Origin of the sequence: Photobacterium halotolerans DSM 18316 (genome assembly GCF_000425165.1) — a bacterium.
Classification (GTDB): Bacteria; Pseudomonadota; Gammaproteobacteria; order Enterobacterales; family Vibrionaceae; genus Photobacterium; species Photobacterium halotolerans.
The window spans coordinates 57,672-152,800 of sequence record NZ_AULG01000016.1; the positions used below are offsets into that span (position 1 = coordinate 57,672).

Annotated in this window: 86 protein-coding genes, 2 tRNA genes and 2 pseudogenes (1 of these 90 only partly in view); 40 read left to right on the forward strand and 50 right to left on the reverse strand. The window is 51.3% G+C overall.

What is annotated here, in order from left to right:
• The 3 genes in view from H511_RS0104285 to H511_RS0104295 are tightly spaced (each overlapping or abutting the next) and all read left to right on the forward strand, a layout consistent with a single transcriptional unit that may run on beyond the window.
• Positions 1-1,079, forward strand: the end of a protein-coding gene (locus H511_RS0104285; protein ID WP_027251198.1) for a tellurite resistance TerB family protein. The gene continues 1,402 nt to the left of window position 1, outside the view; the window shows 1,079 of its 2,481 coding nt (coding positions 1,403-2,481); the start codon falls outside the window, past its left edge; it ends in the stop codon at positions 1,077-1,079.
• Positions 1,080-2,390 carry an ATP-binding protein gene (locus H511_RS0104290; RefSeq protein ID WP_248616571.1) on the forward strand — a complete coding sequence of 437 codons (1,311 nt, stop codon included), beginning with the start codon at positions 1,080-1,082 and terminating at the stop codon, positions 2,388-2,390.
• Complete coding sequence (locus H511_RS0104295) at positions 2,387-4,582, forward strand: DEAD/DEAH box helicase (protein WP_027251200.1); 2,196 nt, start codon at positions 2,387-2,389, stop codon at positions 4,580-4,582. Before H511_RS0104290 ends, H511_RS0104295 begins: the two co-directional genes overlap by 4 nt.
• Before the next feature lie 307 nt (positions 4,583-4,889).
• On the opposite strand, the gene H511_RS22525 is transcribed toward H511_RS0104295, so the two are convergent.
• A complete protein-coding gene (locus H511_RS22525) occupies positions 4,890-6,689 on the reverse strand; it encodes a family 20 glycosylhydrolase (protein ID WP_081669183.1) in 1,800 nt (599 codons plus the stop codon).
• A gap of 497 nt (positions 6,690-7,186) precedes the next feature.
• On the opposite strand from H511_RS22525, the gene H511_RS0104305 reads away from it, so the two are divergent.
• Positions 7,187-8,833, forward strand: coding sequence for a methyl-accepting chemotaxis protein (locus H511_RS0104305; RefSeq protein WP_027251201.1), 1,647 nt, complete (start codon positions 7,187-7,189; stop codon positions 8,831-8,833).
• Positions 8,834-9,127: 294 nt separating this feature from the next.
• On the opposite strand, the gene H511_RS0104310 is transcribed toward H511_RS0104305, so the two are convergent.
• Positions 9,128-9,204 (reverse strand) — tRNA-Asp (locus tag H511_RS0104310).
• Positions 9,205-9,246: 42 nt separating this feature from the next.
• A tRNA-Ser gene (locus tag H511_RS0104315) sits at positions 9,247-9,337 on the reverse strand.
• A gap of 314 nt (positions 9,338-9,651) precedes the next feature.
• Here H511_RS0104315 and H511_RS0104320 point away from each other — a divergent pair.
• The gene (locus H511_RS0104320) at positions 9,652-10,374 is read left to right on the forward strand and encodes a YebC/PmpR family DNA-binding transcriptional regulator (protein ID WP_027251202.1); all 723 of its coding nucleotides are present in this window, start codon (positions 9,652-9,654) and stop codon (positions 10,372-10,374) included.
• An 86-nt stretch (positions 10,375-10,460) separates the two neighbouring features.
• Here H511_RS0104320 and fhuB read toward each other — a convergent pair whose 3' ends face one another.
• From fhuB to H511_RS0104350, 6 genes are all read right to left on the reverse strand, one after another.
• On the reverse strand, positions 10,461-12,431 hold the full coding sequence (gene fhuB / locus H511_RS0104325) for a Fe(3+)-hydroxamate ABC transporter permease FhuB (RefSeq protein ID WP_051287834.1): 1,971 nt from the start codon (positions 12,429-12,431) through the stop codon (positions 10,461-10,463).
• 3 nt (positions 12,432-12,434) lie between these two features.
• Positions 12,435-13,373 (reverse strand): iron-siderophore ABC transporter substrate-binding protein, encoded by a 939-nt coding sequence (locus H511_RS22530; protein ID WP_051287864.1) that lies wholly within the window; start codon positions 13,371-13,373, stop codon positions 12,435-12,437.
• A gap of 75 nt (positions 13,374-13,448) precedes the next feature.
• The gene (locus H511_RS0104335; protein WP_027251204.1) at positions 13,449-14,234 is read right to left on the reverse strand and encodes an ABC transporter ATP-binding protein; all 786 of its coding nucleotides are present in this window, start codon (positions 14,232-14,234) and stop codon (positions 13,449-13,451) included.
• Between the two features lie 65 nt (positions 14,235-14,299).
• Positions 14,300-15,082, reverse strand: coding sequence for a siderophore ferric iron reductase (locus tag H511_RS0104340; RefSeq protein ID WP_051287837.1), 783 nt, complete (start codon positions 15,080-15,082; stop codon positions 14,300-14,302).
• A gap of 301 nt (positions 15,083-15,383) precedes the next feature.
• Positions 15,384-16,076: a hypothetical protein gene (locus H511_RS0104345; protein WP_155804804.1), complete on the reverse strand. Its 693-nt coding sequence runs from the start codon at positions 16,074-16,076 to the stop codon at positions 15,384-15,386.
• Positions 16,077-16,131: 55 nt separating this feature from the next.
• Entirely contained in the window at positions 16,132-17,049 is a 918-nt protein-coding gene (locus tag H511_RS0104350; RefSeq protein WP_027251207.1) for a DUF808 domain-containing protein, read from the reverse strand.
• Positions 17,050-17,386: 337 nt separating this feature from the next.
• Here H511_RS0104350 and H511_RS0104355 point away from each other — a divergent pair, with 337 nt between their 5' ends.
• Genes H511_RS0104355 through H511_RS0104375 form a run of 5 tightly spaced genes read left to right on the forward strand, consistent with a single transcriptional unit; the run spans position 17,387 to position 22,025 of the window.
• Positions 17,387-18,505 carry a cytochrome c oxidase subunit II gene (locus H511_RS0104355; RefSeq protein ID WP_027251208.1) on the forward strand — a complete coding sequence of 373 codons (1,119 nt, stop codon included), beginning with the start codon at positions 17,387-17,389 and terminating at the stop codon, positions 18,503-18,505.
• Between the two features lie 20 nt (positions 18,506-18,525).
• On the forward strand, positions 18,526-20,286 hold the full coding sequence (gene ctaD / locus H511_RS22535) for a cytochrome c oxidase subunit I (RefSeq protein WP_051287839.1): 1,761 nt from the start codon (positions 18,526-18,528) through the stop codon (positions 20,284-20,286).
• Positions 20,283-20,897: a cytochrome c oxidase subunit 3 gene (locus tag H511_RS22540; RefSeq protein WP_051287841.1), complete on the forward strand. Its 615-nt coding sequence runs from the start codon at positions 20,283-20,285 to the stop codon at positions 20,895-20,897. The genes ctaD and H511_RS22540 overlap by 4 nt, the downstream gene beginning before the upstream one ends.
• A 33-nt stretch (positions 20,898-20,930) precedes the next feature.
• Complete coding sequence (locus H511_RS0104370) at positions 20,931-21,653, forward strand: heme-copper oxidase subunit III family protein (protein WP_036758748.1); 723 nt, start codon at positions 20,931-20,933, stop codon at positions 21,651-21,653.
• A 27-nt stretch (positions 21,654-21,680) separates the two neighbouring features.
• Complete coding sequence (locus tag H511_RS0104375; RefSeq protein ID WP_027251210.1) at positions 21,681-22,025, forward strand: cytochrome C oxidase subunit IV family protein; 345 nt, start codon at positions 21,681-21,683, stop codon at positions 22,023-22,025.
• Between the two features lie 39 nt (positions 22,026-22,064).
• Here H511_RS0104375 and H511_RS0104380 read toward each other — a convergent pair whose 3' ends face one another.
• Complete coding sequence (locus H511_RS0104380; protein WP_027251211.1) at positions 22,065-22,622, reverse strand: hypothetical protein; 558 nt, start codon at positions 22,620-22,622, stop codon at positions 22,065-22,067.
• 235 nt (positions 22,623-22,857) lie between these two features.
• On the opposite strand from H511_RS0104380, the gene H511_RS0104385 reads away from it, so the two are divergent.
• Both H511_RS0104385 and H511_RS0104390 read left to right on the forward strand, forming a co-directional pair.
• The gene (locus H511_RS0104385) at positions 22,858-23,049 is read left to right on the forward strand and encodes a hypothetical protein (protein WP_027251212.1); all 192 of its coding nucleotides are present in this window, start codon (positions 22,858-22,860) and stop codon (positions 23,047-23,049) included.
• Between the two features lie 311 nt (positions 23,050-23,360).
• Positions 23,361-23,780: a DUF7282 domain-containing protein gene (locus H511_RS0104390; protein WP_036758778.1), complete on the forward strand. Its 420-nt coding sequence runs from the start codon at positions 23,361-23,363 to the stop codon at positions 23,778-23,780.
• Between the two features lie 79 nt (positions 23,781-23,859).
• Here H511_RS0104390 and H511_RS0104395 read toward each other — a convergent pair whose 3' ends face one another.
• The 3 genes from H511_RS0104395 to H511_RS0104405 all read right to left on the reverse strand — a co-directional run bounded on the left by H511_RS0104395 (position 23,860) and on the right by H511_RS0104405 (position 28,523).
• A complete protein-coding gene (locus H511_RS0104395; RefSeq protein ID WP_027251214.1) occupies positions 23,860-25,647 on the reverse strand; it encodes a M28 family metallopeptidase in 1,788 nt (595 codons plus the stop codon).
• Between the two features lie 540 nt (positions 25,648-26,187).
• Positions 26,188-26,904, reverse strand: a complete 717-nt coding sequence (locus H511_RS0104400) for a DUF2799 domain-containing protein (protein ID WP_027251215.1) — start codon at positions 26,902-26,904, stop codon at positions 26,188-26,190.
• 353 nt (positions 26,905-27,257) lie between these two features.
• Positions 27,258-28,523 (reverse strand): D-amino acid dehydrogenase, encoded by a 1,266-nt coding sequence (locus H511_RS0104405; protein ID WP_027251216.1) that lies wholly within the window; start codon positions 28,521-28,523, stop codon positions 27,258-27,260.
• Between the two features lie 208 nt (positions 28,524-28,731).
• Here H511_RS0104405 and H511_RS0104410 point away from each other — a divergent pair, with 208 nt between their 5' ends.
• Positions 28,732-29,640, forward strand: coding sequence for a LysR substrate-binding domain-containing protein (locus tag H511_RS0104410; RefSeq protein ID WP_027251217.1), 909 nt, complete (start codon positions 28,732-28,734; stop codon positions 29,638-29,640).
• Here the strand turns inward: H511_RS0104410 and H511_RS0104415 are convergent.
• Together H511_RS0104415 and H511_RS0104420 are read right to left on the reverse strand one after the other, a co-directional pair.
• Positions 29,629-30,210, reverse strand: a complete 582-nt coding sequence (locus H511_RS0104415) for an ABC transporter permease (RefSeq protein WP_027251218.1) — start codon at positions 30,208-30,210, stop codon at positions 29,629-29,631. The two genes, H511_RS0104410 and H511_RS0104415, sit on opposite strands and share 12 nt — an antisense overlap.
• Complete coding sequence (locus H511_RS0104420) at positions 30,203-30,769, reverse strand: ABC transporter ATP-binding protein (RefSeq protein ID WP_338091514.1); 567 nt, start codon at positions 30,767-30,769, stop codon at positions 30,203-30,205. The genes H511_RS0104415 and H511_RS0104420 overlap by 8 nt, the downstream gene beginning before the upstream one ends.
• Positions 30,770-31,032: 263 nt before the next feature.
• Here H511_RS0104420 and H511_RS0104425 point away from each other — a divergent pair, with 263 nt between their 5' ends.
• The gene (locus H511_RS0104425; RefSeq protein WP_027251220.1) at positions 31,033-32,901 is read left to right on the forward strand and encodes an ABC transporter ATP-binding protein; all 1,869 of its coding nucleotides are present in this window, start codon (positions 31,033-31,035) and stop codon (positions 32,899-32,901) included.
• A 72-nt stretch (positions 32,902-32,973) separates the two neighbouring features.
• Here the strand turns inward: H511_RS0104425 and H511_RS22545 are convergent, their stop codons facing one another.
• On the reverse strand, positions 32,974-34,314 hold the full coding sequence (locus H511_RS22545; RefSeq protein WP_081669185.1) for a cytochrome c peroxidase: 1,341 nt from the start codon (positions 34,312-34,314) through the stop codon (positions 32,974-32,976).
• Between the two features lie 491 nt (positions 34,315-34,805).
• Between H511_RS22545 and betI the strand changes: the two genes are divergently transcribed.
• The 6 genes from betI (at position 34,806) to choV (ending at position 41,921) form a co-directional block, all read left to right on the forward strand.
• A complete protein-coding gene (betI, locus tag H511_RS0104435) occupies positions 34,806-35,396 on the forward strand; it encodes a transcriptional regulator BetI (protein ID WP_027251221.1) in 591 nt (196 codons plus the stop codon).
• 85 nt (positions 35,397-35,481) lie between these two features.
• Positions 35,482-36,942: a betaine-aldehyde dehydrogenase gene (gene betB / locus H511_RS0104440; protein ID WP_027251222.1), complete on the forward strand. Its 1,461-nt coding sequence runs from the start codon at positions 35,482-35,484 to the stop codon at positions 36,940-36,942.
• A 57-nt stretch (positions 36,943-36,999) separates the two neighbouring features.
• The gene (betA, locus tag H511_RS0104445) at positions 37,000-38,694 is read left to right on the forward strand and encodes a choline dehydrogenase (RefSeq protein ID WP_027251223.1); all 1,695 of its coding nucleotides are present in this window, start codon (positions 37,000-37,002) and stop codon (positions 38,692-38,694) included.
• A gap of 154 nt (positions 38,695-38,848) precedes the next feature.
• Positions 38,849-39,793 carry a choline ABC transporter substrate-binding protein gene (locus H511_RS0104450; RefSeq protein WP_027251224.1) on the forward strand — a complete coding sequence of 315 codons (945 nt, stop codon included), beginning with the start codon at positions 38,849-38,851 and terminating at the stop codon, positions 39,791-39,793.
• Positions 39,794-39,861: 68 nt separating this feature from the next.
• Positions 39,862-40,710: a choline ABC transporter permease subunit gene (choW, locus tag H511_RS0104455; protein ID WP_027251225.1), complete on the forward strand. Its 849-nt coding sequence runs from the start codon at positions 39,862-39,864 to the stop codon at positions 40,708-40,710.
• Between the two features lie 2 nt (positions 40,711-40,712).
• Positions 40,713-41,921, forward strand: a complete 1,209-nt coding sequence (choV, locus tag H511_RS0104460) for a choline ABC transporter ATP-binding protein (protein WP_027251226.1) — start codon at positions 40,713-40,715, stop codon at positions 41,919-41,921.
• A gap of 117 nt (positions 41,922-42,038) precedes the next feature.
• Here choV and H511_RS0104465 read toward each other — a convergent pair whose 3' ends face one another.
• The 6 genes from H511_RS0104465 to H511_RS0104495 form a co-directional block, all read right to left on the reverse strand.
• Positions 42,039-42,311 carry a hypothetical protein gene (locus tag H511_RS0104465; protein ID WP_036758751.1) on the reverse strand — a complete coding sequence of 91 codons (273 nt, stop codon included), beginning with the start codon at positions 42,309-42,311 and terminating at the stop codon, positions 42,039-42,041.
• A 368-nt stretch (positions 42,312-42,679) separates the two neighbouring features.
• A complete protein-coding gene (locus H511_RS0104475) occupies positions 42,680-43,069 on the reverse strand; it encodes a VOC family protein (protein WP_211225182.1) in 390 nt (129 codons plus the stop codon).
• Between the two features lie 15 nt (positions 43,070-43,084).
• Positions 43,085-43,666 carry a sugar O-acetyltransferase gene (locus H511_RS0104480; protein ID WP_027251229.1) on the reverse strand — a complete coding sequence of 194 codons (582 nt, stop codon included), beginning with the start codon at positions 43,664-43,666 and terminating at the stop codon, positions 43,085-43,087.
• Between the two features lie 31 nt (positions 43,667-43,697).
• A complete protein-coding gene (locus H511_RS0104485) occupies positions 43,698-44,207 on the reverse strand; it encodes a GNAT family N-acetyltransferase (RefSeq protein ID WP_027251230.1) in 510 nt (169 codons plus the stop codon).
• Positions 44,208-44,434: 227 nt separating this feature from the next.
• On the reverse strand, positions 44,435-45,166 hold the full coding sequence (gene map, locus H511_RS0104490; RefSeq protein WP_248616573.1) for a type I methionyl aminopeptidase: 732 nt from the start codon (positions 45,164-45,166) through the stop codon (positions 44,435-44,437).
• A 28-nt stretch (positions 45,167-45,194) separates the two neighbouring features.
• On the reverse strand, positions 45,195-45,407 hold the full coding sequence (locus H511_RS0104495) for a ParD-like family protein (RefSeq protein ID WP_027251232.1): 213 nt from the start codon (positions 45,405-45,407) through the stop codon (positions 45,195-45,197).
• A gap of 170 nt (positions 45,408-45,577) precedes the next feature.
• Between H511_RS0104495 and H511_RS0104500 the strand changes: the two genes are divergently transcribed.
• Positions 45,578-46,744, forward strand: a complete 1,167-nt coding sequence (locus tag H511_RS0104500) for a glutathionylspermidine synthase family protein (protein WP_027251233.1) — start codon at positions 45,578-45,580, stop codon at positions 46,742-46,744.
• Positions 46,745-46,804: 60 nt separating this feature from the next.
• Here the strand turns inward: H511_RS0104500 and H511_RS22550 are convergent, their stop codons facing one another.
• The gene (locus tag H511_RS22550; protein WP_248616574.1) at positions 46,805-46,981 is read right to left on the reverse strand and encodes an antibiotic biosynthesis monooxygenase family protein; all 177 of its coding nucleotides are present in this window, start codon (positions 46,979-46,981) and stop codon (positions 46,805-46,807) included.
• A 30-nt stretch (positions 46,982-47,011) separates the two neighbouring features.
• Here H511_RS22550 and H511_RS24975 point away from each other — a divergent pair.
• From H511_RS24975 to H511_RS0104515, 3 genes and pseudogenes are all read left to right on the forward strand, one after another.
• Positions 47,012-47,215: pseudogene (locus tag H511_RS24975) on the forward strand (IS4 family transposase); the annotation flags it as partial.
• A 217-nt stretch (positions 47,216-47,432) separates the two neighbouring features.
• On the forward strand, positions 47,433-49,154 hold the full coding sequence (locus tag H511_RS0104510; RefSeq protein ID WP_036758754.1) for an adenosylcobalamin-dependent ribonucleoside-diphosphate reductase: 1,722 nt from the start codon (positions 47,433-47,435) through the stop codon (positions 49,152-49,154).
• 106 nt (positions 49,155-49,260) lie between these two features.
• Entirely contained in the window at positions 49,261-49,914 is a 654-nt protein-coding gene (locus tag H511_RS0104515) for a phosphoribosyltransferase (RefSeq protein WP_027251235.1), read from the forward strand.
• Positions 49,915-49,997: 83 nt separating this feature from the next.
• Here H511_RS0104515 and H511_RS0104520 read toward each other — a convergent pair whose 3' ends face one another.
• The gene (locus H511_RS0104520; protein ID WP_338091515.1) at positions 49,998-51,365 is read right to left on the reverse strand and encodes a nicotinate phosphoribosyltransferase; all 1,368 of its coding nucleotides are present in this window, start codon (positions 51,363-51,365) and stop codon (positions 49,998-50,000) included.
• A 546-nt stretch (positions 51,366-51,911) separates the two neighbouring features.
• On the opposite strand from H511_RS0104520, the gene H511_RS0104530 reads away from it, so the two are divergent.
• The 5 genes and pseudogenes from H511_RS0104530 to H511_RS25170 all read left to right on the forward strand — a co-directional run bounded on the left by H511_RS0104530 (position 51,912) and on the right by H511_RS25170 (position 55,495).
• Positions 51,912-52,853 carry a universal stress protein gene (locus H511_RS0104530; RefSeq protein WP_027251238.1) on the forward strand — a complete coding sequence of 314 codons (942 nt, stop codon included), beginning with the start codon at positions 51,912-51,914 and terminating at the stop codon, positions 52,851-52,853.
• Positions 52,854-53,073: 220 nt separating this feature from the next.
• Positions 53,074-53,583 (forward strand): annotated as a pseudogene (locus H511_RS0104535) (AAA family ATPase); the annotation flags it as partial.
• 331 nt (positions 53,584-53,914) lie between these two features.
• On the forward strand, positions 53,915-54,871 hold the full coding sequence (locus H511_RS0104545) for a DnaJ C-terminal domain-containing protein (protein WP_027251240.1): 957 nt from the start codon (positions 53,915-53,917) through the stop codon (positions 54,869-54,871).
• Positions 54,868-55,185, forward strand: coding sequence for a chaperone modulator CbpM (locus H511_RS0104550; RefSeq protein WP_081669187.1), 318 nt, complete (start codon positions 54,868-54,870; stop codon positions 55,183-55,185). The genes H511_RS0104545 and H511_RS0104550 overlap by 4 nt, the downstream gene beginning before the upstream one ends.
• A gap of 82 nt (positions 55,186-55,267) precedes the next feature.
• A complete protein-coding gene (locus tag H511_RS25170; RefSeq protein WP_027251242.1) occupies positions 55,268-55,495 on the forward strand; it encodes a glutathionylspermidine synthase family protein in 228 nt (75 codons plus the stop codon).
• Here H511_RS25170 and H511_RS0104560 read toward each other — a convergent pair.
• The 9 genes from H511_RS0104560 to rimK all read right to left on the reverse strand — a co-directional run bounded on the left by H511_RS0104560 (position 55,485) and on the right by rimK (position 62,444).
• On the reverse strand, positions 55,485-55,778 hold the full coding sequence (locus H511_RS0104560) for an antibiotic biosynthesis monooxygenase family protein (RefSeq protein ID WP_027251243.1): 294 nt from the start codon (positions 55,776-55,778) through the stop codon (positions 55,485-55,487). The two genes, H511_RS25170 and H511_RS0104560, sit on opposite strands and share 11 nt — an antisense overlap.
• 100 nt (positions 55,779-55,878) lie before the next feature.
• A complete protein-coding gene (locus tag H511_RS0104565; protein ID WP_027251244.1) occupies positions 55,879-56,319 on the reverse strand; it encodes an NUDIX hydrolase in 441 nt (146 codons plus the stop codon).
• Positions 56,320-56,434: 115 nt separating this feature from the next.
• A complete protein-coding gene (locus tag H511_RS22555; protein WP_051287843.1) occupies positions 56,435-56,704 on the reverse strand; it encodes a DUF3332 family protein in 270 nt (89 codons plus the stop codon).
• A 248-nt stretch (positions 56,705-56,952) separates the two neighbouring features.
• Positions 56,953-57,348, reverse strand: a complete 396-nt coding sequence (locus H511_RS0104575) for a DUF2391 family protein (RefSeq protein ID WP_027251245.1) — start codon at positions 57,346-57,348, stop codon at positions 56,953-56,955.
• Between the two features lie 169 nt (positions 57,349-57,517).
• Entirely contained in the window at positions 57,518-58,900 is a 1,383-nt protein-coding gene (locus tag H511_RS0104580; RefSeq protein WP_051287845.1) for a magnesium transporter, read from the reverse strand.
• Between the two features lie 17 nt (positions 58,901-58,917).
• The gene (locus H511_RS0104585) at positions 58,918-59,502 is read right to left on the reverse strand and encodes a mechanosensitive ion channel family protein (protein WP_051287847.1); all 585 of its coding nucleotides are present in this window, start codon (positions 59,500-59,502) and stop codon (positions 58,918-58,920) included.
• A complete protein-coding gene (locus tag H511_RS0104590) occupies positions 59,502-60,458 on the reverse strand; it encodes a CorA family divalent cation transporter (RefSeq protein ID WP_027251248.1) in 957 nt (318 codons plus the stop codon). The genes H511_RS0104585 and H511_RS0104590 overlap by 1 nt, the downstream gene beginning before the upstream one ends.
• A 50-nt stretch (positions 60,459-60,508) precedes the next feature.
• A complete protein-coding gene (locus tag H511_RS0104595; protein WP_027251249.1) occupies positions 60,509-61,552 on the reverse strand; it encodes a succinylglutamate desuccinylase/aspartoacylase family protein in 1,044 nt (347 codons plus the stop codon).
• A complete protein-coding gene (gene rimK, locus H511_RS0104600; protein WP_027251250.1) occupies positions 61,539-62,444 on the reverse strand; it encodes a 30S ribosomal protein S6--L-glutamate ligase in 906 nt (301 codons plus the stop codon). The genes H511_RS0104595 and rimK overlap by 14 nt, the downstream gene beginning before the upstream one ends.
• A gap of 392 nt (positions 62,445-62,836) precedes the next feature.
• Between rimK and H511_RS0104605 the strand changes: the two genes are divergently transcribed.
• Positions 62,837-63,790: a DUF3187 family protein gene (locus H511_RS0104605; protein ID WP_036758797.1), complete on the forward strand. Its 954-nt coding sequence runs from the start codon at positions 62,837-62,839 to the stop codon at positions 63,788-63,790.
• On the opposite strand, the gene H511_RS0104610 is transcribed toward H511_RS0104605, so the two are convergent.
• Complete coding sequence (locus H511_RS0104610) at positions 63,762-64,673, reverse strand: LysR family transcriptional regulator (protein WP_027251252.1); 912 nt, start codon at positions 64,671-64,673, stop codon at positions 63,762-63,764. The genes H511_RS0104605 and H511_RS0104610 overlap by 29 nt on opposite strands.
• Before the next feature lie 164 nt (positions 64,674-64,837).
• Between H511_RS0104610 and H511_RS22560 the strand changes: the two genes are divergently transcribed.
• Positions 64,838-65,932, forward strand: coding sequence for an HlyD family secretion protein (locus H511_RS22560; protein ID WP_051287851.1), 1,095 nt, complete (start codon positions 64,838-64,840; stop codon positions 65,930-65,932).
• Positions 65,925-67,508, forward strand: a complete 1,584-nt coding sequence (locus tag H511_RS0104620; protein ID WP_027251253.1) for a DHA2 family efflux MFS transporter permease subunit — start codon at positions 65,925-65,927, stop codon at positions 67,506-67,508. The genes H511_RS22560 and H511_RS0104620 overlap by 8 nt, the downstream gene beginning before the upstream one ends.
• 86 nt (positions 67,509-67,594) lie before the next feature.
• On the opposite strand, the gene H511_RS0104625 is transcribed toward H511_RS0104620, so the two are convergent.
• The 6 genes from H511_RS0104625 to H511_RS0104650 all read right to left on the reverse strand — a co-directional run bounded on the left by H511_RS0104625 (position 67,595) and on the right by H511_RS0104650 (position 75,467).
• Positions 67,595-68,482 (reverse strand): succinate dehydrogenase/fumarate reductase transmembrane subunit, encoded by an 888-nt coding sequence (locus tag H511_RS0104625; protein WP_027251254.1) that lies wholly within the window; start codon positions 68,480-68,482, stop codon positions 67,595-67,597.
• Between the two features lie 6 nt (positions 68,483-68,488).
• Positions 68,489-72,094: a toxin VasX gene (locus H511_RS0104630; protein WP_155804805.1), complete on the reverse strand. Its 3,606-nt coding sequence runs from the start codon at positions 72,092-72,094 to the stop codon at positions 68,489-68,491.
• Between the two features lie 224 nt (positions 72,095-72,318).
• Positions 72,319-72,810 carry a methylated-DNA--[protein]-cysteine S-methyltransferase gene (locus H511_RS0104635; protein WP_036758757.1) on the reverse strand — a complete coding sequence of 164 codons (492 nt, stop codon included), beginning with the start codon at positions 72,808-72,810 and terminating at the stop codon, positions 72,319-72,321.
• Positions 72,807-74,213 carry a DNA-3-methyladenine glycosylase 2 family protein gene (locus H511_RS0104640; protein ID WP_027251257.1) on the reverse strand — a complete coding sequence of 469 codons (1,407 nt, stop codon included), beginning with the start codon at positions 74,211-74,213 and terminating at the stop codon, positions 72,807-72,809. Before H511_RS0104640 ends, H511_RS0104635 begins: the two co-directional genes overlap by 4 nt.
• Positions 74,214-74,339: 126 nt before the next feature.
• A complete protein-coding gene (locus tag H511_RS0104645; protein ID WP_027251258.1) occupies positions 74,340-74,654 on the reverse strand; it encodes a YbjQ family protein in 315 nt (104 codons plus the stop codon).
• 111 nt (positions 74,655-74,765) lie between these two features.
• Positions 74,766-75,467 (reverse strand): dienelactone hydrolase family protein, encoded by a 702-nt coding sequence (locus H511_RS0104650; RefSeq protein ID WP_036758801.1) that lies wholly within the window; start codon positions 75,465-75,467, stop codon positions 74,766-74,768.
• A 490-nt stretch (positions 75,468-75,957) separates the two neighbouring features.
• On the opposite strand from H511_RS0104650, the gene H511_RS0104655 reads away from it, so the two are divergent.
• Together H511_RS0104655 and H511_RS0104660 are read left to right on the forward strand one after the other, a co-directional pair.
• Entirely contained in the window at positions 75,958-76,290 is a 333-nt protein-coding gene (locus tag H511_RS0104655; RefSeq protein ID WP_211225183.1) for a YegP family protein, read from the forward strand.
• Positions 76,291-77,131: 841 nt separating this feature from the next.
• Positions 77,132-78,097, forward strand: a complete 966-nt coding sequence (locus H511_RS0104660; protein WP_027251261.1) for a TDT family transporter — start codon at positions 77,132-77,134, stop codon at positions 78,095-78,097.
• 40 nt (positions 78,098-78,137) lie between these two features.
• Here the strand turns inward: H511_RS0104660 and H511_RS0104665 are convergent, their stop codons facing one another.
• Positions 78,138-79,322, reverse strand: a complete 1,185-nt coding sequence (locus tag H511_RS0104665; RefSeq protein ID WP_027251262.1) for an MFS transporter — start codon at positions 79,320-79,322, stop codon at positions 78,138-78,140.
• A 97-nt stretch (positions 79,323-79,419) separates the two neighbouring features.
• Here H511_RS0104665 and H511_RS0104670 point away from each other — a divergent pair, with 97 nt between their 5' ends.
• Both H511_RS0104670 and dkgB read left to right on the forward strand, forming a co-directional pair.
• Positions 79,420-80,304: a LysR family transcriptional regulator gene (locus H511_RS0104670; protein WP_211225188.1), complete on the forward strand. Its 885-nt coding sequence runs from the start codon at positions 79,420-79,422 to the stop codon at positions 80,302-80,304.
• Positions 80,305-80,418: 114 nt separating this feature from the next.
• Positions 80,419-81,225, forward strand: coding sequence for a 2,5-didehydrogluconate reductase DkgB (dkgB, locus tag H511_RS0104675; protein ID WP_051287854.1), 807 nt, complete (start codon positions 80,419-80,421; stop codon positions 81,223-81,225).
• Here dkgB and H511_RS22565 read toward each other — a convergent pair.
• On the reverse strand, positions 81,194-82,651 hold the full coding sequence (locus tag H511_RS22565; protein WP_051287856.1) for a sensor histidine kinase: 1,458 nt from the start codon (positions 82,649-82,651) through the stop codon (positions 81,194-81,196). The genes dkgB and H511_RS22565 overlap by 32 nt on opposite strands.
• On the reverse strand, positions 82,629-83,306 hold the full coding sequence (locus H511_RS0104685) for a response regulator (RefSeq protein WP_027251265.1): 678 nt from the start codon (positions 83,304-83,306) through the stop codon (positions 82,629-82,631). The genes H511_RS22565 and H511_RS0104685 overlap by 23 nt, the downstream gene beginning before the upstream one ends.
• 155 nt (positions 83,307-83,461) lie before the next feature.
• Here H511_RS0104685 and H511_RS0104695 point away from each other — a divergent pair, with 155 nt between their 5' ends.
• The 4 genes from H511_RS0104695 to H511_RS24025 all read left to right on the forward strand — a co-directional run bounded on the left by H511_RS0104695 (position 83,462) and on the right by H511_RS24025 (position 87,550).
• The gene (locus H511_RS0104695) at positions 83,462-83,947 is read left to right on the forward strand and encodes a GlcG/HbpS family heme-binding protein (RefSeq protein WP_051287858.1); all 486 of its coding nucleotides are present in this window, start codon (positions 83,462-83,464) and stop codon (positions 83,945-83,947) included.
• A gap of 245 nt (positions 83,948-84,192) precedes the next feature.
• Positions 84,193-85,620 (forward strand): Na+/H+ antiporter NhaC family protein, encoded by a 1,428-nt coding sequence (locus H511_RS0104700; protein WP_027251267.1) that lies wholly within the window; start codon positions 84,193-84,195, stop codon positions 85,618-85,620.
• 11 nt (positions 85,621-85,631) lie between these two features.
• Positions 85,632-86,735 (forward strand): class II histone deacetylase, encoded by a 1,104-nt coding sequence (locus H511_RS0104705; protein ID WP_027251268.1) that lies wholly within the window; start codon positions 85,632-85,634, stop codon positions 86,733-86,735.
• Between the two features lie 17 nt (positions 86,736-86,752).
• Entirely contained in the window at positions 86,753-87,550 is a 798-nt protein-coding gene (locus H511_RS24025) for a response regulator transcription factor (protein WP_027251269.1), read from the forward strand.
• Positions 87,551-87,613: 63 nt separating this feature from the next.
• On the opposite strand, the gene H511_RS0104715 is transcribed toward H511_RS24025, so the two are convergent.
• The 7 genes from H511_RS0104715 to H511_RS0104745 form a co-directional block, all read right to left on the reverse strand.
• Positions 87,614-88,363, reverse strand: coding sequence for a carbonic anhydrase (locus H511_RS0104715; RefSeq protein WP_051287860.1), 750 nt, complete (start codon positions 88,361-88,363; stop codon positions 87,614-87,616).
• A 267-nt stretch (positions 88,364-88,630) separates the two neighbouring features.
• Entirely contained in the window at positions 88,631-89,230 is a 600-nt protein-coding gene (locus H511_RS0104720) for a pentapeptide repeat-containing protein (protein ID WP_027251271.1), read from the reverse strand.
• A gap of 20 nt (positions 89,231-89,250) precedes the next feature.
• Positions 89,251-89,679 (reverse strand): VOC family protein, encoded by a 429-nt coding sequence (locus tag H511_RS0104725; protein ID WP_027251272.1) that lies wholly within the window; start codon positions 89,677-89,679, stop codon positions 89,251-89,253.
• Positions 89,680-89,924: 245 nt separating this feature from the next.
• Positions 89,925-91,028 carry an ABC transporter ATP-binding protein gene (locus H511_RS0104730; protein ID WP_027251273.1) on the reverse strand — a complete coding sequence of 368 codons (1,104 nt, stop codon included), beginning with the start codon at positions 91,026-91,028 and terminating at the stop codon, positions 89,925-89,927.
• A gap of 5 nt (positions 91,029-91,033) precedes the next feature.
• Entirely contained in the window at positions 91,034-91,891 is an 858-nt protein-coding gene (locus H511_RS0104735; RefSeq protein WP_027251274.1) for a carbohydrate ABC transporter permease, read from the reverse strand.
• Positions 91,888-92,808, reverse strand: a complete 921-nt coding sequence (locus tag H511_RS0104740; RefSeq protein WP_027251275.1) for a carbohydrate ABC transporter permease — start codon at positions 92,806-92,808, stop codon at positions 91,888-91,890. Before H511_RS0104740 ends, H511_RS0104735 begins: the two co-directional genes overlap by 4 nt.
• Positions 92,809-92,951: 143 nt before the next feature.
• Positions 92,952-94,172, reverse strand: coding sequence for an ABC transporter substrate-binding protein (locus H511_RS0104745; RefSeq protein WP_420835029.1), 1,221 nt, complete (start codon positions 94,170-94,172; stop codon positions 92,952-92,954).
• Between the last annotated feature and the right edge of the window lie 957 nt (positions 94,173-95,129).

Below are 95,129 nucleotides of genomic sequence, written 5' to 3' on the forward strand. Positions count from 1 at the left end.
AAGAACTGGCAAATGAATCAAACTCACCAGTTATTGAATCATTTAAGTCATGGGCTGTTCAGGTAATTCAGAATGATGACGGGTTGACAACTGTTAAAGAGTTCTGGTCTCACACAGGAATACCGCTTCCCAAGGCAATGAACAAGAAAGAAAATGATCTCCTTATTAAACTTGCCGCTAAAGCTGATATAGGTATCGCTCCAGATATGCGTTTTCATCAAGTCAAGTTCAAAGCTGATAGCAACATTGTGTTGTTCACACCTGGCCATAGCGATTTTTTTGAACCTGGTACTGCTTTCAACCAAGTAAGTCTGGCTATCAGGCTTGGTGCAATAGTGGCTAATATTGACGGTATTGTAGATCATGATGAAAAATTAACGCTGCAAAGCTTGATTGAACACGATAAGCGCTTGTCTCCATCCGAGAAAAGTTCATTGAAAGCTTATTTGACGTGGCGATTGAATAGTCCAGCAAACATTGCTGGGTTAAAATCCAGAATTGAGATGCTCAATTCAACACAAATTGAATCCTTAAAGAAATCTATAATTTCCATTGCTCTTGCTGACGGTAAGGTCGATTCATCTGAAATAAAACAAATTGAGAAACTCTATACATGCCTGGGATTGGATAAATCACTTGTTACGAGCGACATTCACAACCTAGCATCCACGAGAACACCTAACTCTTCCTCAGTAACAACTGCCAACGAAAGTGCAGAGACGTTCCAGTTGGATCAGGACATTCTGGCGATGCATGAGAGTGATACCAGCGATGCCAAGAGCATGTTAGAAAGCATATTTGCGGTTGATAGCGAGCCAGAAATAGAGACGATGAGTTCGCTCTCTATAGGTCATGACGGACTGGATAATGAGCATAAAGATCTGTTCGATATGCTGCTTAGCAAAGAAATATGGCCTCGAAATGAAGTTCATGAACTTTGTAGCAAACTTAACTTGATGGTTGATGGTGCAATAGAAACCATCAATGATTGGGCTTACGAAAAAGTAGATGCTCCTGTGTTGGATGATGATGGTGATATATACGTCGATCTCGAAATTGTCGAAGAATTAAAGGGTTAAATGATGGTTGCAAAAAAAATACGTGCAAAAGAAAGAGATGCAATTATCCAATCGCTGAAATCTGGCGTGACTCCCAAAGTTGGGATTCAACATATTCAAGTTGGCCGGGTTAGCGAACTAAAAGCACTTCTTCAAGACATTGAACGGATCTCCGATGGTGGTTCAGCCTTTAGGCTTATTATTGGAGAATATGGTTCAGGCAAAACATTTTTCTTGAGCGTTGTTCGAGCTATCGCTTTAGAAAGAAAATTGGTAACTGTTAATGCTGACCTATCTCCAGATAGACGAATGCATGCATCTGCTGGGCAAGCGAGAAACCTATATTCAGAGCTAATGCGTAATATGTCTACGCGCAATAAACCAGATGGAAATGCACTAACCAGCGTCGTTGAAAAGTTTATAACTGAAGCGAGAAAGGAAGCTGATACGACTGGAAAAAGCATCAATACAGTTATTCATGAAAAGCTATCTTCACTTTCTGATCTTGTCGGTGGATATGACTTCGCCAAAGTGATCGAGGCTTATTGGATTGGACATGAACAAGACGATGACACAAAAAAAGCTAATGCAATTAAATGGTTACGCGCTGAATATTCAACTAAAACGGATGCCCGCAAAGATTTAGGTGTCAGAACGATAATTTCGGATACGTCTTTTTATGATGCACTCAAATTAATGAGTCTATTCGTTCGCCAAGCGGGATATCAGGGGTTGCTCGTTAACCTCGATGAAATGGTAAATCTGTATAAGTTGAATAACACAACAGCTAGGACTTCTAACTATGAACAGATATTACGAATTCTCAATGATTGCCTACAAGGCACTGCTGAATATTTAGGTTTTTTACTTGGTGGAACACCTGAATTCCTACTGGACCCTAGGAAAGGTCTTTATAGCTATGAAGCCCTTCAATCCAGACTTACGGGTAATAACTTTGCTAAGCAAGCAGGTCTTATCGATTACTCATCTCCAGCACTGCATCTCGCAAGCTTGACCCCGGAAGAGCTTTATATACTACTAAAGAATTTACGTCACGTTTATGCCGAAGGTGATGAAAGCAAATATCTTGTTCCTGACGAATCCTTAATGGCGTTCCTAAAACATTGCAGTCAGACTATTGGAGATGCTTACTTTCGAACTCCACGCAATACGATAAAGGCTTTTTTGGATATGCTCGCGGTAATCGACCAAAATCCAACGATAAGCTGGAACAACCTGGTTTCATCGGTTGGAATTGAAGAAGATAAGCCCTCTGATGTTCAACTTGAATTAGATGAAAGTGAGGATGGCTTTACTGACTTCAAACTATGATAAATGAACATGAAAAGCTCGATATTCGAGTTCAGCGTTGGATATTTGAACAAGGCTGGGTAAACCTACGTGAAATCCAATGCAAAGCAATTGCGCCGATACTTTCTGCAAACACTGACGTTTTGATTAGTGCATCGACTGCTGCGGGAAAAACCGAAGCATTTTTTCTTCCGGCTCTGAGCGCTATTGCCAATCAAGAGGAAGGAATTGGTATCCTTTATATCAGCCCACTTAAAGCTTTAATTAATGATCAAGATAGACGTTTAGAAAGCCTTTCAGATTTACTGGGTATACCTGTCACCCCCTGGCACGGGGATAGCCCTAAAAGCCGAAAGAACAAGTTAAAATCCACACCAGCAGGTATTGTACTAATTACACCTGAATCACTCGAATCATTACTTATCCGAGATTCGGGATGGATGAAAACCGCATTTTTTTATTTGAAATATATCGTTATTGATGAGTTTCATGCATTTCTTGGCACAGAGCGCGGACATCACTTACTTTCTTTGCTTCATCGACTAGAGCATCTTCTTGGGAGATTGAAGACACCCATTCCTAGAGTTGCATTAAGTGCAACCCTAGGTAATATAAGAAAAGTTCCATTATCGCTTCGACCTAATCAATCTTTACCTTGTGAAATAGTTGAGGATTCAAGTTCGACATCGACACTTAAGGTGCAAGTCAAAGGCTATGTAAACCCCGCTCAGGTAGATGTTGAAACGCCAATCGATGCTGAATACAAAATCTGCCAAGACCTGTTTAAATTTTGTCGAGGCGGAAATCATCTAGTCTTTGCAAATAGCCGGAATAGAACCGAAAACATTGCTGCAACGCTCAGTGATTTTTGTGAGCAGCAGTCCGTGCCGAATGAGTTTTTCCCTCACCATGGCTCACTTTCCAAGGAACTGAGAGAAAACCTAGAGAAACGTCTTCAACAAGAGCAATACCCTACAACAGCTGTGTGTACAATGACTCTTGAGCTGGGTATAGACATTGGAAAAGTGAATTCCGTCATACAGGTCACTGCTCCTCACACTATTTCGAGCCTGCGGCAGAGAATGGGACGATCAGGAAGGCGTGGTGGTCCTTCAATACTGCGATTGTTGATTGCAGAAGATGAACTCACAAAGGATTCAAATGTTGTCGACATACTCCGCTTAGAGTTAATACAATCCCTTGCAATGATCAGGCTACTCATCAACAAAGAATATGAACCTGCTGATACATCCCTTTATCATTTTTCTACACTTCTGCATCAAATACTCGCAGTAATTGCTCAATGGGGTGGTGTTAGAGCCGAACAAGTATTTAATTTGCTATGTACAGAAGGGCCATTCCAACAGATCAGCGTAGATATTTTTAAAACACTCCTAATACATATGGGAAATAAAGAACTAATTACCCAATTAGGCAACGGAGAGTTAGTTTTAGGCCTATTAGGTGAGAGTATTACAAGTCATTATTCATTTTATGCTGTCTTTAATACACCTGAAGAGTACAGAGTTGTTAGCGGAACAAAAACACTGGGGAGTATACCAATTGATTCTCTATTGCTAGTTGGGCAGCATATTGTATTTGGAGGTAAACGATGGAAAGTAAATGATATTGATAGTGACAAAAAAAACATTTACGTTGAACACGCTAAAGGTGGTAAGCCTCCAAAATTTGGTGGTAATGGAATAAGTATACATGACGCCGTTCGCCAAGAAATGTTTCACATACTTAAAAAAGGTGATTACAGAATTACTGTCGCTGATAAAAAAGTTGATTTTATTGATTCGACAGCAAAAGAATTATTTAACGAAAGCTTTAACTTTTTTTATAAGGCTAATTTAGCAAGTAACTCACTGCTGGAAATTGGCAGTACGACTTATGTTTTCACATGGTTAGGAGATAAGGTGGTTAATACAATAGTCGCCCTCCTCATCATAAATGGATATAAAGCTGGTGCTTATGCTGGAGCTATTGAAGTGGAAAAAGCATCTGTTGAAGATGTTATGACAACTATTCGTAGTCTTGCATCAACACAACTACCAAGTGAAACAGAGTTAGCCAATTCTGTATTAGAGAAACAAATAGAGAAGTTTGATCACCTATTGCCTGAAGAGATCCTATCTATTGGGTATGGCGCAAAAGTATTTGATATTAATAGAGCTAAAGAGTGGCTTTTAAGTAATGTACATTTATAAATACAACAAAGAGTGTCTGGCGCGCGTCATACAAGGCTAAAGGAAACACGAAACTCAAGCGCGACATACCTTCATGCCTCACCCAAAGCACCAGCCACAGCACCAAAAAAATCACAAGTCACCCACTCCCCCAGGGGAAAATTCAGGACGAATTTTCAGGTTGTCGGTGCCGGGAGCGCCTACAACCGACCCGGACAACACCAGCGAACAAGTCGTCCTTTCTGGGCACTCTTTGGGCCGGCAAAGAGTGTCTGGCGCGCGTCACACAAGGCTAAAGGAAACACAAAACTCAAGCGCGACATACCCTCTATCTCTCGGTAACCTCAGGCTCCAATTCCACCTGACACAACTCCCGCAAATACCCCAACCGCGAAGCACTCTGCTTCAGGCCACCGGGACGATAGTGCTGGAGCCATAAGTCGGCGTAGGCCTCTTCGACCGGGGCGAGTTTGTCCAGAATGCGGGCTTTGTCTTGTCGTGGTAAAGCGGTGAGATCACAATGCCCGGCGTTGGCGTAGCTCAGGGCGATCTGGCTGGCCAGCAGCATGCAGTCTGCCGTCCATAACAGCTCGGCTTGCAGTGCGGAAGCGGGCAATCCGGCGATGTCGGCTTTCAGGCTGGATAAGTCGTCCATTGCCGCGGCAATCTGCTCGGCGCTGGCGATCTCGGCGCGGCGGATATGGCGGCCTGAGCGCTGGTCAAACACGAACGGGCCGTAGAAGGCGCAGTTCGGGGTGGTCACGCCGCTGGTGAGATAGGCATCCTGCAGGCGATCTATCAAAGGCAGTGCCTGCGCGTAGGCGCCCCCGAAGTGAGCGCAAACTAACCGCCCGGCGTCCACGCTGGCATGGCGCTGCGGATCCCAGGCCATGGCCGCACCGAACACATAACCAGGCAAGCTGGTGAAGTGTTGCTGCGCGTGGCCCATATCGCCCCATTCGGAAATCTGATAACCGCAGGCGCCGTATTTCAGGGCCGATTCAGCGGCCCGGCGCATGTGCACTCTGACGGCCTGCCCCCGGCCAGTCACAGAGGCAAAGGTGTTGGTCGAGACCACCACCTGAAACGGGTAGCCAAACTCAGCCAGCTGCCGGTGCTCGTCATCGTAAGGGTGATCTTCTTCATAGCCCCAGTTCAGCAACTCCAGATCGCCTGGCAGATGGGGCAAAATGTCCGGATACTGAAACAACATGTCACTGAAAATCTGGCAGGATTTGCCCCTTGCATGGGCAAGATTCAGCACTGTTTTGAGGTAATTGAGGTAAACCTGTCCTTTGCCCTGCTGCTCACAGGCCTGCTGGCTGGCCCCTGCGCCGAGATCCATGGTTTCGTCAAAATTCAGGTTCAGGGTATCGGACGAGAAGTTCGGCAAGAGCGCATCAAGCAAACCGGCAATAAACTCAGTGACACTGTCACTCAGGGGGTTCAGGCCGAAAGATTCTGGCCGGAAGTCGCCCCGCTGATCATAAAAGCCGGTTGTCTGCTCAGCGAGGTGCCGGTATTGCGGATGGCACAGCCACTTTTCCATGTGCCCGAAAGTGGCCTGATTGGGGATCAGCGCTATGCCCCGCTCCCGGCAATAGCGATCCAGCGTCCGGATCTCTTCGGCTGTCATCGGCGAATAATCCTGCCATACGGCCTGATGCTGCGGATAGGCGAAAGTGTGCTCGGTGTACAGCTGTAACTGGTTGATTCGCAGTGCCGACCAGAAGTCCACCAGCTGGAACAGGGTCGCCATGGTCGGTACTTTGTCGCGACTGATATCGACAATGATCCCGCGTTTGGCAAACGCCGGCTGATCGCCAACGATCAGTGATGGCACCTGGCCGTGACAAAGCTCGATCAGCTGTGCCAGACACTGGTGCGCATACAGACGGCCGGGCTCGTCTGCCATGGCGATTTCAATCCCGCTGGCGGCGACCCGGATCACAAAGCCCTGCCCGGACAGACTGTCGTCCTGCCGATAGCTCACGCTCGGCGAGGGGATCACCTGCGCCACCGTGGCGGGGATCACGGCAAGCAAGGCGCTGTAGTCGGTCCGCGCCGCGCTGCGGTCCAGTTTGAGGGTTGCCGGCTGCGGAAAGAGCAGGCTGAAATCCTGGATCATGTTGCGTCCTTAGAGTGAAATGCGCTGCAACATTTTACGTTAACCATCTCCGGCCCGATCAAATTCAGCATCTGACAGTTACAAAGCCAGGTACGCACCCGAATGTATCGCTGAGTGATCAAGAAGCACCAAGCCGGATGAGACCACACTGAACGATGCGTACCCAGCCAGAGGATTACTCTTACAGATGTTATCTTCAGCCCAAATCCATTTATTTTAGATAACAATTAACCAATCACATATTGAGGTAATAAATAATTAAAACAATGATGTGATATTAGATAGTCAGGTTATATCACAATATGCAACAGCTCGGCACTGTACAGAACATACACAGCCCGGCCGCAATGATAGTAACGGAAAGATATAAATAAAAAAATCAATACTTTAACTGAAATCGCAATATAGGCTGACGCAATTAATCAGAACGTTACACTTTTACTTACTCACCTTTCAATTTCATTTCCATTCTGCGGATATGTTAAGAAGAGATAACAATGCTAATAAATACACTGACCTTAAGAACAAAGCTGATACTGGCGGTATTGCTTCCGTGCATCATGTTATTACTTGTAGGCATAATCAGTTATTCGACCATGTCTCAAATAGGGCAAAAGTCTGAACGGCTTTACATGAATACCGCCACGCCAATGCGCGCTATGGCTGAAGTGGCTTCACGCATTCCGAGAATGCGCGTGGGTATCGACATGATGCTGTTTCAGGAAATTGATGGCTTAAAAGACGCCAAAGGCGTTCAGACTCGGATCAATGAAACACGCACCGAAGATATTCCGGAAATGCGTGCGGCAATTGAACAATCGGTGGCGGCGCAGATTAACCCGGAATTGCGCCGGGAAGCGCAGAAATTACAACAGCGTTTCGAAGCCACGATCGCCTCTGATCTCAACCCCATGCTGGCCGCGCTGGAAAAAGGCAATCTGTCCGATGCCTACCGCTATTACACCCAGTACGCCGTCGATTATGGCGTCATGCGTCAAGACACCAATACCCTGCTGGATACCCTGTTAACGCAGGCCGAAACCTTCAACAATGAAGCCCAGAGCAGCTTCAGTGACGGGCAACGCAATCTGGTGATAATTATCATCGCTGCGCTGATCGTCTCTTTCCTGGTGTCTTTCATCATTATCCAGAACCTGCGCTCAAGGGTCGCGATTCTTCAGCAAACCATTAAAACGGCTGAACAGGACATGGCGCTCAGCACCAGAATTGAACTGGACGGTAACGATGAGCTGAACGCGATCAGCCAGACGCTGAATAATTTCTTCGCCAAGATTCACCGCTCTGTGGAGGAAGTGGCGCAAAGCTCAAGAAACTTAGCCAGAACTGCCCAGGCCGTGGCGTCAACTGCGCAGACAACACAAAGCAATTGCCTGACTCAGCGAGACCGAACCATTCAGGTGGCGACAGCCATTAATGAGTTAGGGGCGACAGTTAATGAAATCGCCAATAACGCAGCCCAGGCGGCGCATATCGCAAAAGAAGCCACCACACAGGCTCAGGATGGCAGCCAGGTGGTTGAGCAATCCAGAGAGAAAATGAGCGAGCTGAGCAATGACCTGGGTGACATTACCGGTGTAATTGAAGCGCTCGCTCACCAGGTCACTGATATCAGTGCCATTCTGGATACTATCCGCAGCATTTCAGAGCAGACCAATTTGCTGGCGCTGAATGCCGCCATTGAAGCTGCCCGCGCCGGTGAACAGGGTCGCGGCTTTGCGGTGGTGGCCGATGAGGTCAGAACCCTGGCTTCACGCTCTGCCGGTTCGACCGAAGAAATACAGGAAGTAATCAACCGGCTGCAGAATGAATCGACCAGAGCCGTCAACGCTATCTCTCAGGGACGTCAGCAAGGTTCGGATGTCGCCGAGCAGGCCAATCAGGCAACCGGCTCACTCGCCCAGATCGCGACCTATATCGATCAAATCAGCGAGCAAAACATTCAGGTAGCCACCGCCACGGAAGAGCAATCCTCCGTGGTACAGGAAATCAACCGCAATATTGAAGACATCAACCATTTAACCTCAGAGACCGCCGACATCGCCAACGAACTCACTGCATCCAGCGGTGAGCTTCAGGCCTTGTCGAAGCAACTTGATCAACTGGTTGGTCGCTTCAAGCTGTAAAGCATTGCGCGAGAAAATCCGGCGCTTCCTGCCAGATGCAACAAGCCTCTTCAGCACTGAAGAGGCTTACTCACAGCACAGACCCCATCCCACTTTTCAACCGTCCGACCGCAGGGCGGATATCAATCTGAAACATAACAAAAAAGCCCCAGCATTTCTGCTGAGGCTTCGTTGTGTTGGCGGAGCGGACGGGACTCGATGGTCCGGCAATCCGGCCCGCGACCCAAAGTGCGCAGCACTTTAGGGGCGCTTAGATACAAAAAACCCCAGCCTTTCGGCTAGGGTTTCGTGTAGTGGCGGAGCGGACGGGACTCGAACCCGCGACCCCCGGCGTGACAGGCCGGTATTCTAACCAACTGAACTACCGCTCCAATTCTTTTAAAACCGCTGTCAGACAGCCATTTTATTGAATGTGGCGGAGAGATAGGGATTTGAACCCTAGATACGCTATTAACGTATGCCGGTTTTCAAGACCGGTGCTTTCAACCACTCAGCCATCTCTCCGTAAGTGCGGTGAATCATACCAGCTCAATTCACACTGTAAAGTACCAAGATATTCAAATGTCTATTTTTTGAGCCATAAACCCTGTTTTTTATGTATCTGGACTATTTTTAATCACCAAAACGGTTATTTTTGTAGTCTGTTCGCCTTAAAAGGGCGTAAACCAAGGTAATATGGCCGCTGTTCACTGGTCAGATTATGGCAAATTGTCGTTTCGGCTGGTAAATGCGAAACTAGGCACTAGCCTAAATACAGACCGTGCTGATAAAATCAGCCCCTACATATCGAAAGTATCAATTACAGAGAGTGATTCCCCATGGGACGCAGTTTCGAAGTTCGTAAAGCCTCGATGGCTAAAACACAAGGCGCTAAAATCAAGGTCTATTCCAAGTACGGTAAAGAGATCTACATGAGCGCCAAAAACGGCGGTACAGATCCGGACAGCAACCTGTCTCTGCGCCGTCTGATGGAAAAAGCAAAAAAAGATCAGGTGCCAAGTCACGTGATCGAAAAAGCCATTGATAAAGCAAGCGGTGGCGGCGGTGAAGATTTTGCAACGGCGCGTTACGAAGGTTTCGGACCTGGCGGCTGCTCTGTAATCGTTGACTGTCTGACCGACAACAACAACCGTACCTACATGGATGTTCGCCAGTGCTTTGTAAAGAACAACGCGAAAATCGGTGCACCCGGTGCTGTTGCTCACATGTTCGATCATCAGGCGGTGTTCCAGTTCAAAGGCGATGACGAAGAAGCCGTGATGGAAGCTCTGATCATGGGTGATGCGGATGTGACGGACATCGAAGCTGAAGACGGTATGATCACTGTTTTCGCGCCGCACACTGAATTCTTCAAAGTGAAGAACGCCCTGGCCGATGCCATGCCTGACGTGACGATGGAAGTGGAAGAAATCACCTTCGTTCCTCAGGCCATGCATCCTGTCACCGGCGATGATGTGGCCACGTTTGAAAAATTCCTTGATATGCTGAACGACTGCGACGACGTGCAGAACGTTTACCACAACGCGGAAATCGAAGGTTAATCCCTTAACCTGACCACAACAAAAAACCGGGTTGCATTGCTGCTGACCCGGTTTTTTTTATCTGCACAATCTGAGGCGCTGTGTTGCTATCGGCTTCTGCCGCGAATCAGCAGAAACAGAAAATAACTGCCGCCTATTACAGACACCAGAGTGCCGGCCGCGATTTGAGCCGGAAACAGCACCGTTTGTCCTACCCAGTCAGCAATTAACATCACAGATGCACCAACCAGCGACGCGACGATCAGCTGCTCTCTGGCCTGTTTAGCCCCCAGCATCACCGCCATATGTGGCGCCAGCAAACCGACAAAAGCGACCGGCCCCATAGTGGCAGTGACCAACGCACACAATAAAGCTACGGCCCCCAATAATAAGGCGCTGCTGACAGGGACATTCAAACCACGTGCCGCCGCAAACTGTCTGCCGGCAGAGATCAGGGTCAGCCAGCGCGAGGTGGAAAGTGTGAACACGAACAAGGCGGCGACCCCGACGAACAGAAACAGTGCTTTGCCTTCCGTCACCCGATAGGTTGAGCCTGCCAGCCACGTCAGTATGCTGTAGCTGTCCTGCGTGCCTTTCGCCAGAGCAAATTGCACTAAGGCGTCGATCAGGGCAGTCAGGGCAATACCGATCAGAATCAGGCTGGAGGGGGCAAACTGATGACGTCGGCCCAGCACCAGCAACACGGCCAGCACTAACATACTGCCAGCAAATGCCAGCACAGAGCCAACCGCAAAAATGTTCATGCCCAGAAAAACACTGGCCCCCACCAACGCAAAGGTTGCGCCGGCTGAGATCCCCAGAATATCCGGGCTGGCAAGCGGATTGTAGATCAACCGCTGCAGCACAGTGCCTGCAATGGCTAACCCGACTCCGGCACTGAGGGCAGTCAGCATCCTCGGCCAGCGAAGCTCCCACTGGTAAGCCGTTGGCATCGCGACATGCCAGCTGTGACCGTCAGTCACAAACACCGCGGTAAGACACAGCATACCAGCGACAATCAGCATCAAGGCAGGCAGAATCAATGCAGAAAGACGATCCCGGCTCGGCGGTAATTTGATCGATACCTGATCCTGCGCTTTCATCTTACGGCGACTGAACCATAACAGAGCCGGTGCACCGATGGCCGCTGCTGTGGTACCACTCGGAATAGCATCAACCGTCAGTTGACTGAGCAACTGGGCGGCGGCATCTGTCGCCACCAGGAGCAGCGCCCCGAGCAAGGCACTCATAATGAGCTCAAACCTGGGAGTTCTGGCACCCAGTGCCCGCGCAATGTTTGGCGTCAGCAGTCCGATAAAGCTGATCACACCAACCGCTGTTATAGATGCAGCCACCAGCCACAAGCCAACAGCCATCAGCACGATAAAAGCAGGAACGACATTCAGACCGCGTGCTGCCGCCCCCTGATGGCCCAGACGCATCAGGGTCAGAATACGCGGCGCAAACACCAGCAGCAAAAGCGACACAGACAAACGGGGCAGCAACCACTGCACAGACTCCCAGCCGTTCTGAGTCAGATCGCCGGCGCCCCAGATAAAGACGTTCTTAGCATATTCCGCGTTCAGCAAAATGATAGCGCTGGCCACTGAGCCAAGCAGAATATTCACCACCATGCCCGACAGCACCAGGGGCAGCCCCGTCATGTTTTTCGGCCCGGCAATGAAGATCACCAGAAACAGAGACAACATGGCGCCTGCCATGGCGGCCAGGGCACTGTGATCACCCACCAGCTCAGGAAACCAGACGTTGACGATGATCAGCGCCAGCCAGGCGCCGGAAGAGGTGCCCAGTGTCAGCGGTGAGGTCAGTGCGTTTTGGGTCAGTTGCTGCATCAGGCTGCCCACCAGTCCCAGCATAGCGCCCACCATCAGCGCCATCACCAGGCGTGGAAGCTGGGCATAGCTGAACATGATGTCGGCAAATTCTTCCGCCTGGGTGCCGGTGACAATGGCAAGCTGGCGGGAAAGAGAAAGATCAGAGCCAATCTGAAGACTGGCAACAACGGCTGACAACAAGGCCAGCAGCAGTATGGGAAAGAAGGACAAGGAGCGGGTCATGAATCAGTCCTGCCCGCCCTTCACAGCGGTCACCACATCCTGATTAGGCGCAATCTCAAACAGGCTGTCGGCCATGGCTTCGGCGATATAGCGAATCGACATCGCCCCGCCATAGTTCCAGACAGAAGCGACGCTGTTGACGTGCCTGGCGCGGACAAAAGGCATGGCATTCCAGATAACCGAGCGCTGCAACTGCTTCTCTTCATTGAAAGGCCGGAAATAAAGCACGTAGCTGTCGCCCGCTTTTTGCAGATCGGTCAGCCGTTTTTGCACAATCCCCCATTCGGTGGCAGGTAAAGGCATGGCCGGAGTCAGGCCGAGCTGTGCAAGCGCATAATTAGTGGTGGAATTCTGGCCATAAACATACACAGAGGTCTGATTGGCAAATCGCATCGCGACCACACTGGGTGACTCACCATTAAATGCCTGATTAAGCTGATTTTTCAGTTCAGTAAAACGTTCAGACATAGCCGTGAGTTTCTGCTCAGCCAGCGCTTTTTGATTGAACACAGAGGCCAGTTGACGGAAGTTAGCAATGGCGGCTTCTGCACTGTTGAGCGACTGGCTGTAGGTTTCGTAATACAGCACAGGTGCCAGGGCTTCAAGGCGGGGGATCAGATCTTTTTGCGGTGAGGCGGCCAGGATCAGATCCGGCTTCAGTTCCGCAATTTTCTCCAGATTCGGTTCGGTGCGGGTGCCTATATCTGCCACACCGGCGGGTACGGCAGGCTGAACAACCCATTCCTGATAGCCACTGATATTTGGCATTCCAACAGGAGTGACATCCAGTTCCAGCACTTGTTCAGCCAGATCCCAGTTGAGAACAACCACACGCTGAGGCGGCTCGGCCAGAGTGTGCTCACCCCGGCTGTCAGTGACAGTTATCTCTGCAAACACCTGACCGGAGAGCAGCAAGGCTGCCACGGCAGTCCATTTACTCATTCGTGCCACTGGACCCATTTTTTTCAACCATTTATTTAACATAAAACGACAACTTCTCTGTTTTTCGTGCCACTGCTATTCACACACTACAGCGACTTTCCGGCCAGTCAGGTGCTCTGAATTGGCAGGGTGGTCAATGAGTTTAATGTCCGTCTCATACAGTGCAGACAGTCTTGGTTCATCCAGTAATACGTCTTTCGGGCCGGTGAAAGCAATGCGGCCTTGCTTCAGGGCCACCACGTGCGTGGCAAAACGCAATGCCAGATTCAGATCATGCAAGATGACAATCACCCCGCAGCCTGTGTCGCGGTTCAGATCGGCCAGCAAAGACATCAACTGGTACTGATGATGAATATCCAGTGCCGAGGTCGGCTCATCCAGGATCAGGACAGGCGACTGCTGGGCCAGCAGCATAGACACCCAGGCACGCTGGCGTTCACCGCCTGAGAGCTGGTCGGCCAGATTGTCGGCAAAGCGCAACGTGCCGGTTTTATTCATGGCAGCTTCTATGATGGCGACATCGTCTTTTTGCCAGCGACCGAATGTCCCGCGCCAGGGAAACCGGCCTAATTTCACCAGTTCTCTGACCGTCAACCCGGCAACGTCCGGCAGCTTTTGCGGCAGAAAAGCCACTTCGCGTGCCAGCGCTTTGGCAGACAAAGATGTCAGTGGCCGTTGGTTGAGCAGAATATCGCCTTCATCGGGCGCCATCTGCCCGGCAAGCAAGTTCACCAGTGTCGATTTACCTGAACCATTGTGGCCCAGCACCATGGTAAAGGCTCCGCTGCCGATAGTGAGCTGATCGATACGCAAAATATCGCGCCCGCCACGGTGTACACGGATGTTGTTGAGTTCAAACATAATTTTGTCTTATTACTTACACTGCTTGTTTGTAACCGGCAAATCGTTGTGCGGCACAACCAGGCTTACAGTTTATTCTTCGGGCAGTTTGCACAATAGCTGCCATCATCACGCCGGTAATGCATACAGCAGCTCACCCGCAGTTGCTGCCACTGGCCGTCGGTTTCGGCGCGGTACAATGTCTCGATATGTTTGGCAGGCAGACCAAGACTTTCCAGCCACCATGCGGCATGCTGGGGTACCTCGTCCGCCGGCATCTTCTCTGGTAATGCATTGTGGTAGCGCAGCAAAACCGCTAACACAGAGTCCGCCAGTAACTGGCGGGTAAAGCCAGGACGAATTCGGGTATGGTGTTCCATCTGCTCACGCAGATCATCATACAGATCGACCAGTTCACGACCCGCGCACTGAATCAGCTGCCGGGTATTGCCTTCGCACCATCGGCTGTTCTGGCTGAAACTGTAGCCGGCCACCCACCCTTCGTTATTGTATTGCTGAACAATACGACTCAGTGGTGGTACGGCCTGCACACTGTACACACAGACAAAAGCCAGATAGAGCGGCTGCCAGGTCAGCATCGACCAGCTGCGTGTCGTCCAGTAAGGCTGCCCCGCTTCCGGATAGTTCTGCTGCCAGTACTGATACAGGCTGGCCAGTAACTGATCGTTATTGCCATCACGGGTAATACAAAACAAGGTGTCAGGCGCGGAAACACCTTTCATTATGGGTATCAAACGCTCCGCATCATTGAACAGCCGAATCAGGTTTTCCGGCTGGACGGCACGCACAACGGTGCCGGGGAAGCGGTTAGGTTCAGAGCTCTGTTTTGTATTCAACGCTGTTGTCATCCATTCACCAAACTATCATGGACCCGTTTGCTGCACTTTGAGCAAACGCAAATTCTTATTAAGCCAATAACACTAGAATAAATAATAACTATTATCATTCAAGTTGAATTATCTTTTTGGGGCAAATTCCTTTCTACCGTCTCGGTGTGATCACACCAGCGTTGTTGCGGCACCATGGAAAGTAATGGGAAGAATAATAACAATTATTATCAAAATGATCAGTCAAAAAATACCACATTGACAGTGCTGCGGTATCGGCAGGAGATAATGATAAAAAAACCAGCCCTGAGGCTGGTTTCTGTCAGACTTCCGGGAGATCGCCCTGAAAGCTGTAGCGCTGTTGCAGTGTGTCTATCGCTATTACCTCGCCAGCGTCTGTCACCCTGTCGCCTAACATCAGGGTGACGGTGGGAAGCTCAGTCTCTGCATCTTGGTTTTCATCAAAGAATGCCGGGAAATCGCTGGTCTTTAACTCGACAGTTTTACCGTCCGGGCTGCCAAGCGCTGACAGTAACTGTGCATCCACAGTCAGCACCTGTACCTGACGCAACGACTGATAGCTGTGGAATGACAGCGTATCTGGCAGCATGCCGTATTCCTCAAACCAGGCGGTTTGGGTCATCAGATACTCGCGGTAAACCGCCCCGACCAAAGGTTGCATGTCACGGACAACAACACTGTCCTGAACAATCTCTTGCTGTGAGACCGGAACCGGCTTGCCTGCTGCATCTAACCCGTAGGTAATGAGCATCTGGCCGATGTCATCACGGCTGGGCAACCGGGCATAAGCGATAGCATCTCGCCGCCACAGCTGGGCTGACTGCTCAAATGCCTCCGCCAGCACAGAGGCGGTGTTCCGGGATGATACTGCTCCCTGAGCCGCCGCGATTCCCGGTTCGCTGCTGGCTGCTGTGAAACAGGGGAAAAACAGAACCGCCAGCAGGGGCAGGCGGTTCAGCATCACAAAAGGTCTGCGTCTTGGCTTTTTCGTCATCTTCATTCTTATACTTACATCTCAAGCTGACATCAGCATACCTTATGTCAGTGATTTATGCTGCCTGATTCCCGCGCAAACGCTGCCAGGCCGAAACGACAGCCAGTACCAGCAAGCCCGCAACGATACCAACGACCAGGTTGGTCATCATGGGCACCAGCCATGACGCGCCGGGCAGAGCATGCAGCCGCTCAGTTAAAAACACCAGCCAGTGATGCGAATCAGGAATGCTGTGAACCACGATACCACCGCCGACCAAGAACATGGCGATGGTGCCGACAACGGCCAGTAACTTCATCAATTTAGGCGCTGCGGCGATCAACAGCTGACCAAAACGGTGCAACAGGCTTTTTTCCTGATGCTGTTTCACCAGATAAAAGCCGCCGTCATCGAGTTTGACTATCCCGGCCACCAGGCCATAAACGCCCACTGTCATGGTCAGAGCAATCAGGCTGACCACCAGTAATTGTGTCGTCAGTGACATACCCTGGACGGTGCCTAGTGCAATCACGATAATTTCGGCAGACAAGATAAAATCGGTTCTGATTGCGCCTTTGATCTTGTTCTGCTCGTATTCATCAAGATCCATGCCCTCTGGCAGTTGATCATGATCTTTCAGCTCTTCTTCTGCATCATCATGGGTGAGTTTGTGAATGACTTTTTCTGCCCCTTCAAAACACAAAAACAAACCGCCGATCAGCAGCAGTGGCACGATGAGCCAGGGGGCGACAGCGCTGATCAACAAAGCCGCCGGCACCAGGATCAGCTTATTTTTAAACGAACCTTTTGCCACCGACCACACCACCGGAATTTCGCGTTCTGCTCTCACCCCGGCCACCTGCTGGGCATTCAGGGCCAGATCGTCCCCCAGCACCCCGGCGGTTTTCCGGGCCGCGACCTTACTCATTACAGCAACATCATCAAGCACAGTTGCAATATCATCCAGCAAAGTTAACAAACTTGCACCAGCCACATCCCCTCCTCAGTTTTGGGAAAGCTTATCTTATTGACTATCAGGCGATTGTGCCTGAGTAACCTCTTTCATAGTAAAACATTTTTCAGTGAAACCCAGCTTTCTCATTTACGAATCGTCTGCAGAGAAAGCCCTCAGATCACTCGCACAGCATGGTGATGTCCACTAAGCTTTTAATCAATATGACTATCAAGCACAGCCACTTTGTCTTTTTCTGACCAGCAGCTGTGTATAAAGCCTTCACTGCGCGGGCAACAACACGGTTTGACTTTCAGGGTTCGGGTTACCGATTTTTGTTCCTCTCATGGATGCGACCAATTTCGGTAGAAGGTGAGATATGGCAATCGCCATTGCCCTGATCATTATTGTCGTTGCTTCCATTGCCTTTCATATCTACAGCCCCTGGTGGCTAACGCCGGCTGCGTCTAACTGGGGAGAGATAGATAATGCACTGCACCTGACTCTCATCATTACCGGGGCGTTTTTTATCGTTCTGAACCTGGTGCTTGCCTGGCTGGTTATTCGCTTCAGGCATAAGCCCGGTCGCCAGTCCCAGTTTCAGCCAGACAGCAAAAAACTGGAAGGCTGGCTGATCGGCATGACTTCTGTCGGCATCATAGCGTTACTGGCGCCGGGTTTGGTGGTGTACGGGCAATTTGTCAGCGTGCCTGATGAGGCACGGATTGTCGAAGTCGTTGGTGAACAGTGGCGCTGGCGATTCCGTTTTCCCGGTGATGACGCTCAGCTGGGTAAAAGTGACACCCGGTTTGTGTCCAATACCAACCCGTTAGGCATTGACCCGGATGATCCTGCCGGGGCAGATGATCGGATTATTCTGTTACCCGAGCTGCACTTGCCCCTTTACGCCCCCTATAAAGTGCTGCTGCGATCCAAAGACGTCCTCCATGATTTCAACGTGCCCCAGTTCCGGGCAAAAATGGATCTGGTTCCCGGCACTGTCACCCATTTCTGGGTCAGGCCCACTGAGCGGGGGCAGTTTGACATCCTTTGCGCCGAACTCTGTGGTGTCGGGCATTTCAATATGCGCGGACGTGTTGTGGTTGAGGACGAAGCAGAGTTCGGCCGCTGGCTGGCCGCGCAGCCGACGTTTGCCCAAACCCAGCGCCCCGCGGACACAACTGCCAGTGGCGAGGCACTTTCGCAAGCCGATCTGATTGCGATGGGCGAGACGTTATCGCAAGTCAATGGTTGTATTGCCTGTCACAGTCACGACGGCAAACCCGGCATCGGCCCGACCTGGCAAGGGCTGTACGGCAATGCAAGAACCATGTCGGATGATACACAGCTTCAGGCCGACGAAGTTTATCTGAAACGGGCCATTTTGGATGCCAAAGCCGAACTGGTAAAAGGCTACCCTGCGGTCATGCCTGCGTATACTTTGAATGATCAGGAAATTGATGCCCTGATCGCTTATATCCAGTCTCTGGCGCAGTAGTGCTCGCGACGGGAGGAGATATGACAGCACAGACTCACCAACACAGCTCCGGGTATTCACAATCGTTCTGGAGCAAGTATATCTGGAGCCAGGATCATAAGGTCATTGCTATTCAATATTCTCTGACCGCCATTTTTATGGGCCTGATTGCCTTAGTCATGTCCTGGATTATGCGCCTGCAACTGGGCTTTCCCGGCACCTTCGATTTCATTGATGCCAATAGCTATTATCAGGCGCTGACCATGCACGGCATGATCATGGTGGTCTACCTGCTGACGGCACTGTTTCTGGGCGGATTTGGTAACTACCTGATTCCGCTCATGGTGGGCGCCAGAGACATGGTGTTCCCTTTCCTGAACATGCTCAGTTTCTGGTTTTATCTGCTGGCATCACTGATATTGCTGGCCAGCTTCTTTGTCACCGGCGGTCCGACCGGCGCTGGCTGGACCCTCTATCCGCCGCAGGCCATTTTACCCGGCACACCCGGCACCGACTGGGGCATAGTGCTGATGCTGATATCGCTGGCGGTGTTTATCGTCGCCGCCACCATGGGCGGGCTGAATTATGTCACCACTGTGCTGCAGGCACGGACCCGGGGGATGACACTGCTGCGCATGCCACTGACCGTCTGGGGCATTTTTACCGCCTCAGCCATGGCCTTGCTGGCCTTCCCTGCCCTGTTTGTCAGTGCGGTGATGATGCTGTTCGATAAACTGCTCGGCACCAGTTTTTTCATGCCTGCGGTGATCTCCATGGGACAGCTTACCGAGCATGGTGGCGGCAGCCCTATCCTGTTCCAGCACCTGTTCTGGTTCTTTGGTCACCCTGAAGTCTACATAGTCGCCTTGCCTGCCTTTGGCATAGTATCGGACTTGATCAGCATTCATGCCCGCAAAAACATCTTCGGCTACAAGATGATGGTATGGGCAATTCTGGCCATCGGTGTGCTGAGCTTTGTCGTCTGGGCGCACCACATGTATATCAGCGGCATGAATCCGTACTTCGGTTTTTTCTTTGCCATCACCACCCTGGTGATCGCCGTTCCGACCGCGATTAAGGTCTATAACTGGCTGTTCACGCTCTGGAAAGGCGATATTCATCTCACGCTGCCTATGCTGTTCGCTCTGGCCTTCATCAGCACCTTTGTGATCGGCGGCTTAACCGGTTTGTTTTTAGGCAATGTGGTGGTCGATATACCCTTGTCGGACACCTATTTTGTCGTGGCCCATTTCCACATGGTGATGGGCGTGTCACCGATCCTGGCCATTTTCGGCGGGCTCTATCACTGGTATCCCAAAGTCACCGGCCGAATGCTGAACAACACCATGGGCCATATCCATTTCTGGTTTACGTTCCTGGGGACCTACGCCATTTATTTCCCTATGCACTATCTCGGTGTGATGGGGATGCCAAGGCGCTATTTCGCCTGGGAAGATTACAGTTTTATTCCCGAATCGGCGCAGCAGCTCAATGCCTTCATCACCATCGCCGCCCTGATTGTCGGGGCGGCGCAACTGCTGTTTATTTACAACATGTACTGGAGCTGGCGTCATGAACAGGCTGTGGGCGGCAATCCCTGGCGTGCCACCTCACTGGAATGGCAAACCCCTGATACGCCTCCTAAACATGGTAACTGGGGCGATGAGCTCCCTGTGGTGTATCGCTGGGCCTATGATTTCAGCGTACCCGGTGCCAAAGAAGATTACCTGCCGCAGAACCTGCCGCCCGACGATATCGCGACGGATGCGCCCGGCAGCGAGCCTGAGGAGTCCAAGACATGAGTCGTAAGCCTGCACTCTCGACACTGGCGTCGGGCAACCTGAGTCCGGCACCGAACGCGCACTACCAGCCGGCCAGCACCTATGCGATCGCCTCGACCGGTTTGTGGGTACTCATGGCCGTTATCGGCGCCTTGTTTTTCTTGTTTACCGTGGCTTATTACATCCGCCACACGCTGAGTGACTGGCAAGCGCTCAACGAGCCGTGGCAACTGATGCTGAGCACATCACTGCTGGTACTGGGCTGTGTGGCCATGCACCTTGCCGGCCGCAAAGCCCGTTTGCTGCCGGCCCTTGCCGCCTGCCAGACAGAGCTGATCATGGCGGTCTGTTTCACGCTCGGCTTTATTCTGGCGCAGTTATGGGCCTGGCTGGCGCTGGTTCAGATCAATCAGGGCGTGCTGGCGAACCCGGCTAACAGCTTTTTTTATCTCCTGACCGGCCTGCATGCACTGCATATTATCGGTGGGGTACTGGCACTGGGTGTGGTGGTGTATCAGGTCTGGCGGGGGCAAAGAGACAATCTGCATTTATGGCTGCAGCTCTGCGCACGGTACTGGCATTTCCTGTTATTCATCTGGCTGTTTCTGCTGGGCTTACTGCGATTGACCTGATCCGCACAGCCAGCAGAACGAGAGGTCTTGATTATGAGTGAAACCCAACCCCCCCGGACGCCAACCCTGGGCAGCCAGACGGGCTGGACAGGGGTCGTCAACGACTATGCCGGCGACCGTGCGGCATTTCGCGTCTCGGCCAACAAAACCATGATGTGGATTTTTCTGCTCAGCGACACCTTTGTGTTCGGCTGTTTTCTGGTGGGCTATATGTCGGTCCGTATGACCACAACGGATATCTGGCCACCGACCAGCGAGGTCTTTGCCTTAACGATTGGCGGTCACTCCATCCCGCTGATCCTGATAGCCATTATGACTTTCGTGCTGATCACCAGCAGCGGGACCATGGCAATGGCCGTCAACTGCGGCTATCAGGGAAAGCGCTGGTCCACCGCCTTACTGATGCTGATCACCGCGTTACTGGGGCTGACCTTTGTCGGTATGCAGGCGTTCGAATGGAGCAAGCTCATTGCTGAAGGCGTTCGCCCGTGGGGGAATGACGATGGCGCGTCACAGTTTGGCGCGGCCTTTTTCATGATCACCGGTTTTCACGGTTTGCATGTCAGTGTCGGCGTGCTGTATCTGACAATCGTCGCCATTCGGGTCGCCCTGGGGAAATATGACAAACAAGGTGTGGACCCCCATGCCGCCGGCATACAGGGCGGACGATACGAGATTGTTGAAATCACCGGACTGTACTGGCACTTCGTAGACTTGGTGTGGGTTTTTATTTTCGCCTTTTTCTATCTGTGGTAGCTCAGGCCAACCGTCAAGGAGGCTATGATGGCACATTCTGAACTCACTCATGATTCAGTGAAGCAGCAGCATCCAATCAGCCTGTATCTTAAAGTATGGGGGCTGCTGTTTGTACTCAGTACGCTTTCATACCTGGTCGACTATTTCCATTTACAGGGCATGTTGCGATGGAGCCTTATTCTGCTGTTTATGGCACTGAAGGCCGGGCTGATTGCCGCAGTGTTCATGCACATGCGCTGGGAAAGGCTCGCTCTGGTGTATACCATTTTCCTGCCGCCGTTAGTCCTGCTCGTCCTGGTGGGCCTGATGGCGAGCGAAGCAAGCTACATCTTTGCTCTCAGAGAATGGTTTTTCAGTCTGCCGGGTGGATAACAACCCGGCAGAAGCCTTGTCAGCGCCGGAAGAATGTCGTTAAGGCAGGGTTTTCATCATACGCTGCCATTTCTGCTGCATGGCAACCACCCAGTGCGGAGGGGATTTCCCGGTTCCGGCAGGTTTGAGTTTGTCATGCGCCAGCGTGATACTGGCCAGTTGCAGTTCCTGCTCCGGTTCAACATCCACCATCAATACATGCTTACCGGATTTCAGAACGTTTTTAAACCGGCGGAACTGATAATGCAGTTCCTGGAAGCCAAGCAACCCCCCTTCCCAGGTAATAAATCCCAGAATTGCAATGGCCAGTAAAATGAAAGGTGCCCAGCCAACCGCATCCGTCACCCCGGAGGCATAGGCCGCAATTAAGATACCGGCTGCGGCAATCGCCCCGATCACGGCACCAATTTCGGTTGAGTGTACAACGTCATTGCGCATCACAGACTGCACCGGATGCAAATGCTTGTGGCTCGACACATCAGCATCTTTGTTACTGAGAACATGGATTTGCGGAGAAGTAAAACCACTCAGTTCAAGCTCATGTTCCACCAGCTCAAGCTCATCCAGGTCATCACTGATATAAAAGACCCGTTTCATGTTTGCCTCCTGACAGGTCGCCAACGAAGAAGGTCGCAATTTCAAAGGTTACTATCAGTTTACAAGGCCTTTGCAGAACTTTTTACCAGAGTGAAAACTAATTTTTCGCAATATTGTCAGATTATCCTGCCAGAAGCGGATTTTGACAGGCTCAGCAATCATTGACATCAGGCTAACACAGGCCTTGCGAAAATCATTTAAAGTGCCCGCTTTTCTCCGTTTTATGGCGTAAACAATGAAATCATTAACTCTGTTCGGCTTGCTGGCCATCAGCTTGTCTCTTACCGGCTGTCAACTGACTCATGTAGAGGGCGAAGTAGACGGTGTGAATATCAAAGCTAGCACTAATGGCGACTACGATGATCACCATCACGGTAGCAAAGGCAGCTTCTGCCCGCCAGGACAAGCCAAAAAAGGCCGCTGTTAATTCAGCGGTTTTTCTTCTCACCCGTATCGACGAGAGTCATGGCACCAGTTCACACCTTCTGCCCCATTTCCTGAATAAATATATTCTGAACGATAGCCCGCCATTTCTGTCAAGTCGCCGAATAATGGCGTTAACAGTAACGACTTCCGCTTAAAGTCATACGCTGTAAGAAACAAGTTGTTACACTTCTGGCCGATGGATTCAGAAGCCTTTTTGTGAACCCTGCCAAACTCTGAACCATACTGGGATTGTTAACAGAAAAATGGCTGGCTGCTTTTCAAATCAATCACATGACAAAACAGGATGAAGAAATGAAAACAATAGTTAAAAAGTCACTGATGTTGAGTCTGGCAATCACTTTTTTAGGGGCAACGGCCGCAGCACATGCCGCGAACAGTGTAAAAGGTGCTAATCAGGATGTCTCTGAAGGCACAGTAACGGCGGCAATGATTGAATCCGATGCGAATGGCTGGCTGGTTGTCCACCGCACTGACAAAGACATGAAGCCCGGACCTGTGGTGGGTTACGCGCCGGTCAAGAAAGGGATGAACCAGGATGTAGCCGCCATTCTCATGGAACCTGTCAACAGCGGCGAAATGCTGATGCTGATGCTCCACGGTGAAGATGGCGGGATGAAAACCGGCGTGTTTGAATATACCCTGGGCGCGAAAGAAGACGGTCCGATCCGCGAAGACGGCAAGCTGGTGATGGCTATTATTACGGCCGAGTAATACAGCTGTGTATCACGGTATATAAAAGAACAGCCACGCAGATGCGTGGCTGTTTACATTTAGGGTTAATCGCTGGTCATTACTGACGATCCTGATCAAAGTCACCGTGGAAATGACCGTGGTCCGAATGGCTTTCTGCGGCTTTCAGCTTCTCACCGATACGCAGTTTTTGCGTCGGTTTCAGGTCGCTTGGCATACGTGTCATGGTTTTCGCGGCAGGCTCTTCCGCTTCAGGGAACAGTGGTTTGCTGAACGCATAGTAAGTCGTGACATAGGCCAGAGCCTGAGTATTGACGAACAAAGCTTTCTGGCTGACGTTGTTCAGATCATCACAGGCCTGGTGATAACATCTGTCGTAAGCCACATCAATTTCACCACCAAAGTGATCCACTTCCTGCGCAGTTTTCACTTTTTCAGCACCGGTGAACAGACCGCCGAACGCCACACCCCAATCGGCAAAACCGGCGTAATCTGAACGTTTCGACAGTGCCTGAGGCACAGTGAACTCGGATTTTGCCGTAAAGAATTCATTGAATGTCGCTTCAATGTCGGACGTGCCGTATGGCGGCTTGAAATCACCGGTATAGGCATTGTCCGGGCTGTCTTTGGTGTCCGACAGGTCGCCGTCCATGACACCGAAGATATAGTTCGGCGAACCGATCATGTCAAAGTTCAGATACAACTTCACTTTGTTCAGCTTAGTGTAGCGCGCTTCGACCAGCTCAATCTGTTCTTCTGTCAGCTGGCTGGGATCGTCCAGTCCCAGCTCTGCCAGAATCTCGCTCTGAGCCTGATCATAGATAGGGGCAAACAGCTCGTTGGTGTAATACTCAGAACCGACTAAGCCGGCTTCCTCTGCCGCCCACCACGCGAAGCGGACTTTGTTTTTCACCGGCGCTCTGGTGTCAGCCAGCGTAATCGCATATTCCAGCAAACCGGCTGTGCCTGAACCGTTGTCATTGATACCAGGCCCTTCCGGCACTGAATCCAGATGCGCCCCCAGCATCACCACCTGATTCGGATTACCGCGTCTGGTTTCCGCAATCACGTTCTGGGTTACGACCATTTCGTCTTTCACATCGACAGCCAATGCCACGGGTACAGCTTGAGTCTGGCTTAAATCAAACCACTGTCTGGCAATATCATAGCGGGCGCCAAACGCAGGTACTGTCGCCGCCGTATCACTGCCCAGCGTACCGTTAACCACAGCCTTACGACCTTCATCATTGCCTTGGTTGAAGACGATCACCGCTTTGGCACCCGCATTTTGCGCGTTCACCACTTTCGTCGTGAAGTCACAGCCACCACGCTGGATCACCGCCACTTTCCCGGTGATCGCTTTACCGTCAAAATCGGTGGCGTCACAGCCATCGGTATCATCGTAATCCGGGCTGTCGAAGTTGAAATCCGGCGTGACAAATACGATGTCACCCGCCAGCTCGCCATTAGAATCACCTGAATAGGACATCACGGCATAGTCTGCTTCAACACCTTCACCAGCCTCACGAGTGCTGATCAGATCAACGCCGTCAACATTGAGCTTGGTTCCGGCCAGCTCTTCCCAGGCGCGGAAATCAAACTCCTGAGTAGATACTTTATAGCCGTGTTCTTTCATCACTTCGATAATGTAATCAACGGAATACTGGTATCCGTCTGAGCCGGCAGCACGAGTCACAGAGCTGCCATCCGATGTCGGCGTGGCACGCGCTTCCAACGCCACCAAATGCTCTACCACATCTTGATGTTCAATTTCGCTACTGACGTAAGCCGCGGCTTCTTTCGGGTCATCCCAGTAACAACCGGTCAACATGGTTGAGCTGATGAGAGTGGCGAGAAGCGTCTTTTTTGTTGTTATGCATACTTGCATGTGTGTGACTCCTTGTGTGTTGTTAGCCAACACATTGTTGACGAAACACAAGGTTACAAGAATGTTAAATTGGAGTTATTTTGTTAAACCCAGGCAGACTTCAAGTTATGCGCATACATGCTATGCAACAACAACTAAAGTTTTAACTCAAGATCACAGCCCTGATCTCAACAAGATCCTTAATCTAATGACAAAACTATTAATTTAAACTGTGTTTTCGACAAAAATCAGGCATTAAATTCATTAAAGATACATTTAATGACAATAAACACTAAGGCAGTTTCAGGCTGTCGGGAAAGTTACATACTGCTCTCTGACACTCACAACGCTATGGTAACCGATTAAATGTCAGTCAGATGTCTCTTGCTGAGACGATCGCACGATTCACTTTACCCTCAGGCGATCTCATAAAAGTCATCAGATAATGCCATTCCCGCAAATAGCGGGAACCCATAAAACGCATGAGGGCAAAGCAGGAAAACGGACAAAAGCAGTTAACGGCCATCCACAGAAAGCACAGCGAAAAGCTGCTCAGTCACATTAAAATAAATCAGCAATATTTTTGATATTCTGAATCGTATTTTCAGTGGTTGATAGGGTCTCGTAGTATTTGCGCTGATTGTTCAGACTGGCAAGGCGTTGATTCAGCGCGGTCTTTTGTGCTTGAGGCAGGTTATCCGAGCTCAGCTGGCTATGAATCTGACCCATTTCTCTGTCAATCTTATGAACGGCAAGCTCATATTCAAAACGGTTAACGTCAAACTCCGCCCGTTCCATCCGCGACTTGGCCGATTTCAGCTCCGCTTTAAATGTTTTTCTGTCATCACCGGACAGCGTGTCCTCTTCCAGCCTCGCTTTATAGCTATTCACACTGCTTTCTGCCGCGCTTAGCCTGGATTGCGCCTGCGCCAGATTATGGTAAGGGGTATAGCCTGACAGAAAATCCCTGGCTAAATCGGCCGGACAGACATTGTCATAACTGGTATTGGACTGGCCAACCAGGGTGCCATTTTCGTAAGTACAGTACGAGGTTAATCCTTCGCTGCGGCCTTGCTGGTAAGATTTCAGATCCACCGATACGCCGTATTCAGCACATTCTTCACTGTAAATGGCCGAATAATTCTTTTTCCCTTTCTGACCATCGGCCAAACCTATCTGATGCCAGTCCCCCAGCCGGCATTCTTCTTCACTGATGGAAGAACAGCCCGACAAGGCCAACATCATTGCCACAGCTGGCATCACATATCGTTTATGCATTTATTCAGATATCCCTGATTCACACTAGACCACTCTCTTCCCTGGCACGCTCTTTCCCAGAGATAGTGCGGCGCACTGCCTTTATTTGTTAATTCAGATAACCAGATGACGCCAGGGCACCCAACGTCTCATGGTGATAAAGTCCGTAAAGATACAATACAACTGATGTCATATCAAAGCTTTAGCATAGGCTCAGTCCAATGATGACTGGGATGAATTGGCTACTGACGCTGCATCGCCCGGTGTCAAACGGGAAGGGAGAAAGTATGGGAGTGCGCAGAAACGAAGCTTAGAGAAGAAAGTGAAAAGGAAATACCCCGATCAGGCACTGACAGCCTGACCGGGTGAAAACCTTAACCTGCAGTGTGCAGATAACGGTGAATCGATAAGCCGTCTGTGTCGATATCCGTGTCTTTACCACTGACAATATCAGCCAGCAGGCGACCAGAACCACAGGCCATGGTCCACCCCAGCGTGCCGTGCCCGGTATTAGTGTATAGATTATCAAAAGGCGTCTTGCCTATAACCGGGGTGCCATCCGGTGTCATCGGACGCAGGCCAGTCCAATACTCGGCCTGGTTCAGATCGCCGCCTTCAGGGAACAGATCATTAACCACCATCGCGATGGTTTCTTTGCGCTGCTCGGTCAGGTGCAGATTAAAGCCCGCCAGCTCGGCCGTACCGGCCACGCGGATACGGTTATCGAACCGAGTCATGGCGACTTTATAGGTTTCATCAATCACGGTCGATACAGGGGCGCCGTCGCTGTCTTTAAGCGGCATGGTCAGTGAATACCCTTTGACCGGGTAAACCGGCAGTTGCATACCTAAGGTGCCCAGCATGGCTGTTGAGTAACTGCCCAGCGCCACCACATAAGCATCGGCTTTGAACTCGCCTTTATCAGTATCGACAGCCACAATGCGCCCCGCTTCATGGCGCAGTCCTTTAATTTGGGTATCAAACACGAAAGTGACACCGGCCTGCTCAGCCAGAGCGGTCAGTTGCTGGCAGAATTTATAACAGTCGCCGGTCTCATCATCCGGCAATCTCAGGCCGCCCGCGACTTTTTCACGCACTTTCGCCAGTGCAGGTTCTGCGGCGATACACCCTGCAGCATCCAGCAGTTCAAAGCGTATCCCGCTTTCTTCCAGCACCTGAATATCTTTGCCGACCGCATCGAGCTGGGCTTGGGTACGCAACAACTGCAATGTGCCTTTTTGACGGCCTTCATAGTGCAGATCGTGTTGCTGGCGCAATGCAATCAAACTTTCCCGGCTGTAATTTGCAACACGTAACATACGGGCTTTATTGCGCTGATAGCTGACATAGTTGCAATTGGCCAGCATCTTACCCATCCAGCTGTACAAATCCGGCGATAACGACGGTTTGATTTTCAGCGGCGCATGTTTTTGTACCAGCCATTTAATGGCTTTCGCCGGAATACCCGGCGCTGCCCAAGGTGAAGAGTAGCCGTAGGAAATCTGTCCGGCATTAGCAAAACTGGTTTCTTCTGCACTGCGGGACTGGCGGTCAATCACCGTCACCTGATGCCCGTTCTGCGCCAGATACCAGGCTGACGTCAGTCCGACAACACCGCTTCCTAATACAATGACTTCCATACGTTTCTCTCTTCGCTGTGGCTGGGTGGCGGTAAGAAAACGCCAATACGCTCTCCATACCTCAATAAAAGCGCAGATTGCGCGATTTACATCGCCTTAACAATCGATAATTATTAACATCAGCGTATAGTTTTTCTATAAGCTCATAGTCAAAGCCTAGCCGACTAACAATGTCAGCGCGACCCGAAGAGAGAAAGAGATGATGCCTGTGATAAAAGGCAACCTGCTGGCGGCGCTGGCCACGTTTGATGTCGCCGCCAGAACCACCAGCTTTACCGGTGCAGCCAGTCAGTTACATATCACGACAGGTGCGGTCAGCCAGCAGATACGCCAACTGGAGCAGCAGCTTGGCTTCCCGGTGTTTCAACGTCATGCCAGAGGCATCACCCTGACCGAGCAGGGCCAGAGGCTGCATCAGGTTGTCAGCCGGAGCCTGACTGACATTGCCGGGGTTATTCGAGAGCTTCAGACTGATCCCCAACCCGAGGGGGAAATTCGCCTCCGGCTTACCCCTTCATTTGCCTTCAAATGGCTGGTGCCCAGATTGCATGATTTCTATCAGCACTACCCTGACATCAATATCCAGACATACGCCGATGGCGCCCTGGTCGACAGCCGGGACACAGATTGCGATTTAGTGATTGATTACCGCCGTGATGACGAAATTAAGGATGACGGCAAAACCAGCCTGTTGATGGCGGAATCCCTGCTGCCGGTCATGAGCCCCGACTATCAGGCAAAGTTCGACTGGTTGCACCCGCAGGCCTGGCATCAGGTGACCTTACTGCATGATGCGATGCCGTGGCGCAATGCGGAGCGGGATACCGAGTGGCGCTTCTGGTTTAGCAGTATGCACATACAGGCCGACAGCCGGCGCGGCCACTTTTTTAACCGGACAGACATGGCTATGGCGGCAGCCGAAGCCGGACTGGGGGTCGCCATGGCGCGGCAGGCATTGATAGGTGATGACGTCAACAAAGGCCGGCTGGTGTCACCGTTTGCTCCTCTGCAGGCCAATGCAGGTTATTACCTGATCAGCCATCGCCATTCGGCGGCCATCGACTGTTTTGTGCAATGGCTGAGAGCACAGATAGATTCTATGTCCCTAGAGCACTAACTGACCATACCGGTTGAAGGCAAACCGGCTCATCATGCCTAAGGTGGCCGCGACACTCACAGAGACGGCGACAAGAATAGCGATCATAATCGCCAGCTGATACTTCACCGCCAGCACAGGCTCGGTGCCGCCGAGGATCTGACCTGTCATCATACCCGGCAAAGCCACGATTCCCAGTGTGCTCATACTGGCTAACTGCGGCATTAACGCCGCTTTGACCGCCTCTCGCTGAAACGGCTGGATCGGGTGCGGCGCGCCCATGGCCAGATAAAACTGGTACTCGTTATTTTTCTCTTTCAGACTGCTATACCAGCGCTCCAGCGCCAGTACGTTGGCGGTCAGGGCATTGCCCAGAATCATTCCGGCGACCGGGATCAGATATTGCGCCTGCCACCAGGGCTCGGCATGAATCAAACCCACCACAGCAAGCTGTAAGGTCATGCGAAGCACGGCTGTGACGGTCGACTTGCTCAGCCCCAATTGCCAGCGATAAAACAGCGCCAATGGCACCAGCAGCAACAGATAAAAACCGGCCAGCGACAGGTTTGAAATCACAACAGCATTATTCATCACTGGCTCCCAGTTCAATCTGATACTCAGCCGATGCCAGCCAGTCGGGGTCATGGGACACAGACACACACGTCAGCGGCTGTAACGCCAGCTGAGCCATCACCTTATCACGGCTAGTACTGTCCAGCGCCGAGGTTGGCTCGTCCAGCAGCCAGATCGGCCTGTCCATCAACAGTGCCCGGGCAATAGCAACCCGTTGCTTTTCGCCCCCGGACAACGCACTGACCGCTTGTTCCAGCCCATGGCTAATTTCCAGTGACAACAGCAGATCCACACAGCGTTTATCGTCGGGGATATCGCCTTTCACCGCCTTCAGTGTCCATGGCAGCCGTAAGACATCCCCCACCGTTTCGCCCCCCATTACTGGTGTTTGCGGTAAATAGCAGAATTGCTGCCGCCACCAGCGCAAATTACCGGGACTGATTTCCTGCCCCTGCCACAGAAAAGAACCTGAACTGGCAGGTTGTAAACCAGCCAGTACTTGTAACAGACTCGACTTTCCGCTGCCCGAGCGACCGGAAAGAGCAAGGTGTTTGCCAGCCGGCAAACTTACCGTCAACGCTTGGTCCTGGGATTGTTCAAATCCGGACCTCAGCGTGTTTATCTTTAACTGAAGCTGACTGTCAGACATTCTGTTCGCCTATTCACTCCGGACATCTAAAATTGATGCATCATTATGGTCAGATTCTGATAAAATATTGCCGTTATTTCTGACACATTAAAGAGCACTCAAAACGTAAACAGTGTTCAGCCGTAATACTTACGGCCATCCTTTAAGGCTATCGCCTATTGCGTCACATGCACAATTGGAATCAATAATTTATGTTTAAATTCTTTGAGAAACTGACGGCGCCTTTCCCGGACGAAACGCCTCAGCAGCCCCCAGGCAGCCTGCTGGCATTTTGCCGCTACTATACACGTGGTTTCGGTTGGCCATTATTGGCAATGTCTGTTCTCAGCGCCTGTATTGCCATTGTTGAAGTTACTTTATTAGGCTTCATGGGTCAGCTGGTTGACCTGCTGGCTCAACACTCACCTGACACTTTTCTGGCTGAAGAAAGCGGAAAACTCTGGATGATGGGTCTGCTGATTGTGGTGGTGATCCCCTTCCTCGCTTTCACTCACTCAATGATCATGCACCAGACCCTGCTGGGGAATTATCCGATGTCGATCCGCTGGCTGGCACACCGTTATCTGCTGCGCCAGAGCGTCTCGTTTTATCAGGATGATTTTGCCGGACGCCTTGCGACCAAAGTAATGCAGACGTCGCTGGCCGTCAGGGAAACCGTGATGAAAATGGTGGACGTGCTGGTTTACATCAGCGTTTACTTCACCGCTATGATTGTGATGATGGGCAGCGCAGATTTCATTCTGATGTTGCCTATTCTGGTATGGCTGATGGCCTATGTCGGCATTCAGTTCTACTTCGTACCGAAAATGAAGAAAATCGCCACCGAACAGGCCGACGCCCGTTCGATGATGACCGGCCGTATTGTCGACAGCTATACCAATATCACCACGGTGAAACTGTTCTCGCACACCAACCGTGAAACCGAATATGCCGAAGAAAGCATGCAGGGTTTTCTGGATACGGTATACCGCCAGATGCGCCTGGCAACCAAATTCATTTTGAGTGTCGATGCCATTAACTACCTGCTGCTGTTCGTAATTGCCTCTGTCTCCATTGGGCTGTGGATGAACAATGCCGTTACTGTGGGTGTGATTGCCGTGGCTATCAGTATTGCGCTGCGGGTGCAGGGCATGTCTAAATGGATCATGTGGGAAATCGGTGCACTGTTTGAAAACATTGGTACAGTCGTTGATGGCATGAAAACCCTGTCTAAACCGGTATCGATTGAAGACAAGGCCGATGCGCAGCCACTTGATGTAACTGAGGGCGGCATTGAATTTGATAACATCAGCTTCCATTATGGCGAGAAAGACAAAGGCGTTATCGAACAGCTGAATCTGCATATCAAACCCGGTGAAAAAGTGGGTGTGGTCGGCCGCTCTGGTGCAGGCAAATCAACACTGGTCAACCTGCTGATGCGTTTCCACGACCTGGAATCCGGTGCCATCCGCATTGACGGCCAGAACATCGCAGATGTCACGCAGGATTCATTGCGCGGCAATATCGGGATGATCACCCAGGATACTTCTCTGCTGCATCGCTCTATCCGTGAAAACATTCTTTACGGCAGACCCGATGCAACAGAAGAAGAGCTGCTGGCGGCTACCCGTCAGGCGCACGCCCATGAATTCGTCGAAACACTGACCGATCCGCACGGCAATGTCGGCTACGATGCACAGGTCGGCGAGCGCGGTGTGAAACTGTCCGGCGGCCAGCGCCAGCGTATTGCCATTTCTCGCGTGCTGCTGAAAGATGCGCCGATTCTGGTGATGGACGAAGCGACCTCAGCCCTGGACTCAGAAGTCGAAGCGGCGATTCAGGAAAGCCTGTACCAGTTAATGCAAGGCAAAACGGTTATCGCCATTGCGCACCGTTTATCAACCATTGCAGCCATGGATCGCCTGATTGTCATCGACCAGGGCCAGATTGTTGAGCAAGGCAGCCATCAGGAACTGCTGAGCAAAAACGGCATTTATGCCCATCTGTGGGCACACCAGACCGGCGGCTTTATCGCCTGTGATCTGGAAGAAAGCCAGCCCGAAGCGGAAATGGCAAAGTAACCAGCTCCTGATCTCAAACAGACAAAACCAGCCCCAGGGCTGGTTTTTTTATACATCCTCAACCGATACGTATCAGGGGGCGTCACTCTCTGCACCCGTCCCTGCTTCCACCGGCGGGAAAGGATCACTGAATATAGGATTGCTCAGGAAGCTGTCATCGGTCAGGGTTTCGAGGAAGGCCACCAGCGCTTCCTTATCAGCCTGGCTTAATCCCATTCTGACTGCCCGTCCGGTGCGGTCTCTCAGGTCGGGGCTGAGATTAGCGTGGTTGTTGATACCGCTGTTGTAGAACTCAATCACTGACATCAAATCAGGCAAGTGCCCATCGTGAAAATAGGGAGCGCCAACGGCAATATTGCGCAGCGATCCTGTCTTGAAGAATCCGGCCAGCTCCGGCCGACCCACAACATCACCCACTCCCTGATCCGGGTCATTATTGCTGACCGAGCCATTGTTGTGGTTTCGGTCCAGCACAAAGGCGGTAGTGGTGTGGCAATCAATGCAGTTCAGAGAATCAAACAAATCCAGCCCTCTGAGTTCCTGCTCGGTTAACACAGGCGTCGGATCATTGTTCAGCTCGGCCTGAACTGCCTGATCGAACCTGGACTCATAACTCACCATGGCCCGCATAAACTGGGACATTGCAAAGGCTATCCGCTGGCTGGTGATGGCTTCATCACCGAAAGCCTCGGTAAACAACTGGCCATAAAAACTGGTCTGTCCCAGCTTGGTTTCGAGATCAAACAAGTTCATGCCCATCTCAACCGGATCCTGAATCGGCATCAGCGCCTGCTCCTCAAGCGTTGCGGCCCGTTCATCCCAGAAGAAACGGCCGGGATCGTAATAGCGGGAATTGGTCAGCCCCATAGAATGACGGCCGGTGTGTCCTCCTTCAAACCCTGTGCTCAGTTGCACCGGATCGGTAAAACCATGCTCCTGCTGATGGCAGGAGGCACAGGAGACAGTGTTATTGGCCGATAAGCGGACATCGTAAAACAAAATCCTGCCCAGTTTCGCCACCGGGTTGCTCAACTCGTTATCATTGGGTGTATTGTCTTGCGTCGCCACGCTGGTAAAGCGAATGTTGTTAAATTCAGTGCTGGACAAACTGGTGTAGTAACCAGGCTGGCCTGCCACATAGGTTTCAAAATCCGGACTGGCTTCGGTGTCCGGTAACGGCAGTCCATCGATATCCACCCTGGGTTCAGGATCAGGCTCACCATCGCCGGGAGGCTGGCCATCGCCTGAGCCGTCACCGCCACCATCACCAGGATTGTTTACAGGCGAACCATCACCGCCTGGGTCACCAGGTATTACTGTTGAAGGCTGGTCGATTACCGGTTCATCGTCATCATTACATCCCGCAAGTGCTGTTATTGCCACAGCCAGCAAAAAGACATGTGAGTACTTCATGGTTACACCTCTGCCTAACCACTGCATTTGTTGTTATTCGTCGAGGGTCTGGCGGTGTAGGTCCCGCCTAATGAAAACAGTAGCAGTTGAGCGAAAGGAAAGGTTTCTGAATAGTAAGACACAATTCCAGCTGATTTCTCAGAAGCCCCTGGATGGTGATGACCAAGTGTAAATTGAACAGCCACAAGACAGGCTGAACCATTTATGTTCAACAAGGTGCCAGTAGCAGTCCGAAAGTCCGGATTCTTAACGGCTATCAAGCACAGGATTAACACCAAAGATTCGACAGCAAACCAAATTGGCCTGAAAATTTTTTAAAGCATTAGCTGCAACACAATTAAAAACTTTAAAAACAACAGTATAAAACCAAAAATACCCCAAAATAATCACACAACTAAACATTACAACACTAAACATTTTTTGACTTAGATCATTCAATGTGTCATTTTATTTTTAATTAATCGTTCAATTAAAAAAATTGGTGACTGATCATGCCCAAAGTAGGAATGCCGGAAATCCGCAAACCACAGCTGGTGGAAGCCACCATGGCTGCCATAGATGAAGTGGGTCTGGCAGGAGCCAGTGTGGCACTGATCAGCAGAAAAGCCGGTGTGTCACCGGGTATCATCAACCACTACTTTGGCGGTAAGCACGGTCTGCTGGAAGAAACCATGCGTTCGGTACTGCGCCAGCTATCGCATACCGTGATGGAACACCTGGCGAGCCTTGATAAGAAAGATGTCCCGGGCCGGATCAAAGCCATTGTCGCCGGTAATTTCGACAGCTATCAGGTCGACAACAAAGTCGTCAAAACCTGGCTGTCCTTCTGGGCGCAGGCCATGCATGACCCGCAACTTCACCGCCTGCAGCGGGTTAACGAAAAACGCCTGTTATCCCACCTTCGCCATGAGTTAAAGCAGGTGCTGCCTGCCGACAAGGCCTTGTTTGTTGCCCAGGGCACAGCAGCACTGATCGACGGCATCTGGTTACGAGGGGCACTGACACCGGGCGGTATCTGCCCGACTCAGGCGCAGTCCATTATTACCGATTACCTCGAAAAGCAACTGGCACCCTATCTTTAATCACAGTGTGCCAACAAGCAGACATTCATTATTCTTCGGGACTGATGCTACCCCATCAGCCACGACACAGGAGCAGAGAAGCAGTATGACCATGACATCCCTGTACATTCACGGCCAGGCCATTCAAGCCACTTCCGGCGAACATTTTGCAACCCGTAATCCGGCTACCGGTGAAGTGATCGCTGAGATCGGCCAGGCTTCTGAAGCCGATATGGCACGCGCGATTGAATCTGCCAAAGCCGGTTTTGCCGAGTGGTCTGCCATGAGCGGCGCCGAACGGGGCCGTATTCTGATGAAAGCCGTCGCTCTGCTGCGTGAACATAACGATGAACTGGCAGCACTGGAAGTGCAGGACACAGGCAAACCGCTGCAGGAAGCGCTGGAAGTTGATATTGCGACAGGTGCCGATGTGATCGAATACTACGCCGGTCTGGCAGCCAGTCTGTCCGGTCAGCAGCAGGATCTCGGTCACGGCCAGTTTTTCTATACCCGACGCGAGCCACTGGGTATCTGTGCCGGTATCGGTGCCTGGAACTACCCGATCCAAATCGCGATGTGGAAATCGGCCCCTGCGCTGGCGGCAGGTAATGCCATGATTTTCAAACCGTCAGAAGAAACCCCGCTGACCGCACTCAAGCTGGCAGAAATCTATACCGAAGCCGGTGTCCCTGACGGTGTGTTCAACGTAGTTCAGGGTGATTATCGTGTCGGCCAGATGCTGTCACGCCACCCGGAAATCGCCAAAGTGTCCTTCACCGGTGAATGCGGTACAGGCAAGAAAGTGATGGCCGATGCTGCCGGTACCCTGAAAGACGTCACGATGGAGCTGGGTGGTAAGTCACCGCTGATCGTGTTTGACGATGCCCAGCTGGATAACGCCGTGTCAGCCGCCATGATGGCGAACTTCTACACTCAGGGCGAAGTGTGCACGCACGGCACCCGGGTATTTGTTCACGATGCCGTTTACGACGAGTTCCTGACTCGTCTGGCAGCGCGCACCGCCAGACTGAAAGTCGGCGACCCGAGCGATATCAATACCCAGATTGGTGCCCTGATTTCTGCTGACCATCTGGAAAAAGTGCTGGGCTTTATTGAAGCCGGCAAACAGTCCGGCGCCCGTCTGCTGGCCGGTGGTCATCGCGTGACCGAAAACGGTCTGGACAAAGGCAACTTCGTTGCGCCAACCATCTTCGCCGACTGCACCGATGACATGCCGCAGGTCAAAGAAGAGATTTTTGGCCCTGTGATGTCAGTGCTGCGTTTCAGCGATGAAGACGAGGTGATTCGTCGTGCCAACGATACAGATTACGGTCTGGCGGCCGGTATTTTTACTCAGAACCTGTCACGCGCTCATCGTCTGATCGCCCGTATCGAAGCCGGTATCTGCTGGATCAACACCTGGGGCGGTTCTCCGGCAGAAATGCCGGTCGGTGGTTACAAGCACTCTGGTGTCGGGCGCGAAAACGGCCCGGATACCCTGAATCATTACACTCAGACCAAGAGTGTGCTGATTGAACTGGGTGATCTTGAATGCCCTTACCAGTAACCACGTATGTAAAAAAAAACACGCCAGGCCAAAGAGAACAGACGAAAAGGGGACGCCATGAAGCAAGAATTTGATTACATCATTGTCGGTGCCGGTTCAGCAGGTTGTGTGCTGGCCGACCGCCTGACCGAGAGCGGCGAGCACCAGGTGCTGCTGCTGGAAGCCGGTGGCAGCGACAAGAGTATTTTTATTCAGATGCCAACGGCACTGTCGTACCCGATGAACAGCGATAAATACGCCTGGCAGTTCGAGACTCAGCCGGAATTTGGCCTGGATGGCCGCCAGCTGCACTGCCCGCGCGGTAAAGTGCTGGGGGGCAGCTCATCGATCAACGGTATGGTGTATGTCCGTGGTCACGCCTGCGACTTCGACGAATGGGAAGCGCACGGCGCGGCTGGCTGGAGCTACCGTGAGTGCCTGCCCTACTTCCGCCGGGCTGAAAAATGGAAAGACGGTGAAGATGCCTACCGCGGCGGAGACGGCCCGGTCGCCACCTGTAACGGTAATGATATGGCGCTCAATCCGCTGTATCAGGCCTTTATTGATGCCGGTCAGCAGGCCGGTTATCCGGCAACAGACGATTACAACGGTTATCAGCAGGAAGGTTTCGGCCCGATGCACATGACGGTGGATCAGGGTGTACGGGCCTCGACCTCGAACGCTTACCTGCGCCGGGCGATGAAGCGCAGCAACCTGACCGTCCTGACTGGCGTATTGAGCCGCAAAGTGGTACTGGAAGGCAAAACAGCCACCGGTATTGAATTTGAACGCGGCGGTAAGGTGCAAACGGCGACGGCGAGAAAAGAAGTGATTCTGTCTGCCGGTTCGGTCGGCTCACCGCAATTGCTGCAACTGTCGGGCATCGGTCCAAAAGCCGTGCTGGAAGAAGCAGGTATTGAAGTAAAACATGACCTGCCGGGCGTGGGTGAAAACCTGCAGGATCACCTGGAAGTCTATTTCCAGTACGAATGTAAAGAGCCGGTGACCCTGAACAGCAAGCTTGGCCTGATCAGCAAAGGCATGATAGGCACCCGCTGGATCCTGTTCAAAGACGGACTGGGTGCGACCAACCACTTTGAATCCTGCGCCTTCATCCGTTCGCGTGCCGGTCTGAAATGGCCCAATGTGCAGTACCACTTCCTGCCAGCCGCGATGCGTTACGACGGTCAGGCCGCCTTTGAGGGGCACGGTTTTCAGGTCCATGTCGGCCCGAATAAACCGGAGAGCCGCGGTCGGATCTGGGTCACATCGGCTGATCCGAAAGCCAAGCCGGGGATTGAGTTCAACTACATCAGCACCGAGCAGGACAAGCAGGACTGGCGGGACACCATACGCCTGACCCGCGACATTCTGACCCAGCCGGCAATGTCGGCGTATCGCGGCCAGGAAATCCAGCCGGGTGAACATATCCAGAGTGATGAAGCCATTGATGCCTGGGTTCGTGAAAACGTCGAGAGTGCGTATCACCCGTCCTGCACCTGTAAAATGGGCAGCGAAGAGGATGCCATGGCGGTACTGAACAGCGACTGCCAGGTACGCGGCATCGACAGTTTGCGGGTGGTCGACTCCTCTGTCTTCCCGACGATTCCCAACGGCAACCTCAACGCGCCAACTATCATGGTGGCAGAAAAAGCCGCCGACAAGATTCTGGGCAAACCGGCTTTGCCCGCAGCGCATGTCCCGGTCTGGATTGCCGACAACTGGCAGGAGCAGCAACGCAGCAAAGAGCCTGAAGCTGCTGACACAAACTAACGCGCAACAATGAACAACAGCCCCTTTTAGTGGTGGTGAGACTCACCACCACAAGGCCACTGCATGCCTGTTTTCAGTCAGCAGGCGGGCCTGTACTCACGCCTCAGCGAACACGAGGCTAAATAACAGCAACGAAATGGATAAAGGACACGTCATGACGACAATTAAGAAAACCATCAAGTACACTGCATTTGCGACACTTTTTGCTGCCGGCACCCAGCCCGTAATGGCTGCGCAGTGCGACACGGTTCGCTTCTCTGATGTGGGCTGGACCGACATCACCGCCACCACGGCCGTAACCAGCGAAGTGCTGAAAGGTCTGGGCTATAAAACCAAAACACAGCTGCTGTCTGTACCTGTTACATACTCTTCCATGGCCAATGGTGACATAGATATCTTCCTCGGTAACTGGATGCCGACCATGGAAGGTGATATCGCCAAATACCGCGACAACGGCACCGTTGAAACCGTTCGCGCCAATCTCGAAGGCGCTAAATACACCCTGGCCGTACCGAAATACGTTTACGATGCCGGCGTGCACAGCTTTGCCGATCTGGCGAAGTTCGAAGACAAATTCCGCGGCCGGATCTACGGCATTGAACCGGGTAACGACGGCAACCGTCTGATTCAGGACATGATCGACCAAAACGCCTTTGGTCTGGAAGACTTCCGCCTGGTGGAATCCAGCGAAGCGGGCATGGTTTCTCAGGTGAAACGTGCCGTGAACCGTGACCAGTGGGTAGTTTTCCTGGGTTGGGCGCCGCACCCGATGAACAATAATTTCGAGCTGAAATACCTGGACGGCGGTGATGACTTCTTCGGCCCTAACTACGGCGGGGCCAGCGTGTTTACCAATGTTCGCAAAGACTACCTGCAAACTTGTCCGAACGTTGGCCAGTTACTGCAAAACCTGACATTCAGCCTGGAAATGGAAAACGCCCTGATGGGTGACATTCTCAACGATCAGCAAAAACCCGCCGCTGCCGCCAAAGCCTGGCTACAGGAAAACCCGGCCGTACTGGATAAATGGCTGAAAGACGTGACTGCCCTCGACGGCAGCAAAGGCACAGACGCCGTGAAGAATTACCTGAACATTTAATCATTTGCCGCAGGTGCTGAACCTGGCGCCTGCGGCCGCTTTTGTTGTACCCCTTTTAAGGAGTTAATGTGAATTTTATTACCGATCATAAGATCCCACTGGGCGAATGGATGGCAAACCTGGTCGACTGGCTGACTTTCAATGCGGCCGGCTTTTTCGACGCCATCTCCTACAGCCTGGAATCTCTGATCATGATGCTGGTGGATGTGTTTAAGTGGATGCCACCTGCGGTGCCGATTCTGATCACCGCGCTGCTGGCCTGGGCGCTGCACCGCAGTATTTCGCTGGTCGTCTTTATCGTCGTCGCGCTCTTGCTGATCCTCAACCTGGGTTACTGGCAGGAAATGCTGGAAACCTTTGTACTGGTGCTGACCGCTACTTCTATTTCAGTGCTGGTTGGTGTACCCATCGGCATTATGGCAGCGCACCGGCCGTGGCTCTATACCCTGATGCGGCCGATTCTTGATCTGATGCAGACTATCCCGACTTTCGTGTACCTGATCCCAACGCTGGTGCTGTTCGGTCTGGGCGTGGTTCCGGGATTAATTTCCACCATTATTTTTGCCATTGCTGCTCCGATTCGACTGACCTATCTGGGGATCAGCCGCGTACCGGAAGAACTGCTCGAAGCAGGTCAGGCCTTCGGTGCGACACGTTCCAAGCTGCTGTTCAAAGTAGAACTGCCGGCGGCAATGCCAAACATCATGGCGGGTATTACCCAATGTATCATGCTGTCTCTGTCTATGGTGGTGATTGCCGCGCTGGTAGGTGCCGATGGTCTGGGTAAACCTGTGATCCGCGCACTGAACACCGTGAACATTTCGCAGGGCTTTGAAGCAGGTCTGGCGATTGTACTGGTCGCTATTATTCTCGACCGCCTGTGTAAAACCCCGGCCAGCAAAAATCAGGAGAGCTGAACATGACTGCCATTCGAATTGAAAACTTAGACGTCATCTTCGGTAAAAATACCGAGCAGTCACTGGCACTGCTGGATCAGGGCAAAAGCCGTCAGGAGATCATCGACCAGACCGGCGATGTGGTCGGCGTGAATAACGTCAGTCTTAACGTGCAGCAAGGTGAGATTTGTGTCCTGATGGGCCTGTCAGGTTCAGGCAAATCCAGCCTGCTGCGGACCATCAACGGCCTGAACCCGGTTTCGCGCGGTAAGCTGGAAGTGCAGGATGGTGATGGCATGGTCGATCTGGCCAGCTGCGATGCTACTAGCCTGCGCCACATGCGCACCGAACGTATTTCCATGGTGTTCCAGAAATTTGCCCTGATGCCCTGGTTATCTGTGCTGGATAACGCAGCATTTGGTCTGGAAATGCAGGGCATCAGTAAATCTGAACGCCGCCGCCGGGCGATGGAAAAACTGGAAATGGTGGGACTGGCAGAGTGGAAAGACAAGCTGCCGCACGAACTGTCAGGCGGTATGCAGCAACGTGTCGGCCTGGCCCGCGCCTTTACCATGGACAGTGATATCCTGCTGATGGATGAACCGTTTTCGGCGCTGGATCCACTGATTCGCAGTCAGTTGCAGGACGAATTGCTCGATCTGCAACGCAAGCTGAATAAGACCATAGTCTTTGTCAGTCACGATCTGGATGAAGCGCTGAAAATCGGTAATAACATTGCCATCATGGAATCGGGTGAGCTGATCCAGCACGGTAAACCGGAAGAGATTGTTCTGAAACCTAACACTCAGTATGTCAAAGATTTCGTCGCCCATACCAATCCGCTTAACGTGCTGCGGGGCCGTTCGCTGATGACGCCGACCAGCGCGCTGGAAAGCCTGGAAGACATGCTGATCCTCAACCGTCACGAAGGTACCCGGTTAAACACCAATGATGCCGGTGAAGTACTGGCGGCTCGTCGTCAGGAGCAGGATCTGGCGCTGCAAAGCTGGCATCAGGGTGACGACCTTGACAGCCTGACTCAGACGCACATAGTAACCACCAGCCCGGATATCTCAATGCGCGATGCGCTGGAAATCCGCTACCGTACCGGCCAGCCAGTGCTGCTGACCGAGCGTAAAGAGGGTGACAAAAATACCCTGGTGGGTGTGCTGTCCGATCAGGATTTCTACCACGCCCTGCTGGGGAAACACTTTGAGGCCAAGCTGGCGTAACTCTTCGGCCTCAAACCTTTCTCTCACAGTCAAAAGCACGCTGCCTTAGCGTGCTTTTTTTATACTGTCATTATTTTCGCTTTTCCTGCCTGCCATGCCTTTGCTGGCTTGCATACACTAATACCTGTCCAGCTCCGGACTTGCCACCAGCTTGTTCCAAAATGCCGACAAGCCTTCACCAGAACGGATTCTCTCCGCCCATACCGCGCCGCAAATCATACCAATAACAGTGAAGCTCACCACGACCCCTCCATTGACTTCACCCAACACCAAGCAGACAGGCCCGGCAAGTAGCAAACCCAACATCGCTGGGGTAGCAGCGAGCATTATCCACATCGAAAGAGCAACAAAACCAGAGACAGCTTTCAACACAGTGACATCCTTATCCACAGGGTAATCCGCTTACCAGATAGCAAAATCCTAATCCTTAATGCACTGTGTTGCACTTATGATGACGGATAAATATTAAGAAATGTGATCCTGTGCCAAAGGCAAGCAATTACATACAAACCAATGATTTTTAAGTAATAAATTGTCATAAAGCTGACATAGTTTATCAAAATGTCCAGATGGTCATCATTGGGTATCTTCAGCGGCCATGTTCAGACCTTTGACCGGCTGACGGGCATGATGGATGCATTCCCGTTCTGGTTTAAGATTGCCACGCCGTAATCGCAGGTACTCTGTGTTTCATTCTGCAAAGCCGCTGACATTCAGCGGCTTTTTTCATTTTTCGGCTCAGTCTGACTCAAGCAGGCTCAAGACAGGTTAAGCTGCCAGGACACCCCAAAACGATCCGTCACCCAACCGAAACGCTGGCTGAAACCATAATTCTCCGCGGGCATCAGGGCATTGCCACCTTCGGTGAGCGCGGCATAGACCCGCTCAAACTCGGTTGCCGAGTCACAGTCAACAAAGACAGACATCGCCGGGGTGAAGGTAAAATTGTGCGAAATGAATGAATCGATAGCGATGAATTCCCGGCCGGCAAGCACAAAACGGGCCTGCCTGACCATGCCTTTCGACTCGCCATCCGGGTAACGCTCAATATGAAGAATGTCGGATCCGGCAAACAGGCTGATATAGAAATTCATCGCCTCTTCGGCATCCCCTTCAAACATCAGATGGGTCAGAATCGCTTGCGGCACAATATTTCTCCCTGATTAGCCACCGGCCATCTCAGCTGACGGCTCAGACGGTGTGATCTCTCTGACAACACGGCATGGGTTGCCCACTGCGACGCTGTTATCCGGAATATCTCTGGTGACGACACTGCCTGCGCCAATCACACAGTTGTGACCAATACGCACGCCAGGTAAAACAGCCACATTGCCTCCCAGCCAGACATTGTCACCGATCCACACCGGCGCACCGTCTTCCCCATGCAGCCGCTCAACGGGATCAATAGGGTGAGAGGCGGCGGAAATCATGACATTAGGGCCAATAAACGCATTCTCACCGATAGTCACTTTGCAGACATCCAGTATGGTCAGGTTATGGTTCGAATAAAAATTAGCCCCCAGCACAATGTTATAACCATAGTCGCAGTAAAAAGACGGTTCCATATGGGCATCGCCGCAAAACTGTACCCTTTCTGCCAGAATCGCCATTCGGGCTTGTGTATCACGCGGGTCAGCCAGATTAAAACGATGACACATGACTTTGGCTTCTTGACGGTCATTGACCAGTTCGGCATCTCTGCCACTGTATGCCAGGCCCGCGAGCATTTTTTCTTTCTCTGTCATTGATTCAGACACTGTGTACTCCTTTATTTATTCACAGTTCAATGCCATACCGCACAAGCAATCCGCCGTCGGGCAAGGTTTCATGGTTCAATTCATAGTGAAAACCCAGCCTGGTCAGCAAATGAATGCATCTGTGGTTCTCGGCATCGGTAATGGCGACCAGGCGGCTCAGCGACAGCGCTTCACGGGCAAAAGACAAGATTGCCTGAGCCGCTTCACAAGCATAACCCTGCCCTTCAACGCCCGGCAAATAGCCGTACCCTAAATCAATATCTTCCAGGGAATCACGCTTGATCAGGCCGCAGATACCAATAGGTGTATCATTGCTTTTCAATGCAACACGCTGGAGTCCCAGCCCTTTCGTCTGGTACATACTGATGAGCGAGGCTTCGAGATAATTCAACGCATCCTGACGAGTATGGAGCTGTTTATCACCGACAAAACGTTTAAAACCCGGGGTGTTATACAGTTCAAAAATAAAATCGACATCTGCTGCCGTTAACGGCCTGAGCGTCAGACGTTCTGTGGTGATTGCTACCATGCTGGTTATTCCGATATTGATCCATGAAGTGCTTGACCGGCTTGAGACATCGTCCTGTGCCCAGGTATTTCCCGATGGAAATGAAACCCCAGCACAATGCTGACTTTTAACTCAAAATGCAATACGAGCAGGGTGTTGATAACGCAGATGCCCAGTGTGAAAACCGGGCCAGCCTATCGAAGAGAAAACACAGATCTGGGTTGACGTCTGACTGAAGACAGTCGCAATCAGTGCCTTTCTTCCTCTCTCAGCGTCAGTACTTCATAACCGGTTTCCGTCACCAGTATCGTATGTTCCCATTGCGCCGACAGTTTTTTGTCTTTGGTCACCACAGTCCAGCCGTCTTTCTTGGTTTTGGTTTTGTATGTGCCTTCATTGATCATGGGTTCAATGGTGAATGTCATGCCTGGTTGCAGCCGCAACCCGCGTCCTTTCAGCCCATGATGAAGCACTTGCGGTTCTTCGTGCATTTCCCGGCCTATACCATGACCGCAATATTCCCGGACCACAGAATAGCCATGGCTTTCTGCATGCTTTTGAATCGCATACCCGATATCACCCAGTGTCGCCCCAGGCTTCACCTGTCTGATGCCCTGCCACATCGCTTCGTAGGTCGCTTTTACCAATCGGGAAGCACGCGGCTGAACCTTACCTATGCAATACATTTTACTGGAATCGGCAATAAAGCCATTTTTCTCCAGTGTGATATCAATATTAATGATGTCGCCATCTTTCAGCAGACGGTTTTCATCCGGCATACCGTGACAGATAACTTCATTGATCGACGCATTCAGGACATACGGATAATCATACTGGCCTTTGCTGGCTGGCCGGGCAGACAAGGTGTCGGTAATAAAAGTGTCGACCTTATCGTTAATCGCCATGGTCGACACACCGGCAGCCACGAAGCTATCCAGCATGGAAAATACTGAGGCCAACAACCGGCCGGACTCCCGCATCAATTCAATTTCTTGCGCGGTTTTGATATTAATTTTGTTCACTCATTAATTCCTGTACTGATCCCGCGTCACTGAGTAACAGTTTACGAATCAGTTCGTTATACGTCAGTGTCGGATTCATTTCGGCCAGCAGACCCATCTTTATCCAAAACTCTGCCTGGGCGTTGATTGAACGCGACATCGTGCTGCTGGCTTTGCGGATTTCCTCATGAAGTTCATCCGATATTTTTACTATCCCCATAGGGCGCCCTGAATAATATACATAGAATAGACAAAGTGTATATGAAACGTATATCCACAGCAATGTTATGCGATCACGATCCAAGTCGGCCTTTTCAGGCACAGGGAATCTTTACTTTCTCATCCGTCCCCCCTGATAATGTCGGCCTGATTGACCATTCGAGCAGTTCTATGATTCAGGTTCCTATTACCCCCCGCCCCAACTGGAAAATGCTGGCAGATGAATTTGGATTTCGTTTCCATACCCTGGAAGGCGAACCGTATTGGGTTGAAGACCGCTACTTTCAGTTCAGTTTGCAGCAGATTGAAAATGAGCTTGAAGCGCCCACCGCCGAGCTCCATCAAATGAGCCTGGAAGCCGTGGATAAAGTCATCCGCGATGAAGCCTTACTGAAAAAATTTCAGATCCCGGAAAACATGTGGGATCTGATTGCCAGCTCGTGGAAACAAAAAGCACCCAGTTTGTATGGGCGGCTGGATTTTGCCTACGATGGCCGTCATCCGGCAAAACTGCTTGAATTTAACAGCGACACACCAACGTCACTTTACGAAGCCAGCTTCTGGCAATGGTTGTGGCTTGAAGATCAGGTCAATGCAGGTAAACTGCCAAGGCGCGCCGATCAGTACAATTTGATTCAGGAACTGATGATTCAGCGCATGGCGGCATTAGGCAGCTATCAGCCGGGACAGACACTGCATTTCGCCTGCTGCCGTGACAGCGTGGAAGACAGAGATACAGTGCAGTATCTTGAAGACTGCGCCAGAGAGGCCGGGCTGAAAATCGCCTTTGTGTATATTGAAGACATCGGCATCAATCAGGACGGCGAGTTTACCGATCTGGACGACAACCCTATTCGCTGGATGTTCAAGCTCTATCCGTGGGAGTTCATGTTCCGGGAAGAGTATGCCGCGTATCTGCACACCGCCAATGTCAACTGGCTGGAACCTATGTGGAAAAGCATCAGTTCAAACAAAGCCATTCTGCCGCTGATGTGGGATATGTTTCCGCATCACCCGAACCTGTTGCCCGCCTACTTTGCCGATGATCCCAAAGCCGCAAGCCTGACAGATTTCGTGAAAAAACCGATTTTCAGCCGCGAAGGGGCCAACATCAGCGTGCATCGCGCCGGTGAAATACTGCAGCATGAACCCGGGCCGTACGGCGACGAAGGCTATATAGTCCAGCAATATACCCATTTACCCCGTTTCGGTAACAACCATATGCTCATCGGCAGCTGGTTAATCAATGACGAACCCGCCGGACTGACGATCCGGGAAGATACCGGTTACATCACCAAAGATACCTCGATGTTTATTCCTCATATCATTCTGGATTAGCACAGGCAGGTACAGAAGCGGCGGATATGTCCGCCGTTTTACCTTGCAATTCGCTATCCCTCACTCATTAAAACTGTACTGCCGCTTCACTTCCACAACCTGCACTGTGTAAGAGGCGTACCATTTTTCCCGGCCAAACTGCTGAGCCAGTGAATGCTGGCTGTCTCTGTGCCAGTTCTGGATATCTGCCTCGGTATCCCAATAGGAAATCGCGATTTCCTGATCCCCTTCTGTCACGGCGAGAAAATCCAGACAACCATATTTTTCAAATGCAAGCGAGGAAAGTACGAGTTCAGGGTAAAACGCCGCTGGTTCACTGAAAAGAAGCGCTTCTGTATATGGTTAACATACTTACCGCCGTCACAACTTTCAGCAGACGATATCATCTCGGCATATCGGTGCCGCTGGCAAATTAAGCTGCTTTTCAAGGCGTTAAAGTCACATATCAATTGGCACCGTTTTGTAACAGCGTAAAAAGCCATTGCTAAAGCTTGGTTTGGGCCAGCTTGCTTACGCCATTAAGAGAAACTCAATGCTTAAAGTTCTGTTTATGAGAACTTGTAGAAACTGCCTTTGTTAGAAGACTATACGAAAAAGAGAATGGCAACATTGCAGATTTTGGGCAATGATTGGTGGAGATAGCTATGCAGGCTGAAGCAGCCGTCCATCCAATTATTAACACTTTGCCATGACTAATGACGTGTTTGATCCCAACCAGTTATCACTGATTTCCACAAGGATTTGGGAATCCAAGTATCGACTGTACAATGATTCGATCAAAGAAACCGCTATCGAGCAAAGCTGGCGGCGAGTTGCCAACACCCTGGCCGGGCCGGAAAAACAACAAGCCTATTGGCGTGAGAAGTTCTTTCAGATCCTGTCCGATTGGAGCTTTTTACCAGCTGGGCGGATTCTTGCGGGGGCCGGTGCCGAGAATCACCGTATTACCTTGCTCAACTGCTTTGTCATGGGGGCAATCCGGGACTCAATGCCGGGGATCAGCCGCTCCCTGCGCCAATCGGCTATTACCCTGCAACAGGGGGGAGGCATTGGCCTGGATTTCTCCAGCTTACAACCGGCCGGTAGCAGCCCGCTCCATCTGGGACCGGTCGCCTTGCTACAGATCTGGGATCGACTCTGTGCTGCACTGGCTGCCGGAGGCTCCAGGCGCGGTGCCATGTTAGCCAGCCTCCGGTGCGATCATCCGGACATTGAAGCCTTTGTCAGGGCCAAGAGCCTGGCAGCAAGTCTGATCCACTTCAATCTTTCGGTGCAGATAAGCGACGACTTTATGCGGGCGGTGGCAGAGGATACGGGCTGGCAATTGTGTTTTCCTCCCGGGATTGCAACAGGCCCGACGATCAAAGCCAGGGACCTGTGGGAACTGATCCTACAGTCGGCCTATGAAGGCGGAGAGCCCGGGGTACTGTTTGTAGACAGCATCAACAGGACCAATAACCTGGCTTACTGTGAACACCTGACCACCACCAATCCCTGCGGCGAAGTTCCGCTCCCCCCTTTCGGCGCTTGCGACCTGGGGTCCATCAACCTGAGCCAGCTTGTGTCTAGACCGTTCAGCGAGGCATGTGCATTTCAGTGGCAAAGGTTGGAATCGATCTGCACCACGGCGGTCCGCATGCTGGACAATGTGCTGGAAATTTCCAACTTTCCTCTGCGCCAACAGCGCCGCTGTGCCTTGCAGAGTCGCCGGATCGGGCTGGGCATTACCGGCCTGGCCGACTGTCTGCAGATGCTGGGGTTAGCATACGACAGCCCTGAGGCCAGGCAGTTTGCAACAGAACTAATGACTCGGATCCGCGACGCTGCTTATGCCGCTTCTGTCGAGCTCGCCGGCGAAAAGGGCTGTTTTCCCTGTTTCGACCAAAAAAACTATTTGCGGAGCACCTATATCCGCTCGCTGCCGCTGTCCCTGCAACATACGATTGGGAAAAAGGGGATACGCAACAGTCACTTGCTAGCCATTGCCCCTGCCGGCAGCATCAGTTTGCTGGCCAATAATGTTTGCAGTGGTATTGAGCCCATGTTCAGCCCAGGGTACTGGCGCCATATCCGCTTTTCCAAACAACAGGAAAGTCTCTGGCTGGAGCCATACGGCGTGCATATGTGGCGCCACCTTAACCCCGGAAAAGCATTGCCTGATACCATGGTGGCGGCTGGCGATCTGACACCGAGGGCCCATCTTGATATGCAGGCCTGCCTGCAACCTCTGGTGGACAATGCGATTGCCAAAACGATCAATGTTCGAGCCGATCTACCTTTTGTCCAGTTCAGGGATATCTACCGACAGGCCTTCCAACTGGGCCTTAAGGGCGTCACTGTTTATCGCCCCAACCGGGTGCGGCCGAATGTATTGGAACCGGAACAGGGCTGCAAACCGTCCGTCTGCTGATAGGAAAAATTTCCCATTTTATTCCTGTCGTTTTGCTTCTACATTGAAATAACCATGTTATTAAACTTGGGTGAAACCGGTACCTTCGTGCCCCCTGGAGTTAGTGATGCAGCTACCAATTGAAGACAGACGACGTGCTGGTCTGGCCTTAGCCGGATCCCTGCAATCTTTGACAGGGCGTAGCGACACTCTGGTACTGGCCTTGCCCAGGGGCGGAGTACCTGTAGCTTATGAGATAGCCCGGACTCTTCGGGCACCACTGGATCTGATGCTGATACGCAAGTTAGGGGTGCCGGGCCATGCAGAACTGGCCATGGGCGCCATTGCTATAGGCGGATTCAGATTGTTGAATCAGGATGTTGTCCACAGCTTGTCGATCCCGGACGTGACCATAGCACAGGTGGAACAGCGGGAAAGGCATGAACTGGAGCGGCGCTTGCGGGTATACCGGGGGAACAAACCGCTGCCTGAACTGCACGACCGCTGCTTGATCCTGGTTGATGACGGGGTGGCCACTGGCGCGACCATGCGGGTCGCCATCGCCTCTGCCAGGCAGCAAAAACCCAGATTGATTCTGGTTGCAGTGCCGCTAGCACCCAAGGATATCGCCAGCCTGTTGCGTCGGGAAGCCGATAGGCTGGTGTGCCTGGCCACGCCCGAGCCATTTATCTCCATCGGTTGTTGGTACCGTGACTTTCATCAGGTCAGCGACGAAGAGGTCAGTGCCCTGTTGTCCATGTCACAGCAAGATCTTGGGTGAGCTCATCTAAAAGCTGGTATTGCATACTGTTGTTGTGCTGCCTCAATGGTGAGTGTCTCTAATGATGAATTCAATTCGAGCAGTCACCGTGAGCAATGAAAACGTTCGTCAGTCCTGCAAGTCAGTTTTTGCAGGGCTTGCGAAATTTTGAGCTCGAAACTGGCTGCCTTTGACAGATTCGCCAATGCCGGCGTCAGCATGGATAACTGCTGTTTCACCCGCTGACGTAAAATGTCGAGCGATTCTGGCGCTTCAAGCCGTTGACCGTCAAGGATGGCCGACTGTAGCAATGGCTGTCCTTGTTCAGAAATTTCTGTAGCTAAGCAAAGCTGATCATAGTCCAATTGCCCATTATTTCTCAGATAGCGATATACCTGCTTGCAGCCAGGCCAGGTCGCTTTACCTTGGGAACGTTTCCGTCGTGCGATGCCTGCGTATTCCTGTAACTTATAGGCACAATTTAAAAATGGTGCATCTTCTGAGGTCGTCAGGCTGGTCCCAATTCCATATCCATCAATCGGTGCCTGTTGTTGCCGTAATTGTTCGATCAAATACTCATCGACACTGCTACTTACAATAATCCCTATTTCCGGATGACCGTAACGATCAAGCAGTTCCCTGACCCGGATGGCCTCATTCCCCAGAGCACCGCTGTCAATCCGCACCGCCTTAATACATTGACCTTTGATTTTTAACTGCTCTGCCAGTTCAATCACACGTTCAGCACCATGGCAACAATCGTAGGTATCAATGAGTAACACCAGATTATTCGGCTGGCTAACGGCAAAATTATGAAATGCTTCCGTTTCTGAGTCATGAGCCTGAATATAAGCATGTGCCATTGTGCCATAAACCGGAATACCATAGTGCTGGCCGGCAAGAACATTTGATGTCCCATCAAAACCGGCAAGATAACTGGCCCGAGCAGCCAGCATCCCTGCCTCTGCGCCATGGGCACGACGCAGTCCAAAATCGATTAATTGCTTGTCATCAGCGGCAAGCCTACAGCGAGCGGCTTTCGTGGCGACCAGTATGGGCAACTGCAGCAGATTAATGAGTCGTGTCTCGATCAATTGTGCTTCCGGTAAAGATGCCGTGATCTGAACAACCGGCTCATTAGCAAAAAACAAGGTTCCTTCTTTCATCGCATTAACTTGCCCGGTGAAACGAAATTTGCTCAGGTAATCAATCAAATTCGGCCGGAAATAACCACTGTTGGCCAGATATTCCAACTCATCATCGCTAAAACGAACTTGGGTAAGAAAGTCCAGTAACTGCTCTAACCCTGCAGCCACTAAAAAGTTTCTCTTGGGTGGCAGCTTACGCACAAAAAATTCAAAGACCGCCTTATCTTTCATCCCGTGATCAAGATAACTCTGTACCATCGTCAGCTGATACAGATCAGTTAACTGCGGGCTATCATAGATTGTCATGTTCCAGTACCTCCACATGCTTATCCGTGGTACCGGCCACTTTCTTCTGGAGTGGCGTAAAGCGAACATGACCGGGGTTCAGGAGCCCAGTTCGTGTTGCATAATTCAGACGAACCACATTCAATTTCCCCCTTTCACTCCCTCAGGTATCCTATTCAAGAATAGGATACCTGCACAGTCAGCAGGAATAATAAGCAGGTTCGTGTCACGAATCATTGAACCTGAAATAATCTTGCTCATACAGTTTATCAGGTGACTTCTGTTGAGCATGACGGCTAGTTAAGGTGTGTTTGTCAACGACTATCATAAACACTGATGGTAAGCGGATCTGTTCACAAAATTGAAATCTTCGTATCAAGCGTAATTTGGTCTGATATCGCTTTTGTATGCTAAATGTATCAGGTGCTGGCTATTGGCGGGAGGCACCAACACATTGAGACAGGTCCGGAGTCATCCCCTTATCTTCGAGACTTGTCTATGCTTTTGAAGCAACCATTTTATACTCAGCTTCGCTGATTCTTAGCGGCAATATGTTCGGCTGACGTTACATCCGAGGAAATTACTATGAGCTTTCGTCATCTTCTGCTTCCTGTCGCCCCGGAACTACCGCTGGGGAATGCTTTTCATGAAGTACTGAAAATTGCTGATTCCCAGTCGGCCAAGGTTACTTTGATCTCAGTTATTGAAAATCTTGATGAGTTGAAGGAAATTTCTCAGTATTCCAGCAAGGTGTTGAGTCTTTTGGGCGAGACAACGAAAACGTCCCATCAGGCCTTGGAAAAGCATGCTCAGCTGTTGAAAGTTAAATACCCGAATATCAAGTTTTCGGTCATTGTTCGGTTGGGGATACCGTTTATTGAAATTATCAAGGCGGCTGATGAAGTTCAGGCCAGTATGATAGTGATTGATACCCACCGTCAGAATAAAACACAAGCCTGTCAGCGGGGAAGTACGACCCGTCATTTAATGCGTAAGTCGGCACTCCCAATCTGGTCCAGCAGCTCTCATCAGTCACCGATCCGCCAGATTGCCGTAGCTGTTGATGTGGCCTCTCCGGAGCAGACCACCTTTAATGAGAAAATCCTGTCGCTTGCCTTAGAAGTCTGCACATTCACCGGGGCCGAGTTGATTTTGCTCCATGCCTGGCATACTGATCTCACGGAATTTTTTCGTAAATGGGGGAATTACCGCGATCTGGATGTCGACTTAATTTCGAAAGAAATACGATTAGAACGCGTCGAACGAATGAAATCACTGCTAGCACTGCACACTGACTCGCCGGTAAGGCAGCAAATCAAGATACTGGAAGGGGAAGCTAAAACGGTTATCCCCCGCTTTGTGATGGAAAAATCGATTGATATGGTGATTATGGGCACACTGTCCCGCACCGGAATTGCAGGATTCTTGATGGGGAATACCGCAGAATCCATGCTCAATAAGCTGACCTGTTCAGTGCTCACGCTCAAACCCGATGCGTTTCATTCTCCGGTGCTGGACAGGAAATAAATTACGGTATTATCAGCCATGTCACCTTAGCTTCATTGTACACGGTGCAGTTACGGCTGCTGACTCTAGTTTGAATCTGGTGGAACGGGTGGAGAACCTCAGCCATGCCGGTACTTTGATACCAATTTTATATTGATTAAACCCGGCGCTGCATCGTGCCAATGTTGCTGGAACGGCCCAACTGGTTGACCATCCCTTGCTGTAAGATTCGTTCAAGCGCGCAATGCGAGCCAGTCAAATCCGGATCCAGTATCTAGAACAAATGCTGAGCCTGACCACCACTACGATCGAGCCGCAGGTGGTACCATTTGACTTGAAAGTGGTGCTTTGTGGTAATCGGCTGCTGTACTATTGGCTCAAATATTATGATCCGGAATTTAACTTATTACTTAAGGTTCGAGCCGATTTTTCAGAGGAACTGCCCCTAAATGAAGCCTCAATGACATTGTATGCCCGCCTGATTAAGTCGGTGGAGAGCCGTGAAAGGTTACTCCCTTTGTCACGGGAAGACGTTGCCCGGGTGAGCTATCTCAAAGAGCGTAACCAGGAAAATGTGATACCAAAGGCTTCGCAGTGGGCCAGATCAACGCGCTGTCAGTTGTGGCGGTTGGTGACCATCCCTTTGGCTGCCCTCAAGGCTCACCGCAACCATTCGTCTGGGCGGTTCGATTCACTCCAAAGGCGTGACGGTAACCGGCAGGCTGATGTTGTCAGTTGCAAGCTGCACTGACAGCAAAATACCGCTCAACCCATAACTCGTCATCAAGATCAAAGAGCTGACAAGCAATAGCATCAGTGGTTGCAGTGCCGCGGTAATAGACACGATGGTACTTCCTCGAATCCGGATGATGAGCGGTGATCAGTTTATCTTTGCTTTTAAGCATGAACGCATGTGTTGTGTTGTCTCTCTCATGAAACCTGCACTATTTTGCACTGAGCTATAATGGAATGGGCGCAGACGGGAGCCGTGATGTCCTGCCACGTCAGAGCTACCAGTCACCGGGTAAATAGCGACACGCCCGGGTGAACCAATCTCAAACTTCAGCCTGAATCGTGGTGTTATGGAATATCGTGATTATTACGCCATCCTTGGAATTTCCCGCGATGCAACATTGGCGGATATCAAACGAGCTTATAAGAAAAGTGCGCGCAAATACCACCCAGATGTGTCGAAGGAAACCGACGCCAAAGAGAAGTTTATTCAGGCCAAAGAGGCCTATGAGGTGCTCAAGGATCCCCAGAAGCGGGCCGCTTATGATCAATTGGGTAAAGACTGGCATTCCGGGGAGCATTTTCATGTACCACCAAACTGGGAACGCAATTATCAGTTTTCCAGTGAGGGTTTTTCCCGGGGTGATGCTTCTGCATTCTCTGATTTTTTTGAATCGCTGTTCGGCGATCACTTTGATCATAGCGCAGGACGCCATCATCGCGCTCGCAGAGCACATCAACATTTCACAGCCAAGGGCGAAGATATCCACGCCAAGGTTCAAATTGATATTGAAGACAGCTTTCATGGCGCGGTACGCACCCTCACCCTGCCATCATCCCCGCTCGACGGCGCGTCCCCTCAGACCGTGAATTTAAAAATTCCTAAGGGGGTCCGGGAAGGTCAGCATATTCGTCTGGGCGGCAAGGGAATGCCCGGCCATGGCGGCGGCGCGGCGGGCGATCTTTATCTTGAAATCAGTTTTCGTCCGCACCCGTACTACCGGCTTGAGCAGAAAAATCTGTATATGGCCCTCCCCGTCACACCATGGGAAGCAGCCTTGGGCGCTAAAATAAAGATACCGACTCCTACAGGGCCCATTGAGGTGACGGTGCCGGCCAATTCGGTTTCAGGGAAAATACTGCGGCTTCGCGGCCGGGGACTCCCCGGAGCCTCACCCGGGGATATGCTGATCACGCTGAATATTGTCCAGCCCAAGGTGAAAAGCGAGCAGGAAAAAGCTCTGTACCGGCAGATGCAGGATCTGATGTCCTTTAACCCTCGTGGTCAATTTGGATTTGAGTCATGAAGAAAAAAATTACGTCAAGCCAGCTCAGTATTACGGTCATTGCAGAGCATGAGCCGACGCTTAACCTGGCAGAGTTTTGTCGCGCTTGTGGTCAACCTGCTGAATGGGTGATCGCCCTGGTTGAAGAAGGAGTCCTGGATCCTCAGGGAGATCGGCCAATTCACTGGCGCTTTGCCTCCGTCAATCTGCGCCGTGCTCTGCGCGCCAGTCGTATTCAGCAAGATTTGGAGTTGAATATACCCGGAGTTGCTGTGGCGCTTGATCTGCTGGATGAAATCGAACGACTGCAACGTCGATTGGATTGCCGATATTAGATTACCCTTTAGTAGTCACTAAATCATAAAACTTAGAATTTATTTACATAAGGTTATAAGTCATAAAATAAAACGAGGGTTAGTGTCGCTTTACGAAGCCAGCTTTTGGCAATGGTTGTGGCTTGAAGATCAGGTCAATGCAGGCAAACTGCCAAAACACGCCGATCAGTACAATTTGATTCAGGAACTGATGATTCAACGCATGGTGGTATTGGCAGCTACCAGCCGGGACAGACACTGCATTTCACCTGCTGCCGTGACAGAGTGGAAGACAGAGATACCTTGCAATTCGCTATCCCTCACTCATTAAAACTGTACTGCCGCTTCACTTCCACAACCTGCACTGTGTAGGAGGCGTACCATTTTTCCCGGCCAAACTGCTGAGCCAGTGAATGCTGGCTGTCTCTGTGCCAGTTCTGGATATCTGCCTCGGTATCCCAATAGGAAATCGCGATTTCCTGATCCCCTTCTGTCACGGCGAGAAAGTCCAGACAACCATATTTTTCAAATGCCAGATCCCGCATCATTTTAACCATATCAGCATACTGGCTGTCCTGCTGACCCGTTTTGGCTTTGAAAATCACTGCGAACATTTGCCTCTCCCTGGCTTATCATCTGAACGTCTATCTCTGAGCATTCCGCAGAGCATGAACAAACTCTGCATGCGGCATAAAAATACGGTAATACTGATAACTATTCTGACAATCTCTGCTGAGCCTTCAGCGCTACGTCAGCCACTTTTTCGATGAGGTCCGACTGGCTGCTGACAATGTCGGCCACTGACATCCAGCAACAGTCACTGGCGTCATCGCCCGGCTGCAGATCCCCCTCCATATAGCGGCAAAGTACAGGCACCAGAATAAAGTGATGGTGACAGTTGTCGCCATCGAACTCGTTCACTTCAACCACTTCCAATAATTGTTCTGCGACCGCTGACACACTGGTCTCTTCTTTCAGTTCGCGCACGGCCGCATCACGCAGGCTTTCGCCCGGCCAGACGGAACCACCGGGAAAACCCCAGCCACCTTTCTGCGGCTCGTTCTTACGTTGAACCAGAATGAGTTGATCGTCTTTGTAGGTGACAGCGAGAACCGCCACTTTGGGTGATGAATACGTGCTGTGTTGCTGGGGCATGCCGGGCTTCCGAATTTTGTTTCAGGAAGCCCATGATATCGCATGTTTTAAGCAGAAAGTACCTACCGCGCCACAGCCGTTCGCACAGAGCGGCAGACTAAGATGGACGAATGATTCAGTTCAGAGGTTTGATTGGCACCGTTTTCAGATTGTCATCAAGCTGATCATTGATCTTGATGTAATCTTCACCTTTGACGTCATAGATAGACTGTTTTTGAGTCACAACGTTTTCGCCGGTCCAGAACTCAATGGGGTTGAGCACCATGTAATCTGCCACTGTGGTCACAGCGTAAACCGGTGCCATCGCAATGGTCAGCCCGCCACGGGCGTAACGGTTATCCACCACATCCATATTGAATTTCATGGTTGCATTCGTTGCCGCCATCTAGCCCGCACAACCCGTTAATAAAGACACCAGAGAGACTGCAACAAAAGCCATTTTTTTCATTGTTCAATACCCATAAATAAAACAGGGTTTAATGGTAGCAAGGTGCGTATTAATTAGAATCCACGGCTTGTTAAATCTGGTACAAATTCAGCAGGCGTTCAGTTAAAAAACATCGTTCAATTCAAGAGAGGAATATATACAGTCATCCGTTTTGAGCCACTGAATATGTCTTCGGAAAACATCCGTTATTCTTTATCGAAACTGTCCACAATGATCGCCCCCATTGAAGCGGGCATGGCAATAATCAAGGCACGCTTAACAGCAACAACCCAGTTATCCATCAGTGGAAACTGGTTAAGCGAAAACAGGATCAGACAAACCACCAGGTAGGTAATCAGATAGGCCCCAAGCACCCTGGCCAGAAAGACAGGTACGCGTTCACGGATATTCTGACCAAACATAGACTGATAGGCGTACAGCCCCATGAAGGCCAGAGTGAAACCGACAAGGACAGACAAATTCAGCAGCGGAAGGGACTCACTCAGTTGCCAGGCTTCTTCAGAGAAGGAAATGGGGACGCCCAGGGCAAAAGCGCCGATCACAATCTGACCCAAATCTTCTGCGTTGAATTTCCAATCCATTGACCGCTCCTGTTTATTTTGCTTCTAACCGTTCCTCCCCCTTTTCAAGGGGGAGGTTAGGAGGGGGTTACAAGGCACAAGCGTCAAATCCGTGCCCGCTTCACGAACCCCACCCTAACCCTCCCCTTGCCAAGGGGAGGGAATGTCCGTACTCCCTCTATGTCGTGGTTCAGCCCAGTAAAAACAGGCTACCAAGGCCGAGAAAGGTAAAAAAGCCCACCACATCAGTGACTGTAGTGAGTATGACTGACCCGGACAGGGCCGGATCAATCTCGTATTTATCCAGGATCACCGGAATCACGACACCGGCAATTGCCGCAACCACAATATTAATGGTGATAGCAGCGGCGATCACCCCGCCAATCGCTATACTGCTGAACCAGACAGCCGCTACAATCGCGATAACCACCGCCCAGAGCACGCCGTTCAGGCAGGCGACCAGCAACTCTTTCTTGGCCAGTGACCACACGTTACCAAAGGTGATCTGTCCCATCGCCAGACCACGAATAATCAGGGTCAGGGTCTGACTGCCGGCTATGCCCCCCATTGACGCCACCACAGGCATCAGGACCGCCAGTGCCACCACCTGGCTGAGCGTGGCTTCAAACAACCCGATGGTCCAGGACGCCAGAAATGCGGTCAGCAAATTAATACCCAGCCACAAGGCGCGGCGTTTGGCACTGAGCCAGACGGGAGCAAACAGGTCGGTGTCTTCATCCAGACCTGCCCGCGCCATCAGCCTGGCTTCATAGGTTTCCCGGGTAATTTCCATCGCCAGCCGCAGTGTGGCGCGCCCGACAAAGCGGCCGGAATCATCCACCACAGCCATCGCCGCCTGATCCGAGTGTTCAAGACGCTCTGCAGCATCATAAACGTCCATCTCCGCTTTCAGGGGAGACGCAATGTCATCTTCCAGACTGTCGACCCTGACCTGACCATCGGCCGCCAGCAGGACAGGCAATGACACCTCACCTCTGTAATGTCCCTTTTTATCAACAATATAGACGCGATCCAGCATAGGATGATCGGCGCGTCGCACCGCACGCAAGGCTTCAAAAACACGGGTATTCGGCGTTAACATCACCAGGCTGTGATCCACATAACGGCCGATCTGTTCTTCGTCATACTGCTGGCTCTGTTCATACCAGGACTTCTGATCCTGGCTCATCTTCGCCAGTGCGAAGTCTACCAGCTTATCTGACAGACTCTGTGACAGCTCAATCAGATCTTCAGCGTCCAGCCCGTGTAGCATAGCGCGCAGATCCGGCATACTGAGATTGTCGATCAGCACGCCCCGCGCATCGGAGCGCATGGCAACCAGAACTTCTACCCGCTCTTCCGGAGCAACCGTCTGCCAGAGAGCCAGACGTTCATCAATAGGCAAAGATTCCAGCAGTAAGCCCAGCTCTGACGTTTCCAGCACTTCCGAGGCTTCAGAGAATACCCTTTCCTGCTCTTCGTCATGAACCCGGTTAAGATCTTCAACCCACTGACTGAGTTCCTGTTGTGGCAGAAGATCTTTCACCGCTGCTTTGTCTTGTTCTTCATTCATAGTTTTTCTTACATTATTTACTGCTGCGTGCTTGCCTGTGGTGTATCAACCGCCTCAGGCTGCTCATTATCCGGCTTAGGATTCACCACAACCTGGGTCAGTTTAATCACGGGTTTTTGCAAAATGATGTTATTGGGATAGGTGACCAGGCTGCCATCGGTGCGCTCAATAATCACATGAAACATGGTGATATCCTTGATCACACCACTGATATCGTCGTCTTTATCCACCACTTTGACCCGATCGCCAATACGGTACGGAAACACAAAAAAGATCAGCACACTCGCCGTCACGTTGCTCAGCATGGACCATTGTGCGAACAAGGCGACACCCAGCACAGCAAAGGCCGAAGAGAAAAACAGTGAAATGTCACTGTATCCCAGCCCCAGACTGATCACCGCCACGCTGAACAACACAAAAAATACCACAGACGATAAAACGCGAGAGATAAACCGCACTCTGGCTTCACTGACCATCTTGGTTTTACCCAATCTGGTCAGCCACAAGTTGATGACACGTTTAGCAATCGTATAAACAATCAGAAAAACCAGAATAATAAACAGGTTATAAGCCAACCGACTTTGTAGAATGGCTTCTATCATTAAATGAATTTCATCCTTCTGAACAAAATAATTTCAAACACGGTAACCGCTAATAAAGCGATACAAAACAGCCAGAATGCCGTGGAGGAATCCACGCCGGGCATGCCGCCAATATTAACGCCCAGTAAGCCGGTAAGAAAACTGATAGGCAGGAAAATAATGGAGATCATTGAGATAAGATACGTGTTTCGGTTTACCTTCTCAGACTGCACCTGACCCAGGTGCTGATTGATAACCTGGATCTGATCAATGTAAAAGTTAATTGATTCGTTAATCCGCACCACCAGATCACGGCAGTTAAGCAACGGCATACGTAAAGCGTCCAGCCCCGCAATCTCCGATTGCAGCAAGTCATCCAGCGCATAGCGCTGGGGAGTCAGAAAGCGACGGATCTTCAGTAAGCGTTTGTTCAGGTTAGCCAGCGACTGACTGTCTGCTTCATCCTGATGTTCTGCGTAATATTCGATATCTTCTTCAATCGGGTCGAGAAAGGTTTCGATATTCCGGTTCAGTTTATCAATGATGGTTACCAGCATTGCCAGCAGGCTCGGCGGACTGTTGCCTTCTTCACACTGACGTCGCGCTTCAGCAATTGCCCGGGACGGGTATTTACGGGTCGAAATCAGGCAACCTTTGAAATAGAGAAACCGGATACTCAGCATATCGTCCGGATTATTCCCTTTATTCAGATTGATACCACGCACTATCAGAAGAAACGTGTCCTCGCCCAAAGGTTCAAAACGCGGGCGCGTATCATCCGCCAGTAACGCCGAGACTAACGACGATGGCACACCCACTCGGGACAACCACTGTTTCAGTCCGGCGGCATCACGCTGGCAGTGATACCAGCAACCCTGCTCCAGTTGCTCGCAATCGGAGAGTGTCAGTTGACGCGGTGTATCTCCTAACTGCCAGCCGTCAATAAACCACTCATTTACAGGTTCCGAATTGACCATAAAGTGCGCCTCCCGTGCGCAAAAATAAGAATGGTTAGCTCAACATCCCATCAGGTGATATCGACTTCATCGCTGACTTCATCAAGAAACGATTCAATTTGCTGCTCGACTTCTGAACTTGCCCCTTTATTGAAATAGGCAAGGTGAAAAACCGCGTCCCCTTCATTGACCAAGGGCAGCATTTGCTGACCGATAACGATGCCGTCTCGGGGTGCAACCATAGTATCTTCACCATGGCCAAGCGGGGCACTGATATAGGCCAGTACCTGCCCTTTGGTTACCCGCTCACCGAGTGCCACCACACAACGTACTATTCCGTTCTGCTCAGCCCTCACCCAGCTGCTGGAGCGGGCGATAAAAGGCGATGCCTGTTCTTTTTTCCGGCTCACCCTGCGGATCATTCCCAGCATCCGCATGACACTCACTATGCCTTTCACCGCCGCGGCAATCACAAGCGGCTCAAACCGCAACGCTTCCCCGCCTTCGTAAGTGATGACAGGAATACCGGCAGCATCAGCCACCGCCCGTAGCGAGCCATCGCGAATTGCTGCATCCAGAATCACAGGGGTGCCGAAGGCATGCGCCATTGCAGCACTTTCCTGATCCTCCAGATTCGCCCGCACCTGAGGCAGATTCCCCCGGTGAATTGCACCTGTGTGCAAATCAATAATATGCGTGCACTTTTTGACCACATGTTCACTGAACTGGTAAGCCATGCGGGCTGCCGTCGAGCCCCGTTCAGAGCCGGGAAAACACCGGTTGAGATCACGTCTGTCAGGTAAATAACGGGATTTATGAATAAATCCGAACACGTTCACGACAGGCACGGCCACCAGAGTACCGTGCAATTTCAACGGATCCACTTTGTTCAGCAGTTGCCTGACCGCTTCCACGCCATTGAGCTCATCACCATGAATAGCAGCGCTGACCAGCATAACGGGTCCCTGATAGCGCCCGTTCACCACATGAACCGGAATGTGCAGTGGTGAATGGGTATACAGCTGGGCGGCTTCTAAATCGATGGTGGCAGATTGTCCTGGCGGCACTTCGGTGCCAATAAATTCGATGACTTTGTTTAATCTAGCCTTTGCCACTGGTGCGCGTCCTCTGCGGTTTTGCGGTTGATTCTATGTATTTGATTATCATACCCGCGATATCCTTACCAGTCGCTTGTTCAATACCTTCCAAACCTGGGGAGGAGTTCACTTCCATCACCAGCGGCCCGCGCTGGGAACGCAGCAGATCCACACCGGCTACACGCAGTCCCATCACCTTGGCGGCAAGCACTGCCGTCTTACGTTCTTCCGGCGTAATCCGGATTAACGACGCCGATCCGCCACGGTGCAGGTTAGAACGAAATTCCCCTTCGGCCCCCTGACGCTTCATTGCGGCGATCACTTTATCGCCGATCACGAAACAGCGGATATCCGCACCGCCCGCTTCTTTGATGTATTCCTGCACCATGATGTTAGCTTTCAGCCCCAGAAAGGCTTCAATCACACTTTCTGCCGCCTTACGGGTTTCAGCCAGTACCACACCTATCCCTTGCGTCCCTTCCAGCAGTTTGATCACCACAGGTGCGCCGCCCACCATTTCAAGCAAGTCACCAATATCATCCGGCTTGCTGGCAAAGCCGGTGATCGGCATCCCGACCCCTTTGCGCGACAGCAATTGCAGCGAACGTAATTTGTCCCGGGAGCGGGTAATAGCGACAGATTCATTGACCGGAAAAACGCCCATCATTTCAAACTGACGCAATACCGCACAGCCATAGAAAGTCACCGAGGCGCCGATGCGCGGAATAATGGCATCAAATCCGGATAAATCCTGTCCTTTGGAGTGGATGGAAGGCTGGTCGGAATTGATGTTCATATAGCAGCGCAACGCATCAATGACCTGCGCCTCATGCCCACGCTCACGGCAGGCTTCAATCAGACGACGGGTTGAGTACAGCTTTGAATTACGGGAAAGGATACCAATTTTCATTGTCACTCCAAAAAATGCATAAACAGGTGTTGCACGTCAGAATGGAACAACCGGGACAACGATTTTCGATGCCTACCGGGGCAGAACAATATTGACTTACACTCAAAAAGCACTCAGGACAGAATGCCGATCTCAATCTTCTCAGTGTAGTAAAACCAACTCTCGCTCGGGTTTCTCCGCACCAGGGTTGCAAAGCTGAGGCAAGGCACACAAAATCCTTCACCTATACTGTTCTCATCGAAATGAATTGATCCCGGCTTTTATCTCATGACTATAGTGACAGATTGATTATATTGCACAATAGCTTAGCGGTATGCGATAGCAACCAAGTATGATAAAAGCGGATGGTCCAGTACCCAGAGAAATGAATGATATGCTTCCGGTACCCGGCAGTGACAGGGAGTCTGGTCATTGGTTTGTCCATTTGGCACACTGCCTTCGCAACACCTTCGCATGAGCAGGATTTTGGTCCGCTGAAAACCTATGCCCAATCACCTCTCCAGTCCAACAGCCTGAGCCCGCAGCTCAGGAGCGGCTTTGCGTTACCCGAAGATACGATGGAGTTTTATGCCACGGCGGCCACGGCCAGTATCTGGGCAGAAACCCCTGAGTATCGGGCTGATTACTATCAGTCTACTTTCAGTACCGGATTAATGTGGCAAGTCACAGCCGGCTGGCAACTGGAGCTGGACGCCAGTTGGCGAATTGCTCTGGACAGTCACTTAGATAACCTGACGTTTGGCTTTCATAATCTGTTCGGCATCGGCCTGAATGGCCGTGAAGATGTGCCCAGGCACAGCTTTGATATTTCTATCCCGGAATACGGGGTGGAGTATACAGATTTCAAAGGCGAGACGCTGACACGGACGCTGACCCTGTACAGTGGCTGGCAGCTACTGGATCGCCCAAGGGAAGCGCTTTCTATCGGCGCCTCGCTGTATTACAACTATGTCGACTCCGGCCCGTTCCACAACCATAATCTGGAGCAGGCTTTACAGCTTAACTACAGCTATCATCAGGATCGCCATCGCTTTCACGCCATGTTCGGCGGGGTTTATCGCGATAATCCGGCGGCACTCATTCCTTATAACACGCTGACCTACGCCGCAGCGGCCGGCTGGCAGTATCAGTTCAATGGGCCCCACAGAGTCTTACTGGAATACCATTATTATGAAGGCGCGTCGGAAGCCGCCTCGGCACTGTCACAAGCGTCCAACGAGATTCTGGCAGGATACCGCTACCACTTTTCCACCAGCGTGCTGGAGCTGATCCTCACTGAAAATGTATTCAATATGGATAACAGCCCGGATGTGGCGATTACCCTGGGCTATCGGCAACGCTGGTGATCACCTCAAAGCGCTCAATCAAAAAATCAATAAACAGACGAAGCCGGTTCGGGATCAGTTCCCGCTGCGGGTAAACAAAGCTGATCGGCACAACCGGCGACACCCAGCCTGGCAGTATCTGTATCAGTTCACCACGCTCAATGTGCTCCCGACAGATAAATTCCGGCAACATAGCGATCCCCAGGCCATCCAGACACGCTGACACTGCCGAGGTGATGGTATTGACCCTGAAACGGTACGGCAATTCAATCTGCACCTGCTGTCCGTCTTTTTCCAGCGCCCAATGCGGTATCTTCACGGCATTATAGATTTTGATCTGATGGTGAGGCGCAGCCAAATCCGCCGGCGACTCAATGTTTCCGTTCAGCGCGAGATAGTCAGGGCTGGCAACGAGGATCCGCCGCGACGAATGAAACGGTCTTGCCACCATACCGGAATCGTTAATGTCGCCCACCCGCACATGCAGATCGATCCCTTCAGCAATCAGATCAACTTCCCGGTTACTCAATTCAAGGTGCAGGCTGACATGCGGATACTGTTTCAAAAACGCGTTGATGCTCTTGCCAAACACTTTCTGGCCGACCTCAACAGGCATCACCACATTCAGCCTGCCTCTGATCAAATCCTGATTTGCCGTCACTTCAAGCTCAGCCTGGCTCGCAATTTCGACCACCTGACGGCACGACTGATAAAACGCTTCCCCTTCATGGGTCAGCACCAGATTGCGGGTGCTGCGGGTAAGCAGGCGCACCGCCAGATCTTTCTCCAAATCCGCTATTTTCCTGCTGATTGTCGATTTCGTAATGTCCATCGCCTCAGCGGCCTGCGTAAAACTCCCGCATTCGACCACCTGAGCGAACATCACCATTGCATTTAAATCCATACCACTACCCATTAATCAGAAAGCTGTCAGCAACAATGCGACCCGCAACATCACCATTAGTGAAAAATCCGCAACAGTGTTTTCGATTTTTCCTATCTAATAAACCAATTCATAATTTTTTACAATTCATGCCCCAAACATAAATCACAACAATACGAATTCTCATGACCGAGCAAGCCTCAAAAACATCTTCACGCCTTCCTCTTATTGCTACGCTGACGCTGGGTCTTATCGCCGTGTCGGTGGGAGGATACTGGTACGGCTACGGCCGCTATTTTGAAACCACAGACAATGCCTATTTACAGGGTGAAATCACCAATATCAGCCCCAAAGTGGCCGGCTATATCCAGGCAACCTATGTCAGCGATAACGACAGCGTCGAAGCAGGACAACTGCTGGCCACGATTGACGATCGCGATTATCAGGCAGCACTGGAAAAAGCCAAGGCCAATCTGGTTGTAACACAAGCTGCAGTCGCCCACCTTAATGCCCAGTTTGCGCTGCAGAAAACCGTGATTCGTCAGTCCGCCAGCCAGGTCAGCTCGGCGCAGGCAGCGCTGGAACGTGCTCAGCAGCAAGACAGGCGCGCCCGTTCCCTGCTGGCAAAAAACTATTCGTCGCAAGATGAAGTCGACGATGCCAGCTCACACCTGAAAGTCACTGCCGCAGAGCTTGAAGCCGCAAAGGCCAGCCTGCAGGCGGCAAAAGATCAGCTTCTGGTACTGAACAGCCAGAAAGGTCAGGCGGAAGCTTCGGTACAGGAAGCCAGGGTGCAGGTCAAACAGGCGGAGCTCGATCTCAGTTACACCCGTATTTATGCCCCGGTTGACGGCATTGTCGGCAAACGCAGCCTGAGGATCGGACTGTATGTCCAGCCGGGCATGCCGCTGCTCAGTCTGGTGCCTGCCCGGGAAGTCTGGATTGAAGCCAATTTCAAAGAAACTCAGCTTGCCAGTATTCATCAGGGACAACAGGTGGAATTTGAGCTGGATGCCTATCCGGGTCAGACCCTGGAAGGTGTGGTCGACAGCTTTTCTCCCGCCACCGGGGCAAAATTTGCGTTACTGCCGCCCGAGAATGCCACGGGCAACTTCACCAAAATTGTGCAGCGGGTGCCGGTCAAAATTGTGATCCCACATCCTGAGCAACTCGCCGGTCAGCTGCTGCCGGGCCTGTCTGTGGTCGCGACCATAGATACCCGGTCACTGTCAGCACAGGGGGAAGAAACTCTGGCAAAAGCTGAGGTCGCTCATGAGTGAACAGGCTCTGCCTCAGCCAAACCCTGCCCTTGATCAGCGTTCCGAGAGTGACGTCCCGTTCCGGCACTGGATTGCCCTGCTGGGCGGCATGCTGGGCGCTTTCATGGCGATCCTTGATATTCAGATCACCAACTCCTCCCTGAAAGATATTCAGGGCGCGCTGTCTGCCACCCTGGATGAAAGCTCGTGGATTTCCACCTCGTATCTGGTGGCGGAAATGATCGCAATTCCCCTGAGCGGATGGTTATCAACGGCACTGGGGGCACGCCGCTACCTGATTGGCACCACAGTGATTTTCACTGTGTCTTCGCTGCTGTGCTCCATCGCCTGGAATATGAGCTCCATGATTACCTTTCGCGCCATGCAGGGCTTCAGTGGCGGCGCGCTGATTCCGATGGCGTTTTCACTGGTGGTCCAGCTGTTACCGGTTCATAAACGGGCCATAGGTATGGCGATGTTCGGCGTCACGGCCACGTTTGCGCCTTCTATCGGCCCGACGCTGGGCGGCTGGCTGACAGAGCATCTGTCGTGGCATTACATTTTTTACATCAACTTGCCGCCGGCTTTACTGATGCTGGCCATGCTCCGCTATGGCCTGGATGATCAGCCAATGAATATCAGCAGCCTGAAAAATGCCGACTGGGCTGGCATCGCGACCATGGCGGTCGGTTTAGGCTGTCTGGAAGTCATGCTGGAGGAAGGAAACCGGGAAGAGTGGTTCAGTTCGCACTTTATCATAGGGTTAACCGTTATCGCCGTCCTGAGCTTAGTGGCGTTCGTTATCAATGAACTGCGGCATCCCAGACCCCTGGTGAACCTGAGGTTGCTCAGTAATCCGCACTTTGCGATGTCAGGGCTGGCTTATCTGATCCTGGGCATGGCGTTACTGGGTTCCATTTTTGTTCTGCCCATGTATCTGACGCAAATTCATCATTACAACGCGCTGGAGATCGGGAAAGTGCTGATGTGGATGGGGTTTCCTCAATTGCTGCTTTTCCCTCTGATCCCCAAACTGACGCAAGTTGTTAAACCCAAGTTTCTGGTGGCATTTGGTTTCATCATGTTCGGTATCAGCTGTTATGTGAATACCCACATGAATCAGGATTTTGGCGGACAGCAGATGATACTGTCGATGTTACTGCGGGCCATTGGCAGCCCCTTTATCATTGTGCCACTGTCACTGGTCGCGATGCAGACCATACACAAGCACCAGACACCGGATGCCTCGACCATCACCAATGTGTTACGTAATCTGGGCGGCGCTTTCAGCATCGCACTGATAGCCACCATGCTGGACAACAAAGCGCGGGAGCATCTGGCTCACATCAAGGCCAGCTTACCCAGCGTCAGTAACGACGCGTGGCATCAACTGGCACAGCAAGCCGGGCATTACCTGCAACAGGGTACAGACCCGACAACCGCGATGCTGAAAGCCAAAGCCAGCCTGGCACAAAGCATGCAAACCGACGCCTACATCATGGCGTATAACGATGTGTTCATGATGATGACAGGCTTCCTGGTCTTTGCCGCCATTTTGGTGCTGTCTTTACCGGATGCAGAGCCGGCTAAGGGTTGATCCATCACAGCTGAGACAACATGTTGGTATCATGTGCGCCTTGTCAATTTGTTCACTGACAGGGCGCTTTTCGATGAAGAAAACGATTAACTGCATTGCTCAGCATCGCGATACGGTGAGGTCTGTGTTTCTAGATCCATGATTTCCTGAGGTGGTAAATATCTGGCAGCACCTTTAAACAAGTCCTTTTTATCACTTGGAATTTTCCCATAAGGGAAAAAATCATTAAATTTATTCATAATTCTTTGTTTATCACCTTGCAAACAATATATATCAGTTGATGTGACATTATATTGTTCTAATTTAATAACGGACTCTTCAGATTCTTCGAAGATATATCCACGGTGATATATTAAAAAATAATCTCTTGATTCATCATGATCATCATGTTCCCTTAAGAAAAATATCTCGTCATGCGTACTAATACATTGCGACAACAAATACTTATCCAGATTCGTTCCGCTCAATACCAGCCAGGTCACACCCAGTCCGGCAAATCCTACTAATGCAGTCGGACCAATGATAAACAGCGCGGCCAGTGAGCCAACTGCGGCAACAGCCAGTAACTTTCTTAGGATAGCGTTGCCTGTTTTTGATGAATGGACATGATCTTCAGTAATCAGACCATAACGGCTCAAGATGTAGTGATGACGAAACCTGGGAAATAAGGTGATCTTTCCTATGGTTAGGCTTGCAAAAATCACAGCTCCATACATCGGCCAAGTAAATGGTTCAGTAATTGCAGCGATAACATTAAATTCAAATGCAATCAATAGAATGAAAAATGAAAATAACACAGATATTAACGTCATTAACATCACATAATATTTTCTCCGACTCGGATAAGGTTGCTGAAATGCTATGATTTCCCATTCAATTTTATCCGGATCCGAGTTTATTTTTTCATATAGTTCTTTAACTTCAGTTTCTGTTGGTACCTGAGCTTTTGTTAATGGCCTGCTAACCTGTTCCATTTATTGTTAACCTTCTATAAAAATACGATTGTCTGGCGCAAAAGCAGGCAATGACCCACTATATTTTTGTTCCAGCTCTTTATTTGTCAGTTTTTTGGCGATCAGTTGTCCGTTTCGAACCCCGAAACTATAATGATAGAGTTGTCTGTTCTGACTTTCATCACTGTGTCTGGACTGACAGTAACCCAACACCAACGACATCTCACTCTGATTCTCATCCAGCGGCAGATAACACTGGTAACTCATCCGGCCGGTTGATTCATCCTGTTTCCACAGCCCGCCTTCTACACTTTCAGTGACAGAGAATTGATTGTTGATACTTTGTTCAAACATCACCCCCAGAATGTTGCCACCGGCATATGGCGGGACAAAGAAATTCAGATAGACGCCTTTCAAAACCTGGCTGATTGAATTTCGGTTGGTATAGGTTTCAGTCTCCGGATATTCCTGATGGAGATGAGGGATGACTTCAATCTCAGGCTGCATTTGAATATATTTCAGTTCATTGAATGCCAGAAGGGATGCGTGACTCTTGGCTTCTGGTGTCGTTAATGTGAGCCACTTGGGCGATTTTTCACCCCCCCAAGCACCGTTGAACAGCCATTGCTGATAATCATTCTTTTCATGATAACTGATGAGTTCATTGATTATCATCACCACAAAATTTGAAAGAAATATCCCTGCCAACACCCAGGGGTTAAATGCCAATGGGACGACACCTCGTAAAAGCGTGACATTGAGAAATTGCCAACCTCCAGCGACTGATTGAGTTAAAGTTATAGCTCCTTTCGCAGCATATAACTTTTTTAATTCGCCTTTACTGCCCAAAGCAGTGTTAACAGCCAAAATAGTATCTGTTACTGAAGCCACTATCGTAAAAGTTGCTGCATATCTTGTAATATGGACAAACCTCATTCCAGCCTTCACCTGAGCTGCAGACATTAGGGCAGGATTTGGTGCTTTAACCATATCCTTTAAGCCAGCAAGTGTTAGGTTTTTTGTGTTCTTTGTTATCCCAAACGCGCTCCATGCGGGAGCCTGGAATACTGCGGCCAGACTTGCTCCGGTGGCTGACATGCGCTGGACAGCACCCAGAGTTTCATCAAAAGTGAGGACATTATTGGATTTCAGACTATCTATGTAATCCAGCAAGTCGTTTAGCGTGACAATAACCACCAGTAAATCCACACGACTGGATGCCACCACAGAACTGGCTTTCTTGGCAGCCTGGTTAATGTTTTCCGTGACAACTCTGATGCCTTCGTCTTTCAGATGCCTGGCTCTGATTTGAACGCTGTTTGGCTTTTTATCAAAGTGAGCCTCTTTTTCCCTTGCCAGCTGTATTCGCTCTTTTAACAGAGTGTCAGTTTCATCTGCCATACTTTCAATTGGCTGGCCTGTCCGTCTGGCCATCAGAACATGGTGAGCTTGATTGAGCTTATTGGCTTTTGCCGCATAGATTCTGTCGGTTGCCCGAAGTTTTTTGTTGATGTTACTCAGCTCATCCTGCCAGTCATTCAGTTTGTTCCTGTATTTTGTGTCAACCTCAATGTCTGTGTCAGTGGCAAAGCTTTCAGCCAACATGGCGGTCTCAAGCGCCCGTTTGGTAAAGGCGGTTCCCCCCACCAGAGAAAGTGTGGCGGTAATACCATGCGCAACACCACTGACTGTTTGTGTCGCGCCCGCTTTGAGTGGCGCACTGATCACTTGGGTGAAACTGTCATGGATCTGGCTCAACTGTGTGGCGAGTTTGCCAAGTACCTTATGGGATTGAGCGCCGGGATCGTGAATAAAAGTCAGGAAAGCGGCGTAACTGACGGTGAAATCTTTCCCCGGGGTGGCACCACTTTCTTCTAACGCTAACTCATCTTTGGAGATCAGTGAAAAGTCTCCACCGCTTCTGAGGTACAGATGGTATGTGTCATACAGTTCGCTGCTGAATCCGGCGAAACGCAGCGGGATCATTGTGGTAGGTTGTTCAAACTCTCTGGCGAGCCATTCACGCTGTGGCGCCGTCATCGGGCACAAGACGAGTGGCGTTTCAATACTGGCATAAATGTCTGCCAGATAGAGCTGTACCGGGACCGAATAAATGTCGGCAAAGCCCTTTCTGATGAAGTCTTTCCCGAACACTTGCAGCATTTTCAGTGCAATGTCTCTGTGCCTTTCCACTGCCGGGTAGCGTTTTTCTTCCTGTTCAAGATAAGCAATATTGTCTTCAAAAAGATTTTCAAGATCGACCATCCGGCGGTTCTTACTCAGCTTATTCCAGTCCTCGAAATACTTTCTGTAAGCGATGCTGCCGTGTTTTTTCTTAAATGCCTGTTCCGCTTGCGACAGCCGGGCAAACGAGCCAGCCCCTGCGGTGATCCCCGAAGAATTCGCTTTATCATTTTCGTGGATTCGTCTTAATTCAAAGAGTTCGTTGATTTCCTGATACACGGCAACCTGCTCACTGCGCGGCATGTCATCCAGCAGGTACGGATAGCGAATGTCCAGATCCTGAGGAATGTCTGTTGCGGTCAGTTGCATCACAGCGTCCATCAGCTGTTTGGGCGCGGCTTCATATTCAAACCAGTCTTGCCATTCACCCACCACATGAGAAAAACGAAACCCCATTTCTGCGATATCGCTTAAGGGGTCATTGATAGCCACAATATAAGCGGCCTCATCGGCTGGCATTTGATTTTTTATTTCACCTGCTTCAGCGACAGGTTTGATCTCATGTTCTAACTGAACCGTTATCTTTTCCTGACCATCCGGGTCTTCAACTTCAACCGTGGTTTCTTCCGGTGTTTTGGTATGCACCAAGCCTGAAAAGCGTTCGATTTCACCGCCCTGCTGATCAATGTCGGCAACTTGCTCGAGTAAATCCAGGCTCGCAACATGATCGTCAGGATGTGTGGCTAAACTTGAACACCTCACATGACGAGCATAAAAACGGGCGAGCGGGCTGGTCGCAAACTGATAAAACATCGGCCAGGACCAACGCTGTTTGCTCCAGGCGATACGGATGGAGGCATCGCTGTTATAAGTGAGAAAAGGTTTGCTGCTGCCGGGCTGACCACGTTCTGCCGGACCATCCGTCTCATCCAATGCGCGAAAATCATAATCCTCCTGCTCGTATTTTGTCAGGGTGATACCCTTGAACTCGTACTCATCCAGTGTTTTGTCTGTTTCGTTATAGACATACAGCCAGCCATCACGCAGTTGGCGCAAGGTGTTGTGATAAGGCGCAATTGCCTGACCAAAGAAAAAACCTTTTCCGCGCCAACCTTCAGGCAGGCCATGTTTAGGTTTTTCGTTTTCATCATTCTCATCCAGGGCGTAGCGCACCGGGAACAGGTGACAAGGCGTCACCGGCTTCTTTTTACGTTTTTTCACCGGCGTTTTGGGCTCAAGTGGCTCCTGCTTTAATTTTTCATCATGCCACATCATGGAATGTTCCGGCGGCTTGGTCCTTGGCTGGCCGCCGTTCGCTTCCAGATTCACAGGACGTGAATGAGGTACTGTTCCCTGTTCATACAAGGCTTTTGCTTCATCGTAGGTGTACTGGTGGTCATCCCAGAACATGGAATGCCGGGGTGGGTAAGGGAAATTGGTATCTGCCATACTGACGCTCATCTTGATTTAATGCTGTTTAATCCATGGATTCCAGCAATTTTCGCGCCAATAACCAGCGCTTTATAAATCAGTATGTTACCGGATTGGCAAGACCAGACTTGCCAAGAAGTTGGAAAATTTTCTCATTTTTTGAACCCGGCATGCAGTTCATTGAATAATAAGCCGCGCAAAGACAACACAAGGGGCGAGCACCGCCCCATTTACATTGTAAATTACGCCTTGATACTTAACCCTTCATGCTCAAGCAGCCAGCGTTTTTTATCCAGACCGCCGGCATAACCTGTCAGGGTACCGGAACGGCCGATAATCCGGTGGCAAGGCACCACTATGGGTATCGGGTTCTTACCATTTGCGGCGCCCACAGCCCGGACAGCTTTAGGCCGGGCGATTTGCAGCGCGACATCTGAATAGGAACAGGTGACACCAAAGGGCACATCCGTGAGTGCCTGCCAGACCTCACGCTGGAAAGCGGTGCCCGGCATGGAAAGGGGCAAATCAAAATGCTTACGCTGGCCGGCGAAATACTCGTTCAGTTGCTGCACACCCAATTCGGTGACGGCGTTACTGACATCGTCAGGAGCGGGCTGTGCGTCGAACTCAATGGTCGTGATGGCCTGATGATCGGCCACCACGGCCAGCCAGCCAATGGGTGTATCAATCCGTTGCCGGAATCGCTGGATAGTGCTCGTCGTGGTTGAGGTCATAACAAACTCCATAAATACAAAGTGAGGTAACTGCGCCAGGGTGCGGCGGCCGTTTCATTAACCGGCTTTTCCAGCGCCGTCAGCGCTTTCTTTACACCTAAATCACCGGAAAGAAAGATATCCGGGTCGCTGTGACCCCGCATGCGCATATAATGTACCGTCCAGGGGCCAATCCCGGGCAACGCCAGCAGTTCTTTCTCAGGGGCGTCCATACCAAGCGGGTGTGTCTGGGCAAAACCGGCCAGATTTTTCAGGGTTTCCCTGCGTTTCTGTGGCATGCCAAGTTGCTGTAAATCCATCTCAAGCACCTGAGCCGGGGTGGGGAAATACTTGAGATCTTCACCGCTGTCCGGATTCAGCATGACCAGTTTTTCCACCAGGTTCCGCGCCGCTTTCACCGACACCTGTTGCCCCAATACCGCACGCATACCGGCTTCAAACGGACTCCAGATACCGGGCAGACGTATCCCGGCCTCCGGTTGTGAGGCTGGCATGGCAGGTGTCGCCTGACAAATCGCGGTTGCGATACGCTCACTGTCTGCATCCAGGTCTAAGCAGCGACGGATGTTTCGGATCACAGGGATCAGGCCACTGAGGTTATCAATCTGAAGATCCACATCGAAACAGCATTTTTCAGGACAGTGGGTTGCAGTAAAGTGTCCCTGATAATGTGCCGCCACCTCACCGGCACGCGAATAAAAAGTGCGGCCGTAGCTGTTTTCTGTTTGCCACTCCAGCCCGGGAATGAGGCGGGCGGCATAAAAACCCTGCACCTGTCGCCAGTCGTAAGGCGGCCGGTAGGCCAGTTGCAGACGAATGCCCTGCCCCGCCCCTTGCTCAGCTTTACCCTGCTTGCGCAATTGGGAAGGTGAAAGCGAAAACTGCTTTTGAAAACAGTCGTTGAACCGGCGCACGCTGTGAAAGCCGCTGGCAAACGCCACTTCTGTGACGGGCAACCGGGTTTCATGCAGGAGTTTTTTTGCCATCAGGCATTGCTGATACAGGCTGTAAGCTTTGGGAGAAAGCCCAGTGGCCTGAGTCACCAACTGACGCAGATAGCGGTCGGTCACGCCCAGGCGAGCCGCAAGATGCTCGGTGGACTGAGACATTAATGCCCCCTGATCCAGCAGTGACAAAGCACGCTGCACTGTGGCCCCGGTTCCCAGCCACGCCGGTGAACCGGGAGCACTGTCCGGACGGCAGCGCAGGCAAGGACGATAGCCAGCCTGAGCCGCTTCAATCGCGGTGCGGAAATATTCCACATTCACTTCTTTCGGTGCAGGCGCCGGACAGACCGAACGGCAGTATATGCCGGTGGTTTTCACCGCAGTAAAAAACAGCCCGTCATAGCGGGGATCTTTGGCCAGTCTGGCCTGCTGACACTGGGTTGGCGATAAACTCATACACTCAGCCTGTATACGCAGACGCAATTTCGTAAATCACGTCTCTCTTCATCCATGCGCTAAGTGTACGCCTCTGGCCGGGCAAAACTAGCCAGAATCGGAACTCAACAGGAAGGTAGAACGGGATCAGCTCAGCCTGACCGCTGTGCCGTACACCAGAATCTCAGACGCCCCCTGCATGATAGTGCTGGTTGTAAAGCGCATATTCACAATGGCATCCGCTCCCATATGTTCAGCTTCGGCGATAGCTCTGTGCAAGGCCTCTTCACGGGCTTCCACCAGCATTTGAGTGTAACCACGGATTTCCCCGCCAAAAATGGATTTGAAGCCCGCCATGATATCGCGGCCGACATGCTTGGATTGCACCACGCTGCCACTGACAGTCCCCAGCACTTCTTTAATGGGACGGTGTGCCACATCCGGTGTTGTTACACATAACATAGAAAGCCCTCAATCTGTGGGACAGAAAATTCTGTCCCATTACTATTATTTCAAAGAAATTAATTTCCAGAACACTGTATTTTCAGAGAAATTCAATTTAAGAGCAATAAGTTACCGCTGTTCACTCAGGTATTCTAGAAATCGTTGCCAGGATTTTTTATCGGCGTCTTCACGGTAACGATCCGATCCGAACACAGTGAAAGCATGAGGTGCTCCGCTGTACACTATCATCTCATTTTCAATGCCTGCGCCTTCAAGTGATTTATTCAAACTGACAAAATCTTCCATAGTCACGGCTGTGTCGGCCGCACCATGAAATACCAGTACATTGCCTTTCGTCTGGCTGTAATCCTGGCCTTCCGGTGTATCGAGGCCACCGTGGAAACTGACAAAGCCTTTCATGTCTGCCCCGGAACGGGCCAGCTCTAACACTGCGGCGCCACCAAAACAATATCCCATTGCCACCGCATTGGCGGTATTGCCGCCAATCTGCCTGGCTTGTGCCATCGCCCCTTGCATCAGACTGCGCATCTTATCGCGGTTCTGATATAACTCGCCGGTCAGCTTTCTTCGGTCATCCACTTTCTCCGGGCGAACACCGGCACCAAACAAGTCAGCCGCGAACACCGCATACCCTTTATCTGCCAGCATCTGCGCCCGCTTGACTTCATAATCGGTCAGGCCGTCCCAATCGTGGATCATCAGTACCAGCGGCGCATCTTTGGCCGGCGAAATGTAGTAACCCTCGTACTCCGCGCCATCTACTTTATAACGCACTGCTTTGCCTTCTTCGGCAACCACAACCGGTGCCATCAGTACACCTGCCAGTATCGCTGCGGTTCCCAGCACTGCCGTTACTTTCATACGATTATCCTCATCTTGTTGAAAAACGACTGATTACAAGTGTAGGACAAGTATAAAAACCCGCGAATCAATGCACTTAGATAATCTGAAAGACCAATATTACACCTCACCGCAATGACCTTAACTCAACCGGTGAAATTATCGCCAACAACAGCGCCCGTCATCCCCAAAGTTACCCACTGTTTTTGTGGATAAACTTTTTTCTCCTTTCCAAAACAGTCGTTTAAAAAATGCAAATGCCTTTTACGTCAAATTTATGAATCTTTTTTTGCCGGAGAATGTACTGAAGCGTATCAGCTTCACCGATCCAGAAGCAGTGCGACACACAAGCCCTTTCAGCTGACAATTCGAAATGCCATTGTTTACGACAAATATCACTCTTTTTTGTGAAAACAGGACTAATCTTTATCTAAATTCACGACACAACAAGGGGTTGGACATGGGCAGTTATGAGTTGAAGAAAGCAAAAAATGATCAGATTTATTTTGTGCTGAAGGCGGCGAATGGCGAGGTTATCCTCAAAAGTGAAATGTATACCACCAAGGCGGCGGCCAATAACGGGATCAAGTCTGTTCAGACAAATTCTCCCCATGCCGAGCAGTACGAACTAAAAGAAGCCGCAAACGGTCAATTTCACTTCAATCTCAAGGCCAAGAACCACCAGGTTATTGGCAACAGTGAAATGTACAAATCCAAGTCCGGTGCTGACAACGGTATTAAGTCGGTACAGAAGAATGGGCCAACCGACAAGATCAAAGATCTCACTGCCTGAATTCCCGAAGATCTGAGACTTCACTCCGTCATCTCCATTGGCGGGTGCGAATGGAGATGACCCTTTCTGTGGCTTGGGCACGACACTTTTCATTATTTCTCTGTTTACCTGCGCCTGCTGCCGCCAGCATCAATTCAGTTACAGTACGATAGCTGCCATAGCTGGCCTGGGAAGAGCACAGCCCACGCCGACTCATTGTGATGTTACTTGAAGACAAGTGAAAGCAGGGGTCTGATGCCAAATCCAATCCATGACACGCAAAAGAAAAGCCGCACGTTGCGTGCGGCTTGTGTACTCTTTTACTACCTTCAGTCTACCTACTCAGCACACTGAGGGCCTTTCTTAACGCGGGCTTCGCCACTCATTACGTTGAGTATGCCGTACTCGATAATCGTCATTCATTTCAATCGAGCATTGTGGTTATTTGGCGAAGAAGTATTAATTATATTGTGTTGTCACATTCCAAATTGTAACACTAAGTTTTCACCGTCTTAGTGTCTTGGTGCTTTGCGGTTGCGTCCTCTGAAGCCGGAAACAACCATGAAGCAGGAACATGAGAGTATCGAAGAACAGCTTAATCCTCCAGAAGCTAGAGCATGAAACCCTCTCACTTCACACGCTTCACTATTACTATGGGATCAAATCCTGTATTTCGCAACTTTTGTAGCGTTTGTTTAGAGAATTTTTCCCGGCCAGCGGCAGCCAGTCGCAGGCAACCCAAACCACTGGCAAACCGCTCAATAACAGTCAGCAATCAGAATCATTTTTTCACTATATAGTGTAGAATCCTCCGCCTAACGTCAGGGTCAACACCCGCCAGCAGGACAGAAAAAGAGGAGACATTGTGGCACTCGGCAAAGCATTTATTCAGGTCCCCACCGCCCAGGCAGCACTGGCATTAGCCATTACGGGCACCGGGCTTGCCTGGTCACTGTTTTATCCTGAATTCGGTATCCACGTCCGTTCTGTCTGTGCGTTGATCGGCGCCTGCCTGCTCATTCCTGTGGTGATGAAATACCTGCTCAATCCCAAGCTGTTCTTTTCAGATTTGCACCACCCGCTGTACGGCAGCCTGATGGCACCTATGTCGATGACTATGCTGGTGCTGGCCGATTATCTGGCAGGTGTTCACCCTGCCAGTGCCCGCATCCTGTGGTATCCGGCACTGGTATTGCACCTCACCATGATGCTGTTGTTTTTCAGCTTTCAGATTAATAAGTTCCGCATGATACATTTGTATCCGAGCTGGTTCCTTTATCCCGTTGGTGCTATCAGTGGTACGCTGGCAGGCTCACAACTCGGTCACGCTGAATTTTCGATCTTTATGACCAATGCCTGTGTGGCAATTTACTTCTTTATGCTGCCCGTGGTGCTGTACCGCTTGTGCTTTGCCGGCCGGCTGCCCCGGGTCGCCCGTCCCACTCTGACCATCATGGCCGCCCCCGTTAACCTGTCACTGACAGCGTACCTGACGAACCTGACCAGTCCCGACCCTATTTTGACCGGTGCGCTGGCGGGCATTGGTATCACGATGACGATCTTCGTCTACCTGTGTTATATCGACATCCTCAAATACCGGTTTCAGCCTTCGATGGCCGCAATTACCTTTCCTTCGGTGATCAGCGCCGTGGCCATGCACCGGCTGACAGAATGGCTGCCGGATAATCATGCGCTGTCAAAATACCTTAACCTGGCAGGGGTGATCGAAATCAGCGTCGCTACCCTGCTGATGTGCTGGGTCGGCGCTAACTATGCGCTGTATTACTGGAATTTCTATTTCAGAGAGCCTTCAAGAGCCAGCCACTAAACACGAAAAGGCCCGCAAAGGGCCTTTTCTGAGCTGGCTGTCAGACAGACGATTCCACAACAGCAACTCGGTTACTATCCAGCCTGCCGGAAATCCAGGTTAAGGCAAACGCCAGCATCACAATCACAGCGCCAATCCATGGGGCATCGGTCAGCGACATCTGCTCAACCACCACACCACCTATCAGCGAACCCAACGCAATACCGACATTAAACGCGGCAATGTTCAGTCCAGAAGCCACATCCACAGCCTGGGGAGTGTAACGCTTGGCAAGCTGAACCACATACACCTGCAGGCCCGGCACATTGCCAAAGGCAAATGCCCCCCATACCAATACGGTCAGAACGGCGAGCGCAGGGCTGTGCGCGGTAAAAGTGAATACCAGTAGCACCACAGCCAGAGCAGCAAATATCCACAGCAAGGCAGTCACCGGCCCTTTGTTGTCGGCCAGTTTCCCACCCCAGATATTGCCTGCAGCCACCGACACGCCGTAAATCAGCAAGATAAAACTGATAGCTCCTTCCGCCAGGCCGGTCACCTGTTGAAGAATAGGGGCCAGATAGGTGAACGCCACAAAGGTGCCGCCGTAACCAACGGCTGTCATGGCATAAACCAGTAACAGGCGCGGGTTCACTAACACCGCCAGTTGCTGTTTCAGTCTGGCCGGTGGCGACTGCTTCAGGTTAGCCGGTACCAGCAGGGCACTGCCAATCAATGCAATCAGGCCCAATAGCGCCACAATCAGGAAGGTTGCCCGCCAGCCAAACAGCTGACCAATCCAGGTTCCCAAAGGCACGCCTGTCACCAGTGCCACGGTCAGCCCGGTAAACATGGTCGCGATGGCACTGGCTTCTTTTTCCTTGCTGACCAGACTGGTCGCAATGGTTGACCCGATGGAGAAGAACACGCCGTGTGCCAGCCCGGTCAGTATCCGCGCAGTAATCAGCGATTCATAGCCAGGGGCCAGCCAGGCCATCAGGTTTCCCGCAATGAATAACGTCATCAGTGATAACAGCACGATCTTACGTGGCCAGCGTCCGGTCAGGGCCGTCAGTACCGGCGCCCCAATCGCCACTCCCAGGGCATATAAACTCACCAGCAACCCCGCTGAGGGCAGACTGACACTTAAATCCTGCGCTATGGTGGGAACCAGCCCAACGATCACGAACTCTGTGGTTCCAATGGCAAATGCGCTCAGAGTGAGCGCCCATAAGGCTAAAGGCATAAACTTATCTCCGTCTCAAAAGGTTGACGGCGAGTATGCCCGGGCTTATTTTTGTTAAAAATACCGCAAACTACAAATAACTTTATCGCTAATGACAATAATATCGCGCACAGAAGAGTTAGAAATTTTCCTTGCCGTGGTGGACAGCGGCGGGTTTTCTGCCGCCGCCAGCCAGCTGGATCTGCAAGTGGCAAAAGTATCCAGAGCCATCGCCCGGCTGGAAGCCGAACTGGGTGTCAGCCTGCTGACCCGCACCACCCGACGGGTTGAACTGACCGAGGAAGGACGCTTTTTTGCGGAGCATATCCGCAATGGGCTCAGTCAGATTTCAGATGCCGAAGAAAAGCTGCGAGGGCTCAAAGGCCAACCGGCTGGCCGTCTGAGGGTCGATTCAGCCAGCCCGTTTATCCTGCATCAGCTCGTCCCCCATATTGCCGAGTTCCGCGCTCAGTATCCCGACATTGATATCGAGCTGATCTCCAGCGAAAGCATTATTGATTTAATCGAGAAGCGCACCGATCTGGCGATCCGGATTGGCGAGCTGAAAGATTCCAACCTGCATGCCAAGTTCCTGGGCCGCAGTGCACTGCGGATAGTGGCCAGCCCTGCCTATCTGGCAACATTCGGCACACCGCAAACCGCCGCCGATCTGGCTCAGCACCAGTGCATAGGGTTTGCCGGACAGCCCAGTCTGAATAAGTGGCCGTTAATCTCAGGATCATATACACCACTGATGTCGCTGCAGGCCAGCAGCGGCGAAACGGTGCGCCAGCTTTGCCTAGAAGGTAACGGATTGGCACTGTTGTCGAACTTCATGGTGTGCAGGGATCTGGCAGCAGGCCGCTTGGTTGCGGTAATGGACGACACGATCGCCAGCCCGAATAACCGCGAGCCGGTGCAGGCGGTCTATTACAAAAACTCCGCACTGTCGCCCCGCATCAGGGCGTTTCTCGATTTTATTGCAGAAAAACTCTGTCTATAGCAGAGATTATTGCGAAAAATGAGACAGTCTTTTGTCCATTGTGGTCTTTTTCCTGTGGCTGAGAAGACTAAGCTAGACGGCACAAACTCACTGATCTTACGCAGGAAACACATGATGAATAGCACTCTGCCACATTTGGGCTTCGGCACCTTTCGTCTGGAAGGCCAAACCGCCTTCGACGCTGTCAGTATGGCGCTGAACGCAGGCTACCGACACATAGATACGGCGCAGATTTACGGCAATGAACAAGCGGTTGGCGATGCAATCCAAGCCTCCGGGGTTGCCAGAGCAGACCTGTTCCTGACCACCAAAGTCTGGACAGAGCATTTAAGCCGTGATGCCTTCATTCCCAGTGTCAAAGCGAGTCTGGCGAAACTCAGCACTGAGTATGTTGATTTGCTGCTGGTGCACTGGCCGCTGAATCACAATACCGTGACTATGGAAGATTACCTGTCATCGCTGAAAGAGGCGCAGGACATGGGCCTGGCCCGCCACATAGGCGTCTCAAACTTCACCGTCGCTCAAACCGAACAAGCCGTCGACATTCTTGGCAAAAGGGTATTGCTGACCAATCAGTTTGAAGTACATCCGTATCTTCAGAACAGCAAAGTGGTAGCGAAATGCCGCGAACTGGATTTGATCGTGACAGGTTACATGCCCTTCGCGTACGGCGCGGTGCTGAAAGATCCTGTCATTGTTACCATCGCTGAAAAGCACGGTGCCACCGCAGCACAAGTGGTACTGGCATGGATGCGTCAGCAGGGTTATGTCACGATTCCTTCGTCCACGCGGCAGGTCAATATCGACAGTAATCTGAAAGCGGATTCACTTGAGCTGGACGCCACCGATCTTGCCGATATTGCTGCTCTGGATCGCGGCCATCGTGTGGCTAATCCGGATTTTGCGCCTGAGTGGGACTGATAGCTCCAGCTGCCAGCGCTTTGGGCAGCCGGACGGTAAACCGGCTGCCTTCGCCCGGCGCCGAGTCCAGTGTGATATATCCCTGCAGGGTCTTGACCATAGCCGCCACGAACGGCAAACCCAGACCGTAGCCGGGCTGATGACGGCTTGCTTCGACCCGGTACAGACGCCGGAAAATCAGACTCTGATGCGCCGGTGCAATCCCGATCCCCTGATCACGGACACTGAACCACACCGCATCATCCTCTTCGCCGCACAGCAGAGTGATTTCACCGCCGGGCTGGCTGTATTTCAGACTGTTATCCAGCAAGTTAACCGCGATTTGTGTCAGGCGTTTGGGATCGGACTGCAGCAGCACCGGCTGAAGAGCCGACGCATTCAGCGTTAAACCAGCATCTTCGGCCACTTCCTCATACCAGGCGGCGACTTCGGCCAGTATCGATGCCAGATCGACCGACGCCAGCTGACAGGGATGACGGCCGACCTGCTCATCATGAATACGCATCAAGGTGGTGAGCATCTGGCTGGCTTTTTGTGCTGATTCCGCACAGTCTGATAACGCGGCGGCCAGCTTGTGTTGTGACTGCTCACTTTCCTGTTTGCCATTGTGTTCGCTGAGCGCAGCTTCTGTGGTCAGTATGATACGGGACAACGGTGTTCTGACATCATGAGCAATCGCATCCACGGTATTATCCATTCCCCGGACGGCGTCCTTCAGGCGGTTCAGCACCTGCTGCACGCTCCGGCTGAGCTGCCCGAACTGCCCTCTGGCTTCAGGAGGCGGCAAATCAGTGTCCAGCATGGCATCCAAAGAGCCGCTGCTGATCTGATCCACACTTTTAGCCAGGTTGTGCAAAGGCAAGAGTGTGCGGCTCAGTAGCTGCCAGACCACCAGTGATATCACAGCGACCATGACAGCCAGCGCCACAATCAGCCAACTGCCCTGCCTGAGTAACTGACTGCGCCTTGGGCCACCGTCCATCACCAGCCAGTAGCGGGCCGGTTTCCCGCTGAGTTCAAGGGTAAGATAGGGCGCATCACTGAATAGGTGATACCACAAACGATCCGCTAACAGGTAGGCCGACGGAGCATCTGACAAAGTGGCCGGCTCTGCACCGCTGACCCATTCAAACTGCCCGGCCGGTGTGATTTTCAACACGCTGACGGCGTTTTCAATCAGCCGGTTGGGATTGCTGATCACCACGTGCTCGAACTTTGCGTCCGACTCAAAAGTGAGGATGCGCTGGTACTCCTGCCCATACGATTCAAGCAGCTTTCTTTCCTGATAATCGAGCTGATAAGTCAACACCAGCGCCATGACAGTCACTATCAGCAAAAAACAGCAAAACAACGTCAGCAAAAAACGGCTGAACAAGGCACGCTGAGCACCACGTGTGGCCTGTTCAGCCCTGATGTCTGAGCACATAACCCACTCCGCGAATCGTGTGCAGCAGCGGCGTCGCATAGCCTTTGTCGATTTTTCCGCGCAGACGGCAGACCAGGACATCCACCACATTGGTCTGCGGGTCGAACTGAAATCCCCAGACCTGCTCCAGAATCACGGTTTTTGATAACACCCGTCCCGGCTGGGTCATCAGCAATTTCAGCAAAGAAAACTCTCTGGGTTTCAACGTGATCAGCACGCCATCCCGTCGGGCTTCCCGCGACAATAAGTCCAGCGTCAGCCCCTGATAACTGAGGACATCTGTACCTGAAGCCGCGCACTGGCGCCTGAGCAACGTCTGACAACGGGCCGCCAGCTCGGCAAACGCGAAAGGCTTGACCAGATAATCATCGGCACCGGACTGCAGGCCCAGCACCCGTTCATCGACCGAATGACGGGCACTGAGAATAAGCACCGGAGTTAGATGCCCTTCGCCCCGTAATTGCCGCAAAATCGCCATGCCATCCATCACGGGCAGCATTAAATCGAGAATGATCAGATCATAACTTTCCTGGCTGGCAAGCTGATACCCCAGTTTGCCATCGGCACACACTGTGACCTGAAAATCCAGCTCTTCCAGCCCCTGCCGTACAAACTCACGAATAGAGGGATCATCTTCTATCACTAAGATATGCATGCTTATTCCTGAGCGCGCCCGTGTTAACCAAACCACAGATAATACCATGACAGATCACGGCCTGATGATTACAGTTTGGTAATCTTCGGGCAAGTCTGCGGCAATTGAGACCCAGTAAAGTAGCGTCATTCCCCCATCCCATCAAAGGATATGACATGAAAACTCTCGCACCTCAGCTTTGCCTGGCCTTCTCTGTCTTCGCCGCGTCTGCATCCGCAGCTACCACAGTTGCCGAGACCCAGCTAGCCTCCGGCACCGCTTTTGATCTGGCACAAGCCGCTGTTGCACAGTGTGCCAAAGATAACTATGCCGTCACTGCCACTGTGGTTGACCGCTCAGGCCGGGTACTGGCACAGCTGCGCCAGAATAATGCCGGACCGCACACCCTGGACAGCTCGCGCAAGAAAGCCTTCACTGCCGTCAGCATGAAGCAACCGACGGCGAACCTGATGACGCTGGTGAACGATAAGCCGCTGATGGCACCGCTGAAAGACATGGATGACAATTTACTGTTTCTGGCTGGCGGCCTGCCCGTTAATGTCAATAATCAGGTCGTCGCGGCCATTGGCGTCGGTGGCGCGCCAGGTGGCCACCTGGATGTTGTCTGCGCCGAAGCGGCGATCAAAGCGGTCATTAAATAACTTTCCCGTTAAAGTCTCGTTGTTTAACTGAATATCAATGACATAGCTGGCAGTCATGTCGCTATGTCGTGTCCATTGAACCTTCCCCGCCTCTTTTGCGCGTTTGGTATTTCGCTCAGATACTGTGCGACTTCACAATAACACTGTCCCCTTAGGGACACAATAACACTGTCCCCTTAGGGACATGTGCAGCCCCTGTCATTTACACAACAATTCCATAACAACCTCCAGGAAGGATATCGGTTATGGAATACGCCATTACGAAAGAACGCTTGAGAACCTTGCCAGTGTCCTGGCTTTTAGCGATCAGCGGCCTCGTTATCGTCGCTGTGATAAGTCATGTCTTTTTTGCCGCCCAAGGCAACTTTGGTGCTGCCTCATTACTGCCCAGTGTAACTGTCATAGTGTTAGCGCTGGCCACCAGACGCACGCTTGAGCCCCTGATTGCCGGCTCTCTTATTGGCTTTCTGATTATTTCCCCCACGTCTGCATTACAAGATTTTACCGGCGCAGCCTTAGAAGTGATGCAAGGCCCGGTGATGGGCTGGATACTGCTCCTGACTGGTCTGTTTGGCGGATTGATTGCCTTACTGCATTTATCAGGCGGAACACTTGCTTTCAGTGAAAAACTGCAGCTTTATATTCGGACACGCCGGCAGGCGCTGCTTGCGAGCTGGCTGCTGGGGTTACTGATTTTTATCGACGATTACCTGAACGCGCTGACGGTCAGCGCTGCAATGAAAAAAGTCACGGACAAGCTGAAAATCTCGCGAGAAATGCTGGCCTATGTGGTGGATTCCACTTCTGCCCCGGTTTGCCTGCTAGTGCCCTTTTCAACCTGGGTCATTTTTATTGCCGGACTAATCGAAACTAACGGTGTGGCTGAAGCCGGAAGCGGTATTGCTTACTACTTCACCCTCATCCCTTATGTGGTTTACCCCTGGATTGCCGTGCTGATCATCCCCTTCGTTGCGCTGGGAATCATTCCTCCTCTGGGCACCATGAAAAAAGCAGAAGCCCACCCAGAGATCCCAACAGAAACATTCCCTGCAGAACTCAACCAGACACCCAGAGTGATCAACTTTATTTTACCTATTCTGATCCTGATTGGCGCAACCTGGTACTTCAACATTGATGCCCTGATTGGTGTAGGCTGCGCCCTCGCGACCTGCTTTGCACTTTATACGCTGCAGGGAATCGCGACTTTCAGCCGGCTGTTTGATGAAATGATGCATGGTCTGCAAACCATGCTGGTCCCCATTGGTATTGTTTTCACGGCTTTTATTCTGCAAATCGTCAATGATAAATTAGGACTGACCCACTTTCTTATCGACACGGTTACGCCTTATGTGACAGCAGACTGGCTGCCCGTTATCGCCTTTATCGTCTTATCTGTACTCACCTTTTCTACCGGTTCATTCTGGGGAATTTATGCGGTGTCATTCCCTATCCTGGTGCCTCTGGCGCAGGCTCTGGATGCCAATATGCCATTGACACTGGGCGCTCTGATTTCAGCCGGTGCCTTTGGCAGTCACGCCTGCTTCTTTGGTGACTCGACCGTGATCGCCGCCAAAGGTTGTGGCATTTCTCCGGTACAACATGCCATCACTCAGCTTCCCTATACCCTGATAGCCGCAGGCATCAGTTCTATGATCTTCATTGTACTTGCATAAGGATTAGCACTATGAACAAGACAGGTTTTGCCTTTCATGAGCAGTGTATGTGGCACGATACCGGCCCGTGCAGTGTCTTTGATGCACCGGGGGGATTCATCCAGCCGGGTACGGCGGCAGAAAATCCAGAAACCAAGCGACGTTTCAAGAACTTACTGGATGTCAGTGGCTTATATGCAACACTGATACCCATAACGGGAGATCTGGCTACCCATGAAGATTTACAGCGATTTCACACGCATGAGTACATTCAGCGGCTGGCGATGATTAGCGATAAACAATTTGGTGATGCAGGGGCCTGCGCACCGTTTCGCCAGGATGCCTTTCATATTGCCAAGCTATCGGCAGGCTTGGCTATTGCAACGGTTGAAAGTGTGCTGAAAGGAGAGGTAAACAATGCCTATTGCCTGACCCGCCCACCGGGTCATCATGCCGAAAGTCACCAGGGCAATGGCTTCTGCCTGTTAGGCAACATCCCCATCGCCATTAAAGCCGCGCAGGCAAAAGGGCTGGTGAAACGCGTGGTGGTTGTCGACTGGGATGTCCACCACGGCAATGGCACACAGGAAGCCTTTTATCAGGATGAAGACGTACTGACAATTTCCATCCATCATGACAATAACTACCCGATAAATTCAGGATCCATCCATGAGCGCGGAGAAGGACGCGGCTTTGGTTATAACCTGAATGTCCCTTTACCTGCCGGCTCTGGCATTGGTGCTTACCAGGCCACCATGATGCAGATCGTTGAGCCCGCGATTGATCGCTTTCAACCTGAACTCATTGTGGTTGCCTGCGGTTTTGATGCCAGTGCCATGGATCCGTTAGGCTGTATGATGCTAAATGCCGAGACATACGGCTGGATGACAAAACGCCTGATGGTACTCGCCGATAAGCACTGTGGCGGAAAGATGGCAATGATTCACGAAGGCGGATATTCAGAAGGTTATGTGCCATTCTGCGGGCATGCTGTTGTGGAAGCGTTAAGCAATTCCCCCCTGCACGTGCCGGATCCGCTGGGTTCAGACATTGCGAACTGGGGACAACAGTCTTTGCAGCCCCATCAACAAGCGTTACTATCCGAGATAGCCCCATTGTTGAACGCTATCCGTTAAACCTATAAGTGATTTTGATGCCTGTGTATCCCGCAAGTTTGCAACCCCTGGCTGAATTAGCGGCAAAAATCAGAACCCCTGACTTTTTGCCGGCTTTTGGCCGCTTACTGGATAACTACTTTCCAGGCATCAACTTAGCGGTTTTTTTCTACCAGCAAGATCAACGCCCGGTAACTCTGGTGCATAACCTGTCCTATGAGCAGGAGATCAAGGCTATTTTTGCCTTAGATAAACACTATCAGGATGATCCATTCTTTCAGTTTTGGCAGTCCAATCGCGAGCCCAATCTGAAAACACTGGAAGATGTCATTACCGCCGACTTTTATCACAGCCCATTTTATAACGAATATTACTCCAGGTTGGGTCTGTATGATGAAGTCATGGCTTACTTTTCCCTTTCAGAACAACAGTGTATTGCTGTCTCCTTCGGGTTTTATAACCACAGAAAGCGCTGTAAACGCGATGAGGCATTCGAGCTGATCGTCTATCTGTTCCCTGTACTGCAAGCCTTGTTTGAACAGTACTGGCTGAGCAGCAGCCTACACGACAATATGTCGGAAGGTGAACCGCTTTACGTTTCCAACCAATTTGCAGCAGACATCCTGACAGAGCGTGAAAGACAGGTGGTTCAGCTTATCCTTCAGGGCTTAGCCAGCAAGCAGATTGCAGGTAAGCTGAACATTAAGTTAGGCACGGTGAAGAACCACCGTAAAAGTATCTACAAAAAACTACAAATCAATAGCCAGCAAGAGCTGTATCACCAGTTCTGGCTTTACCAGAACCAGGAACAGCATAATCAATGGGTCAATGACTAAGCACTGTTTCAGGACTATTTCCAGGCCGATATCCTCCAACACAGCGCTTTAGGTGACAGAAGATCAGGAAGCCACCACCACGCGGCCATTCAGCGGCTGCACCGGACGGTTATTGCTGTGCTTCATGATTTTCATCAGATCTGTTATCTGACTGGCCGATAAAGTCTGGGGCGCTTTCATCACCAGCCAGCGCACCCCTTCTGAGCAGGGCGGCGTGGTCAGCGAGCCGCTGAAGCGATAATAATCCTGTTGTGCGGGAAGTATCTGACTGGCATCGACAGGCTGGTGCAGCACCACCGTTTCCCCAACCTGTGCCGGAATTTGCGACCAAATTGAAGCCAGTGCGTTATTGACTTCGCCTTCTTTAAACATCACCGCAATCACGGCCAGGCTGCCGTTTTTATCAGCATGGACAAAATGCCCTTCCAACGGAAAAGACTTGCCATCAATCAGATTTTCACTGGGGGTATGAAAGTGAAACTGTTTCAGCTCAAAGCGCTCACCATCGAGGGTCAGATAGCTGCCGGGCTGATAATTGACCTGCACTGCGTGACCATTATTCACCACACTGGCGTCTGAAGGCCGGTAACTGAAGGCAAGCGGTGCCAGCTCTCCGGCAACGGTAGCGGTTAAATTAATCGGTGCCTGATTTTTGCCTGTGGCACAGACCTTAAATTCCGGATCAAGCGCTGACCAATGCTCAGGGCCACTGTGCCCGCTGTAACTCCAGTGATGATTGTCAGCCGCGATCGCCAAACCGCCCTGCAGTCCTGCCATCAGGCATGACAGGGTTAAAACCAAGTGCTTTTTCATCTTCTCTCCAAACTTTGATCAACAACCTAACGTCAGGCAATGAACACGACCGACATGCCCGGCGTTAACCAGACAAAATTCAACCATAATCAATGGCTGCTCATGATATAAGCGAAGAAAAAACGCATTGTCATCATACCGTTATAATGATTTTAATTTCATATGTACATCGATAAAACTGACTGCAATAAGAGGTTTTACATGGAGGTTTGGAAAGTGGCTCGCATTTCACCCACCCGCTTGCTTGACGTTCTCCGTTACACCTGGTCAGTCCACCAGCTCAATGCCCAGGCTTTCCAGCAGATGTAACGCTTCAAAACGGGAGAATTTGGCGCCTTCAACCTGATTGTCGAGCACGTGAATGTTGTAATGGCTGGATTCAGTGAAGTCGACCCGGCGCAGATCGGAACGCATAAACAGGCTGTGGGTGAAATCGCAGAAGGTCATGACAGAGTCTTTAAAGTCGCCTTCCCTGAAATCGACATCGTGCAGTTTGCAATCGTCCAGTTTGAGCTCATTCAATGTCAGGCCGAAAAAGGAAGCGTCATTGAGAATGCATTTCCGGAACCGCAATTCATGGTCAATATTAAACGACGGCCAGTTGGCCTGCGTCCAGTCGATACCCACCAGTTTGCATTCCAGAAAACTAACCTCGAAAAAACGTGTGTGCGGGATCTTCAGCAAACTCAGGTTACATTGATGAAACTGGCAATCGATGAACTTGCAGTTTTTGAAGACGGCTTCGGTAAAGTTACAGTCGTTGAATGCGCAGTCTTCAAATTCAATGCCTGCAAACTCAGAATAAGGCAACGACAGCTTCTCAAAGGTTTGATTGTAGTACTGCTCGTCATTTTCAATGTGTTTCACGGGTCTATCCTTGGTTATCGTTAGACTTGTTCATCTGGCAGAAAATGCGGATTCCACACCACTTCCCACACATGCTGGTCCGGATCCTGAAAATAGCCGGCGTAGCCGCCCCAGAAAGTCTCCTGCGCGGCTTTAATCACCGTGGCACCGGCAGATTCGGCCTGTTTCATCACACTGTCGACCTCTGCTTTCGAGCCGACATTGTGCCCCAGCGTAAACCCTGTGGGTGCTGGGCTTGACTGAGGCAAGCCGGTATCCTGTGCGATACTGCTGCGCGGCCAGAGCGCCAGCCTGAGCCCCGACTGCAAATCGAAAAAGGCCACCGCACCGTGCTCAAATTCCTGGCCGATGATCCCGTCTGTGTGCAGCCCCATGCCATCACGGTAAAAGCGTACTGCTTTCTCAAGATCATCCACACCTAATGTCAGGACACTGATTCGGGGTTTCATCCTGTATGCTCCTTATTTGGCTCTGTCTGCTTGCTCTGTTTTGTTTGTTCTATCAGCTTTACCTCAATCAGTGAGGCTAACAGATTCCTTATCAATCTGCTCAGGCAGACGTTGAAAATATGAATGCCATGTGCCGTGCGGTGTTTCTCTGTTCTTGCGTTTTCTACACTGATTTCAGACAAAAAAGCCCGCTCCGGCGCAGACCAGGGCGGGCAAAACAGCTCGAGTGAGCCTTCCCCAAAAAATCAGATGATGCGTTGCTGGGATCGCGCGTCGAAAAACACCGCTTTTGACAGATCGATGTGGAAAGGCATGGTTTCGCCGACCTTGGCCTCATAGTCCGGTGAAATGCGGCACGCCACTTCCTGACCGTTCATGGTGACCATGGCAATGGTGTCCGGGCCTGTCGGTTCCAGCACATCCACGGTCAGCGGCAGCGTGGTGCAGCCCTCGCCTTCCACCAACTGCTCAGTGATGTTTTCCGGACGCAGCCCGATCACAATCGACTGGCCATCGCGTTCACGCAGCGCGGCGGGCAGGGCAAGCAGATGCGGCTCTCCCGCCACTGTCACGCTGGCAACCGGCTTGTCCTGGGCATCGAGATCCACTCTGGCCTGAATAAAGTTCATTGACGGCGAGCCCATGAAACCGGCGACAAACATGTTATTGGGCTGGTTGTAGATTTCTTTGGGGGTGCCCAGTTGCTGCAGTTCGCCGTCTTTCATCACCGCGATGCGATCGGCCAGGGTCATGGCTTCTATCTGATCGTGGGTCACATACACTATGGTGGTGCCCAGTTGCTGGTGCAGACGTTTGATCTGGGTGCGCATTTCAACCCGCAGCTTGGCGTCCAGGTTCGACAACGGTTCATCGAACAGATACAGCTTAGGCTGACGTGCCAGTGCCCGCCCCATCGCCACACGCTGACGCTGGCCGCCGGACAGCTGCGCCGGTTTGCGATCAAGCAGGTGATCGATCTGCAGCATAGCGGCAACCCGATCCACTTCCTGCGCGATTCTGGCTTTGTCCAGCTTGCGGATTTTGAGACCAAAAGCGATGTTGTCCCGCACCGTCATATTGGGATACAGGGCATAAGACTGAAACACCATGGCGATATCACGATCTTTCGGTTCCACCTGGGCGACATCAACACCATCAATCAGAATCTCGCCGGAGGAGATGTCTTCCAGCCCGGCGATGGTATTCATCAGGGTGGATTTGCCACAGCCGGAAGGGCCGACCAGGATCAGGAATTCACCGGAATCAATGCTGATATCAATCCCCTTCAGGGTCTCAGTCTCGGCGTTGCGGTAGGTTTTACGAATCTGTTTTAAAGCGAGTGTAGCCATGCTTGTTATCCTTTCACTGATCCCGCGGTCAGACCGCGGACAAAATACTTCCCTGCCAGCACGTACACCAGAAGCGTTGGCAATGCGGCAATAATGGCGGCGGCCATGTCGACGTTGTACTCTTTCACCCCGGTACTGGTATTGACCAGGTTATTGAGCGCCACCGTGATCGGCTGGGTTTCTGCCCCGGAATACACCACGCCGAACAGGAAATCGTTCCAGATGGCGGTGAACTGCCAGATCACTGTCACCATGAAGATAGGCGTCGACAGCGGCAGCAGAATCCGGAAGAAAATGGTAAAGAAACCGGCTCCGTCCAGCTTGGCGGCTTTGACCAGCTCATCGGGCACGCCAACGTAAAAGTTACGAAAAAACAGCGTGGTAAAGGCCAGACCGTAAATCACGTGCACCGTCACCAGACCGGCTGTGGTGTTGGCCAGCCCCAGCATGCCCAGCAAGGCAGCCATGGGTAACAAAATGACCTGAAACGGAATAAAGCAGCCGAACAGCAGCAAACTGAAGAACAGCTGAGAGCCCCGGAAACGCCACTTGCTGATCACATAGCCGTTAAAGGCCCCCAGCAGGGTAGAAATTGCCACCGCCGGGATCACCATCTGGAAAGAATTCCAGAAATAGCCTTTGATACCGTCGCAGCTCACGCCGGTACAGGCACCGGACCAGGCTTTATTCCAGGCATAGCCCACCCATTCCTGCGGCAAAGACATCAGGTTGCCGCTTTTGATATCGGGCAGGGTCTTGAACGAAGTAATGACCATCACAAACAGCGGCATCAGGTACACGACACAGAAAAAAAGCAGTCCGCTGTAAATCGCCATCCGGCCCAGAGTGAAATGCTTATTCATGATTTCTTCTCCCGCAATTCGGAATAGAGATAAGGCACCAGAATGGCCAGCACGCCAGCCAGCATCATGATGGCACTGGCCGCACCCAGACCGACCTGTCCACGGGTAAAGGAGTGCGCGTACATAAAGAGCGCAGGCAAATCGGAGGAATAGCCCGGACCACCCGCGGTGAGCGCAGTGACCAGATCAAAGCTCTTAATGGCAATGTGCGAGGTGATAATCACCGCACTGAAAAAGACCGGACGCAGACACGGCAGGACAATTTTCCAGTAAATGGCAGGCATGCTGGCGCCGTCGATCTGGGCCGCTTTGATGATCGATGAATCGATACCGCGCAGGCCCGCCAGGAACATCGCCATGACAAACCCCGACGACTGCCACACCGCGGCGATCACCAGGGTGTAAATCGACATGTCCTGATCCACCAGCCAGTTGAACTCAAAGTCAGTAAATCCCCAGTCATGCATCAGTTTTTCGATCCCCAGGCCGGGATTCAGAATCCACTTCCAGGCCGTGCCGGTCACAATGAAGGACAGCGCCATGGGATAGAGATAAATGGTCCGGATTGCGCCTTCCTGGCGGATATTCTGATCCAGCAAAATCGCCAGACCGACCCCCAGCACAATCGCAATCAGCATAAACATCAGGCCAAAAATACCAAGATTGGTCACCGAGGTGATCCAGCGGTCGTTGTCCATCAGCTTCTCGTATTGCATCAGCCCGGCAAAATTAAAGCTGGGCAGAAAGCGGGAATTGGTCAGCGACAAATAAAATGTCCAAAACATAAAGCCATAAATACAGATCACAGTGACCAGCATGGTCGGCGCCAGCACGATTTTCGGCAGCCATTTCTGTAATCTGTCCGCCAGGCTGGGCCGGGCCGCTTTCTGTTTGGTGAGCGACAAGGTTTGCTCCATAGTGCGTCCTTGATTCTGGTTGCGTCTCAATGATCACCTCTCAGGCACACGCGTGCCCCGGCCTGAATCGTCATATTCATTCGCCGCAGAGGTAAAAAAGCATAGGTGAACCGGCGGGCTGAATACCCAGCCCGCCGACAGGGTTACATGGCTGCTTTTACTGCACGAGCCAGCTGTTGCGCGGCTTGTTTAGGATCAGCAGATGTATCGTTGAAGAAGTTGGTCACCACGTCGAAGACCGCCCCCTGCACATAGCTGGTAGTGGCCAGGCCGTGCGCCATACTCGGGACCAGATCGCCCGTTTGCGCCGAGGCTTTGAAGGTGGCCATTGAATCCAGTGCACACTTGTCGAACTTGTCCATGTTCATGTCCAGTCGCACCGGGATCGAGCCTTTGTTGAGGTTAAACACTTCCTGGAAGTCTTTATTGAGAATAGTTTGAGCCAGATGCTTCTGGGCCTGCTCGTTGTCTTTGTTGCTCAGTTTGAAGAAGGCAAAGCTGTCGATGTTGAAGGTAAACTGGTTCGCTGTGCCCGGCGCCGGTGCGCAGATGTAATCTTTGCCCGGCTGTTTACCGGCCGCGGCAAATTCACCTTTTGCCCAGTCGCCCATGATCTGCATGGCAGCATCGCCATTGATCACCATAGAGGTGGCGATATTCCAGTCACGACCCGGCGAGTTATCGTCAATATAGTCATGCACGCGCTGGAAGGTCGCGAAGGTTTCGACCATTTTCGGACCGGACAGCACGTCCATATCCAGATCAACAAAGGCTTTGTTGTAGTCCTGCGAACCTAATACATCCAGCGCGATAGCTTCAAACAGGGTCGCGTCCTGCCAAGGCTGGCCGCCGTGCGCCAGAGGAATAAAGCCCGCCGCTTTTAGCTTCTCGGCCGCAACAAAAAACTCGTCCATGTTGGCAGGCACTTTCGCCCCGGCTTTCTTGAACACTTCAGGGTTGGCCCACAGCCAGTTCACCCGGTGCACATTCACCGGCACGGCCACATAGTCACCGTTATATTTCATGACTTTAGTCACCACCGCTGGCAGCACCTTGTCCCACTGACCGGCTTCTGCCACATCATCCAGCGAGGTCAGAAAGCCCAGATCGCCCCACTCCTGAATGTCATGACCTTTGATTTGCGCCGCAGACGGCGGATTGCCCGACACCGCACGGGTTTTCAGTACTGTCATCGCACTCTCACCGCCGCCACCGGCCACAGCGAAGTCTTTCCAGCTGTCGCCCTGCTTTTCCAGCATTTGTTTCAGCACAGCGGCCGATTTGGCCTCACCGCCAGACGTCCACCAGTGCAGCACTTCCACTTCACCGGCATTCGCCACGGAACTGGCTGCCACGAATGTCATAGCGATCAGCGATTTTTTCAGAGTAAAGGTACGTTGCTTTGTCATTATTATGCTCTTCCTTGTTTATAAAGGTGATGACTGGCGTGTAGGGTACAGATCGCCAGTTGGTTAGAGTCTACCCAAGCAAGAAAAGCGCACTGTAACAAAAGGAAACACGAACGTAACACACGCGTAACATTTTGGTTTATTTGATTATTTATCAGTGAGTTAGGATGTTAAAGAGATGATAAAAAGTGTGATGTCAGTAAGGGGGATTACCCTGTGCAGGGCTGGCGGGAATTCATACAGCGAGTGCGATTTTTAAGGCTGGGTGAGTATGTCGCGCTTGAGTTCGGTGGTTCCTTTGGCATTGTGTGACGCGCGCCAGTTACTCTTTGCTGGCACAAACAGTAACCAGAAATGCCTTTTTGTTCTCTGGTGTGGGCCGGGACGGTTGTAGGCGCTCCCGGCGCCGACAACCTAAAAATTCGTCCTGAATTTTTCCCTGTGGTTGGGGATTACTTCGGTTCAGGGGAGCGATAAACGGGAGCTTTCAGTAAGACAGAAGGTATGTCGCGCATGAGTTCGGTGCATCTCTTGGCATTGTGTGACGCGCACCAGTTACTCTTTGCTGGCACAAACAGTAACCAGAAATGCCCTTTTGGTTCTCTGGTGTGGGCCGGGACGGTTGTAGCCGCTCCCGGCGCCGACAACCTAAAAATTCGTCCTGAATTTTTCCCTGAGAAAGTGGATTACGTCAATGTTGCGCGGACGATAAACAAGCGATTTCAGGTAAAGCTGAAAGTATGTCGCGCTTGAGTCCGGTGCTTCTCTTGGCATTGTGTGACGCGCGCCAGACACTCTTTGTTGGGCCAAAGAGTGCCCAGAAAAGCCCTTTTTATTCTTTGCTGTGGGCCGGGACGGTTGTAGGCGCTCCCGGCGCCGACAACCTAAAAATTCGTCCTGAATTTTTCCCTG

Coding starts and splice junctions, on each gene's coding strand:
- H511_RS0104290 (WP_248616571.1), top strand. CDS start 1,080: ATGATGGTTGCAAAAAAAATACGTGCAAAAGAAAGAGATGCAATTATC.
- H511_RS0104295 (WP_027251200.1), top strand. CDS start 2,387: ATGATAAATGAACATGAAAAGCTCGATATTCGAGTTCAGCGTTGGATA.
- H511_RS22525 (WP_081669183.1), bottom strand. CDS start 6,689: ATGATCCAGGATTTCAGCCTGCTCTTTCCGCAGCCGGCAACCCTCAAA.
- H511_RS0104305 (WP_027251201.1), top strand. CDS start 7,187: ATGCTAATAAATACACTGACCTTAAGAACAAAGCTGATACTGGCGGTA.
- H511_RS0104320 (WP_027251202.1), top strand. CDS start 9,652: ATGGGACGCAGTTTCGAAGTTCGTAAAGCCTCGATGGCTAAAACACAA.
- fhuB (WP_051287834.1), bottom strand. CDS start 12,431: ATGACCCGCTCCTTGTCCTTCTTTCCCATACTGCTGCTGGCCTTGTTG.
- H511_RS22530 (WP_051287864.1), bottom strand. CDS start 13,373: ATGAGTAAATGGACTGCCGTGGCAGCCTTGCTGCTCTCCGGTCAGGTG.
- H511_RS0104335 (WP_027251204.1), bottom strand. CDS start 14,234: ATGTTTGAACTCAACAACATCCGTGTACACCGTGGCGGGCGCGATATT.
- H511_RS0104340 (WP_051287837.1), bottom strand. CDS start 15,082: ATGACAACAGCGTTGAATACAAAACAGAGCTCTGAACCTAACCGCTTC.
- H511_RS0104345 (WP_155804804.1), bottom strand. CDS start 16,076: ATGACGAAAAAGCCAAGACGCAGACCTTTTGTGATGCTGAACCGCCTG.
- H511_RS0104355 (WP_027251208.1), top strand. CDS start 17,387: ATGGCAATCGCCATTGCCCTGATCATTATTGTCGTTGCTTCCATTGCC.
- ctaD (WP_051287839.1), top strand. CDS start 18,526: ATGACAGCACAGACTCACCAACACAGCTCCGGGTATTCACAATCGTTC.
- H511_RS22540 (WP_051287841.1), top strand. CDS start 20,283: ATGAGTCGTAAGCCTGCACTCTCGACACTGGCGTCGGGCAACCTGAGT.
- H511_RS0104370 (WP_036758748.1), top strand. CDS start 20,931: ATGAGTGAAACCCAACCCCCCCGGACGCCAACCCTGGGCAGCCAGACG.
- H511_RS0104375 (WP_027251210.1), top strand. CDS start 21,681: ATGGCACATTCTGAACTCACTCATGATTCAGTGAAGCAGCAGCATCCA.
- H511_RS0104380 (WP_027251211.1), bottom strand. CDS start 22,622: ATGAAACGGGTCTTTTATATCAGTGATGACCTGGATGAGCTTGAGCTG.
- H511_RS0104385 (WP_027251212.1), top strand. CDS start 22,858: ATGAAATCATTAACTCTGTTCGGCTTGCTGGCCATCAGCTTGTCTCTT.
- H511_RS0104390 (WP_036758778.1), top strand. CDS start 23,361: ATGAAAACAATAGTTAAAAAGTCACTGATGTTGAGTCTGGCAATCACT.
- H511_RS0104395 (WP_027251214.1), bottom strand. CDS start 25,647: ATGCAAGTATGCATAACAACAAAAAAGACGCTTCTCGCCACTCTCATC.
- H511_RS0104400 (WP_027251215.1), bottom strand. CDS start 26,904: ATGCATAAACGATATGTGATGCCAGCTGTGGCAATGATGTTGGCCTTG.
- H511_RS0104405 (WP_027251216.1), bottom strand. CDS start 28,523: ATGGAAGTCATTGTATTAGGAAGCGGTGTTGTCGGACTGACGTCAGCC.
- H511_RS0104415 (WP_027251218.1), bottom strand. CDS start 30,210: ATGAATAATGCTGTTGTGATTTCAAACCTGTCGCTGGCCGGTTTTTAT.
- H511_RS0104425 (WP_027251220.1), top strand. CDS start 31,033: ATGTTTAAATTCTTTGAGAAACTGACGGCGCCTTTCCCGGACGAAACG.
- H511_RS22545 (WP_081669185.1), bottom strand. CDS start 34,314: ATGAAGTACTCACATGTCTTTTTGCTGGCTGTGGCAATAACAGCACTT.
- betI (WP_027251221.1), top strand. CDS start 34,806: ATGCCCAAAGTAGGAATGCCGGAAATCCGCAAACCACAGCTGGTGGAA.
- betB (WP_027251222.1), top strand. CDS start 35,482: ATGACCATGACATCCCTGTACATTCACGGCCAGGCCATTCAAGCCACT.
- betA (WP_027251223.1), top strand. CDS start 37,000: ATGAAGCAAGAATTTGATTACATCATTGTCGGTGCCGGTTCAGCAGGT.
- H511_RS0104450 (WP_027251224.1), top strand. CDS start 38,849: ATGACGACAATTAAGAAAACCATCAAGTACACTGCATTTGCGACACTT.
- choV (WP_027251226.1), top strand. CDS start 40,713: ATGACTGCCATTCGAATTGAAAACTTAGACGTCATCTTCGGTAAAAAT.
- H511_RS0104480 (WP_027251229.1), bottom strand. CDS start 43,666: ATGACAGAGAAAGAAAAAATGCTCGCGGGCCTGGCATACAGTGGCAGA.
- H511_RS0104485 (WP_027251230.1), bottom strand. CDS start 44,207: ATGGTAGCAATCACCACAGAACGTCTGACGCTCAGGCCGTTAACGGCA.
- map (WP_248616573.1), bottom strand. CDS start 45,166: ATGCGGGAGTCCGGCCGGTTGTTGGCCTCAGTATTTTCCATGCTGGAT.
- H511_RS0104495 (WP_027251232.1), bottom strand. CDS start 45,407: ATGGGGATAGTAAAAATATCGGATGAACTTCATGAGGAAATCCGCAAA.
- H511_RS0104500 (WP_027251233.1), top strand. CDS start 45,578: ATGATTCAGGTTCCTATTACCCCCCGCCCCAACTGGAAAATGCTGGCA.
- H511_RS0104510 (WP_036758754.1), top strand. CDS start 47,433: ATGACTAATGACGTGTTTGATCCCAACCAGTTATCACTGATTTCCACA.
- H511_RS0104515 (WP_027251235.1), top strand. CDS start 49,261: ATGCAGCTACCAATTGAAGACAGACGACGTGCTGGTCTGGCCTTAGCC.
- H511_RS0104520 (WP_338091515.1), bottom strand. CDS start 51,365: ATGTGGAGGTACTGGAACATGACAATCTATGATAGCCCGCAGTTAACT.
- H511_RS0104530 (WP_027251238.1), top strand. CDS start 51,912: ATGAGCTTTCGTCATCTTCTGCTTCCTGTCGCCCCGGAACTACCGCTG.
- H511_RS0104545 (WP_027251240.1), top strand. CDS start 53,915: ATGGAATATCGTGATTATTACGCCATCCTTGGAATTTCCCGCGATGCA.
- H511_RS0104550 (WP_081669187.1), top strand. CDS start 54,868: ATGAAGAAAAAAATTACGTCAAGCCAGCTCAGTATTACGGTCATTGCA.
- H511_RS0104560 (WP_027251243.1), bottom strand. CDS start 55,778: ATGTTCGCAGTGATTTTCAAAGCCAAAACGGGTCAGCAGGACAGCCAG.
- H511_RS0104565 (WP_027251244.1), bottom strand. CDS start 56,319: ATGCCCCAGCAACACAGCACGTATTCATCACCCAAAGTGGCGGTTCTC.
- H511_RS22555 (WP_051287843.1), bottom strand. CDS start 56,704: ATGGCGGCAACGAATGCAACCATGAAATTCAATATGGATGTGGTGGAT.
- H511_RS0104575 (WP_027251245.1), bottom strand. CDS start 57,348: ATGGATTGGAAATTCAACGCAGAAGATTTGGGTCAGATTGTGATCGGC.
- H511_RS0104580 (WP_051287845.1), bottom strand. CDS start 58,900: ATGAATGAAGAACAAGACAAAGCAGCGGTGAAAGATCTTCTGCCACAA.
- H511_RS0104585 (WP_051287847.1), bottom strand. CDS start 59,502: ATGATAGAAGCCATTCTACAAAGTCGGTTGGCTTATAACCTGTTTATT.
- H511_RS0104590 (WP_027251248.1), bottom strand. CDS start 60,458: ATGGTCAATTCGGAACCTGTAAATGAGTGGTTTATTGACGGCTGGCAG.
- rimK (WP_027251250.1), bottom strand. CDS start 62,444: ATGAAAATTGGTATCCTTTCCCGTAATTCAAAGCTGTACTCAACCCGT.
- H511_RS0104610 (WP_027251252.1), bottom strand. CDS start 64,673: ATGGATTTAAATGCAATGGTGATGTTCGCTCAGGTGGTCGAATGCGGG.
- H511_RS22560 (WP_051287851.1), top strand. CDS start 64,838: ATGACCGAGCAAGCCTCAAAAACATCTTCACGCCTTCCTCTTATTGCT.
- H511_RS0104620 (WP_027251253.1), top strand. CDS start 65,925: ATGAGTGAACAGGCTCTGCCTCAGCCAAACCCTGCCCTTGATCAGCGT.
- H511_RS0104625 (WP_027251254.1), bottom strand. CDS start 68,482: ATGGAACAGGTTAGCAGGCCATTAACAAAAGCTCAGGTACCAACAGAA.
- H511_RS0104630 (WP_155804805.1), bottom strand. CDS start 72,094: ATGGCAGATACCAATTTCCCTTACCCACCCCGGCATTCCATGTTCTGG.
- H511_RS0104635 (WP_036758757.1), bottom strand. CDS start 72,810: ATGACCTCAACCACGACGAGCACTATCCAGCGATTCCGGCAACGGATT.
- H511_RS0104640 (WP_027251257.1), bottom strand. CDS start 74,213: ATGAGTTTATCGCCAACCCAGTGTCAGCAGGCCAGACTGGCCAAAGAT.
- H511_RS0104645 (WP_027251258.1), bottom strand. CDS start 74,654: ATGTTATGTGTAACAACACCGGATGTGGCACACCGTCCCATTAAAGAA.
- H511_RS0104650 (WP_036758801.1), bottom strand. CDS start 75,467: ATGGCACCGGTTGTGGTTGCCGAAGAAGGCAAAGCAGTGCGTTATAAA.
- H511_RS0104655 (WP_211225183.1), top strand. CDS start 75,958: ATGGGCAGTTATGAGTTGAAGAAAGCAAAAAATGATCAGATTTATTTT.
- H511_RS0104665 (WP_027251262.1), bottom strand. CDS start 79,322: ATGCCTTTAGCCTTATGGGCGCTCACTCTGAGCGCATTTGCCATTGGA.
- dkgB (WP_051287854.1), top strand. CDS start 80,419: ATGAATAGCACTCTGCCACATTTGGGCTTCGGCACCTTTCGTCTGGAA.
- H511_RS22565 (WP_051287856.1), bottom strand. CDS start 82,651: ATGTGCTCAGACATCAGGGCTGAACAGGCCACACGTGGTGCTCAGCGT.
- H511_RS0104685 (WP_027251265.1), bottom strand. CDS start 83,306: ATGCATATCTTAGTGATAGAAGATGATCCCTCTATTCGTGAGTTTGTA.
- H511_RS0104695 (WP_051287858.1), top strand. CDS start 83,462: ATGAAAACTCTCGCACCTCAGCTTTGCCTGGCCTTCTCTGTCTTCGCC.
- H511_RS0104700 (WP_027251267.1), top strand. CDS start 84,193: ATGGAATACGCCATTACGAAAGAACGCTTGAGAACCTTGCCAGTGTCC.
- H511_RS0104705 (WP_027251268.1), top strand. CDS start 85,632: ATGAACAAGACAGGTTTTGCCTTTCATGAGCAGTGTATGTGGCACGAT.
- H511_RS24025 (WP_027251269.1), top strand. CDS start 86,753: ATGCCTGTGTATCCCGCAAGTTTGCAACCCCTGGCTGAATTAGCGGCA.
- H511_RS0104715 (WP_051287860.1), bottom strand. CDS start 88,363: ATGAAAAAGCACTTGGTTTTAACCCTGTCATGCCTGATGGCAGGACTG.
- H511_RS0104725 (WP_027251272.1), bottom strand. CDS start 89,679: ATGAAACCCCGAATCAGTGTCCTGACATTAGGTGTGGATGATCTTGAG.
- H511_RS0104730 (WP_027251273.1), bottom strand. CDS start 91,028: ATGGCTACACTCGCTTTAAAACAGATTCGTAAAACCTACCGCAACGCC.
- H511_RS0104735 (WP_027251274.1), bottom strand. CDS start 91,891: ATGAATAAGCATTTCACTCTGGGCCGGATGGCGATTTACAGCGGACTG.
- H511_RS0104740 (WP_027251275.1), bottom strand. CDS start 92,808: ATGGAGCAAACCTTGTCGCTCACCAAACAGAAAGCGGCCCGGCCCAGC.
- H511_RS0104745 (WP_420835029.1), bottom strand. CDS start 94,172: ATGACATTCGTGGCAGCCAGTTCCGTGGCGAATGCCGGTGAAGTGGAA.